102 protein-coding genes, 1 tRNA gene and 3 pseudogenes (1 of these 106 running past the window's edge) are annotated in these 112,691 nt (G+C 67.9%); 32 read left to right on the top strand and 74 right to left on the bottom strand.

What is annotated here, in order from left to right; all coding sequences use genetic code 11:
- The 3 genes from EOW66_RS12920 to iolG (EOW66_RS12910) form a co-directional block, all read right to left on the bottom strand.
- Positions 1–1,028 carry the 5' portion of an ABC transporter permease gene (locus EOW66_RS12920; RefSeq protein ID WP_128156747.1) on the bottom strand. The gene continues 76 nt to the left of window position 1, outside the view, so the window shows 1,028 of its 1,104 coding nt (coding positions 1–1,028); its start codon is at positions 1,026–1,028; the stop codon falls past the left edge of the window.
- Between the two features lie 61 nt (positions 1,029–1,089).
- Positions 1,090–2,016: a sugar ABC transporter substrate-binding protein gene (locus EOW66_RS12915; protein ID WP_128156746.1), complete on the bottom strand. Its 927-nt coding sequence runs from the start codon at positions 2,014–2,016 to the stop codon at positions 1,090–1,092.
- A 116-nt stretch (positions 2,017–2,132) separates the two neighbouring features.
- Positions 2,133–3,140: an inositol 2-dehydrogenase gene (gene iolG / locus EOW66_RS12910; protein WP_128156745.1), complete on the bottom strand. Its 1,008-nt coding sequence runs from the start codon at positions 3,138–3,140 to the stop codon at positions 2,133–2,135.
- A gap of 166 nt (positions 3,141–3,306) precedes the next feature.
- Here iolG (EOW66_RS12910) and EOW66_RS12905 point away from each other — a divergent pair, with 166 nt between their 5' ends.
- The gene (locus EOW66_RS12905) at positions 3,307–4,332 is read left to right on the top strand and encodes a LacI family DNA-binding transcriptional regulator (RefSeq protein WP_206363706.1); all 1,026 of its coding nucleotides are present in this window, start codon (positions 3,307–3,309) and stop codon (positions 4,330–4,332) included.
- Between the two features lie 12 nt (positions 4,333–4,344).
- Here the strand turns inward: EOW66_RS12905 and EOW66_RS12900 are convergent, their stop codons facing one another.
- Positions 4,345–4,764, bottom strand: coding sequence for a MarR family winged helix-turn-helix transcriptional regulator (locus EOW66_RS12900; protein WP_113901961.1), 420 nt, complete (start codon positions 4,762–4,764; stop codon positions 4,345–4,347).
- Between the two features lie 116 nt (positions 4,765–4,880).
- On the bottom strand, positions 4,881–5,921 hold the full coding sequence (locus EOW66_RS12895; protein WP_239017586.1) for a substrate-binding domain-containing protein: 1,041 nt from the start codon (positions 5,919–5,921) through the stop codon (positions 4,881–4,883).
- Between the two features lie 202 nt (positions 5,922–6,123).
- Between EOW66_RS12895 and EOW66_RS12890 the strand changes: the two genes are divergently transcribed.
- On the top strand, positions 6,124–7,575 hold the full coding sequence (locus EOW66_RS12890) for an amidase (RefSeq protein ID WP_128156744.1): 1,452 nt from the start codon (positions 6,124–6,126) through the stop codon (positions 7,573–7,575).
- Here EOW66_RS12890 and EOW66_RS12885 read toward each other — a convergent pair.
- From EOW66_RS12885 to EOW66_RS12830, 12 genes are all read right to left on the bottom strand, one after another.
- Entirely contained in the window at positions 7,572–8,351 is a 780-nt protein-coding gene (locus tag EOW66_RS12885) for an urease accessory protein UreD (RefSeq protein ID WP_128156743.1), read from the bottom strand. The genes EOW66_RS12890 and EOW66_RS12885 overlap by 4 nt on opposite strands.
- Positions 8,348–8,953, bottom strand: coding sequence for an urease accessory protein UreG (gene ureG, locus EOW66_RS12880; RefSeq protein WP_128156742.1), 606 nt, complete (start codon positions 8,951–8,953; stop codon positions 8,348–8,350). Before ureG ends, EOW66_RS12885 begins: the two co-directional genes overlap by 4 nt.
- A complete protein-coding gene (gene ureC, locus EOW66_RS12875) occupies positions 8,950–10,653 on the bottom strand; it encodes an urease subunit alpha (RefSeq protein WP_128156741.1) in 1,704 nt (567 codons plus the stop codon). The genes ureG and ureC overlap by 4 nt, the downstream gene beginning before the upstream one ends.
- A complete protein-coding gene (ureB, locus tag EOW66_RS12870) occupies positions 10,650–11,324 on the bottom strand; it encodes an urease subunit beta (RefSeq protein ID WP_128156740.1) in 675 nt (224 codons plus the stop codon). The genes ureC and ureB overlap by 4 nt, the downstream gene beginning before the upstream one ends.
- Positions 11,325–11,336: 12 nt before the next feature.
- The gene (locus EOW66_RS12865) at positions 11,337–11,987 is read right to left on the bottom strand and encodes an urease accessory protein UreF (protein ID WP_239017585.1); all 651 of its coding nucleotides are present in this window, start codon (positions 11,985–11,987) and stop codon (positions 11,337–11,339) included.
- Positions 11,988–12,001: 14 nt separating this feature from the next.
- The gene (locus EOW66_RS12860) at positions 12,002–12,436 is read right to left on the bottom strand and encodes an urease accessory protein UreE (protein ID WP_239017584.1); all 435 of its coding nucleotides are present in this window, start codon (positions 12,434–12,436) and stop codon (positions 12,002–12,004) included.
- 74 nt (positions 12,437–12,510) lie between these two features.
- Positions 12,511–14,025: an amidase gene (locus EOW66_RS12855; protein ID WP_128156737.1), complete on the bottom strand. Its 1,515-nt coding sequence runs from the start codon at positions 14,023–14,025 to the stop codon at positions 12,511–12,513.
- Positions 14,026–14,169: 144 nt separating this feature from the next.
- The gene (locus tag EOW66_RS12850) at positions 14,170–14,883 is read right to left on the bottom strand and encodes an ABC transporter ATP-binding protein (protein WP_128156736.1); all 714 of its coding nucleotides are present in this window, start codon (positions 14,881–14,883) and stop codon (positions 14,170–14,172) included.
- A complete protein-coding gene (locus EOW66_RS12845) occupies positions 14,867–15,604 on the bottom strand; it encodes an ATP-binding cassette domain-containing protein (protein WP_128156735.1) in 738 nt (245 codons plus the stop codon). The genes EOW66_RS12850 and EOW66_RS12845 overlap by 17 nt, the downstream gene beginning before the upstream one ends.
- Positions 15,597–16,625, bottom strand: coding sequence for an ABC transporter permease subunit (locus EOW66_RS12840; RefSeq protein WP_128156734.1), 1,029 nt, complete (start codon positions 16,623–16,625; stop codon positions 15,597–15,599). Before EOW66_RS12840 ends, EOW66_RS12845 begins: the two co-directional genes overlap by 8 nt.
- 13 nt (positions 16,626–16,638) lie before the next feature.
- Positions 16,639–17,505 carry a branched-chain amino acid ABC transporter permease gene (locus EOW66_RS12835; protein WP_128156733.1) on the bottom strand — a complete coding sequence of 289 codons (867 nt, stop codon included), beginning with the start codon at positions 17,503–17,505 and terminating at the stop codon, positions 16,639–16,641.
- Positions 17,506–17,526: 21 nt separating this feature from the next.
- Positions 17,527–18,762 (bottom strand): urea ABC transporter substrate-binding protein, encoded by a 1,236-nt coding sequence (locus tag EOW66_RS12830; protein WP_128148829.1) that lies wholly within the window; start codon positions 18,760–18,762, stop codon positions 17,527–17,529.
- A gap of 348 nt (positions 18,763–19,110) precedes the next feature.
- On the opposite strand from EOW66_RS12830, the gene EOW66_RS12825 reads away from it, so the two are divergent.
- Positions 19,111–20,853 (top strand): nitrilase-related carbon-nitrogen hydrolase, encoded by a 1,743-nt coding sequence (locus EOW66_RS12825; protein WP_128156732.1) that lies wholly within the window; start codon positions 19,111–19,113, stop codon positions 20,851–20,853.
- Here the strand turns inward: EOW66_RS12825 and EOW66_RS12820 are convergent.
- From EOW66_RS12820 to EOW66_RS12795, 6 genes are all read right to left on the bottom strand, one after another.
- A complete protein-coding gene (locus tag EOW66_RS12820) occupies positions 20,843–21,619 on the bottom strand; it encodes an SDR family NAD(P)-dependent oxidoreductase (protein WP_128156731.1) in 777 nt (258 codons plus the stop codon). The two genes, EOW66_RS12825 and EOW66_RS12820, sit on opposite strands and share 11 nt — an antisense overlap.
- Before the next feature lie 3 nt (positions 21,620–21,622).
- Positions 21,623–22,933 carry a TRAP transporter large permease gene (locus EOW66_RS12815; RefSeq protein WP_128156730.1) on the bottom strand — a complete coding sequence of 437 codons (1,311 nt, stop codon included), beginning with the start codon at positions 22,931–22,933 and terminating at the stop codon, positions 21,623–21,625.
- Between the two features lie 84 nt (positions 22,934–23,017).
- Complete coding sequence (locus EOW66_RS12810; protein ID WP_128156729.1) at positions 23,018–23,533, bottom strand: TRAP transporter small permease; 516 nt, start codon at positions 23,531–23,533, stop codon at positions 23,018–23,020.
- Complete coding sequence (locus EOW66_RS12805) at positions 23,534–24,619, bottom strand: C4-dicarboxylate TRAP transporter substrate-binding protein (RefSeq protein WP_128156728.1); 1,086 nt, start codon at positions 24,617–24,619, stop codon at positions 23,534–23,536. It abuts the gene before it with no gap.
- 44 nt (positions 24,620–24,663) lie between these two features.
- Positions 24,664–26,151 carry a class I adenylate-forming enzyme family protein gene (locus tag EOW66_RS12800; RefSeq protein WP_128156727.1) on the bottom strand — a complete coding sequence of 496 codons (1,488 nt, stop codon included), beginning with the start codon at positions 26,149–26,151 and terminating at the stop codon, positions 24,664–24,666.
- Entirely contained in the window at positions 26,152–27,312 is a 1,161-nt protein-coding gene (locus tag EOW66_RS12795) for a thiolase domain-containing protein (RefSeq protein ID WP_128156726.1), read from the bottom strand. It abuts the gene before it with no gap.
- Positions 27,313–27,414: 102 nt separating this feature from the next.
- On the opposite strand from EOW66_RS12795, the gene EOW66_RS12790 reads away from it, so the two are divergent.
- Positions 27,415–27,981 (top strand): LuxR family transcriptional regulator, encoded by a 567-nt coding sequence (locus EOW66_RS12790; protein ID WP_128156725.1) that lies wholly within the window; start codon positions 27,415–27,417, stop codon positions 27,979–27,981.
- Between the two features lie 54 nt (positions 27,982–28,035).
- Here the strand turns inward: EOW66_RS12790 and EOW66_RS12785 are convergent, their stop codons facing one another.
- Genes EOW66_RS12785 through EOW66_RS12760 form a run of 6 tightly spaced genes read right to left on the bottom strand, consistent with a single transcriptional unit; the run spans position 28,036 to position 33,539 of the window.
- On the bottom strand, positions 28,036–28,839 hold the full coding sequence (locus EOW66_RS12785) for a M55 family metallopeptidase (protein ID WP_128156724.1): 804 nt from the start codon (positions 28,837–28,839) through the stop codon (positions 28,036–28,038).
- Positions 28,840–28,874: 35 nt separating this feature from the next.
- Entirely contained in the window at positions 28,875–29,918 is a 1,044-nt protein-coding gene (locus EOW66_RS12780) for a DmpA family aminopeptidase (protein WP_128156723.1), read from the bottom strand.
- A gap of 8 nt (positions 29,919–29,926) precedes the next feature.
- Entirely contained in the window at positions 29,927–30,670 is a 744-nt protein-coding gene (locus tag EOW66_RS12775; protein ID WP_128156722.1) for an amino acid ABC transporter ATP-binding protein, read from the bottom strand.
- Between the two features lie 3 nt (positions 30,671–30,673).
- Positions 30,674–31,792: an amino acid ABC transporter permease gene (locus EOW66_RS12770; RefSeq protein WP_128156721.1), complete on the bottom strand. Its 1,119-nt coding sequence runs from the start codon at positions 31,790–31,792 to the stop codon at positions 30,674–30,676.
- A 4-nt stretch (positions 31,793–31,796) separates the two neighbouring features.
- The gene (locus EOW66_RS12765) at positions 31,797–32,642 is read right to left on the bottom strand and encodes an ABC transporter substrate-binding protein (RefSeq protein WP_128156720.1); all 846 of its coding nucleotides are present in this window, start codon (positions 32,640–32,642) and stop codon (positions 31,797–31,799) included.
- Positions 32,643–32,675: 33 nt separating this feature from the next.
- Positions 32,676–33,539, bottom strand: a complete 864-nt coding sequence (locus tag EOW66_RS12760) for a D-amino-acid transaminase (RefSeq protein WP_128156719.1) — start codon at positions 33,537–33,539, stop codon at positions 32,676–32,678.
- Between the two features lie 173 nt (positions 33,540–33,712).
- On the opposite strand from EOW66_RS12760, the gene EOW66_RS12755 reads away from it, so the two are divergent.
- On the top strand, positions 33,713–34,630 hold the full coding sequence (locus EOW66_RS12755; protein WP_128156718.1) for a LysR family transcriptional regulator: 918 nt from the start codon (positions 33,713–33,715) through the stop codon (positions 34,628–34,630).
- Positions 34,631–34,661: 31 nt separating this feature from the next.
- Here EOW66_RS12755 and EOW66_RS12750 read toward each other — a convergent pair whose 3' ends face one another.
- The 9 genes from EOW66_RS12750 to EOW66_RS12710 all read right to left on the bottom strand — a co-directional run bounded on the left by EOW66_RS12750 (position 34,662) and on the right by EOW66_RS12710 (position 45,127).
- Complete coding sequence (locus EOW66_RS12750) at positions 34,662–35,465, bottom strand: M55 family metallopeptidase (RefSeq protein WP_128156717.1); 804 nt, start codon at positions 35,463–35,465, stop codon at positions 34,662–34,664.
- A gap of 25 nt (positions 35,466–35,490) precedes the next feature.
- Positions 35,491–37,131: a flavin monoamine oxidase family protein gene (locus EOW66_RS12745; RefSeq protein WP_128156716.1), complete on the bottom strand. Its 1,641-nt coding sequence runs from the start codon at positions 37,129–37,131 to the stop codon at positions 35,491–35,493.
- 124 nt (positions 37,132–37,255) lie between these two features.
- Positions 37,256–38,815, bottom strand: coding sequence for a L,D-transpeptidase family protein (locus tag EOW66_RS12740; RefSeq protein ID WP_128156715.1), 1,560 nt, complete (start codon positions 38,813–38,815; stop codon positions 37,256–37,258).
- Entirely contained in the window at positions 38,812–39,789 is a 978-nt protein-coding gene (locus EOW66_RS12735) for an ABC transporter ATP-binding protein (protein ID WP_128156714.1), read from the bottom strand. Before EOW66_RS12735 ends, EOW66_RS12740 begins: the two co-directional genes overlap by 4 nt.
- The gene (locus EOW66_RS12730; protein ID WP_128156713.1) at positions 39,782–40,759 is read right to left on the bottom strand and encodes an ABC transporter ATP-binding protein; all 978 of its coding nucleotides are present in this window, start codon (positions 40,757–40,759) and stop codon (positions 39,782–39,784) included. The genes EOW66_RS12735 and EOW66_RS12730 overlap by 8 nt, the downstream gene beginning before the upstream one ends.
- Positions 40,756–41,583: an ABC transporter permease gene (locus tag EOW66_RS12725; protein ID WP_128156712.1), complete on the bottom strand. Its 828-nt coding sequence runs from the start codon at positions 41,581–41,583 to the stop codon at positions 40,756–40,758. The genes EOW66_RS12730 and EOW66_RS12725 overlap by 4 nt, the downstream gene beginning before the upstream one ends.
- A gap of 11 nt (positions 41,584–41,594) precedes the next feature.
- Positions 41,595–42,527, bottom strand: coding sequence for an ABC transporter permease (locus EOW66_RS12720; protein ID WP_113901759.1), 933 nt, complete (start codon positions 42,525–42,527; stop codon positions 41,595–41,597).
- 51 nt (positions 42,528–42,578) lie between these two features.
- Complete coding sequence (locus EOW66_RS12715) at positions 42,579–44,183, bottom strand: ABC transporter substrate-binding protein (RefSeq protein ID WP_164881125.1); 1,605 nt, start codon at positions 44,181–44,183, stop codon at positions 42,579–42,581.
- 29 nt (positions 44,184–44,212) lie between these two features.
- Positions 44,213–45,127, bottom strand: a complete 915-nt coding sequence (locus tag EOW66_RS12710) for a serine hydrolase (RefSeq protein ID WP_164881124.1) — start codon at positions 45,125–45,127, stop codon at positions 44,213–44,215.
- Positions 45,128–45,262: 135 nt separating this feature from the next.
- On the opposite strand from EOW66_RS12710, the gene EOW66_RS12705 reads away from it, so the two are divergent.
- From EOW66_RS12705 to EOW66_RS12650, 12 genes are all read left to right on the top strand, one after another.
- Positions 45,263–46,195, top strand: coding sequence for a LysR family transcriptional regulator (locus tag EOW66_RS12705; RefSeq protein WP_164881123.1), 933 nt, complete (start codon positions 45,263–45,265; stop codon positions 46,193–46,195).
- 258 nt (positions 46,196–46,453) lie between these two features.
- A complete protein-coding gene (locus EOW66_RS12700; RefSeq protein ID WP_128156708.1) occupies positions 46,454–47,062 on the top strand; it encodes a TetR/AcrR family transcriptional regulator in 609 nt (202 codons plus the stop codon).
- Positions 47,063–47,136: 74 nt separating this feature from the next.
- Positions 47,137–49,104: a hydantoinase/oxoprolinase family protein gene (locus EOW66_RS12695; RefSeq protein ID WP_128156707.1), complete on the top strand. Its 1,968-nt coding sequence runs from the start codon at positions 47,137–47,139 to the stop codon at positions 49,102–49,104.
- A gap of 4 nt (positions 49,105–49,108) precedes the next feature.
- Positions 49,109–49,444, top strand: a complete 336-nt coding sequence (locus EOW66_RS12690; protein ID WP_128156706.1) for an acetone carboxylase subunit gamma — start codon at positions 49,109–49,111, stop codon at positions 49,442–49,444.
- Positions 49,441–50,256, top strand: a complete 816-nt coding sequence (locus EOW66_RS12685; protein ID WP_128156705.1) for a hypothetical protein — start codon at positions 49,441–49,443, stop codon at positions 50,254–50,256. The genes EOW66_RS12690 and EOW66_RS12685 overlap by 4 nt, the downstream gene beginning before the upstream one ends.
- Before the next feature lie 27 nt (positions 50,257–50,283).
- Positions 50,284–52,416, top strand: coding sequence for a hydantoinase/oxoprolinase family protein (locus tag EOW66_RS12680; protein WP_128156704.1), 2,133 nt, complete (start codon positions 50,284–50,286; stop codon positions 52,414–52,416).
- Between the two features lie 57 nt (positions 52,417–52,473).
- Entirely contained in the window at positions 52,474–54,522 is a 2,049-nt protein-coding gene (locus tag EOW66_RS12675) for a hydantoinase B/oxoprolinase family protein (RefSeq protein WP_128156703.1), read from the top strand.
- A 25-nt stretch (positions 54,523–54,547) separates the two neighbouring features.
- Entirely contained in the window at positions 54,548–56,113 is a 1,566-nt protein-coding gene (locus tag EOW66_RS12670) for an AMP-binding protein (protein WP_164881122.1), read from the top strand.
- Positions 56,110–56,553 carry a hypothetical protein gene (locus tag EOW66_RS12665; RefSeq protein WP_128156701.1) on the top strand — a complete coding sequence of 148 codons (444 nt, stop codon included), beginning with the start codon at positions 56,110–56,112 and terminating at the stop codon, positions 56,551–56,553. Before EOW66_RS12670 ends, EOW66_RS12665 begins: the two co-directional genes overlap by 4 nt.
- Positions 56,550–57,683: a thiolase family protein gene (locus tag EOW66_RS12660; protein ID WP_128156700.1), complete on the top strand. Its 1,134-nt coding sequence runs from the start codon at positions 56,550–56,552 to the stop codon at positions 57,681–57,683. The genes EOW66_RS12665 and EOW66_RS12660 overlap by 4 nt, the downstream gene beginning before the upstream one ends.
- Before the next feature lie 34 nt (positions 57,684–57,717).
- Positions 57,718–58,491, top strand: coding sequence for an SDR family NAD(P)-dependent oxidoreductase (locus tag EOW66_RS12655; RefSeq protein WP_128156699.1), 774 nt, complete (start codon positions 57,718–57,720; stop codon positions 58,489–58,491).
- Positions 58,492–58,611: 120 nt separating this feature from the next.
- Positions 58,612–59,484, top strand: coding sequence for a transporter (locus tag EOW66_RS12650; RefSeq protein ID WP_239017583.1), 873 nt, complete (start codon positions 58,612–58,614; stop codon positions 59,482–59,484).
- 52 nt (positions 59,485–59,536) lie between these two features.
- On the opposite strand, the gene EOW66_RS12645 is transcribed toward EOW66_RS12650, so the two are convergent.
- From EOW66_RS12645 to paaN, 7 genes are all read right to left on the bottom strand, one after another.
- A complete protein-coding gene (locus tag EOW66_RS12645) occupies positions 59,537–61,480 on the bottom strand; it encodes a 3-hydroxyacyl-CoA dehydrogenase NAD-binding domain-containing protein (RefSeq protein ID WP_128156698.1) in 1,944 nt (647 codons plus the stop codon).
- 3 nt (positions 61,481–61,483) lie between these two features.
- A complete protein-coding gene (locus EOW66_RS12640; protein ID WP_128156697.1) occupies positions 61,484–62,185 on the bottom strand; it encodes an ABC transporter ATP-binding protein in 702 nt (233 codons plus the stop codon).
- Positions 62,172–62,957 (bottom strand): ABC transporter ATP-binding protein, encoded by a 786-nt coding sequence (locus EOW66_RS12635; RefSeq protein WP_128156696.1) that lies wholly within the window; start codon positions 62,955–62,957, stop codon positions 62,172–62,174. Before EOW66_RS12635 ends, EOW66_RS12640 begins: the two co-directional genes overlap by 14 nt.
- A complete protein-coding gene (locus tag EOW66_RS12630) occupies positions 62,954–63,910 on the bottom strand; it encodes a branched-chain amino acid ABC transporter permease (RefSeq protein WP_128156695.1) in 957 nt (318 codons plus the stop codon). Before EOW66_RS12630 ends, EOW66_RS12635 begins: the two co-directional genes overlap by 4 nt.
- Positions 63,911–63,914: 4 nt before the next feature.
- Positions 63,915–64,787 (bottom strand): branched-chain amino acid ABC transporter permease, encoded by an 873-nt coding sequence (locus tag EOW66_RS12625; RefSeq protein ID WP_121534477.1) that lies wholly within the window; start codon positions 64,785–64,787, stop codon positions 63,915–63,917.
- Between the two features lie 127 nt (positions 64,788–64,914).
- Positions 64,915–66,051, bottom strand: coding sequence for an ABC transporter substrate-binding protein (locus tag EOW66_RS12620; protein ID WP_128156694.1), 1,137 nt, complete (start codon positions 66,049–66,051; stop codon positions 64,915–64,917).
- Positions 66,052–66,085: 34 nt separating this feature from the next.
- Positions 66,086–67,735 carry a phenylacetic acid degradation protein PaaN gene (paaN, locus tag EOW66_RS12615; RefSeq protein WP_128156693.1) on the bottom strand — a complete coding sequence of 550 codons (1,650 nt, stop codon included), beginning with the start codon at positions 67,733–67,735 and terminating at the stop codon, positions 66,086–66,088.
- Between the two features lie 119 nt (positions 67,736–67,854).
- Here paaN and paaG point away from each other — a divergent pair, with 119 nt between their 5' ends.
- From paaG to EOW66_RS12595, 4 genes are all read left to right on the top strand, one after another.
- Positions 67,855–68,649: a 2-(1,2-epoxy-1,2-dihydrophenyl)acetyl-CoA isomerase PaaG gene (gene paaG / locus EOW66_RS12610; RefSeq protein WP_128156692.1), complete on the top strand. Its 795-nt coding sequence runs from the start codon at positions 67,855–67,857 to the stop codon at positions 68,647–68,649.
- 14 nt (positions 68,650–68,663) lie between these two features.
- Complete coding sequence (paaI, locus tag EOW66_RS12605; protein ID WP_206363710.1) at positions 68,664–69,101, top strand: hydroxyphenylacetyl-CoA thioesterase PaaI; 438 nt, start codon at positions 68,664–68,666, stop codon at positions 69,099–69,101.
- Between the two features lie 31 nt (positions 69,102–69,132).
- Positions 69,133–70,443, top strand: coding sequence for a phenylacetate--CoA ligase PaaK (gene paaK, locus EOW66_RS12600; protein WP_128156690.1), 1,311 nt, complete (start codon positions 69,133–69,135; stop codon positions 70,441–70,443).
- A 156-nt stretch (positions 70,444–70,599) separates the two neighbouring features.
- On the top strand, positions 70,600–71,199 hold the full coding sequence (locus EOW66_RS12595; RefSeq protein ID WP_128156689.1) for a TetR/AcrR family transcriptional regulator: 600 nt from the start codon (positions 70,600–70,602) through the stop codon (positions 71,197–71,199).
- Here the strand turns inward: EOW66_RS12595 and EOW66_RS12590 are convergent.
- The 15 genes from EOW66_RS12590 to iolD form a co-directional block, all read right to left on the bottom strand.
- Entirely contained in the window at positions 71,183–71,827 is a 645-nt protein-coding gene (locus EOW66_RS12590) for a transferase hexapeptide repeat family protein (protein ID WP_128156688.1), read from the bottom strand. The two genes, EOW66_RS12595 and EOW66_RS12590, sit on opposite strands and share 17 nt — an antisense overlap.
- Positions 71,827–73,887 (bottom strand): phenylacetic acid degradation bifunctional protein PaaZ, encoded by a 2,061-nt coding sequence (gene paaZ / locus EOW66_RS12585; RefSeq protein ID WP_128156687.1) that lies wholly within the window; start codon positions 73,885–73,887, stop codon positions 71,827–71,829. The genes EOW66_RS12590 and paaZ overlap by 1 nt, the downstream gene beginning before the upstream one ends.
- Before the next feature lie 61 nt (positions 73,888–73,948).
- A complete protein-coding gene (locus EOW66_RS12580) occupies positions 73,949–74,701 on the bottom strand; it encodes a Phenylacetic acid catabolic protein (protein ID WP_128156686.1) in 753 nt (250 codons plus the stop codon).
- Positions 74,702–74,709: 8 nt separating this feature from the next.
- A complete protein-coding gene (gene paaE, locus EOW66_RS12575) occupies positions 74,710–75,786 on the bottom strand; it encodes a 1,2-phenylacetyl-CoA epoxidase subunit PaaE (protein WP_128156685.1) in 1,077 nt (358 codons plus the stop codon).
- A gap of 28 nt (positions 75,787–75,814) precedes the next feature.
- Positions 75,815–76,336 (bottom strand): 1,2-phenylacetyl-CoA epoxidase subunit PaaD, encoded by a 522-nt coding sequence (paaD, locus tag EOW66_RS12570; RefSeq protein WP_128156684.1) that lies wholly within the window; start codon positions 76,334–76,336, stop codon positions 75,815–75,817.
- A gap of 4 nt (positions 76,337–76,340) precedes the next feature.
- Positions 76,341–77,108 carry a 1,2-phenylacetyl-CoA epoxidase subunit PaaC gene (gene paaC, locus EOW66_RS12565; RefSeq protein ID WP_128156683.1) on the bottom strand — a complete coding sequence of 256 codons (768 nt, stop codon included), beginning with the start codon at positions 77,106–77,108 and terminating at the stop codon, positions 76,341–76,343.
- Positions 77,108–77,392 (bottom strand): 1,2-phenylacetyl-CoA epoxidase subunit PaaB, encoded by a 285-nt coding sequence (gene paaB, locus EOW66_RS12560; RefSeq protein ID WP_128156682.1) that lies wholly within the window; start codon positions 77,390–77,392, stop codon positions 77,108–77,110. The genes paaC and paaB overlap by 1 nt, the downstream gene beginning before the upstream one ends.
- 59 nt (positions 77,393–77,451) lie before the next feature.
- Positions 77,452–78,450: a 1,2-phenylacetyl-CoA epoxidase subunit PaaA gene (paaA, locus tag EOW66_RS12555; RefSeq protein ID WP_128156681.1), complete on the bottom strand. Its 999-nt coding sequence runs from the start codon at positions 78,448–78,450 to the stop codon at positions 77,452–77,454.
- Positions 78,451–78,467: 17 nt separating this feature from the next.
- Complete coding sequence (pcaF, locus tag EOW66_RS12550; protein WP_128156857.1) at positions 78,468–79,670, bottom strand: 3-oxoadipyl-CoA thiolase; 1,203 nt, start codon at positions 79,668–79,670, stop codon at positions 78,468–78,470.
- 172 nt (positions 79,671–79,842) lie between these two features.
- Entirely contained in the window at positions 79,843–80,685 is an 843-nt protein-coding gene (locus EOW66_RS12545) for a PaaX family transcriptional regulator C-terminal domain-containing protein (RefSeq protein WP_128156680.1), read from the bottom strand.
- A 131-nt stretch (positions 80,686–80,816) separates the two neighbouring features.
- The gene (locus tag EOW66_RS12540) at positions 80,817–81,950 is read right to left on the bottom strand and encodes a Gfo/Idh/MocA family protein (protein ID WP_128156856.1); all 1,134 of its coding nucleotides are present in this window, start codon (positions 81,948–81,950) and stop codon (positions 80,817–80,819) included.
- A gap of 17 nt (positions 81,951–81,967) precedes the next feature.
- On the bottom strand, positions 81,968–83,029 hold the full coding sequence (locus EOW66_RS12535; protein WP_128156679.1) for a sugar phosphate isomerase/epimerase family protein: 1,062 nt from the start codon (positions 83,027–83,029) through the stop codon (positions 81,968–81,970).
- 1 nt (position 83,030) lies between these two features.
- Positions 83,031–83,843, bottom strand: coding sequence for an SDR family oxidoreductase (locus EOW66_RS12530; RefSeq protein ID WP_128156678.1), 813 nt, complete (start codon positions 83,841–83,843; stop codon positions 83,031–83,033).
- Positions 83,840–84,754, bottom strand: coding sequence for a myo-inosose-2 dehydratase (gene iolE, locus EOW66_RS12525; RefSeq protein ID WP_128156677.1), 915 nt, complete (start codon positions 84,752–84,754; stop codon positions 83,840–83,842). The genes EOW66_RS12530 and iolE overlap by 4 nt, the downstream gene beginning before the upstream one ends.
- A gap of 1 nt (position 84,755) precedes the next feature.
- On the bottom strand, positions 84,756–86,627 hold the full coding sequence (gene iolD / locus EOW66_RS12520) for a 3D-(3,5/4)-trihydroxycyclohexane-1,2-dione acylhydrolase (decyclizing) (protein WP_128156676.1): 1,872 nt from the start codon (positions 86,625–86,627) through the stop codon (positions 84,756–84,758).
- A gap of 105 nt (positions 86,628–86,732) precedes the next feature.
- Here iolD and iolG (EOW66_RS12515) point away from each other — a divergent pair, with 105 nt between their 5' ends.
- The 6 genes from iolG (EOW66_RS12515) (at position 86,733) to EOW66_RS12490 (ending at position 93,159) form a co-directional block, all read left to right on the top strand.
- Positions 86,733–87,740 carry an inositol 2-dehydrogenase gene (gene iolG, locus EOW66_RS12515; RefSeq protein WP_128156675.1) on the top strand — a complete coding sequence of 336 codons (1,008 nt, stop codon included), beginning with the start codon at positions 86,733–86,735 and terminating at the stop codon, positions 87,738–87,740.
- A 3-nt stretch (positions 87,741–87,743) separates the two neighbouring features.
- Positions 87,744–89,174, top strand: a complete 1,431-nt coding sequence (locus tag EOW66_RS12510; RefSeq protein WP_128156674.1) for an NAD-dependent succinate-semialdehyde dehydrogenase — start codon at positions 87,744–87,746, stop codon at positions 89,172–89,174.
- A gap of 11 nt (positions 89,175–89,185) precedes the next feature.
- Positions 89,186–89,992 carry an HpcH/HpaI aldolase family protein gene (locus EOW66_RS12505; RefSeq protein WP_128156673.1) on the top strand — a complete coding sequence of 269 codons (807 nt, stop codon included), beginning with the start codon at positions 89,186–89,188 and terminating at the stop codon, positions 89,990–89,992.
- Complete coding sequence (locus tag EOW66_RS12500) at positions 89,992–90,960, top strand: hydroxyacid dehydrogenase (RefSeq protein ID WP_239017582.1); 969 nt, start codon at positions 89,992–89,994, stop codon at positions 90,958–90,960. Before EOW66_RS12505 ends, EOW66_RS12500 begins: the two co-directional genes overlap by 1 nt.
- The gene (locus EOW66_RS12495) at positions 90,953–92,077 is read left to right on the top strand and encodes a Gfo/Idh/MocA family protein (protein WP_128156671.1); all 1,125 of its coding nucleotides are present in this window, start codon (positions 90,953–90,955) and stop codon (positions 92,075–92,077) included. Before EOW66_RS12500 ends, EOW66_RS12495 begins: the two co-directional genes overlap by 8 nt.
- Positions 92,078–92,277: 200 nt before the next feature.
- Positions 92,278–93,159, top strand: a complete 882-nt coding sequence (locus tag EOW66_RS12490) for a MurR/RpiR family transcriptional regulator (RefSeq protein WP_128156670.1) — start codon at positions 92,278–92,280, stop codon at positions 93,157–93,159.
- A 22-nt stretch (positions 93,160–93,181) separates the two neighbouring features.
- On the opposite strand, the gene EOW66_RS12485 is transcribed toward EOW66_RS12490, so the two are convergent.
- The 7 genes from EOW66_RS12485 to EOW66_RS12460 all read right to left on the bottom strand — a co-directional run bounded on the left by EOW66_RS12485 (position 93,182) and on the right by EOW66_RS12460 (position 99,459).
- On the bottom strand, positions 93,182–93,946 hold the full coding sequence (locus EOW66_RS12485; protein WP_128156669.1) for a sulfite exporter TauE/SafE family protein: 765 nt from the start codon (positions 93,944–93,946) through the stop codon (positions 93,182–93,184).
- Between the two features lie 66 nt (positions 93,947–94,012).
- On the bottom strand, positions 94,013–95,026 hold the full coding sequence (locus EOW66_RS12480; RefSeq protein WP_128156668.1) for an ABC transporter permease: 1,014 nt from the start codon (positions 95,024–95,026) through the stop codon (positions 94,013–94,015).
- Between the two features lie 20 nt (positions 95,027–95,046).
- On the bottom strand, positions 95,047–96,582 hold the full coding sequence (locus EOW66_RS12475) for a sugar ABC transporter ATP-binding protein (protein WP_128156667.1): 1,536 nt from the start codon (positions 96,580–96,582) through the stop codon (positions 95,047–95,049).
- A 49-nt stretch (positions 96,583–96,631) separates the two neighbouring features.
- Complete coding sequence (locus EOW66_RS12470) at positions 96,632–97,561, bottom strand: sugar ABC transporter substrate-binding protein (protein WP_128156666.1); 930 nt, start codon at positions 97,559–97,561, stop codon at positions 96,632–96,634.
- Between the two features lie 316 nt (positions 97,562–97,877).
- The gene (locus EOW66_RS20400; protein WP_164881121.1) at positions 97,878–98,054 is read right to left on the bottom strand and encodes a hypothetical protein; all 177 of its coding nucleotides are present in this window, start codon (positions 98,052–98,054) and stop codon (positions 97,878–97,880) included.
- Positions 98,035–98,250 (bottom strand): hypothetical protein, encoded by a 216-nt coding sequence (locus tag EOW66_RS12465; RefSeq protein ID WP_206363703.1) that lies wholly within the window; start codon positions 98,248–98,250, stop codon positions 98,035–98,037. The genes EOW66_RS20400 and EOW66_RS12465 overlap by 20 nt, the downstream gene beginning before the upstream one ends.
- Before the next feature lie 12 nt (positions 98,251–98,262).
- Positions 98,263–99,459, bottom strand: a complete 1,197-nt coding sequence (locus EOW66_RS12460; RefSeq protein ID WP_128156665.1) for a Gfo/Idh/MocA family protein — start codon at positions 99,457–99,459, stop codon at positions 98,263–98,265.
- A 323-nt stretch (positions 99,460–99,782) separates the two neighbouring features.
- Here EOW66_RS12460 and EOW66_RS20880 point away from each other — a divergent pair.
- Positions 99,783–100,001 (top strand): annotated as a pseudogene (locus EOW66_RS20880) (recombinase zinc beta ribbon domain-containing protein); the annotation flags it as partial.
- 102 nt (positions 100,002–100,103) lie between these two features.
- Here EOW66_RS20880 and EOW66_RS12455 read toward each other — a convergent pair.
- Entirely contained in the window at positions 100,104–101,141 is a 1,038-nt protein-coding gene (locus tag EOW66_RS12455) for an aldo/keto reductase (RefSeq protein WP_128156664.1), read from the bottom strand.
- 173 nt (positions 101,142–101,314) lie between these two features.
- On the opposite strand from EOW66_RS12455, the gene EOW66_RS12450 reads away from it, so the two are divergent.
- Positions 101,315–102,214 carry an AraC family transcriptional regulator gene (locus tag EOW66_RS12450; RefSeq protein WP_128156663.1) on the top strand — a complete coding sequence of 300 codons (900 nt, stop codon included), beginning with the start codon at positions 101,315–101,317 and terminating at the stop codon, positions 102,212–102,214.
- A gap of 205 nt (positions 102,215–102,419) precedes the next feature.
- Here EOW66_RS12450 and EOW66_RS12445 read toward each other — a convergent pair whose 3' ends face one another.
- The 4 genes from EOW66_RS12445 to EOW66_RS12430 all read right to left on the bottom strand — a co-directional run bounded on the left by EOW66_RS12445 (position 102,420) and on the right by EOW66_RS12430 (position 108,621).
- Positions 102,420–103,472: a 2,3-butanediol dehydrogenase gene (locus EOW66_RS12445; RefSeq protein WP_128156662.1), complete on the bottom strand. Its 1,053-nt coding sequence runs from the start codon at positions 103,470–103,472 to the stop codon at positions 102,420–102,422.
- A 185-nt stretch (positions 103,473–103,657) separates the two neighbouring features.
- Positions 103,658–105,457: an NAD(P)/FAD-dependent oxidoreductase gene (locus EOW66_RS12440; RefSeq protein WP_128156661.1), complete on the bottom strand. Its 1,800-nt coding sequence runs from the start codon at positions 105,455–105,457 to the stop codon at positions 103,658–103,660.
- A gap of 140 nt (positions 105,458–105,597) precedes the next feature.
- Positions 105,598–107,346, bottom strand: a complete 1,749-nt coding sequence (locus EOW66_RS12435; protein ID WP_128156660.1) for a sigma-54-dependent Fis family transcriptional regulator — start codon at positions 107,344–107,346, stop codon at positions 105,598–105,600.
- Positions 107,347–107,619: 273 nt separating this feature from the next.
- Positions 107,620–108,621 (bottom strand): GlxA family transcriptional regulator, encoded by a 1,002-nt coding sequence (locus EOW66_RS12430; RefSeq protein ID WP_206363702.1) that lies wholly within the window; start codon positions 108,619–108,621, stop codon positions 107,620–107,622.
- A gap of 201 nt (positions 108,622–108,822) precedes the next feature.
- On the opposite strand from EOW66_RS12430, the gene EOW66_RS12425 reads away from it, so the two are divergent.
- Both EOW66_RS12425 and rlmF read left to right on the top strand, forming a co-directional pair.
- On the top strand, positions 108,823–109,659 hold the full coding sequence (locus EOW66_RS12425) for an alpha/beta fold hydrolase (RefSeq protein ID WP_206363701.1): 837 nt from the start codon (positions 108,823–108,825) through the stop codon (positions 109,657–109,659).
- Between the two features lie 251 nt (positions 109,660–109,910).
- On the top strand, positions 109,911–110,816 hold the full coding sequence (rlmF, locus tag EOW66_RS12420; protein WP_128156657.1) for a 23S rRNA (adenine(1618)-N(6))-methyltransferase RlmF: 906 nt from the start codon (positions 109,911–109,913) through the stop codon (positions 110,814–110,816).
- Positions 110,817–111,007: 191 nt separating this feature from the next.
- Here the strand turns inward: rlmF and EOW66_RS20925 are convergent.
- Positions 111,008–111,850 (bottom strand): annotated as a pseudogene (locus tag EOW66_RS20925) (IS3 family transposase); the annotation flags it as partial.
- A 144-nt stretch (positions 111,851–111,994) separates the two neighbouring features.
- Between EOW66_RS20925 and EOW66_RS20685 the strand changes: the two are divergent.
- Positions 111,995–112,354 (top strand): annotated as a pseudogene (locus tag EOW66_RS20685) (integrase core domain-containing protein); the annotation flags it as partial.
- A gap of 221 nt (positions 112,355–112,575) precedes the next feature.
- Here the strand turns inward: EOW66_RS20685 and EOW66_RS12400 are convergent.
- Positions 112,576–112,652: transfer RNA gene (locus EOW66_RS12400), tRNA-Met, on the bottom strand.
- Positions 112,653–112,691: the final 39 nt, after the last annotated feature.

Below are 112,691 nucleotides of genomic sequence, written 5' to 3'. Positions count from 1 at the left end.
ACCTGGAACCAGTCCTGGTCGATCTGCGTGTAGGTCAGGCCGATCACCACCATGCCGAAGATGATCGAGCCGAAGAAGGCGCCGATCGCCGAGCCATAGCCACCGGTGAGCAGGCAGCCGCCGATCACCGCGGCGATGATGCCCTCGAATTCCTTCTGGAAGCCGCGCCGCGCATCGGTCGAGCCCGCGTCCATCACCTGCATGATCGCCAGCAGCGCGGCGCAGACGGCGGTGACCATGAAGAGCGCGGTCTTCACCTTGCGCACCGGCACGCCCGCATTCGCCGCGGCATTGGCATCGCCGCCCGAAGCAAAGATCCAGTTCCCCGCCGGGGTGCGCAGCAGCACCCAGGTGGCGGCGAGCGCAAGGCCCACGAACCACAGGATCTCGACCGGGATGCCGGGCACCTTCGGGGTGCCGTTCGGGAAGGTGTCGATCACCCCCGAGCGGGCGAGAGCGGCGAACAGCCCCTTGAACGCCTCGCCCGAGAAGAACGGCGCCAGCATGTCGCCGGCTGTCGCCTCGCGCAGGCCGCGCAGCTGCGTCGAGCCGCCGGTCAGCGCCTTCAGCCCGACAAGGGTCAGACCGCGCAGGATGAACAGGAAGGCGAGGGTGACAATGAACGAGGGCAGCCCGGTGCGGATGGTGAGCTGCCCGTTCACCACGCCAACCAGCGCCGCGACAGCGAGCGTCAGCGGGATCGCCACGATCAGCGGCAGGCCCAGATTGACCACCAGCGCACCGAAGATCATCCCGGCGAAGGCGACCATCGAGCCGATCGACAGGTCGAACTCGCCGCCGATCATCAGCATCGCCGCGCCGATCGCCAGAATGCCGAGCTGCGCCGCGGGGCTGAGGAAGTTCATGATCCCCGACAGCGTGAACATCGCGCTGTTGGCGGTGATGAGGAAGAAGACCGTCACCAGGATCAGCCCGGCGATCGAGCCGAGTTCGGGGCGTTTCATCAGCCGCGCGACCCAGGATTCGGTCCGGATCCGTTCGTCGGTCAATGGGGTGTCCACAGGCATTTCATTCTCCCTGCAAGCTGTGGTCCGGGCCGGGGCATGCCCCGGCCCGTCCGGATGCGGCTCAGCGGATGCCCTTGGCCGACAGCTCGACGACCTGCGCCGCCTTGTCCTTGGTGATCAGGTTCGGACCCGAGGGCACGTTGCCGCCCGGCATCAGCCCGTATTCGGCATGGAGCGCGAGGAAATCGACCGGCAGATAGCCCTGCAGGAACTGCTGCTGGTCGATCGCGAAAGCCGCGTCGCCCTGTGCCACCGACTCGAGGAAGCCCGCCGAAAGATCGAAGGTGGCGACATTGACCGAGCCGGTCTTGCCCATCGCCTTGACCGCCGCCACCGCGGGCTCGCCCGCGACCGAGGCATTGAGCGCCATCACCGTGTCGATCGCGGGATCGGCCTCGAGCGCGGCCCGCACCTTCGCCTCGATCTCGGTCGGGTCGGAACTGGTCGGAACGACCTTCGCCTCCCCGCCAAAGCCCTCGGCAAAGCCCGCACAGCGCTGGTCGAGCGAGACGTTGCCGACCTCCTGGTTGATGCAGATGCCCTTCTTGCCGCCCATCTCGCGCAGCTTCTCGCCCGCCGTCCTGCCGGCGTCCTTCTCGTCCTGGCCGACATGCAGCAGCGCGCCGAGCTTCTTCGACACATCCGAGCCCGCGTTGATTGAGATCACCGGGATGCCGGCGGCCACCGCGCGCTCGATCGACGGGCCAAGCGCGTCGGCATCGGGGATCGAGACCACGAGCCCGTCGGGATGCTGGTTCACCGCGGCGTCGATCAGCTGGCTCATCGCGACCATGTCGAAGGTCTCGGGCGAGCGGTATTCGACATGCGCCCCGGTGCGCTGCGCGGCATATTCCACGCCGTTCTTCACCACCGACCAGAACGGGTCGTTCGCCTGGCCATGCGCCACGACGACGATGTCGGTGGCAAGGGCCGGCAGGGCGATGGTGATCGCCGTCGCGGCCATCAGGCCGCCAAGCAGTTTCTTCATGGTCTCCTCCCAGAGTTTTCGTGGTCCCGGGGGCAGCCCTCCTCGCCGCCCCGCACCCCGGCGCCTTGTGCACCGGGGCAGATCCCGGAACGCCCGACCGGGCGCCCGGACTTCCCTCAGCCGCCGAGCATGTCGGGGGTGATCGCCACGGCGCAGCCGCTTTGCGCGGCGCGCGTCGCGGCCTCGGCGCAGGCCAGCGCCGCCACCCCTTCGGCAAGCGGCACCGGCATCGCCGTGCCGGCCGTCACCGCGGCAACGAAGGCGCTCCATTCCGCCTCGTAGGCGCGCATGTAGCGCTCGAGGAAGAAATAGACGGGCTTGGCCGAGCTGGCGCCCGCCGGGGTGATCTTCTGCACGGTATTTTCCAGCACGTTCTGCGCCGACAACAGCCCGCCCGAGCCCAGCAGTTCGAGCCGCTGATCATAGCCATAGCCCGCCCGGCGCGAGTTCTTGATGACGGCGATGCGGCCGTCAGCCCAGGTCAGCGTCACCACCGCGGTGTCGACATCGCCCGCCGCGCCGATTTCCGGATCGACGATCGCCGAGCCGGTGGCGCTCACCACCGCCGGCGCCCCGCCCATGATCCAGCAGGCCATGTCGAAGTCGTGGATCATCATGTCGCGGAACAGCCCGCCCGAGACCCGCACATAGCTGACCGGCGGCGGCGCCGGGTCGAAGGAGGTGATCGCCAGCAGCTCGCCCTTGCCGATCTCGCCACGGTCGAAGGCAGCCTTCAGCGCGGCGAAATTCGGGTCGAAGCGGCGGTTGAAGCCGATCATCACCGGCACGCCGTTGCCCGCCGTCGCCGCCTGACAGGCCAGCGCACGGTCAAGCGACAGATCGACCGGCTTTTCGCACAGCACCGCCTTGCCGGCCGCCGTCGCCCGTTCGATCAGCGCGGAATGGGTGTCGGTCGAGGTCGCGATCAGCACCGCGTCGATCGCCGGATCGGCGAGGATCGCCTCGACGCTGCGCGCCTCGGCCCCCACCTCGGCGGCGAGTGCCTGCGCCGCCGCCGCATTCACGTCGGCAATCGCGACCAGCGCGCTTTCGGCATTCGCAAGGATGGATTTTGCGTGCACCTGACCGATCCGGCCAGCGCCGAGCAACGCGACTTTCAGCATGACGTCCTCCCAGACCCGGGCGACTCGACCCGGTGATGGCGCTACCATCACGCCGTTTGCACGCGCGTGCAACCAATTTTTGCACGCGCGTGCATATTTTCCCGCAGCGCCTGAATTTCCATGTATCTTCGGGGAAAGAGGGCATAGAAGCAGCGCAGGAGGACCGATGACTCAGCACCGCGGCAAGATGGGCCCCGACGCCAATGTGACGGCCGACGACGTGGCGACGGCGGCCGGCGTCTCGCGCTGGACGGTCAACCGGGCCTTCAAGAAGGATGCCTCGATCTCGCCGCGCACACGCGACAAGGTGATGCAGGCGGCGCAGACGCTGGGCTATGTGCCCGACCTGCGCGCCGCTTCGCTGGCCTCGGATCGTTCGAACCTCGTGGCGCTGCTGGTCGACGATTTCGCCAACCCGCACAAGCTGGTGATGATGGAGCGGCTGACGCGGATCCTGCGCAAGCACGGCTGGGACACGCTGCTGGTCAACACCCTCGACCGCGCCGATACCGGCCATGCGCTGTTGAACGCCAGCCAGCGCCGCGTCGATGCGGTGATCCTGATCGGCATCCAGTTCGATGACGAGACGCTGGCCGCGGCGCAGCATGCCCGCCGCTTCCGCAAGCTGATCATCTTCGCGCGCACCTCGCAAAACCCCGACACGATCTCGATCGCGGTGGACGACGTGGCGGCGATGACCGAGATCGCCGATTACGTCCGTGCCCGCGGCTATCGCCGGCCGTTCTTCCTGGCCGGACCGCGCACGGTCTCGGCGCATCTGTCGCGCAAGGAAACCTTCCTGTCGCGCTGGAAGGCGCATTTCGGCACCGAGCCCGAAAGCGCCGAGGTCCCGGCCTATGACCCGATCCTCGCCGAGGCGGTGGTGACCGCGGTGCTGGGCAACCGTCCGCGGGCCGAGATGCCCGATGTGCTGGTATGCGAGAACGACGCGCTTGCCATCGGTGCGGTCGACGTGATCCGGCACAGGCTCGGGCTGCGCATCCCCGAGGACATCGCGGTCACCGGCTTTGACGACGTGCCGCAATGCCGCAGCCCGAACTACCGGCTGACCACCTATCGCCAGCCGCTGACCGAGATGGCGGAATACCTGGTCGAGGTGCTGGAAAGCAGCGAGGAGCGCGATTTCGACCGCGCCTTCACCGGCTGTCTGGTGCCGCGCGAAAGCGCCTGACCGGGGGCAGCGTCAGGTGCCCAGCTCGGACAGGATGCGCCGCATCTCCTGCAACTGATCGTCGCGGAAGGTCTCGGCGATGTGCTTCTCGTGATCGCCGCTGACGTCGCGCAGCTTGCGGCACATGGCCACCCCCGCCGCGGCCAGCGCGATGCGCACCTTGCGGCGGTCCTTCTCGTCGGGCACGCGGAAGACCAGGCTTTCACGCACCATCCGGTCGATGATCTTGGTCAGCGTGGCGGGCTCGACCAGCACCTTCTCGGCCAGCTGCCCCATCGGCGTCGGCCCGTCCTGCTCGAGCGCCTTGAGCACGCGAAACTGCTCGATCGCGATGCCGCCGGGCTGAAGCCGCCGCGCCAGATCGTCCTCGATCAGACGATTGGCCCGGGCGATGAGATATCCGATCTGCTCGGTGAGCTTTTGATCCGCCATGTGACTACTGTGCCGATTAATCTAATGCGTTTTTGATAGTAGCAGTTTCAAAAAAATAAATCCATGGGGTTTGCGCCGGTTCTGTGCAGACCCGCCCGCAATGCCAATTTTGCCGATCAGGCCATGAAGGTCTCCCGCACCTGGAACTCCACCCCCTCGGCCTCGGCCAGGCGCACGCCCGCGTCGGCATCGCTGCGCCCGATCAGCCGGTAGGCGGCGGCGCGCGGCAGCCGGTCGCGCAGGAAGCGCGCCATCAGATGGCCGTCGACCCGGCCGATCCGGTCGGCCAGCGCCGCCACCAGATAGATCGCGTCGTAGCAGTTGACCGTGTTCGTGGTCATCGACGGCAACTCGCCCGAGAAGCAGCTTTCATAGCGCGCGGCCAGGTCGTCGCGGTTGTGGCCGCGGCTCGAGTCGAAATAGGCCTGCGCGGCGAACAGGTTCTCGGAACAGCCGTCGGACACGCCCAGAAGCTGCGTTTCCTCGAAGGCGAGGTTGAGGCGGATGATCCGCCGGCTCAGCCCGGCATCGGCGAAGGCGCGGTTGAAGCAGACCGAATCCTCGCCCAGCATCGCCACCACCACCACATCGGGGCGCGCCCGCGCGATCTTCAGCAAGGTCTCGTCATAGTCACGCTGGCCAAGCGACAGGAAAGCATCGCCGACGAACTCGCCGCCGATCATCCGGATCGCGGTTTCCGTCGTGCCATGGGCCACGCGCGGCCAGATGTAGCGGTTGCCGACGAAGAAGAAACGGCGCGCGCGCCGGTGGGTGAACATCCAGTCGAGACTGGGGATCAGCACCTCGGCATCGGTGATGCCCAGCGTCGCGGTGCCCGGGCCGCAAAAGCCGCCCTCGTAATGCGGCGTGTAGATATAGGGGGCAAGCCCCGCCAGCCCGCGCCGCACCGCCGGGCGCAGGTTGCTCGACTGCAGGCCGATCACCGCGTCGACATTCTCCTCGATCGCCAGCCGCTGCGCGGCGCGAAAGGCGCTCTGGGCAGTCTCGCCCGAGTCGATATGGACGATCTCGACCTCCTCGCCGAGCACGCCGCCCGCGGCGTTCAGCTCGGCCGCGGCAAGAATCGCCCCGCCCTGGCACCCGAGTGTCCAGAGCCCAGCCAGGCCGTCATGCGAGAGGATCAAGCCGATTTTCATGCGGCAACTGTGTCGCAGCCCCCGCACGCCGGCAAACGTCGCGCGGGGTGTCGCCGGTGCCGCGCCGCGTTTGCCCATTCTTTGGTCGCCTTTGGCCCGCCGAATGCTGAATTTCACCCGAAAGCGCGCAGGGCCCGTTATTTGATTGATATGTCGTTTGTTTACTTTTCTACTAATTGAAAAGCAACCAATTGGGCCTGTCATGACCGCATATTCCATGGCCGTCGACCTGTCGACGCGCGAAATTCCCGATCTTTCGCTGCTCGAGACGCGGGCGCTGATCGCCTCGGGCGCGGCCAGCCCGCTCGAGGTGACCGAGGCGGTGCTCGCCCGCATCGACGCGGTCGATCCGGCGCTGAATGCCTATCTCACGCTGACCCGCGCGCATGCGCTCGAGGCGGCGCGGATCGCCACCGAGGAACGGGCGAAGGGGCTCGACCGCGGGCCGCTGCATGGCGTGCCCTTCGCGCTCAAGGACCTGTATGAGACCGATTTCGCGCCGACCTCGGCGGGGCTTGCCCTGCTGCGCGACAATGCGACCGGGCGCAATGCCACCGTCACCACGCGGCTCGAGCAGGCCGGGGCGGTGATCCTGGGCAAGCTCGGCATGACCGAGGGCGCCTATTCCGGCCACCACCCCGAGATGGCGGTGCCGAAGAACCCGTGGAACCCGAACTGCTGGGCGGGGTCGTCCTCCTCGGGCTCGGGGGTCGCGGTCGCGGCGGGGCTGTGCTTCGGCGCGCTCGGCTCGGACACCGGCGGCTCGATCCGCTTCCCCTCGGCCGCCTGCGGCATCACCGGGATGAAGGGCACCTGGGGCCGGGTCAGCCGCGCCGGGGTCTTTGCGCTCGCCGACAGTCTCGACCATGTCGGGCCGATGGCGCGCAGCGCGGCCGATTGCGCCGCGATCCTGTCGGTGATCGCCGGGGCGGACCCCGCCGACCCGACGGCGCTGCTTGACCCGGTGCCCGATTACCTTGCCGCCTGCACCGGCCCGGTCCGCGGCCTGCGGATCGGCATCGACCGCGCCGCGGTGCTTGAAAACGTGGCGCCCGAGACGGCGGCGGTGATCGCCGACGCCATCGCCGCCTTCGAGGCGCTTGGCGCCGAGATCGTCCCCGTCGCCTTCCCCTGGCCCGCCGACGCCACCGACCAGTGGTCGGTGCTCTGCGCGATCGAGGTGGCGCTGGCCCATGCCGGCCGCTTCCCGGAACAGCGCGCGGGCTATGCGCCGCATCTGACTGCGCTGCTCGATTACGGCCACGGGCTTTCGGCGCACGAGGTCGGCGCGGCGATGCAATGGCGGCTCGTCTACAACGGTGCGGTGGCGCGGGCGATGCAGGGGCTCGACATGGTGCTGCTGCCGGTCACCACCGCGCCGGTGGCCGAGCTCGACAACATCTATGCCGCGCCCTCGGCCGGCGAGAGCGACGAGAACCTCGGCGATCTGCTGAAGTTCACCGCGCCCGCCGATTTCACCGGCCGCCCGGCGCTGACCCTGCCGGGCGGCTTCGACCGCCGCGGCGCGCCGATCGGCTTCCAGCTCATCGGGCATGCGCTGGCCGAGGCCACGCTGTTTCGCGCCGGCGCCGCCTTCCAGCGGATGACCGACTGGCACACCCGCCGCCCCGACCTTGCGCCGTTCCGCAGCTAGGCGAGGCGGTCGCGCAGCAGGCGGAAGGCGCGGTCAAACGCGCCGCCGCTTTCCGCCGCGATGCGGATCGCCATGCCCAGCCCGCCGCGCAGCCGTGCCGCGGCGGCATAGGCGCCGGGCAGATCGAGCGGCCCCTCGGCCAGATCGTCGCGGCCAAAGAGCTTGACCGAGCCGAAGGCCGCCGCCCGCCCCGGCAGGGCGGCAAGCGCGATCAGCCCGGCCTCGTCCACCGCCTGCCGGTCATGCAGCAGCACCCGCCCCGCCGGGTCGGTGACCCGCAGCGCCGCCTGCCAGCCGCCACCGGCATCGGGCGCGGCGGGGGTCTGGCGGCAAAACCCGTCGAACAGGATCGCGACCGCACCGGGCTCGAGGCAAAGCTCGACCTCCTGCGCGAGCTGCGCGCCGGGCATCAGCACGGTCGGGTCGGGCATGTGGCGCAGCACCGCCCCCGCGGCGACATGGAAGGCCCAGTCCGCACGCGCGGGCCGCGGCGCGCCCCGGTCGGCATGGACCAGAAGCGCCCCCGCGCTGACCAGATCGACGCGCGCGCCGGGCTGCAGCGTGACGTGGTGGCGCCAGTGATCGCCGGGAAGCAGCGCCGCCCCCGCGCATTGCGGCAGCACCGTCAGCGGCCCGCTCACCCCCGCCCGCCGATAGCCGCGCGGCAGCGACCACGGCCATTCGACATGGCGCGCCAGCAGCGCCGTGCCGCCGTCTGCCGCGAGACCGAAGCGCAGCGACAGCTGGGCCCGACCGGCCGCGTCCTCGCCCCTCACTTGAACAGCACCTCGTGGCGCAGATGGGCGACGACCTCGGCCACGCCCTCGCCACGGCGGCAGACCGTCGCCAGCACCGGAGCACCACCGCGCACTGCCCGCGCCTCGGCCAGCATCTTCGGGAAATCGACGCCGACATGCGGCGCCAGATCGACCTTGTTGATGACCAGAAGGTTCGCCTGCAAGATGCCCGGCCCCTTCTTGCGCGGAATGTCATCGCCCCCCGCCACGTCGATCACGAACATCCAGAAATCGACCAGATCGGGCGAGAAGGTCGAGGCAAGGTTGTCGCCCCCCGATTCCAGCAAGATCAGGTCGAGCCCGGGATAATCGGCCTCGAGCCGGTCGGCCGCGGCCATGTTCAGCGTCGGATCCTCGCGGATCACCGTATGCGGGCAGGCCCCGGCCTGCACCGCGCGCACCCGGTCGGGCGGCAATTGCCCGCCGCGGCGCAGCCGCTCGGCATCCTCGTCGGTCACCAGATCATTGGTGATCACCGCCGTGTCGATGCCCTGGCGCGCCAGCTCGCCCAGCATCGCCTCGATCAGCGCCGTCTTGCCCGAGCCCACCGGCCCGCCGATCCCCACCCGTGCCGCGGTCATCGCAGGAAATACCGCCGCGCCAGCGGCACCTCGCGGGCCGGTTCCACCACCAGCGGCACGCCGTCCGCGGTCACCGCAAAGGTCTGCGGATCGACCTGCACGTCGGGCAGCGCGGCGTTGCGCAGCATGTCGCGCTTGCCGAGCCCGCGCACCGAGCGGATCTGCACGAAGTCCTTCAGCACACCAAGCCGCGCATGGGTGCCCGCCTCGATCGCCAGCCGCGAGACGAAGGTGACGCCCAGCCGGTGCTTGGCGCTGCCAAGCGCACCCCACATCGGCCGGTGAATCTGCGGCTGCGCCCCGGCGAAGGAGCCGTTGCCGTCGCCCATCGTCGCCCAGACGATGGTGCCGCCCTTGATCACCAGATCGGGTTTCGCGCCGAAGAAGGCGAAGGGCCAGAGCACGATATCGGCCATCTTGCCCGGCGCGATCGAGCCGACCTCGTGCTCGATCCCCGCCGCGATCGCCGGGTTGATCGTGTATTTCGCCAGATAGCGCAAAATTCGCTCGTTGTCGGCGCGGGCAGTTCTTTCCCCGGGCAGGCGGCCGATGCGGTCCTTCATCACCGAGGCAAGCTGCCAGCATTTCGCGACGTTCTCGGCCAGCCGCCCCATGCCCTGGGTGTCGGTGGCGAAGATCGAGATCGCGCCCATGTCGTGCAGCAGATCCTCGGCCGCCATCGACTGCGGCCGGATCCGCGCCTCGGCGAAGGCCACATCCTCGAGCAGATCGAAGCTCATCATATGGGCGAGCATCGTCATCGGCACGCCTTCCTCGAGCGCGGGCAGGGTGAAGGGATTGGTCGGGTTGGTCGAGGACGGCAGGACATTCTCGAACCCGTTCACCGCCAGGATGTCGGGGGCATGGCCGCCGCCCGCGCCCTCGGTGTGATACATGTGGATGGTGCGCCCGGCGATCGCCGCCATCGTGTCCTGATAGAAGCCGAATTCGTTGATCGTGTCGGTGTGCAGATGGACCGAGAAATCGGCCGCATCCGCCGCCCGCAGCGAACCGTCAAGCACCGCCGGCGAGGCGCCGAAATCCTCGTGGATCTTCACGCCAAGCGCCCCGCCCGCGACGCTTTCGGTGACCGCATCGGGGTTCGAGTTGCCACGGCCGAGAAAGCCGAAGTTCAGCGGGAATTCGTCGGCCGCCTGGATCAGCCGGCCGAGCGTGTGCGGCCCCGAGCAGCTGACGTCGAAATTCGGCCCGGGCGACATGCCGATCATCGTCGTCGTGCCACCGGCGAGCGCGTGCCAGGCCTGCTGCGGCGACAGGAAATGCGCATGCGCCTCGATCGCGCCGGCGGTGACGAAATGTTTGTCGCCATGCACCACGGTGGTGTTCGGCCCGGTAATCAGGTCGGGGTCGACACCATCCATGATGTCGGGGTTGCCGGCCTTGCCGATGCCGACGATGCGGCCACCGCGAATGCCGATGTCGCCCTTCACGATGCCAAGCTCGGCATCGAGGATGACGGCATTCTGGATCACCATGTCGAGCGCGCCCGAGGCCGCGGAGCCGCTGGTGCGAAAGCCCTCGCCGTCGCGCATCACCTTGCCGGCGCCGGTGGTCAGCTCGTCGCCATACTGGGTGTGGTCGCATTCGATCTCGGCCAGAAGCGAGGTGTCGCCAAGCCGCACCATGTCACCCGTGGTCGGGCCATAGAGGCGGGCATAATCCGCGCGCGAAATCCTCATCCGAGATATCCTTTCGCCTGTGCCCGCGCCATCGCGGCGTCGCGCCCGCCCTCGACCGGGCCCTCGGTTAGCCCGGCAAAGCCGTGCACCACCTGCAGCCCGCCATAGGGGACGAGCGTCACCTCCTTCTCGATGCCGGGATCGAAGCGCTCGCCGCCGCCCGAGGGCCGGTCGAGCCGCATCCCGAAGGACGCCGCGCGGTCGAAGGAGAGCGCGCGGTTGACCTCGAAGAAATGCGCGTGGCTGCGCACCTGGATGGTGCGGTCGCCGGTGTTCAGCACGCGCAGCACGCGGGACGGGCGGCCGGCGTTCAGCTCGATCTCGCCCTCGGCGGCGATCACCTCGCCCGGGCGGATCTCGCCCGGGGCGGGCTGGATCGGGTCGAAGACGGTGACGAGCTTGGTGCCCTCGGCCATCGAGACCTCGACCGAGAAGGTGTCGAGCAGGCTCGCCACGCCCGGCTCGACCTGATCGCCGGTCAGCACGGTGGCGGCATGGCTGACGATCTCGGCATGGGTCAGGCCCTGCCGCGCCACGGTCAGCAGCTCGTCGGCGATCAGCGCCACCGCCTCGGGATGCGACAGCCGGATGCCCAGCCGGACATAGCGGCGGGCAAGCTCGGCCGCGGTGAAGATCGTCAGCCGTTCGGTTTCGGTTGGGGTCAGATGCATTCCGTCCTCCGCTCAGTTGATGAACAGCCGCCCGTCGCGCGGCCGCATCAGCGCGATGTCGGACAGCGGCGAAAAGCCCGCAGGCAAGGTGCCGGGCACGGGCAGGTCGGCGGCAAGAGCGGCGATCGCCGGGGTGAGTGCCGCAAGCTCGCGCTGCATCGCGATCGCCCCGGTGGCGCCCAGCCGGACCGCGGCCGAAAAGCACCCCCGCGCCATCGCCAGCGCCGAGACCGCGAGTGCCGCGGCGAGATCGAGCCCCGAGACGGCGAGAAAATGGCCATGCACCACGGCGAAATGGCCAAGCCCCGCACGCTCTGCCGCGATCGCCGCGGGATCGAGCCCGATCCGCAGCGCGCGCGCCGAGGCGAAAAGCGCCTCGCCCGCCTGCACCGAGGCGCCGCGCAACCGCTCGACAGGCATCAGCGTGTCGATGCTGGCGAACCAGTCGCCAAGCACGGCCCCGGTGGCGCGGAACCCGCCCGCCAGCGCCAGCCGGTCGAAGCCATGCCAGCGCCCCTGCAGTTCCGCCAGCACCCAGCCCGACAGGCTGTGGCGGTCGACCCGGCCATCGGCCAGCGCGCTTTCCAGCCCCCAGGAAAAGGCGAAGACGCCGCTTGGAAAGCCACTGTCGGCGAGCTGCATCGCCCGCACCAGCGGCAGCATGCCCACATCCGCGCTCATCCGATGTCGAACCGGGCAAGCGGCGCAAGATCGCGCAGCCGGTCGCGATAGCCCGCCTCGGGCCCGTCGAGGATGACCTCCATCCAGCCCTCGCCGAAGACCACCTTCCAGTGCAGATTGCCGCACCAGTGGCCCAGCCGCAGCGCGTCGCCCAGCGACTGCGGCACCAGCCGCAGCCGCGCGCCGCCGTCGATCCGCGCCACGATCGCCATGCCGTCGCGGCAGTAAAGCACCGCGCCATCGGTCAGCTTCTGCGCGCGCGGCAGGGCGATGGCGCAGTCGCGGCCGCGGTCGGTGGTGAGGCGGATGCGCTTGCGCGCGGCCTCGGCCTCGGGGATCGCCACGGTCTCGAGCCCGCCCAGATGCTCGAGCGCATGCAACGTCTCGGCCCAGGGCGCCTCGGCGGCCTGGCCCAGGATCCGGTCGAGCATCAATGGCCCCTCGCCCGTCATCGGCTGTCCTTTCGAAGGCCCGCCCCGGCACAAGGACCGGGGCGGGGCGTTGCTCAGAACGATTTCCAGTCGCCCGATTTCTCGAAGGCGTCGCCCAGGGTGTAGAGCGTGCTTTCGTCCCAGAGCTTGCCGACCAGCATCATCCCCACCGGCAGGCCATCGACCATGCCGCAGGGCACCGACAGCGCCGGGTGATGCGAAATGTCGAAGGGCGCGGTGTTGGGCAGGATGTCGAAGCCGCGTTCGATGATCTCCTCGCGCGAGGCATCGGGGCCCGGCAGCGGCGTCGCCACCTTCGGCACCGTCGGCATCAGCAGCGCGTCGTAATCGGCCAGAACCGCGTCATAGGCCGCCCGCAGCGCATAGGTCAGGTTATGCGCCTTGCCGTAGAAGCGCTTGCCGTATTCGTCATCGGCGAACTGCGCGAAGATCATCGCAAGCTTGAGCGTCTCGGACAGCTCGTCCGCCCGCTCGCGCCAGCCGCGGTGGACGTCCATGAAGCTGGTGACGTAGAGGTCCTGGCGCGAGGTGCCATAGCCGTCGCCCAGCATCATTGTCTGCATCAGCCCCTGCAGCCCGATCGGGGTCCAGATATCGGGCCCGTCGAGGTGCATCGGGATCGAGACCTCCTCGACGATCACGCCGAGATCCTCGAGCCGCTTCGCCGCGGCGCGGACCTTGTCATCGACCGCCGCCTCGGATTGCGGATGGCCGAAGCCCTCCTTCAGCAGCGCGACCTTCATCCCCTTCACCGGCTTGCCGAGCGCCTCGGTATAGGGCGCGGTCTTCACCCCGATCTGGCGGCAGTCATAGCCGTCGGGGCCGGCCAGCACCTCGAGCATCAGCGCACTGTCGGCGACGGTCTTGGTGATCGGGCCGGCATGGTCGACGGTGATCTCGATCGGCACCACGCCGGTATAGGGCACGAGGCCGTGGGTGGGCTTCATGCCGACCGTGCCGCAGAAGGCCGAGGGCATGCGGATCGAGCCGCCCTGGTCGCCGCCGATCGCCATGTCGACCTCGCCCTTCGAGACCAGCACCGCCGAGCCCGAGGAGGAACCACCGGCCGAGCGGCTCGGGTCATAGGGGTTGCACACCGGGCCAAGCGCCGAGGTGTGGCTGCCGCAGGACATGCAGAAGCATTCGCAATGCGCCTTGCCGACGATCGTCGCGCCGGCATCGAGCAGCCGCGTCACCAGCGTCGCGTCGACGTTCGGGATATAGCCCTCGAGCGTCGAGGAGCCGTTCATCATCGGCACGCCGGCCAGCATGACGTTGTCCTTCAGGACCACGGTCTTGCCCTTCAGCTTGCCCTCGGGCGCGCCGGGCACGGTCGACTTCACATACCACGCATTGAGCGGGTTCTCGGCCTTCGGCGGCTGCACGCCCGGCGTGCGCGGGTATTTCACCACCGGCAGCGGGTCGATCATCCGGTCGACCTTGTTGTAGGCGGCGACATAGCCGCCGAGCAGCCCCTTGATCGAGGACACGTCCTCGGGCGAGAGGCTGAGGCCGATCCTTTCGGCCACATCCGCGATCTGGGCGTCGTTCGGAAGTCTGACTGCCATGGGGGAACTCCTTCGGTTTTGCGCGGCATGGCCACGCGGGCAGTTGCATGCGGCAAGGCCGCACGGGATCGTTCCCTTCCGCGACCATCGCGGAAGGAAGGAAGACAGGTGTCGGGGCGGGGGCTCCGCCGCAGCGGGTCTCCGTCAGGCGGTGAACCCCATGAAGGCGCTGACCGAGCGCGAGTCGGTCAGCTCCGCACGCGGGATCTCCTTCTCAAGGACGCCGTTCGAGATCGCGTAGACGCGCTTCGACAGGCCCGCGATGAACTCGAGGTTCTGCTCGACGAGGACGATGGTGATGTCGACCTTCTGCGTCAGCGCCGCGAGCGTTTCCGAGATCTCGTCGATGATCGAGGGCTGGATGCCCTCGGTCGGTTCGTCGAGCAGCATCAGCTTCGGCCGCCGGCACAGGCAGCGCGCCAGCGCCAGAAGCTGCTGCTCGCCGCCCGAGAGCGCGCCGCCGCGCCGGTCGAGAAGCCGCTTGAGCCGGGGAAAGAGCTCGAGCATCTCCTCGACGGTCTGCGCGACGACAGCCGCCTTGCCGGGGATGCCGACCTGCAGGTTTTCCTCGACGCTCAGGTTCGGGAAGATCTGCCGCCCCTGCGGCACCAGGCCGATGCCGGCGCGGGCGCGGGCGTTGACCGGCTGGCCGAGGACGGAGTTGCCCTCGAAGCGGATCTCGCCGCCGGTGACCTTCACATAGCCCATGATCGCGCGCATCAGCGTGGTCTTGCCCATGCCGTTGTGGCCGAGAATGCCGACCACCTCGCCGCGATCGGCGTGAAAATCGACCCGGTGCAGCGCCGGGACCAGCCCGTAGGCGGCGGACAGGCCGGAGACTTCAAGCAGATGCGACATTGGCCTGTTTCCCCAGATAGATTTCCTGAACCTCGCGGTCGGCCATGATCTCGTCGATCATCGCCTCGCGGAAGATCGCGCCGCGGTTGAAGACGGTGACGAATTTCGCGATCTGCCGGATGAAGACCATGTCGTGCTCGACCACGATCACCGCCGCCGAGCGCGCCGATTCCAGCACCAGCCGTGCCAGCCGGTCGCGCTCCTCGCCGGTCATGCCGGCGGCGGGCTCGTCGAGCAGGATCAGCGCGGGCTCGGCCGCCAGCACCATCGCCAGTTCCACAAGCTGGCGCTGACCATGCGACAGAGTGCCGACCTCGCGCTTCGCCAGATGGGTGATGCCACAGCGTTCGAGTGTCTTCTCGGCCAGCTCCTTCGCCTGCGGTGCCATGTGCTTGCGCCGCGAGGACAGCCGGACGTTCTCATAGACCGAGACCCCGTCGAACACGTTCGGCATCTGCGTCTTGATGCCGATGCCGAGGTTGACGATGTCATGGGTGTTCCACCCGGTCATGTCCTCACCCTTGAAGGTGACGCTGCCACGGGTCGGGATCAGCTGGCCGGTGAGGCACTTGAAGAAAGTCGACTTGCCCGCGCCGTTCGGCCCCAGCAGGCAGCGCAGCTCGCCGTCGCGCAGGGTGAAATCGACCGCATCAACCGCGGTGACACCGCCGAACTGCATCGTCAGGCCGCGGGTCTCGAGGATGTTCGTCCAGTCACTCATCGGCCTTGCCTCCGGTCTTCTTCTGCCGCGCCAGGGTCCAGCCATCGACGATCAGCTTGCGCAGCGTCGGCACGATGCCCTTGGGCAGGGCCAGCACCAGCACCATCATGATCGCGCCAAGGACGGCGAGGCTGTTCAGCAGCTCCATCGTGCCGAGCTTGAGCGTCAGCCATTGCAGCAAGATCACCCCGATGATCGGGCCGACCAGCGTGCCGACGCCGCCCGCCATCACCCAGACCAGCGCCTTGGCCGACATCTCCATCGAGAAGGCGTTGGGGTCGATGAAGGCCTGATAGGTGGCCCACATCGCGCCGGCGAGCCCGGCAATGCCGGAGCCGATGGCAAAGACCACCAGCTTGTGGCGCCGCACGTCATAGCCGAGCAGCGAGGCGCGGGTCTCGTTCTCGCGGATGCCGATCGAGACGCGGCCGAAATCCGAGGCGATCAGAACCCGCAGCACGATGTAGACGACGATCAGGAAGCCCATGAAGACCTGGAACATCTGCACCGGGTCGAGCATCGCCTCGGGCTCGCCCGGGATGTTCATCACCGGGATCGAGGGAATGCCGTTGAAGCCGCCAAGCCGCGCCGCGCCGATTGCATATTCGGGGCCGGCGGTGTGGTTCGCGAGCTTCCAGAACAGCAGCGTGACCACCATCGTGACGACGCCGAGGTAAACATCCGACAGCCGACCGTAGAAGATGAAATAACCGAGCGCCGCGCCGAAGAGGCAGGGGATCAGAAAGGCGAGGATCAGCGGAATCGTGGTCTCGCCGATGTTGATCGCGGCGACGGCGAAGGTATAGGCGCCAAGCCCGAAGAAGGCGGCCTGACCGAAGCTCAGGATGCCGCCGAACCCCCAGATGTAGCCGAGCGACAGCGCGAACACGGCCAGCACCACATATTGGGTGATCTGCATGATGGTGAACATGTCGAGCACCACCGGCAGGATCAGCATCGCCGCAAGGCCGATCGCGACCATCACGTAGAAGCCGGGGTCCCGGAGTACGGATTTCTCCATCTGCTGGGTCTCCTCAGAGGGAACGTTTGAAGATGCGGCCGGTGATGCCTTGCGGCAGCAGGCGCAGCAGGACGAGCGCGGAGACCAGAAGCGCCGCGTCGCCATAGACGGGGCCGGTCAGGAAGGTGACGCCCTGGCTGATCGTGCCGAGCAGCGTCGCCGAGGACAGCGTGCCGGCGATCACCGAGGCGCCGCCGGTGATCACGGTGATGAAGCTCTGCCCCACCAGGTTCATCCCCATCGTCGGCACCACGCCGGTCACCGGCGCCAGAAGCCCGCCCGCCAGCCCGGTGATCGCCGAGCCGATGCCGAAGGTGGTCATGTAGACCCAGCGGGTGCGGATGCCGAGCGCCTCGGCCATGTCGGCGTTCTGCATCGTGGCGCGGGCGATCAGCCCGGCCTTGGTGAATTTCAGCACGCACCAGATCGCCACCAGCACCAGCACCGCAAAACCGATCAGCACGAAGTTGTAGATCGGCACCTGATAGGCGCCGATCTTCATCCCGCCGAACGGCGTCGAGACCCCCTGCACGGTATTGCCGAAGATCATCGTGACGCCGCCCATCATCAGCATCGACAGCCCCCAGGTGGCCAGCAGGCTGTCGAGGATGCGCCCGTAGAGCCGCTGGATCACCAGCCGCTCGACGATGATGCCGAACACCCCCACCACGACGGGAGCGAGGATCAGGATGGACACCCACTCGTTGACGCCGGCATTGGTCGAGATGACGACGGTATAGCCGCCCAGCATCAGGAACTCGCCATGGGCGAAGTTGATGATGCGCATCATGCCGAAGATGATCGCAAGGCCCGAGGCCAGCAGCACGAGCCAGGCGATGGCCCGGATCATCTCGAGCGCGACAACGAGTGTGTAGTCCATGTCGGTGCTCCGCCTTTGCGCTTACAGGCTGATTTCGTATTGGGTGTTCGACTTCGGATCCTTGATCAGGTCGCACACCATCTGCGTGTCTTCGGGCTGCGAATCCGGGAAGGTCTCGTTGATTGCGAAGGCGCCATCCTTGCAGGTGGCGATATAGACGTCGCGCACCGCGTGCTGGGTCTTCGGGTCGATCTTCACCTTGCCCGCCGGCATGTCGTAGGTCTTGCCCGAGGTCAGCACCTCGAGCAGCGCGTCGCGCTTGGTCGAGCCGGCTTCCTTCACCGCGTCGGCCCAGATCTTCATGCCCTCGTAGGTGACTTCGGAAATCTCCGACATCACCCATTTCTTGTCCGGGTATTCCTGCGCGACCTTCTCGAGGAAGGCCTTGTTGGTCGGGTTGTCGATCGCCTCGAAATAGCCGAAGGAGGCGATGATGCCGTCCGATTCCTCATGCGTCAGGATCACCTGCTCGGTGCCGCCGGCGCCGTAGACGGTGGAGACGATCGGGATCTGGCTCTTCATCCCGGCCGCCGCCCACTGGCGATAGAAGCCGAGGTGCGAGGTGCCGACCATCGCCGAGAGCACGAAATCGGGCTTCGCGCCCTGGATCTTCGAAATCGTCGAGCCGAACTGCGCGACATCGAGCGGGAAGAACTCGGTCGCGATCACCTCGCCGCCGTTCTCCTCGACATAGCGCTTCACCCAGGCCGCGGTGATGTGGCCATAGTTGTAATCGGCGGCGACGGTATAGACCTTCTTGCCGTAGAGGTTCATCGCATAGGGGATGACCCGCTTCACCGTCTGCGCGGGGGTGGTGCCCAGCGTGATCTCGTTGCGGTCGCACACACCGCCTTCATACTGCGTGTTGTAGAAGTAGAAGGTGTTGTAGCGGTGGAAGATCGGGCGGATCGTCTCGCGGCTGGCCGAGGTGATGCCGCCCATGACCACGTCCACCTTGTCCTTCAGCGCAAGCTGGGTCGCGTATTGCGAATAAAGCGACATGTTCGACTGCGGGTCGTAGATCACCGCCTCGACCTGCTTGCCCAGGAGCCCGCCCGCATCGTTGATCTCCTTGATCGCAAGCTGGAACACCTGGTTCATCGGCACGCCGGTGGAATCGAGCGCCCCCGAGAGGTCGTGCAGACCCCCGACCTTGATCGTGTCGGTGCCCGCACGGGCCACCAGCGGCGAGGCAAGCGTCGCGGCCGCAGCGGCGCCCGTCGTGTAGAGGAAGTTGCGTCGGCTGAGCTTGGTCATTTCGAGAGTCCCTGTTGGAAAAGGATGCTCCCGATCAAAGGCATATTTGTTGAATTATCAAATATCGAAAGATGACAATTGGCCGACTTTATGGATTTCGCCCATTATTTGACCTGAATCCCGGGGCCGATGGTCGGTTTCGCATCGCCAATCTGCCGAAATAGGCGCGAATCTGCGACGAATCCGGCGAAAACTGACCGGATCGGTCCCATCCTCGGGCCGCGTCCCACCCGGGTCGCGTCGATTTGCCTCTTGCCGATGGATACTTTCCATTTCAATATTTTTCACGAATCCGGCCCATCCCTTCCGGAGCTTTCCGGCCGGAACCCCAGCTTACGGAGACCCACCATGCCCGCCCCAGCCCCGTTCCAGGTCGCCTCGATCCAGTTCGAACCGACGATGTTCGCGAAGGAGGCGAACATCGCCAGCCTCGCCCGGATGTGCCGCGAGGCGGCGCAGGGCGGGGCGCGGCTGATCGTGATGCCCGAGATGGGGACGACCGGCTATTGCTGGTACGACCGCGCCGAGGTCGCCTCCGAGGTCGAGACCATCCCCGGCCCGACGACCGAGCGCTTCCGCGAGATCGCCGCGGCGCATGACTGCTACATCGTGGTGGGCCTGCCCGAGGTCGATCCGGTCACCGACCTCTATTACAACAGCGCCGCGCTGATCGGACCCGAGGGGGTGATCGGCACGCACCGCAAGTCGCACCCCTATATCTCGGAACCGAAATGGGCGGCCTCGGGCGACATCGCGCATCAGGTCTTCGACACGCCGATCGGGCGGATCGCGATCCTGATCTGCATGGATCTGCATTTCTTCGAGACGGTGCGGCTTGAAACCCTCGCGGGCGCCGATGTGATCTGCCACATCTCGAACTGGCTGGCCGAGCGCACCCCCGCGCCCTACTGGATCACCCGCGCCTTCGAGAACGGCTGCTACGTGGTCGAGGCGAACCGCTGGGGGCTCGAGCGCACGGTGCAGTTCTCGGGCGGCAGCTGCATCATCGGCCCCGATGGCCGCGTCGAGGCGCAGGTCGATGCGGGCGACGCGATCATCACCGGCCTGATCGACCCGGCCCGCGCCCGCCTTGGCCGGGTGCTGGGCGAGCCGGTCTTCGAGATGCGCCGCCCCGCGCTTTACAAGACGCTGATGACGAATAGTTTCACGTGGAACTCCCTCGAATATTTCCGGCTCTACGGCCATCAGCCGTTGCCGCGCGCCGGGGCCTCGACGCTTGCCGTGGCGCAATTCACCCCCGGTGACGACAGCGCCGCGAACCTTGCCCGCATCGAAGCCTTCGCCGCCGAAGCGCAGGCGGTCGGTGCGGCACTTCTGGTGCTGCCCGAGCTTGCACTGACCGGTCCCCGCGACCCGGCGGCACGCGCCGAGCCGGTCGAGGGCGCGCTGATCGACCGTTTCACCCGGATCGCGATGCGGCACCGGCTGCACATCGTCGCGGGCTTTGCCGAGCGGGCGGGCGAGCGGCTTTACAACGCCGTGGTGCTTGCCGGCCCCGAGGGGCGGGTGGGCGTCTATCGCAAGATCCACCTCGCGCAGGCGGATCTCTCATGGGCCACGGCGGGCGATGACTGGGCGGTCTTCGATCTGCCCTTCGGCCGGCTCGGGTTGCTCACCGGCACCGACGCGCTGCTGCCCGAAAGCGTGCGGGTGCTGGCGCTGGCGGGCTGCGACATCGTCGCCTGCCCCGCCGCGCTGCCGCCCGGCTTCACCGGCGCCCATGCCGGCACGGCGATCCCGCACAACTTCCCGATCCCGAAGGCGGCCGATCCCTGGCACTGGCACGCGCTGCGCACCCGCAGCGGCGAGAACAACCTGCATCTGGTCTTCGCCAATGTGCCGGGCGCCGGCAACCCGGGGGCGAGCGGCATCTTCGGCGCCGATACCTTCGCCTTCCCGCGGCAGGAAAGCGCGATCCTCGAGGGCGAGGGGCTGGCGACGCTGGCAATCGACCTGACGAATGCCGACACGCCCTATCCCTCGACCGTGGTGCGGCGCAAGGATCTGGTCACCATGCGCCTGCCGCACCACTATCTGCCGCTGGTGCTGGACGGCACGCTCAGACCCTGAGCGCGCCGGTCTGCGTCATCCCCGCGGCCATGTAGCCGCCGTCGACGGTCAGCACCACGCCGTTGACATAGCCCGCCCCGTCCGAGGCGAGATAGGCCACCGCCTCGGCGATGTCGGCGGGCAGACCGCGGCGCCGCGCCGGCACCATGTCGAGCACCCTTGTCCAGGTCTCCTCGCTGTAGGCGTCCATCGTCATCGGCGTCTCGATCACCCCGGGGGCGATCGCGTTCGCGGTCACGCCGAGCGGGCCGAGTTCCAGCGCAAGCTGCCGCGTGAGACCGATGATCGCCGCCTTCGAGGTGCCATAGGCCGCGCGCCCGACCCCGGCCCGCATCCCCGAGATCGAGGCGATGTTGACGATCCGGCCATGGCCGCGCGCCGCCATGCCGCGCCCGGCGCGCTGGCTGCACAGGAAGGTGCCGGTGACGTTGACCGCCATCACCTTGTGCCAGCTCTCCGGCGCAAAGCCGAGCAGCGGCTCGACGATCAGCAGCCCGGCGCTGTTGACGAGAATGTCGATGCCGCCAAGCTCTGCCTCGGCACGGTCGAAGGCCGCCTCGATCGCCGCCGGGTCGGCAACGTCGAGCGCCAGCCCGACCGCCACGCCGCCCTGTGCGCGGATCTCGGCGGCGACGGCCTGCGCCGCCTCCGCCCGCAGATCGGTGACCGCGATCGCCGCGCCGCGGCGGGCCAGCTCCAGCGCCGCAGCGCGACCGATGCCCGAGCCCGCGCCGGTCAGCAGGGCCACTTCTTGCCGATTTCCCATCTCTTACCTCCCCATCATGGTGTCGGGCAGCCAGGTGGTGATGACCGGGATGAAGAACAGGATCAGCACCGTCACCATCTCCATCGCGATGAACCACAGCGCACCGCGGAACACGTCGGACAGCGGCGTATCGCGGTCGATGCCGGCGATGACGAAGCAGTTCAGCCCGACCGGCGGGGTGATCAGGCCGATCTCGCACATCTTCACGCACAGGATGCCGAACCAGATCGGATCGAAGCCGAGCCCGGTCACCGTCGGGAACATGATCGGCAGGGTGATGACCATCATCGAGAAGGCATCGAGGAACATGCCGAGCGGGATGTAAAGCAGCAGCAGGATGCCGACGACCAGAAGCGGCGGCACGCCGCTGCCGACGATCGCCTCGGCCACCGCCTGCGGCACCTGGGCCAGCGTCAGGAAATAGCTGAAGATGCCCGCGCCGATCATCGTGAACAGCACCATCACCGTGGTGGTGGTGGTCGAGCGGAAGCTTTCCTGCAGCCGCCCGCCCAGCCCCTTGCGCCCCTCGCGCGAGAACACCAGCATCAGGAAGGCCGCGAGCGCACCGATCGCTCCTGCCTCGGTCGGGGTGACGAGGCCGAGATAGATCCCGCCGAGCACGATCACGAACAGCACCAGCACCTGCCAGGCCTGACCGGTGGCGCGCAGCCGCTCGCCCCAGCCGGCGCGGGGACTGCGCGCAGCGATGTTCTGGCGCGCCACGATCGCGGTGCCGGCCATGAAGACGATCGTCGTCAGGAGGCCCGGCACGAAGCCCGCGATCAGCATCTTGCCGGCCGAGACCTCGGTCAGCGCGGCATAGAAGATCAGCAGCACCGAGGGCGGGATCAGCACGCCCAGAACGCCCCCCGCCGCGACCGATCCCGCGGCAAGGCGGGGGTCATAGCCCGCGCGCTTCATCTCGGGGATGGCGACGGCGCCCACCGTCGCCGCGGTGGCGACGGAGGAGCCCGAGGTCGCGGCAAAGCCCGCCGAGGTCAGGATCCCCGCCATCGCGAGCCCACCCGGCAGATGCCCGACCCACTTGTTCGCGACATGGAACAGCCGCCGCCCGACCTGCGCCTGATGTGCGAAGGCGCCCATCAGGATGAACAGCGGGATGACCGTCAGCGAATAATTCGCGGCCGAGGAGAAGGGCAGCGATTTCAGCCGGCTGAGCAGGAAGGACAGATCCTCGCTCATGATGATGCCGAAGGCGCCCGAGAGGGCCAGCGCGGCAAAGACCGGCGTGCCGATCGCCAGCAGCACGAAGATCAGCCCGACGGCCAGAAGTGTAATCAGTGTGATGTCCATGACATGTCCCATGCGACCCCGCCGCGCCGGGGATGGCGCGGGCGGGACGGGTGAGGGGAGCGGACCGGGGGCCGGTCCGCCGGCTCAGTGGGAGGCGCTCTCGCGCGGGTCGGGGGCGATCCGGCCGGTGGCGATCATCGCCGCGTGGACCAGCGCCTGCAGCGCCGCGAACCACAGGCCGAAGGCGGTGGCGATCTTCGCCCACCACACCGGCACGTGGAAATAGCCCCAGCGGAACTCGCGGATCGAGAAGGAATAGGCGGCCTCCTGCGTTGCCGGCCAGGCCAGCAGCAGGAAGGTCAGCGCCGCCAATATCCAGCCCAGCGCCGCCAGCCCCCGCGACAGGTGCAGCGGCAGGGCGTCGGTCATCAGCGTGACGCGGATGTGGCCGTCATCGACCAGCGTCGCGCCGAGCCCCATGAAGACCACCATCACCATCGACATCTCGGTCATCTCGAAAAGCCCGGGCACGGCGCTGCCGATCAGCGCGCGCGCACCGACATCGACGGCGATCGCCACCATCATGAAGCCGAGGAAGGCAAGCGCCACCCAGGTCAGCCCGTGCGAGACCCGCTCGAGCGCGCGGTTCAGCCGCTCCATTCACAGCCCCGCCGCGATCTCGACCGGGCGGCGCAGCCGGCCGGCCGGAGCGTGCTTGGCAATCGCCGCGTCGATCAGCGCCTGCATCGCGGCGCCGTCGATGCCCGCGGGGGCAGCGACGGTGTCGACCCATTGCTGTGTCTCGGCCGGCTGCACCAGCGCCCGGGCCTTCGCCTTCTCGGCATCGGGCAGGGATTGCAGCTTTGCCCCCTCGGCCAGCGCCTTCTTCACATAGTCGGTCAGCACCCGATCATAGATCTCGGTGAACTTGCCGCCATAGATCTCGTCCGCCAGATCGGCGCAGATCTGCTGGTTCGCGGCCGACAGCCCCTCGAACACGCCACGGTTCATCACCACCACCGCGGGCGCATGGGCACCGTCGCCGATGTCGTAGAAATTCGGCGCGATCTCGTGCAGCTTGTAGGCGACGGCGGTGACGAAGTCGAAACCATAGACCCCATCGAGCACCCCGCGTTCGAGCGCCTGATAGACCTCGCCCGCCGCCATCGGCACGGCAACGCCGCCCAGGCGCTGGATCACGTCGGTGGCGATGCCATAGCCGCGGATCTTCTTGCCCTTGATGTCCTCGATCGAGGTGATCGGCTCGCGCATCACCAGCGGCGCATAGTTCCAGTTCGTCCAGTACAGCACCTTGCAGCGGTGCCGCTCTTCCCATTCCTGGCGCAGCGGCGCGAACTGCTCATAGACGTCGCGGCAGACGAGCTGCAGCGTGTCCGCCCGGTCGACCCGGAAATACCATTCGAGCCCGCGCGTCACCGGCACCTCGGCCTGATAGTAGCCGGGCGAGATCAGCGTCATCTCAGAGGTGCCGTCGCGCACCGCGCCCAGATGCTCGCCCACCTTGTTCAGGCTGCCCGCCCAGTAGCGGCGGACCTTGATCTCGCCGCCCGAGCGCTTTTCGAGCTCGTCGAGGAACCAGCGGTCGATCCACGAGGGGCCGGCGGTCTCGGTCACGTAGCTGTCGAACTTGAGCGAGGTCGCGGCACCTGCCGCAAACGGCAGACCGGACAGCATCCCGGCCCCGGCCAGCGCCCCGCTCGTGCGCAGAAAATCACGTCTTTTCATGGTTTTTTCCTCCCTTTGTCCGGGCTCCTCCTGCCCGGGATGTGTCAGATCTGCACGCCGGCGCGCAGTTCGGTCTTCAGGATCTTGCCGTAGCCGTTCTTCGGCAGATCGGGCACAAAGACATAGCGCTTCGGCCGCTTGAACGAGGCGATCTGCTGGCGCACCCAGCTGTCGAGTTCGGCCTCCTCGGCACCGCGGCCCGGCTCGAACACGACATAGGCCACCACCTGCTCGCCCCAGTCGGGTTCCGGTTCGCCGATCACCGCAACCTCGAACACCGCCTCGTGGCGCAGCAGCGCCTCCTCGACCTCACGCGGGTAGATGTTGGTGCCGCCCGAGATGATGACATCCTTCGAGCGGTCGGTGAGATAGAGGAAGCCGTCCTCGTCGAGATGGCCGAGATCGCCGGTGTGCAGCCAGCCGCCGCGCAGGGTCTCGTCGCTTGCCGCCGGGTTCTGCCAGTAGCCCTGCATCACCGTCGGCCCCTGCACGCAGATCTCGCCGGTCTGGCCGGGCGGCAGGGGCTCGCCCTCGGGCGACAGGATCGCCACGGTCGCGGCACCGGCCGCGATCCCGACCGAGCTGCGCCGCGCCCGCCAGCGCGGGTGGCCCTGATCGGCGACCAGCGCGCGCGGCAGCACCGAGATCGTCATCGGGCTCTCGCCCTGGCCATAGATCTGCACGAAGCGCGGCCCGAACAGCTCGAGCGCCTCGTCGATGTCATTGGCATACATCGGCCCGCCGCCATAGATGATGGTGCGGATGCCCGCGCCGTCATAGCCGAGCGGACGCGCCGCCGCGACCAGCCGCTTGACCATCGTCGGCGCCGCGAAGAACACCAGATTGCCCCGGCTTTCAGCGAGCGCGATGATCTCGGCCGCATCGAAGCCGCGCGAGGCCGGCACCAGATGCGCGCCGCCCGCGCGGATCTGCGCGAACATGTAAAGCCCCGCGCCATGCGACATCGGCGCGGCGTAAAGCATGTGATCCTCGGGCCGCGGCCCGTCGACGTCGAGCGCATAGCACAGCGTCATCTGCCGCAGGTTCTCGTGGCTGAGCATCACCCCCTTGGGCTTGCCGGTGGTGCCCGAGGTGTAGAAGAGCCAGGCCAGATCACCCGCCGCCGCCGGACGCGGCGGGAGCACCGGGTCGCCCTTCGGCACCGCGGCAGCGATCGCCTCCTCGGCCAGCCCCGGGAAAAGCGTGCCCTTGTCGGTGACGACCAGCGCCGCGCCCGAGTTGCGCACGATCCACTCGGCCTCGGTCGGGTGCAGCTTGCAGTTCACCGGCACCACGACCGCGCCGATCCACCAGCAGGCATGCAGCCATTCGATGTATTCGGGCGCGTTCTTGGCAAAGATCGCCACCCGGTCGCCCGGGCCGATGCCATGCACCGCGCCCAGATGCCGGGCCCGGTCGCTGACCGCGCGCAGCAGGCTTGCATAATTGTGCCGCAGGCTGTCGCCCTGGAACACGGCAGGACGGGTCGGCCAGGCATGGGCCGTCTGGTAAAGCCAACTCGCGATGTTCATTCAGAGGCCCGCCGCCTGCAGCACCGTGGCATAGTTCGCCACCGCGGCGCCGCCCATGTTGAAGGTCAGGCCCCATTCGGCCCCGGGCCGCTGCATCGCGCCCGCCTGTCCGGTCAGCTGCCGGAACGCCAGCGCATGCATCGAGACGCCGGTGGCGCCGACCGGATGGCCCTTGGCCTTCAGCCCGCCCGACAGGTTCACCGGCAGCGCTCCCTCGGGCAGCACCGTGCCCTCCTCGATCGCGCGCGCGCCCTGCCCCTTCGCAGCCAGCCCCATCGCCTCGTAGATCAGCAGCTCGGCCGGGGTGAAGCAGTCGTGCACCTCGGCGAAGTCGAGGTCGTCAACGGTGATCCCCGCCGCGGCATAGGCCGCGCGGATCGCGCGTTCCGGCCCCTCGAAGGCGATGAAATCGCGCCGGCTCATCGGCAGGTAATCCGAGACATGCTCGGCCGCGGCGATGCGGACGCGGCGGGCCGATTGCGGATCAGCGGTCAGCACCACGGCCGCGGCGCCATCCGAGACGAGCGAGCAATCCGACAGCCGCAGCGGCGGTGCGATCAGCGGATTCTTCTCGCTGACCTCGCGGCAGAACTCATAGGACATCGCCTTGTGCATCTGCGCGAGCGGATTGTTCAGCGCATTGGCGTGGTTCTTCGCCGCGATCCGGGCCATCGCGTCCATCGGGTCGCCATAGCGCTCGGCATAGGCCTGCGCGGCCACGGCGAAGACCTGCGGGAAGCTCAGCGCCGCCTCGACCGGGTCGTTCTGATAGCCGGCGCCGGCAAGCGCCGTCGTCACCTCGGGGGTCGAGCGGTGGGTCATCTTCTCGGCGCCCACCACCAGCACGGTGCGCGCCCGCCCGGCGCGGATCATGTTCAGCCCGGCATGGATCGCCGCCGCGCCCGAGGCACAGGCGTTCTCGCAGCGCGCCGCCGGCTTGAAGCGCAGCGCCGGATGCGCCTGATGGATCAGCGAGGAGGCGAAACCGTCCGGCACCAGCCCCGAGTTGAAATGGCCCAGATAGACCGCGTCGATCTCGGCCGGGTCGATCTCGGCCTCGGCGATCGCCTCGCGCGCCGCGGCGACGATCAGCTCCTCGAGCGTCTCGGTCAGCCGTCCAAAGCGGGTGTGGCCGCTGCCGGTGATATAGATGGATGTCATGTCGCTGTCCTCCCGCTGTCACTCTCGGCTGTGGAGGGGCTGGTGCACATCCGCAAAACTACGTAGATAAATACGTATAAACCACGTAGATGCAGGTGCGGCATGAACTATGCGGAGCTTCCCGAGGCAGTACAGAACCTGACCGGCTTCATGGATGCGCCGGTGGCGATCATGGTGATGTCGGACCGCCGCATCCTGCGGGTGAACACCGAGACCGAGCTGCTGTTCGGCTGGAACCGCGCCGAACTCGAGGGCCAGTCGATCCGCGTGCTCTATCCCTCGAGCGTCGATTACGAGAAGACCGGCGACCGCTGGCACCGCTGGCTGGCCAGCCGGCCGCGCTATGAGGACGAGCGTTTCATGCAGCGCCGCGACGGCGAAATCGTCTGGATGCGGGCGCGCGGCCGCACCCTGACGCCGGCCGACCCGTTCCGGCTGATGGTCTGGACCTTCGAACCGCTGAAGGACCGCGCCCCGGACGGCGCGACGCTGACCCCGAAGGAACGCGAGGTCGCGCGGCACATCGTCAACGGCCACACCAGCAAGGAGACCGGGCAGGCGATGGGGATCTCGCCGCGCACGGTCGAGGTGCACCGCGCCGCGATCCTGCGCAAGCTTGGCGTGCGCAATGCGGCCGAGCTGGCAGCGAAGATGATCGTCGCCCGCTGAGCCGCGGCCGGGCCGGCGGCACGGCTTTTGGGAACCCGGTCAACGGCAGCGGCCTCAGCCGCCGGAGACGAAGCGCAGGATGCGCTGAACCTCGAAGGCGTCGGCGACCGTCCAGCGCACCGACCGCTCGCCGCAGATCTCGCCGCCGGGGAACCAGTGGGACCGGAACGCGCTGGCCGGGTTATCGTATTCGATCACCAGCTCGTAGCGTTCGGGCATCGGCGGCATCAGCGCCGCGCGCCGGGCCGCAACGCCACGCTCGACCCCGTCGCGGATCGCCGCGACCGCCCGCGACGGCGTGAGCGATACCGTCGCGCGGCCGATCCCCTCGCTCGTCGCCACAGTCTCGATGCCGGGCACGAGGGCGCGCGCCGCCGCGCACATCCCGGCATCGCCCGACAGGAAAACGGAAGGAACACCGTAGCGCGCCGCGGTGCGGGCGTTGAGCGTGAACTCCGACGCCGGCGCGCCGTTGATGGTGATCCGCATGATCCGCGTGTTCAGGGTATGCGCCAGCGGGTTCGTCTCGGCCCCGGCGCGGTCGTGATAGCCGGTGTAAACGGCGGCAGAGAAGCCCCGGTCGAGGCCGAACATCATCGAATCCGGATGGCCGCTCCAGTCCCTCACCACGCGCGCATACTCCGGCAGGCGTCCGATCACCAGGTTGCGGCCGGTCTCATGCGCGTCCTTCACCAGAACCTCTTCGGCACCGGCGGCGCGCGCGCCCTCGCAGGCCGCCACGACCTCCTCGGTCATATAGGCGCGGAACTCCGCGTAATCGGGATGCTCCTTTTCCGTCTCGCTCCAGCTGGTGATGCCCGCCGTGCCTTCCATGTCGGCACTGATGAAAACCTTCATATCCTCTCCTTTTCCGATCGTCCGCTCCGCGCGTGCTATTGCCCGGCACCCGCGCCGGCCCAATCGGCGAGCGCGGGGAAATGCCGCCCGTCGCGGCCCCGGGTCGCCGGCGCCGCGCACAATGCGTTCAGCACCGCCTCCTGAACCGTCTCCGCCGCGGCCCGGAACGGCAGGTCGATCAGCCCGTCGTCGAGACGGCGCAGGGTCCGGAAAGGGTCCGTGCCATGATGCGGAAGCGGGTCCGCGGTGGTGAAGGCAAGGGCGACATCGCCCGAGCCGTTGCCCCAGAACGCCCCGAGCCGCGCCAGTCCGGCCCCGGCACGGCGCGCGATGCGCTGAAGCTGCCGCCCGTCGAGCGGCAGGTCCGTGCCCAGAACGACGATCACCGAGCCCTTCTCGCCGGGCCGGGGGCCGCGCGGGTCCGGCCGGCGCCCGTCGGGCAGGACCAGATCCCCCGCCCGGCCGAAATTCGCCAGCACCAGCGCCCCCAGCGTGAACTCCTGCGCGCCGATCCGCATCCGGCGCGAGGCGCTGCCGATCCCCGCCTTGAAGCCGAAGGCGGTCATCCCGGTGCCGGCCCCGACGGCGCCCTGTTCGAAGGCTCCGCTCCGCGCATCCGCGATCGCCGCCAGCGCATCGGCCTCGCGCACGGCCAGTCTCTGGATGTCGTTGATCGACCCGTCGTTGCATTCGAGCACCAGCGGGTTGACCGTCGAGGTCGCGCGACCGATTTCCGGGTTTTCGGCGATCGCACGGCGGATCAGCGCCTCGCAGCAGGCGGCGACGCCGAAGGTGTTGGTCAGCAGGATCGGCGTTTCCAGCGTGCCCAGCTCGGCGACCTGCATCAGCCCCGCCGACTTGCCGAAGCCATTGATGACCTCGACCGCCGCGCGGGGCTTGCTGCGGAAAAGATCGCCGGCCTGCGGCAGCACCGCCGTGACGCCGGTGGCGAGCCCCGCCCCGGAAATCGTGCGATGACCGACCGAAACGCCGGGAACATCGGTGATCGCGTTCCATGGCCCGGCCGGCAGGGCATTGCGCCCCTCCGTCCAGAGACCAAGCCGTCGTGCCTCGTTCATCTTCCCTCCTAAAGCCGCCCGGCCCGCTTGAGACTGCTCAGGAAGGCCTGCGTGCGCTCGCCCTGCGGATTGCCGAACACCTGCGCCGGAGGCCCCTGTTCATAGATGTTTCCCGCCTGCAGGAAACAGATGCGATCGGCAACCTCGCGCGCGAACCCCATCTCATGCGTCGCAAGGATCATCGTCATCCCGCCGGCCGCCAGATCGCGCACGATGTCGAGCACCTCGGAAACCAGCTCCGGGTCAAGCGCCGAGGTGATCTCGTCGAGCAGCAGCAGCATCGGGTCCATCATCAGCGCACGCACGATCGCGACGCGCTGCTGCTGTCCGCCCGACAGGCTGTCGGGATAGGCATTCGCCTTATGCGCAAGACCGATCCGGTCGAGAAAGCCCAGCGCCTTCTCCGTCGCCTCGCGGCGCGACAGGCCAAGCACCCTGGTCGGCGCAAGCAGCGTATTTTCGAGCACGGTCATGTGCGGGAACAGGTTGTAGCCCTGGAACACGATGCCGATGTCGCGCCGCAGCCGGTCGAGATCGACGCCCTCGCCGGTGATCCGGTCGCCATGGATGCGGATCTCGCCCGCGCTGATTTCTTCCAGCCGGTTGACGCAGCGCAGCAGCGTGGACTTGCCGCACCCCGACGGGCCGATCAGGCAGATCACCTCATGCTCGCTGACATCGAGCGACAGGCCGGAAATCACCTCGAATGATCCGTAGTGTTTGCGGATGTTGTCGATTTCAAGCAGTGCCATGGTTCAGCCCCCCGCCCGCATCCGCTGCCGGTCGCGCTCGGACAGCCGGTCGGCAAGCCGCGCCTGCGGGATGGTGACCGCGATGAAGAGAATGGCGACGGTGGTCACCGCCGACAGGTTGAAATGGTTGGCCGCGATGATCTTCGACTGGTTGAAGGCGTCGATCGTGCCGATGATCGCGACGAGGGCGGTGTCCTTCTGCAGGCTGATGCAGTTGTTCATCAGCGGCGGGATGATGTTGCGCACCGCCATCGGCACGACGACGTAGCGCAGCGTCTTCGCATGGCTCAGCCCGAGCGAGCGCGCCGCGGCGACCTGGCTGTGATGCACCGATTCGATCCCGGCGCGATAGACCTCGGAGGTATAGGCGCCGTAGGTCAGCGTGAGCGCGATGATCGCATAGCTCGTCGAGGACAGATGCGCGATCACCGGCAGATTGGTCAGCGGCAGGCCGAAACCGATCAGGTAGATCGTGATGATCGCGGGCAGGCCACGGAACAGATCGCCATAGGCGATGGCGAGAAAGCGCAACGGCTTGCCGGCCTCGCCCGGCAGGGTCCGCGCAACCGCCACGACGAGGGACCAGATCAGGATCAGGACCCCGGAGACGAAGAAGATCACCACATTGGTGCCGAAGGCGCGCAGCACCTTCAGCGCCGAATCCCGGATCAGCGCGAGGTCGAAGAAGGTGCGGCTGACCGCCGCGTCATTGACCACGAGAAACCAGGCCGCCGCGGTCAGGATCAGCAGCGCCCCCTCCCAGGACATCGCCTTCCAGGCGCCGAGCGAGGCCGCGGCGCCGAGCTCGCGGGCGGCATAGACCTCGCTGTGCCGGGCCGCGGCGAGCGCGCAGCGCAAGGCGCGCAACGCCATCAGCAGGACCACCACCGCGGCGAGCACGGCGACAATCCCGGGCAGCGTCGCCACCACCGGCGAGACCCCCTGCGAGATCGCATAGGCGCCGATGTGCTGGGCCGAGACCGCAACGGCGAGAAAGGTCACCAGCCCGAGGGCCAGTGTCAGGCCCGCCCGGCCAAGATGGCTGCGCGGCGCCGAACCTGCGCGCCAGATCTCGGCGCGCAGGTCCTGCTCCGGCAACGCGTTCGAAAACGGGTCTGCCATCGTCTCAGTGCTTCCAGACCGGAACATCCGCCGGCATCAGGCCGCCCCAGGCGGGCGCGAGATATTGCATCTCCAGATCCTTCAGCGTGCCATCCGCTTCCATGTCGGCGATGATCTTGTTGATCGTCGCCTCCTCGGCCGAACCCTTCGGATAGATCCCGGCGGTGTCGCGGTCGCTCGCATACTTCCCGACCACGGCGAGACGGCCCTTCGAGTTTCCGACCTGGCCGAGCACGACCGACAGGTCGGTCATCACCGCATCGACATTGCCCGCGGCCAGCGCAGTGAACATCGCGCCGGTATCGTCGAACACCGAAAGCCTGGCATCGGGCAGATTCTCCTGAACCCAGTCCACCATGATCGTGCCGGCCTGCGTGCCGAGTTTCGTGGTCTTGATGCTGTCTTCGGTCACCGGCGCATCCGCGCGGGTGGCGATCCCGAAGGCGCCGTGGGCATAGGGCGTCGAGAAATCGACCACCTTCTTGCGCGGCTCGGTCACCGAGATCAGTGCCAGCGCGATGTCGAAATCCCTGTTCTGGCCGGCGACGATCGAGTCGAAGGAGGCATTCTTCAGCACCACCTTGTCGAGCCCGAGGCGGTAGGCGATGTTCACCGCCATGCAGAACTCGCGCCCGCTGGTGACGCTGTCTTCGGTATCGCCGTTGAACTCGCCCACCGCGGGCAGGTTGATGATGACGGTGAACTGGCCGGGAACCGCGGGGGTGATCGTCTCCGTGCCGCCCTTGCCGTAGAGCTTGCAGTCGCCATAGCCCTCGGCCGCCAGAGCGGGAGCCGAGACACCCAGCATTGCGCCAAGGGCGAGGCCGAGGATCTTTGCAGTCGTCTTCATGTGTCTCTCCTGTTGGTGTTGGTTCTTGTCGGGTCAGTTGGAGACCGGCGCGCGAACGCCGACGGTCTCGAGGTAAAGCTGTTGCAGATGGCGGGTGACGGGGCCCGGCACGCCGGTCCCGACCGCAACGCCCGCGATCCGGATCACCGGGGTGACGAAGCTCGAGGCAGAGGTCTGGAACGCCTCGGCGGCAGCCTGTGCCTCCGCCGGCGAGAAGGGACGTTCGTCGAGCGTGAGCCCATGCGCCGCGCACAGCCGCAAGAGCGCCTGCCGGGTGCAGCCGGGCAGCGAGATCCGCGAGTTCGGCCGCGTCACCACCTGCCCCGCAGCGGTGACGATATAGGCCGTCGCCGAGGCCCCCTCGGTCACCATTCCGTCCTCGCAGAGCCAGACGTCATCGCAGCCCTTGCGCCGCGCCGCCGCCTTCGCGAGCACCTGCCCCAAAAGCATCACCGTCTTGATGTCGCGGCGCTGCCAGCGCGTGTCGGGCGCGAGATCCACCTCGATGCCCTCACGCTGCGCCGCGGTGTCGTGGAGCGTCTTTGCCTGGGTGAACCCGATCAGCGTCGGGGCGATGTCCTCGGACCACAGGAAATTGCGATCCGCGATGCCGCGCGACACCTGCAGATAGACCACGCCTTCGCGCAGGCCGTTGCGCGCGATCAGCTCGTGCTGGATCCGCGCGATCTCCTCCCGCGCGGCGGGCATCGGAATACCGAGCTCGCCGAGAGAGCGCTGCAGCCGTGCAAGGTGAAGATCGTTGTCGATCATCCGGCCGTCGAAGACCGCGGTCACCTCGTAGACGGCGTCACCGAACAGCGTGCCGCGATCGAAGATACTGATCGTCGCGCGCGCCTCGGGAACGAAGCTTCCGTTGCAGTAGATGGTTCTGCTCATGTCATGCACCAGTTCGACTTGGGTTGAATCGAACCTGGGGTGAGGCGCGGGAGCATGGCCAATTCAACTTGCGCAACATCTCATGCACGAATTGCATAATGCTTTTTATTCATCATCTTATAAGATGGCTCGTCAGAAACGCCCGCGTCCGTCGGAAAAGGTGTGCTCAATAAATGGAACTCAAGTGGCTCGAAGATTTCGTGACGCTGGCGGAAACCTCGAGCTTCTCGCGCGCCGCCGAGGCCCGGAACGTCACGCAATCGGCCTTCAGCCGCCGAATCAAGCAGCTGGAGGCCTGGCTCGGCACGACGCTCATCAACCGGGCCACGGTGCCGGCCGAACTCACCCCGGAGGGGCGGCGGTTCCTGCCTGTGGCGCAGGACGCGATCCGCAATTTCTACTCGGTGCGCGAGTCCCTGCAGCCGTCGGGCGAAGGGCGGATGTTGCGCCTGGCCGCGCTGCACACGCTGACCGTGACCTTCCTGCCCGACTGGCTTGAAAACCGCTTCGCGAACATCCGGGTCTCGCTGATCCCCGATCGCGGCGGGATCGAGGCCAATCTTGCGGCGCTGATCGACGGCGAGGCGGATTTCTTCCTGACCTATGCGCATGGGCTGGTGCCGTTCCACCTCGACTGGCAGCGTTTCGACTTCCTCGCGGTCGGCACCGACCGGCTGATCCCCGTCGCCGCGCCCGAGGTGCGGCTGCGCTCGGGCGTGCATGTTCCGGGGGCCGGGCTGTTCGAGCGGATGCAGAGCCAGGGCGCGGAGATCCCCTATCTCAGCTATGGCTACAGCTCGTTCTTCGGCGTCGCACTCGAACGCCTGTTCGCCGGCCGGTCGGGGCCCCGGCGCCGGACAGTGCATGAAAACACGATCAGCGCCGGGCTGAAGACGCTCGCGATGCGCGGCGCCGGGATGTGCTGGCTGCCCGAAAGCCTGATCGAACAGGAGCTGCGGGCGGGCACGCTGGTGCGTGCCTCCGCATCGCCGGACTGGGACATGGAGCTTGAAATCCGGCTCTATCGTCACATCCACGCGCAAAACGCCGACACCCGCCGGTTCTGGCAGGCGGCCCAGGCCCCGCACTGAGCCCGGGCCCGCCCCCGGCCGCCCCCGGGTCTCAGCCGCCCGAGACGAAGCGCAAGGTGCGCTGGATCTCGAACGGGTCGGAGAAGCGCCAGCGCACCGAGCGCTCGCCACAGAGTTCCCCGCCCGGGAACCACTGGCAGCGATAGGCGCTTTTCGGGTTGTTGTACTCGATCACCAGCTCGTAGCTGTCAGGCATCGGCGGCATCATCCCGGCGCGCCGCGCGGCGACCGCGCGCTCGACCCCCTCGCGGATCAGCGCGGCCGATTTCGCCGGCGGGATCGACAGCGTGGCCCCGCCGATGCCCTCGGAGGTTGCCACCGTGGCGATGCCGGGAACGAAATCCCTGGCCGCCCGGCACATGCCCGCATCGCCCGACAGGAAGACCGAGGGCACTCCGTAGCGCGCCGCGGTGCGGGCGTTGATGGTGAACTCCGAGGCCGGCTCGCCGTTGATCGTGATCCGCATGATCTGATCGGTCAGGGTGTGCGACAGCGGGTTGGTCTCGGCCCCGGCGCGGTTGTGATAGCCGGTGTAGACGGCCGCGTCGAACCCCGCGCCGATGCCGAACATCATCGTGTCGGGATGCCCGCTCCAGCTGCGCAGGATGCGCACATAGGCCGGCAGCCGCCCGATGATGAGGTTGCGCCCGGAGGAATGGGCGTCCTTCACCACCACCTCCTCGGCCCCCGCAGCGCGCGCGCCCTCGCAGGCGGCCAGGACCTCTTCGGTCATGTAGGCGCGGAACTCGGCGTAATCGGGATGATCCTTTTCCGTCTCGCTCCAGGTGGTGATGCCGGCGGTGCCTTCCATGTCGGCACTGATGAACACTTTCACGTTTCGTCCTTTCGATGGCGGCGGATCAGTCGAGCGCGACCGGCCCGAGGGTGGGATAGAGATCGCCCGGGCCGGGGTTCGCCGGATCGCAGGCGCCGCCGAAATGGGTCATGATGCCCCAGACCGCGTTCAGCGCCGTCTGCACCGCGCCCTCGACCCAGGCCGGGGTCCAGCTGATGCCGTCGCCGGCAAGGAAGATGCCGCGCTGCGCCGCCGGCAGGGCCTCCTGCATGAAATGGCCATACATGCGATGGTTGTAGCGGTAATGTCCCGGCAGCGCGCCCTTGAAGGCACCGAGGAAATTCTCGTCGGTCTCCCAGCTCACGCAGATCGGATTGCCGCGGATATGGCTGGCGATATCCACCCCCGGATAGATCCGCCCAAGCGCCGAGAGCGCCAGCTCCACCCGCTTTTCCGCGTCATGCGGCAGCACCTTCAGCGCATCGGTCATCCACGAATAGGACAGGCAGATCACCCCGGGCCGGTCCGGCCCGTTGTCGAAGAAATAGGTGCCGCGGGTGATCCGGTCGGTCAGCGTCATCGACATCACCGGCCGCCCGGTCGCCGGGTCGATGTCGTGCCAGAACGGCCGGTCGACCATCACGAAGGTCTTTGCCGCCTGCATGTAGCGGGTGCGATCGAGCGCCATCCAGAGCTTCTGGTCGAAAAGCTCCTCGTCGGTCTCGATCGAGGTGGTCAGCAGGTGGCTCTGGCAGGTCACCAGCACCGCGTCGTAAAGATCCACACGGCCCCAGCGATCGGTCACCGCGATGGCGCCGCCGGCATCCCGCGCGATCCGCGTCACGCGCGAGCGCGTCGCGCCGCCGTTCAGCCCGGCCAGCGTCATCCGCCCCCAATGCGCGCAATCGGCGGGCTGCCGCCAGAGCCGGTGCAGCACGTTCTCCACCCCGCCGACGATATAGCGCTGGTTGTCGTCAAGCGCGCAGAGGTTCACCCGCAGGATCTCGAGCATCGAATTCGGGAAGTCGCTGTCCCAGCCGCCGGTGCCGAACCCGACCTGCCCGAACACCTCGCGGTGGCGGAAGCCGAGCTGGCGGAAGGCCTCGGAGGTGGTGACGAAATCATAGAAGGTGCGCTCGTCCCAGGCCGCGACGAGCGGGTCCCAGATCTCCTTCACGCGCGCGGCATCCCGCGCCGCCATCGCCGCGCGCAGGTCGGAAAACCGCGCCCCCTCCTCGAGCGCCGCGTCATAGGCGCGCGCAACCTCGCGATAGAGCTCGGGCAGATCGTCGAGCGTGCGGGCGAAAAGCGTCTCGCCCTCGAGATCGATCACCGTCGAGCCGGCCGCCTCGGTCAGCGGGTTCGGAAAGGGCGCGCTCTCGCAGCCGAGAAGATCGACGTAATGGTAGAAACCGCGCGACGAGACGGGAAAGCGCATGCCGCCGAGTTCGGCGATGACATCCTCCGTGCCCTCGAAGGGTTCCGAGCGCAGCCGCCCACCGAAGGCGCCCGATTCATAAAGCACCGGGCGCAGGCCGAGCTTCATCAGCTCGTGCCCCGCGATCACCCCCGCCGCGCCCGCACCGACGATCGCGACCGAGGCGCCGTGGCGCGCCGCGGGAACCTGCCCGAGCCCGGCAGGATTGGCGAGCCAGTCGTCATAGGCAAAGGGGAAGTCGGGCCCGAAAGCCGAGAATTCTGACATCTGGGATCCTTTCAATCTGGCCCTCGGGCCTGGTCTTGTGCAGCGTGGTGGCGATCCGGCGACAGGCAAGACCGAAGACCGTGCCTGTCGCCGCGCCATGCCCCTTTTGATCGCGTCCCGAGGCCTAGTCTGCCGGGCGGCTTCCGGCGCAGGCCTCGGAGCTCCGATCCATCCGGGCAAGACGATCCGCGAAGTGGCACAGGAAGGCAAGCTCGGTGCCCGCCGCCGCCGTGAGCCCGGCGAAGATCAGGGCCCCGTCGGCGGGCGCGGTGATCGGCATGCCGTCGGCGCGCTGCCCGATGACCTCGCCGCGGCGCACCGGCTCGCCGGCGCTGAACTGGCGGATCATCCGGTCGTCGTCATCCGCGGCCAGGATCGCCTCGCCGATCTCGAGCTCGCGCGGTGCGGGCAGATCCGGCAGCGGACGGTCGATCATCCGCAGATGCGAGAGCCCGTTCAGGATCACCTGCCAGCCGATCTCGGGGCCACGCGGATCAAGATGCTGTCCGCATTCCACCGTGACCGCATAGCCGCCCGCGAAGCGCATGTATTCCGTCGTGCCGACGCCATGGGCCGCAAGCCCCGCCGGCCCGCCCGCCGCCCGGCGCTGCGCGAGGGCGCGGTCATGCGCCGCCATCCAGCCATGCACCACAAGCGGCAGGCCAAGCGCCCGCACCAGCGCGGCCTCCTCTGCCGCGCGGTGGAACGGCTCGAGCCCGCCGTCATTGTCGGCGGGACCGCAGAGCGCGAAAGCCTCGCCCGGCGCGGAAAAGGAATGCAGGTCGATCAGCACGTCATGAGCGCGCAGGATCGGGCAGATCACATTGCCGAGCCGGTCCTCGTTGTCGAGCGGCACCGGGCGCTCGCACAGATCGCGGTTGAGGTTGCGCATGCCCTCGCGGCTGTTCTGCGCCCAGGCGAGCGGGTTCATCACCGGAACGAAGGTGACCGAGCCGCGCCCAAGCCGCAGCGCCCCCGCGCGAAACGCCGCAATGGCCCGCGCGATCGCCGCCGGCCCGGCGGGCTCGTTGCCATGCACCGCCCCGGCGATGAGCAGCCGCGGCCCGGGTTGCAGCGCGCGGAAGGTCACGCTTTCGGGCCCGCCGGCCTCGGGTTCCGCTGCCCGGGCCGGCGCGCTGGCCGTGTCGGCGAACCCGATGTCGATCAGCATGCCCGGGCGCAGCCGTTCGGCAAGCGGCATGAGATGCGACCGCGCGACCGCGACGCAACCGGCAGAGCCCGAGAAATCCTCCCGCGCGGCATGGATCAGGATACCGCTGCCCTTGCCGATCACCGGCGTCGCGTCGTTCCAGCCGACGGGAACGAAGAGATCGAACAGCGCCTCGTTGTCGCGCCCGCCGCCCCCGCCGTCCTGCGCGAACCGGTTGTAAAGCGGGTCCGTCGTATCCTCGACCCAGAGCCAGTCGGCGGGTTTCGGCACGAAGGGAAAGGCCAGCCCGCGCGGCGCATCGCCGAAGACCGCCGGGTCGTAGAAACCATAGCGCAGCGGGAAGACACCGATCGGCGTGCACAGATCGCCCTCGCGCTTTCGCGACGGCTCGGTCAGTCCGCCCCGGCCGGTCACGCAGGGGATTTCCCAATCGCCGATCCGCAGCGTGCCAAGATGCGGCGCCCGGTGATCGGCGCCCGAACGCACCACGATCACGTCGGCATGGTTGCTCATCGCGAAGCTCCTTCAGTCAACAGATGGCAGCGGGCGCGGTGGTCGTCCGCCAGCCCGGTGAACTCCGGCACGCCACCGGCGCGACAGGGCCCGAACGCCTGTGCACAGCGCGGGTGAAAGGCGCAGCCTGCGGGCGGGGCCAGCGCCGAGGGCGCCTCGCCGCGCAGCCGCTCCCAGCCGGCATCCGGGCGCGCCGGGTCGGGGATCGAGGCGATCAGCGTGCGGGTATAGGGATGGGCGGGCGCAGTGAAGATCTTGCGCCAGTCACCCTCCTCGACGATGCGGCCGAGATACATCACGGCGATGCGGTCGCTCATGTGTTCGACCACGCCGAGATCATGCGAGATCATCAGCAGCGCCACCCCGAGCTCGTCCTTGAGTTCGAGCAGCAGGTTGATGATCTGCGCCCGGATCGACACGTCGAGCGCCGAGACCGGCTCGTCGCAGACAACGAGTTGCGGCTCGACGATCAGCGCCCGGGCGATGGCGATGCGCTGCCGCTGCCCGCCCGAGAATTCATGCGGATGGCGGCCGGCCGCGTCGGGGTTCAGCCCGACCTTGCGCAGCATCGTGGCGACCCGGTCCTCGCGCTCGGAACGGTTGGCGATGCCATGCAGCTTCAGCGGTCCACCGAGACTCTGGCCGATGCTCTGGCGCGGGTTGAGCGAGGAGAACGGGTCCTGGAACACCATCTGCACCATCCGTGCCCGGGCAAGCCGGTCGGCGCCCCAGTCCTCGCGCCCGTTGAGCGCGATGCGCCCGGAACTCACCGGCACCAGCCCCATCACCGCCTGTGCGAGCGAGGACTTGCCGCAACCGGATTCCCCCACGAGCCCCAGGCATTCGCCGCGCCCGATGTCGAGGCTCACGCCATCCACGGCCCTCAGCACGCTTTTGCCGAAACCGTGGCCCAGACGCACCGGGTAATGCACTTTCAGATCCTGCAAGCGCAGGACGGGCTCTGCTTCAGTCATGGAGAAAACACCGTATCCGCCCGCCCTGCGGGAGTTGCGTGGTCTCGGGCGTGGCCGCGGCACAATGCGCCATCACCCGGGTGCAGCGCGGCGCAAAGCGGCAGCCCGCGCCGTAATCGAGGATCGCCGGCACCGTGCCCGGGATCTCGGTCAGCGCCGCCTGCCCCTCGGTCAGCCGCCGGCCGAGCCGCGGCAGGGCCCCGACGAGGCCCCGGGTATAGGGATGGTGCGGCGACAGGAAGATCCGCTCGGCGGCCTGTTCCTCGATCAGATGGCCGGCATACATCACCGCAACGCGGTTGCAGATCCGCGCCACCAGCCCGAGATCGTGCGAGATCATCAGCACCGCCGTCCCCTGCTCGCGGCACAGCTCGAGGATCAGGTCGATGATCTCGGCCTGAATCGTGACGTCGAGCGCGGTGGTCGGCTCGTCCGCGATCAGAAGCGCCGGATCGCAGGCGAGCGCGATCGCGATCATCACCCTTTGCCGCATCCCGCCCGAGAGCTGGTGCGGATAGTCGTCGACCCGCCGCGCCGCGCCCGGCACCTGAACCCGGTCGAGCGCCGCGATCGCCGCCTTGCGGGCGGCACGCGCCCCCAGGCCGCGGTGCAGGACGAACATCTCGCCGATCTGGTCGCCGATCGTCATCAGCGGGTTCAGCGCGGTCATCGGCTCCTGGAAGATCATCGCGATCCGGTCGCCCCGCAGCGACCGCAACGACCGGTTCGACAACCGGGCCACATCCTGTCCCTCGATCAGGATACGACCGTTCGAAACGTGCATCGGCGCGGTCAGAAGCCCGGCCACCGACAGCGCGGTCAGGCTCTTGCCGCAGCCGGACTCGCCCACGAGCCCGACCACCTCGCCACGCCCGATCGTCAGGTTGACCCCCTCGACCGCCGGGTGATCGCGCCCCTCGACGCGCAGTGCAATCGTCAGATCCTCGATCCGCAGAACCTCGTCGCTCATCGTTTCGACCTCCCCTGCGGATCAAGCAGGTCGCGCAGACCGTCGCCGAGCAGATTGAACCCGAGCACGGTGAAGAAAATCGCGAGCCCGGGGAAGACCGCGACCCAGGGCGCCACGATCAGCTGTTCGCGCGCCCGCGCCAGCATCGAGCCCCAGCTCGGCGCCGGCGGCACCACGCCCAGCCCGAGGAAGGAGAGCGACGCCTCGGCCATGATCGCCGACCCGATCCCCATCGTCGCCACCACGACCAGCGGCCCCGCGATATTCGGCAGCAGCTCGCGCGCCATGATATGCACCGGGCCATAGCCCATCGTCCGGGCCGCCTGCACGAAGGGGCGCGATTTCATCGTCAGCACCTGCGCGCGCGAGATCCGGCAGCTGTAGGCCCAGTCGGTCATGCCAAGCGCGATCAGCAGGCTCAGGATTCCGGGCCCCAGCACCGCCATCAGCGCCAGCGCGAAGACGATCGTCGGCACCGCGAGCATGACATTGGTCAGCCCCTGCACGAATTCGTCCCACCAGCCGCCGAAATATCCCGCCGAAACGCCCAGAGCGACGCCGATGATGGTGTTCATCAGCTCGACCAGCAGCCCGATCGTCAGCGCGATCCGCGCGCCATAGACGATGCGCGAGAAGATGTCGCGCCCCTGCTCGTCGGTGCCCATCAGGAAATCGGCATCGGGCGCGGTCTCGGCGAACATCAGGTTTGCGTCGGTGATCGGATCATGCGGCGCGATCAGCGGCGCGAAGACGGCGACGAAGATCGCGATCAGGACGATCGCACCACCCGTCGCCAGATTGGGACGCGCCAGGAGCTTGAGCATGGCCGGCTTCCTCATTTGTAGCGGATGCGCGGGTCGATCAGCAGATATGCGACATCGACCAGCGTGTTGACGATCAGGAAGAACAGGACGATCACGAGGATGCAGCCCTGCACCACGGGGATATCGCGCAGCCCCACCGACTGGATCAGCAGCGAGCCCACGCCAGGCCAGGCGAAGAGGCTCTCGATCACCACCGATCCGCCCATCATCGAGCCGAACTGCAGCCCGATCATCGTCAGGATCAGCATGAAGGCATTGCGCGCGAGATGCTTGCGCACGAGCCGCCCCTCCGACATGCCCTTCGACCGGGCGGTGCGGATGAAATCGGCATTCTTCGTCTCGAGCACTGCGGCACGGGTCGTCCGCGCGAGCAACGCCATCGGTGCGATGCCAAGCGTGAGCGCGGGCAGGATCAGGTGTTCGATGCCGCCCTGGCCATAGCCGAAGGTCGGCAGCCACCCGAGCTGCAGCGAGAACACATACATCAGGAGCAGGCCGAACCAGAACCCGGGCACCGACAGGCCCGAGACCGCGAAGACCATCGCCAGCCCGTCGATCCAGCGGTTCTGCCGCGCCGCGGCGATATAGCCGAGCGGCAGGCCGGTGACGATGGCGCAGGCCATCGCCGCGCAGGCCAGCTTGAACGAGGCCCAGATCCGGCCGGACAGCATCTCGGTCACCGGCTGCTGGGTGGCGAAGGACAGGCCCAGATCGCCATGCAAGATCCCGACCAGATACTGTCCCAGCCGCAGCAGGACCGGATCGTTCAGGTGCAGTTCGGCCGCGATCCGCTCTGCCACCGCAGGGTCGAGCGATCGCTTCTCGGCCATCAGCGACGAAACATAATCGCCCGGGATCACGCTGAAGATCAGAAAGACCAGTGTGATCACCACCGCGACCGTCACGACGGCCTGAAGCAGACGTCGGAGGAGGACCAGCGCCATCGGGAATCCTTTCAAGAGCCGGCGGCGGGCTGTCCCGCCGCCGGAACGCGGTTACTTGCGGCCGGGGGCGTCAGCGTCAAGCCAGATGCTGTCGACCTCGAGGATCGCCGCCTCGGTCACGTTGCCGCCGATGCCGTGCACCCAGGGCTGCGTGGCCACCACCGCCTTGTTGTTGTTGTGGAACCAGACCGGCGCCTTGTCGAAGATGTAGCCATCGGCCTGTTTCGTCAGCTCGATACGCTTTTGCGCGTCGAGCTCGCCTGCCGCCTTGTCCAGCATCGCGTCGAAGGCCGGATCGGAGAAGCCGCCGTAATTGCATCCCGCCCGCGTCGTGCGGCTGTCGAAGCAGCGCAGCGCCGCGATCGGGTCGGGCCCGGTGCCCGCCGAATAGACCCAGGCCTGTGCACTGCCCGCGCTCATCGCGTCGGAGAGCATGCCCGCTTCCACCACCTTCGGCTTCACGGTGAGACCGATCGCCTTCAGATAGGGGGTGATCGCCTGCACCACACCGATGCCGTTGGTCCCGTCGCGGGCCCAGATCTCGATCTCGGCGCCGTCGGGGTATTTCGAGGCCGCCATCAGCTCCTTCGCCTTTTCCACGTCATAGGGATAGGGCGCGCGCGTCGCATCGAAGGCGATCGAGGTGCGCGGCAGCCAGCCGGTGGCCTTGAATGCCTTGTCCTTGAGCAGCTTCTTGATGATCAGGTCGCGGTCGATCGCATAGTTGATCGCCTGACGGACCTTCTCGTCATCGAAGGGCGGATCGGCAAGGTTCATCCCCATATGCGCGGTGAACAGCTCGGCCACCTCGACCAGCCCTTTCGAGAGCTGCGGGTCCTGCTTGTAGAGCGCATAGGCGGAGCCCGAGATCACCGTGGCATCGAGCTCGCCCGCGCGGAACGCCATGTCGAGCGCACTGTCGTCACCCGAGATGGTGAATTCGACGCGGTCGGCATAGGGCTTGCCGGGCTTGAAGTACTTGTCGAACTTCTTGCCCACCACCCGCGAGCCGGCGATATGCTCGACGAAGACATAGGGGCCAAGCCCCACCGGATGGGTGATGAAACCGGGTTTCTCGACCTCTTCCTTCGGCAGGATCGAGGTCACGCCATCGAAGAAGAGCATGCCCGGATCGGTGAAGTTCTTCATCTTGATCTGCAGGGTCTGGTCGTCGATCTTGCGCAGCCCGGAGATATGGTCCGCCTTGCCCGCGGCATAGTCATCGGCCCCGTCGATGGTCTGGATCAGCGAAGATCCCGGGAAGCCCTTCTGCGGATCCATGATCCGGGTGAAGGACCAGATGATGTCATCTGCCGTCATCTTCCGGCCATTGTGGAAATAGATGTTGTCGTAAAGCTTGTAGGTGTAGGTGAGCCCGTCCGGCCCGACCTCGACCGAAGAGGCCAGATCCAGCGCCGGGGCATTGGTCTCGGTGTCCCAGGTGTAGAGCGAGCGGTGGAAGGCCTTCGAAACCGCCATGTCCTGCGACCGCCAGGTCATGTGCGGATCGAGCGATTTCAGCGCCGCGCCGAAGGGCGCCGAAAGGTGCAGCGTGCCGCCCGGCAGCGGCGTTTCCGCCCAGACCGCCGTTCCCGCCAGCAGCGCGGCGACCATCGCCCCCGCCCGCAAGGCCGTTCCGATTTTTCCGTGTTTCATGTTCTTGGTTCCCTGTTGTTTTCTCCCGGTCATGCCGGGCATTCTGATTGCGCCCGAAAGGCGGCAAGGCACAGCCGCGCCACCTCGGGCAGGAAGGTCCGGTCATCGGCGCTCCAGTGGCTGTCGGTCATCACCGAAAGGATGAATCCCGTCTCGCCCAGTTCGCCGTAAAGCAGGTCATGGCGGGTCCAGCTCGTATGCCCCGCCTTCGCCCAGACCTTCACATCCTCCGCAAGCCCTTCGCCCAGAAAGCCCCGCACCTGGTCCCCCTCGAGCGGGCATCCGCTGCTTGCAAAGGCGGCGCGCTGCGCGGAACGGTCGAGCAGCGACATCATCCAGGCCGACCCCGCCGCCGCGCCGCGCACGATGTCATGCAGAAGCGCCGCCCCCGCCCGCGCCGTCAGCCGGTTGCCGCTGGTGCCTTCGCGGATCTGCCTTGCGGCGCCATAGGGGCTGTCCTCGTAGGTCGCGTGCAGCACGCTGATCCCCGCAAGGTCCGGATCGCGCCGCGCCTCGAACCACGCCTGCACGCCCTGCCGGGCGCGGGTAAACTCCGCCAGCGTCGCCGCATCGCACCAGGGCCCGTCGAACGCCCCGCTCATGCGCCCGACGAGATAGGCCGTCGCCTCGTTCGACGAGATTTCGATCATCGCCCGTGCCGCGCGCCGGTCCTCTTCGGTCAGCACGAGCCGCCCCTCGGCCTCCAGCCCGCACAGCTCGTACAGATGGAACAGCTTGACCACGCTTGCCGGATAGACCGGCACCTCGGCGCGATGGGTCACGCAACCGGCAAGATCGAACCGTCCGGGATCGGCAAGGCGCGGCGCGCGCGCATAGGGTTTCAGCACGAAGCTGATGCGATCGGGCGTCAGGGCGCCGCCGCTCATGTCCTTAGCGCACCGCAGAATCGCGGCGCGCAGATCGTCGGGAAACGATGCTGTCACGATAGACCTTCCTGCATTTCGCGCCCGGTTCATCCAGACTGCGTCCTGTTGGGATTCAATAAATTCTCGCTTTGCCGCCAGAGATATAGAAAATAAGATACAAGTTCATTCATTTTAGATATGGACTGCCGAACCATGGCCTATCAGCACATCACCGAGCTCAATCTGCGGCAGGTCGAGATCTTTCGTGCCGTGATGAAATTCGGCACCGTGACGACCGCGGCGACGGCCCTTGGGTCCTCGCAACCGACGATCACGCGTGAGATCTTGCGTCTCGAGGATGCCGTGGGCTTCCCCCTGTTCGAGCGTCGCCGCCAGCGGCTGCACCCGACCGCGCGCGCAGCCAAGCTCTATCACGAGGTCCAGGCCGCCTTCATCGGGCTCGAGCGGATCAATGAATGCGTCAACCAGCTGCGCGGGGCACATGATGAAGTGCTCTATATCTCGGCGCTTCCGGCCTTCGCACAGACCATCCTGCCTGAAGCGATGGCCCGGCTCTACCGGACTCATCCGCAGGTCTCGGTGCGGATCGACAGCACCGATCCGCGCGACCAGTCGCCGATCTCCGGCTTCAACTTCGACATCGGCCTGACCGAATCCACCAATGTCGTGCCGGATGCCGACGTGATCTCGCTGGGCCAGTTCGAGCAGGTCTGCGTCCTTCCCCCCGACCATCCTCTCTGTGCCCGCAAGGGGCTCGAGCCGGCCGATTTCGCCGATATACCGTTCATCTCGCTCGGGGAATACGACCCCTACCGGCAGCTCATCGACCGCACCTTCGACACCGCCGGGGTGCAGCGGCGCATGAAGATCAGCGCGCAATCCTCGCATGCCGCCTGCGAGATGGTGCGGCGCGGTCTCGGGGTGACGATCCTCAATCCGCTGACCGCGCTGAGCTATGTCGAGCGAGGGGTCGAGCTGCGCCGGTTCCGGCCGGTCCTGCGCTTCTGGGTCTCGGCGGTCTGCCCGGTGAACCGGCCCGCCGTGGCGACGGGCAAGAGCCTGGTGCGCCATCTGCGCGCCACCTGCGCCGAGGCCCGCCAACAGCTCGACGGGCTGCTGGCCTGACAACCGGACCGGGTATCCGCCGCGGCGACAGACCTGGGCGGTTGCGGGGCGCATTGGCCCCCTGGAGCGGCTCTGATGATGTGACCGCCCCACCGTGGCACACCGATGCCGTCGGGGCCGGTCAGATCATCAGAGCCGCCAGCGGGAAAACCGATTTTTCAGCCCCTCCCCGCTCGCCGTTCTTGACAGAAAGCCGCGCAGGCCCGCTTATAGAACGAACGTTCGAACCATGATTCGAACGGAGGGAGGAAAATTCTGATGGCAACACCCGGCAACAGTCGCAGCACTGTGGTCGATCAGGCAGACATGCGTGAAAGCCTGCTCGAGACCGCAGTCGAGATGTTTTCCGAGAAGGGGTTCAGCGGGACCTCCATTCGCGACATCGCGCGCGAGCATGGCGTCAGCCTGTCGAACATCTATTACTACTTCAGCAACAAGGAAGGCCTGTGGCGCGAGATCATGAACCGCTCGGTGCGCAGCCTGCCGGGCCGGTTGCGGGCCGCCATCGCCCAGGCCGACACCCCGCGCGCCCAGCTTGACGCGCTGATCCGCGAACATCTGCGCGCCGGGGTCGAACACCAGCGCGAGCTTCTGATGCTGCTGACCGAACAGGGCCAGCTCGGCGAGGACAGCTCGCGCGAGACGCATGAGATCCAGCGCGAGATCCTCGAGATCTACACCGCTGTCCTCGAGGCGCTCTCGGCCGAGGGCGCGCTGCACGAAGGCCACATCCGCGTTGCGGTCTTCAACATCCTCGGCGTCGTCAACTGGCACCTGCGCTGGTATCGGGCCGACGGCCCGCTGCCCGCCGACGCGCTGCATCAGGAAATCATCGCCTTCATCAGCCGCGCCGTCTGCCGCGACTGAGGCCGGCGGCACCGGACCCGTCATCACGGACGATAAAAGAACGGAGCGGCCCTGCCGCACCGAAGGGAGGAGACATGGCTTTTACAATCGACATCGACACCGGCGGCACCTTCACCGACGGTTTCGTTTCCGGGCCGGGCGTGGCGCGCGCGGTCAAGACCCCCACCACCCCGCACGACCTGACCGAGTGCTTCCTGGCCTGCATCACCGCCGGCGCCGGAGCCGTCGGCCTGAGCGTCGAGGCCTTCCTCGAACAGACCGACGTGGTGCGCTTTGCCTCGACCGTCGGCACCAACGCGCTGATCGAGCGCAACGGCGCGAAGATCGGGCTGATCCTGTCGGAGGGCGGGCGGGCGCTGGCGCCGCTCGAGGCCGAGGGCAAGCCCGGCATCGTCAGCCCCGAGATGGCGATCGAGATCGGCGCCGGGCTCAGCCCCTCGCAGGTGCTCGACCGGGCGCAGGCGCTGATCGACGCAGGCGCGCAATGTCTGGTCGTGGCGCTCGACGGCAGCGAGACCGACCCGGCCCGCGAACGGGCGGTGCGGCAGGTGATCAAGGCCGAATATCCGCGCGATTTCCTCGGCTCGATCCCGGTCTTCCTGTCGTCGGACATCACCGTGCGCAGCGGCTATGGCGAGCGGATCAACAGCGCCGTCGTCTCGGCCTATTCGCACAGCCGTCTGGCGCGGCTGCTCTACAAGGCCGAGCAGGAGCTGCGGGCGCGGCGCTATCGCGGCCCGTTCCTGATCGGCCATAATGACGGCGCGGTCGCCCGCGTGGCCAAGACCCGCGCCATCAGCACCTACAACTCCGGTCCCGCCGCGGGGCTGGTCGGCGCCCGCGCGATCGGCCGGCTTTATGGCGAAAACGACGTGATCTCGGCCGACATGGGGGGCACCTCCTTCGACATCGGGCTGGTGAGCGACGGCCAGCTGAACGTCGCGCTGCGCCCGGGCATCGAGGGCTATCGCACCAACGTGCCGATGAACGAGGTCGAGGCGCTTGGCGCCGGCGGCGGCTCGATCGCCGCGGTGGTCGACGGGGTGCTTGTCGTCGGGCCGCGCTCGGCCGGGGCGATGCCGGGGCCGGCGTGCTTCGGGCTGGGCGGCAGCGAGCCGACGGTGACCGATTGCAACCTGGTCCTCGGCCGGATCGATCCCGACAACTTCCTCGGCGGGGCGCGCCGGCTTGATGCCGGCAAGGCCCGCGAGGCGGTGCGCCAGCATCTGGCGGAGCCGCTCGGGATCAGCCTCGAAGAGGCGGCGCTGAGCGTCGTCAATCAGGTCGACAGCAGTGTCGGCGCGGCCATCGCGGCGCTGCGCCGGACCGCGAAGAGCGACCCGCTGCTCACGGTCTATGGCGGCGCCGGTCCGCTGCACGCCTGCCGCGTGGCCGAGATGGCGGGGCTGAGCCGGATCGCGATCACCCCCTTCTCGGCGGTGTTCTCGGCCTTTTCCTCCTCGCTGATGGATGTCGGCCACGGCTACATGTGCGCGGTCGAGGCCGAGGGCGGCACGCCCGGGCTGCGCGAGAGGGTGGCCGGGCTCGTCGCCGGCATGCAGGCGACCGCGCTGCGCGACATGCGCGGCGAGGGCTTCGACCCCGACAGCCTGTCGTGGCACCTGAACGCGATCCTGCGCCGCAAGGACGGGTCCGAGGCGCAGGTCTCGGTCGAGGTCGCCGACCCGCTCGCCGCGGCAGCCCTTGCCACCCTGCACGAGGCGATCGCGGCGCGCGTTCCCGATGCGGCGCAGTTCGCCACCGTCGGCCTTTTCGCCTCGGCCCCGGTGCCGCATTTCAGCTTTGCCGAGCGCTCGCTCGGCGCCCCCGCCGCCGATGCGGCGCAGACCGGCCGGCGCGCGGTGATCTGCGGCCCGGGCCCGGCCGCCGAGGTGCCGGTCTTCGACCTCGAGCAGCTCTGCCCCGGCCATGCCCTGACCGGCCCGGCCCTGCTCGAAAGCGACAAGACCACGATCTGGGTCGCGCCCGGCTGGCAGGCCCGCATCGACCGTTTCGCCAACCTGCTGCTGACGAAAGGCTGAGGACATGACCCTTCGCATCACGGAAAACCTGGCCATCGACCTTGCCACCGAGGAATGGTGCTGCGTCGCCTGCGGCCACCGCCTCGCCCCGGCGCGGGCGAATTACAAGACCGGCTGCCTCGTCGCCGAGGTGCCGCTGGCCGAGGCGCATCCGCCGCTGGTCCGGGGCGCGGCCTACAGCTTCACCCCCGACCCGGACTTCTGCCGGCTGGTGGAGTTCTACTGCCCGTCCTGCGCCACGGTGCTGGAAAACGAATACCTGCCGCCGGGCCATCCGCTGACCCACGACATCGAGCTCGACATCGACGCGCTGAAGGCAAAGCACGGGGGCGCGGCATGAGCGGCCTTGGTGCCATCGAGGCCCTGCGCGGCGGGCTGCACTGGAGTGCCCCGATCCTGATGCCCTCGGCCGCCGCCTTCGGCGCAAGGCTCGAGGCAAGGCCGCTCGCCGATCTCGCCGATCCGCAGGCGCTGGCCGGCGCCGCGGTGGCGGCGGCGCGGTTCCTCGGGGCGGATGCGGTCTGGGTCAGCTTTGCCCCCGCCGCCGGCATCACCCTGTCGGCCGCCGCGCATCGCGATGCGGTGACCCGGGCCGCGGCCGCGGCGGGGCGGCTGAAACTCGCGGTGCTGGCCGAGATCCCCGGCCCGATCACCCGCGCCCGGGCCCTTGGCGGCGATCTGGAGGCGGCGCTGCGCGAGATCAAGCCGGGGCTGATCGAGGAGTTCGAGGCGCTGTCGCGGCTGCGTCCCGACATCATCGTGCTGCGCGAACCTGTGGCAAGCGGCGAGGAGGCCGCAAACCGCAGCCTGCCGCGCCTCTATGGCGCGCTGAAACGTCTGGCCGAGCATTTCGACATCCTGAAGGGCATGTGGCCTGCCCTGCCCGAGATGACCGGCCCGGCGCAGCCGGACCTGTCCTTCGCCCCCACTCCGGACGCGCCGGAGGCCGGACCGGTGACGGGCGCGCGCGCGCTGGCCATCGCGCCGGACTGGTCGGACGCGCCCGGCTTCGGCGCCGCCCTGCAGCGCGCGCGCACCGCCGCGGCCGCTGCCGGCCTGCCGCTGATCGTCAGCGGCGGCACGGGCCTTGCCCATGACACCGAACCGCAGCTGGCCCGCGCGGCCATCGCAACCATAACGGAGCGCGCCTGAGGCGCCGCTTCGATCAGGGAGGAACCCATGACTTACGATGTTGGCATCGACATCGGCGGCACCTTTACCGATCTGTGCGCCATCGCCGAAGATGGCACGCTGATCACCGCCAAATCGCCCACCACCCATTACGACCTGTCGGTCGGCCTGATCCGCGGCCTGCGCGAGCTCGGCAAGCGCGCCGGTCTGGCGCCGGACAGCTTCCTCGGCCAGGTCGAGGCGCTGCGCTATTCCACCACGATCGGCACCAACGCGCTGATCGAGCGCAAGGGGCCGCGCCTCGGGCTGATCACCACCGCGGGCTTCGAGGACACGATCTTCATCGGCCGCTCGCGCAGCTGGGCCGACGGCATGGCCTTCCACGAGATCCGCGACATGGCGGTGATCCGCAAGCCCGAGCCGCTGGTCGCCCCCGACATGGTGATGGGCCTGTCCGAGCGGCTTGACTGCAACGGCCGGGTGATCCGCGCCCTCGACCCCGACGAGCTGCGCGAGAAGCTGCAGACGCTGGTCGACCGCGGCGTGCAGGGCATCGTGGTCAGCCTGTTGTGGTCGTTCATGAACCCCGCGCATGAGCGCGAGATCCGCCGCATCATCGAGGAGGAATATCCCGAGGAATTCCTCGGCTCGATGCCGGTCACGCTGGCTTCCGAGGTCTCGCCCAAGGCGGGCGAATACACCCGCACGATGACGGCGCTGGTCAACGCCTATATCCACGGCGTGATGATGCAGGAACTGGGCGATCTGACCCACAACCTGCGCCGGGCGAACTATCGCCGGCCGCTGATCCTCGTGCACAACACCGGCGGATCGAAGAAGGTGTCGCGCACCCGGGCCGTGCTGACCCACAACGCGGGGCCGGTGGCGGGGATGTATGGCGCCGCGCTGATCGGCGCGCAGGAAGGCGTGAAGGACATCGTCTTCGCCGACATGGGGGGCACCTCCTTCGATATCGGCGTGCTCGCCGGGGGCGTGCTGCGGGCACAGGACTTCATTCCGGTCATCGACCGCTGGCGCACCAATATCCCGGCGATCGAGGTGCGCTCGATCGGCGCGGGCGGCGGCTCGATCGCCTGGATCAATCAGGCCATGGGCGGTCAGCTCGAGGTCGGGCCGCAATCGGCGGGCTCGGTGCCCGGCCCGGCGTGCTACGATCAGGGCGGGCAGGAACCGACGGTGACCGACGCCGATCTGGTGCTTGGCTACGTGAACCCGGACAATTACCTCGGCGGCGCCATGCTGCTTGATCCCGATGCCGCGCATGAGGCGATCCGCAGCCGCATCGCCGAGCCGCTGGGGATCTCGGTGCTCGAGGCCGCCTGGCGCATCCGCCGCCTGATCGACGCCCGCATGGGGCAGGAGATGTTCAACGAGGTCGCGCTCAAGGGCCACAACCCGCGCAAGTTCGCGGTCTATGCCTGCGGCGGCGCGGGCGCGGGCCATGCCTGCGGCTTCGCGCGCCATGTCGGTGCCACCACGATCATCGTGCCGGCGATGTCCTCGGTCTCGGGGGCCTTCGGCGCCTCGTCGATGGAGATCCGCCAGGTCTGGGAGCAGTCGCGCAGCCTGCGGCTGTTCAACTTCATGGACCAGACCTATCTGGCCGATCCGGCGCCGCTGAACGCGGTGATCGCCGATCTGACCGACCGCGCCACCCGCGATCTCAAGCTCGAGGGCTTCGACGCCGACCGCATCGCGTTCACGCTTGAATTCGACATGCGCTATGGCGCGCAATACCACCTGACGCGGGTGACCTCGCCGACGCTGAGCTTTGCCGGGGCGGATGACTTCCGCGCCCTGTGCGACCGGTTCGAGGCGCAATATGCCACGGTCTATTCGCCCGAGGCGGCCTTCCCCTCGGGCGGGATCGCAATCGAGGCGATCTTCGTCACCGCCGCCATCCGCCAGGAGCCGCGCCGGCTGAACGGCAGCGACGAGAGCCCGCATCGCCCCGACCCCGGCGCGATCCGACCGGCCTGCTTCGACGCGGCCGAGGGCATGGTCGACACCCCGGTCCACGACTGGACCGCGCTGCGCCCCGGCGCCGAGATCCCCGGCCCCGCGATCATCGAGGCGCCCGACACGACCTATGTGATCGAGCCGGGCTGGATCTACCGCATGAACCGCCTGCGCAACGGCATCATCACCGCGCAGGGCTGAAACGGCACAACAGGGCGGCGGTCCCGTCACGGGATCGCCCGTCCAAGGGAGGACAGAATGAACGCACCGATGACCATCCGCTACAGCCGCGACACCGAGGTCGTGCAACGGCTGCGCCCGGAACCGCCCTCCGCCCGCGAGGCACGGGCGATGGAGGGACTGAACGATCTGGAATACGAGATCTTCACTCACAAGCTGCACATGATCGCGCTCGAGGGCAAGGAAACCACGATGAAGCTGGGCGCGTCGACCGCGATGCGGTGGGGCGACGTGGCCTTCGGCATCTATACCGCACAGGGCGATCTGGCGGTCTGCGCCACCGGCATCTATCACCACGCGGTGCTGAGCCAGCTGCCGGTGAAATACCTCGTCAAGCATCTGGCCCATGACCCGACCGTGGGCCTGAAGGAAGGCGACGCCTTCTTCTACAACGACCCCTTCTATGGCGGCGTGCACAATGCCGACATGGGCCTGTGCATCCCGGTCTTCTCCGGCGGCGAGCTGGTCTGCTTCATCGGCGCGGCGGTCCACACCGGCGAATGCGGCGGCTCGGAGCCCGGCGGCATGGTGAACGGGGCGAAGTCGCGCTACGATGAGGGGCTGATGTGCCCGCCGATCAAGATCGGCGAGAACTTCGCGCTGAAGGAGGATCTTCTGGGTCTTCTGGCGACCGCGACCCGCGATCCGCGCACCATGGTGCTCGACATCAAGGCGCGCCTTGCCGCCGCGCGCATCGCCGAGCGGCGCCTGCACGACTATCTGGCCGAGATCGGCCCGGATTTCCTCGTCGGCGGGCTGCGCCGGATCCTGAAGCAGACCGGCGAGGCGGCGCGCGCGCGCATCGCCACGCTCAATGACGGCATCTATCGCCAGCCCCGCTTCATGGACACGACCGGGCCGGAATCGGCGCTGCTGAAGATCAACCTGACGATCGAGAAGAAGGGCGACCGGATCAAGCTGATCCTGAACGGCTCCTCGCCGATGCTGCACGACCGGCCGGTGAACACCTATTTCCAGGGCCTGCTGGGAATGGCGATGGTCTATGTCTGCGGCTGGCTGATGCCCGACCTGCCCGCCAACAACGGCCTGCTCGAGGCGGTGGACTGGGAGTTCCCGGAAAACAGCTTCATCAATCCCAACGGCGACGTGCCGGTGTCCTATGCCCCCGCCACGATGGTGGCCTTCAGCCAGGGCATGTTCATGGCCGGGGCGAAGCTCGCCTATGCCACCGACCCCTCGCGCGCGGCCGGGGCCTGGTACACCGGCTTTGCGGTGACGGTCTTCGGCGGCTTCAACCAGTGGGGCGAGCCGATGGCCGACATCACCCCCGAGATCAACGCCACCGGCGCGGGCGGACGCCCCGGCATGGATGGCGTCGATGTTGCCGGCGCCTTCTTCGCCACGATGAGCGATTGCGGCGATGTCGAGACCACCGAGGCCGAGCGTCCCTTCCTCTATACCTTCCGGAATTTCTTCGACAATTCCTATGGTCACGGGAAATACCGCGGCGGTTCCGGCGTCGGCATGGGGATCAAGGTGCACGGCGTGCCGATGGTGGCGCTCGGCTCGATGGGGTTCGGCTCGCATTTCCCGGCCACGCTCGGCATCTTCGGCGGGCGGGCGGCGCCGCCGGCCTTCGTGCAGACGGTGCGCGGATCGAACCTCGATGCGCTGATGGCCGAAGGCGTGCCCCTGCCCCGCACCATGGCCGAGCTTTACGCCGGCACCCCCGAGGAGGGGCAGCGCGACTACCTCAACCTTGCCCATGCGCCGGCGCTGTTCCAGGGCGGCGACACCTTCTATGTGCCGATCTCGGGCGGGGCGGGCTATGGCGACGTGCTGCAGCGCGACCCCGAGGCGGTGGCGCGCGACGTGGCGATGGGGCGCTGTGCCGCCTCTGCGGCGCAGGACATCTACGCCGTCGCGATCAATCCCCGCACCGGACTGGCCGATCCGGCCGAGACCGACGCCCTGCGCACAGCCCGGCGCAAGGCCCGGCTCGCGCGCGCCAAACCCTATGACGCCTTCGTCGCCGAATGGGCGCAGCAATCGCCGCCCGAAGCGGTGCTGCGCTACTACGGCCCCTGGCAGGATGCGGCCGCCTGAGCGGGCGGGGAAAGGAAGACACGCGATGACCACCCCGACCACCATCCACGGCCTGCTGTCCCGGCAGGCCGCCCGATACGGGCAACGCCGGTTCCTGACCTTCGGTGAGACCGAGATCAGCTTTGCCGGGATGGAGGCCCTCTCCTGCCGTGCGGCGGCGGGCCTTGCCGGCCTCGGCGTCGGCAAGGGCGACACCGTCGCCCTGATGCTCGACAATTGCGTCGAATACCTGGCGCTGTGGTTCGGCCTGTCGCGTCTCGGCGCGGTGGAAGTGCCGCTGAACACCGCCCATCGCGGCGCGGTTCTGGCGCATATGCTGCGGCTGTCGAAGGCCCGGGTCGTCATCCTCGACCCCGGCTATCTGCCGGCGCTCGAGGCGGTGCGGGGGGAGATCCCCTGGCCGCTGACGGTGGTGACGCGCGGCGCGGCGCCTGCGGGATGCCTGCCGCTCGAGCGGCTGATGGCGAGCGAGACGCCCCCGCCCGAGGTGACGGTCTCGGCCCGCGATCCCTATGCGATCATGTTCACCTCGGGCACCACCGGCCTGTCGAAGGGCGCGCTGATGCCGCAAGGCTATGCGATCGCCGCCGCAAGCCAGGTCTGCGCCGCCACCGGCTATGGCGAGGACGACTGCCTCTACAACGCCCTGCCGCTGTTTCACGGCAATGCGCAGATCCTGTCGGCCCTGCCCGCGCTGATGGCCGGCGCGCGCACCGTGCTGGTGCCGAAATTCTCCGCCAGTCGTTTCTGGGAGGATCTGCGCAGCCACGGCTGCACCGCCTTCAACTACATCGGCACCATCCTCTCGGTGCTGATGAAGGCTCCCGAAAGCGCGGCGGACCGCGCCCACAGCCTGCGGGTGATGATGGGCGCCGGCGCCGGCAAGGGCCTGTTCGAGGCCTTCGAGGCGCGCTTTGGCGTCACCCTGATCGAGGGCTATGGCATGAGCGAGATCGGCGTGCCGATCATGGCCGATCCCGCCCGGCCCCGTCCCGGCTCCTGCGGCCGGCAGACCCCGCAGTATGAGCTGATGCTGATTGACGCGGCGGGCGAGCCGATCACCACCCCCGACACCCCCGGCCAGCTTCTGGTGCGGCCGAAGGCGCCGCATGGCATGATGATCGAATATGTCGGCATGCCGGAAAAGACGGTCGAGGCCTTCCGCGACCTGTGGTTCCACACCGGCGATCTGTTGCAGGTGGATGCCGAGGGCTTCTGGCATTTCCTCGACCGCGACAAGGATGCCCTGCGCCGGCGCGGCGAGAACATCTCGTCCTTCGAGGTCGAACGGATCCTGAACGCCGAGGCGAGCGTGCGCGAATGCGCGGTGATCCCGGTGCCTTCCGAACTGGGCGAAGACGAGGTGATGGCCTGCGTCGTCGCCGCCGAGGGCGCGCCGCGTGACCCGGCCGCGCTGCGCGCCGCCTGTGCGGGCAAGATGGCCGAGTTCATGCTGCCGCGCTTCATCCGCTATGTGCCGGATCTGCCCAAGACCGCCACCGCCCGGGTCGAGAAGCACCGGCTGAAGGCCGAGGGCGTCACCTCCGACACCTGGGATTACGAGGCGGGCGGAAAGGCGGCACGGGCATGACCGGCGTCCCCGCTCCCGAACTCCCGCCCGAGCTGGCCGCGCAATTCGCGCTCGCCGCGGATGGCACCGTGCTGCTGCGGGCCTCGCGGCCGGCGCAGGGCGACGCGGTGCTCTTTCCGCCCCGGCTCTATGCCGGCGACAGGCTCGACCCGACGACCGAAGTGCTGATCCCGGGCGACGGCCGGGTGAATTGCCTGACCCGGGTTCGGGTGCGCCCGCCCTATGGCCTGCCGCCGGGCTATGTCATCGGCTTCGTCGACCTCGAGGCTGCGCCGCTGCGCCTGTTCGGCCTGTTCGCGCCCGAGGATGCCGACAGCCTGGTCCCGGGCAGCCCGGTCCGGCTGCGCCTGATGCCGCTTGGCACCGACAATGACGCGACCCCCTGCCTGCGCCCGGTCTTCGTGCCCGCCGCAAAGCCCCTGACGGAGACCCGGCCATGACCCAGCCCTGGATTGCAGGCTGCGGCCTGACCGCCTTCGGCCGCCACGAGGACACCAGCCTCGAGGCCCTGGCCGCGCGCGCCGCGCGCGAGGCGCTGCTGCAGGCCGGGCTGCCCCCGCGCCGCATCGGCATGGCGGTCTTTGCCAATGCGCTCGCGGCACGGCTTTCGGGCAGCCTGACCATGGGGCAGGACGTGCTGGCCCATGTCGGCATCGCCGGCTGTGCGGTGATGAATGTGGAAAATGCCTGCACCTCGGGCTCGACCGCGGTGCATATCGCCGCGATGGCGATCCGCGCCGGCGAGGTGGACGCCGCGCTGGTGGTCGGGGCGGAGAAGATGTTCCACCCCGCGCTCGGGCTGATCGATTCCGGCAGGACGCTTGCCGACACGCTGCTCGGCCGGGTCACGCCGGCAGGCTTTGCGCTGCGCGCAAGCCGCCACATGGCACGCTTCGGCACCACCGCCGAACAGCTTGCAGCGGTGTCGGTGAAGAACCGGCGCGCGGCGGCGGCCAACCCGCTTGCGATGATGCGCACGCCGCTGACGCTGGCCGAGGTGCTGGCCGCGCCGCTCGTCGTCGACCCGCTGACCCGGCTGCAATGCTCGCCCGTCGCCGATGGCGCGGCGGCCCTCGTGCTGGTCAGCGAGCGGCTGGCGCGGCAGTGCGGCGCGCGGGCCCGGCTGCGCGCCACCGTGCTGACCAGCGGCTCCTATGACCCGATGGCGGAACTGTCGGAATGGGAGACCGACAGCCGCACCGCCCGCCTCGCCTGGGAGCGGGCGGGGGCGGGCGTCGAGGAGATCTCGGTCGTCGAATGCCATGACGCCTTCTCGATCGCGGAGATCCTGCATTACGAGGGGCTCGGCCTGTGCCCCGTCGGCGAGGGCGGGCGCTATGCCGAACGGCTGCTTGCGGGCGACAGCGCCTGCGTGCCGGTGAACCCCTCGGGCGGGCTCCTGTCGCGCGGCCATCCGGTCGCCGCGACCGGCATCGCCCAGATCATCGAAGTCACGCGCCATCTGCACCGGCAGGGCGCGCCGGGCCGCCTTGGCCTTGCCCATTGCATGGGCGGCGACAAGGAGGCCGACACCAAATCCTGCACCATCGCGATCGTCGAAAGCGCCTGAGTGCAGGGCAATTTCCAGGGAGGAGACCACGGAAATGACGGACAGAAGCAGACTTGACGGCAAGGTCGCGCTGATCACCGGCGCGGGCGGGGCGATCGGCGGCGCGGCGGCGCGGCTGATGGCGGCACGCGGCGCGCGGATCGTCGGGGTGGACCGCGACCCGGCGGCGCTCGACCGGCTGGCGGAGGCGATCCCCGGCTGCATCACCACCACCGCAGACGTCTCGCGCGAGGAAGACGTCGCCGCCTATGTGAAGACCGCGGTGGAGGCCGCGGGCCGGATCGACATCTTCTTCAACAATGCCGGGATCGAGGGGCAGTTCCACCCGATCGGCGCCTATCCGACCGAGGATTTCCGCCGTGTCATCGACATCAACCTGATCGGCGCCTTCCTTGGCTACAAGCATGTGGTGCCGGTGATGCTGGCGGGGGGCGGCGGCTCGATCATCGTCACCTCCTCGGTGGGCGGGCTGGTCGGCACGCCACTGATCCCAGCCTATACCGCAAGCAAGCATGCGGTGATCGGGCTGATGCGCACCGTCGCGGCCGAGGTCGGCGCGGCGGGGGTGCGCTCGAACTCGGTGCATCCGGGGCCGATCGAGTCGCGGATGATGGCCGATGTGGAAAAGGGCATGGGCGCGGCAATCCCCGGCGGCGCGGTGCGCGAGATCATGACCCAGATGGTGCCGATGCGCCGCTATGGCACCCCTGAGGAGGTGGCCGAACTGGTGGCCTTCCTCGGCTCCGATGCGGCGAGCTTCATCAACGGCGCCACGATGACGGTGGACGGCGGCTTCACCGCCGTCTGACCCGCCCCTCCCCCTCGCCACGACCACAGATCCGCCCACCGGACGGGCGGAGAACGGCACGGCCCTGCGCCATGCCGGGCGGGGGGGCATGTCCGGCCCAAAGACAGAGGAGGAGACAGAATGGAACGGACCCGCTTGCATCTCGTGGCCGCAATGACGGCAGTTGCGCTTTCCGCCGGGGCAGCCCAGGCGATCGACGTGGCCCCCGGCGACTACACCCTGCTGCCCGCAGGCACCCGCGTGCTGCTGCAGTATTTCCAGTATTCCACCACCGACAGCCTGCATTTCGACGGCGTCGGCAAGGTCCCCGGCTCCGGCATCGACGCCGTCACCGGCGTGTCGCGCATGCTCTATTACGGCGATGCGGACGGGCTGCGCTACGGGCTTCAGGCCTATCTGCCCTTCGGCAGCTTCACCGAGGCCACGATCGGCGGCAGCGCCGTGCCCGAGGCCAATGGCCTTGGCGACCTGACGGTCGGCGCGACGGTCTGGCTGGCCGCGCCCGAAACCCCGGCGCAGGGCACCACCTTTGCCCTCACCGCCTTCCTGACCGCCCCCACCGGGAATTACGACCCCGCCGGCGTCAGCATCGGCAGCGGCACCTGGACGCTGACACCCCAGGTCGCGCTGATCCAGGGCTTTGGCAACGGCTGGTTCTTCGACGGCATCGCCGATGTCACGCTCAGCCGCGACCATGACGAGAACGGCGCGAAGATCAGCCATGACCCGAGCTGGCATCTGCAGGCCTACCTGCGCTACCAGCCGACGCCGACGCGCTCGATCTCCTTCGGCTATTCCGGCAAATCGGGGGGCGAGACCTATGTGAACGGCGCCTATAGCGGCACCAGGACACGGGTGGACACGCTGCGGCTCTTCGCCAATCAGTTCGTCTCGCCGACGGTGCAGGTGCAGGGCATGATCTCGAAGGATTTCAATGCCAAGGGCGGGGCGGACAATCTGGTGACTCAGATCCGCCTGCTGAAGATGTTCTGAGACCCGCCCGCGCCCCGGAAGACCGCCCGTGGCGACACGGGCGGTCTTTTCGTCAGCCCCGGTCGCGGGTCTCGAACATCGGGCCACCGCGCCAGCGCGGATAGCCGTAGCCGTGGATCTCGACGAGGTCGATGTCGGCCGGCGCGCGGGCGATGCCCTCGTGCAGGATCGCGCGGCCCTCGGCGGCCATTTCTGCCACCAGATGCTGCGCGATCGCCTCGGGCGCCATCGGGGCGGCCGCGGCAAGCTGCGACGACAGCAGCCCCGCAACCGCCGGCGAGGGCTGCGGCCGGCGCTCGCCCGGCGCATAATCATACCAGCCGCCGCCGGTCTTCTGGCCCTTGCGCCCGGCCCGCACCAGCACGTCGCCCAGCGTCTCGGGCACCGCCTGCCCGGCCTGCCGCGCGCCCTCGCGTTGCAGGAAGGCGATGTCGAGCCCGCCCAGATCCTGCGCCTCGAACGGACCCATGGCAAAGCCGTGGGCGCGCATCGCCGCATCGACCGCCGCGATCGCCACGCCCCGGCGCACCAGCCCCTCGGCCGCGGCGCGATAGCGTTTCAGGATGCGGTTGCCGATGAAGCCCTCGCAGATCCCGGCCTCGACCGGGATCTTGCCCAGCAGCCGCGCCAGCGCAAAGCCGGTGGCCAGCACCGCGGGCGCGGTGTCCGGCACCGGCACGATCTCGAGCAGCTTCATCACATTGGCCGGGCTGAAGAAATGCAGCCCGAGGAAGCGGTGCGGGTTGGGCACGCCGGCGGCGATCAGCCGCGGATCGAGATAGGAGGTATTGGTCGCCAGCACCGCATCGGCGCGGCACACCCGGCCGAGCTCGGCAAAGACCGCGCGCTTGACGCCGATCTCCTCGAACACCGCCTCGATCACCAGATCGACCCCGGCAAGCGCGGCGTACTCGGTGGTGCCGGTCACCCCCGCCAGCCGCGCGGCGGCCTGTTCGGGGGTCAGCTTGCCGCGCTTGACCGCGCCGTCGAAGATCGCCTGCAGATTGGCGATGCCGCGCGCGACGGCCTCGGCGTCGCGCTCGATCAGCACGACGGGCAGGCCGGCATCGCGCAGCGCCGCGGCGATCCCCGCCCCCATCGTGCCGCCGCCGACGACCCCGGCACTGCGCAGCGGCAGCGGCTCGTGGCCGGCCAGATGCCGCGGCCGCGGCGCGGTGCGCTCGGCAAAGAACACATGGCGCAGCGCCGCGGCCTGTTCGCTGCCGCGCAGCTCGAGGAAGGTGGCGCGCTCGAAGTCCATGGCCTCGGCGAAGGGCGCCTCGACCGCCATGCGCAGGCATGACAGCGCGCGCAACGGCGCAACCGCCCCCTTCGCCGCTTTCGCGATCTCGGCCTCGCGGGCGGTCCAGAACCCCGCCTCGGGGGCCACGATGGCGCGCCGCGAGACCGGCGGCGGCAGCGGACGGGTCAGCGCCTGCTGCGCGAAGGCGCACGCGGCCCCGACCAGATCGCCCGTCACCACGGCATCGACGAGGCCGAGCGCCTGCGCCCGCGCGGCCTTCACCGGCCTGCCGGTGGTGACCAGCTCCACCGCCGCCGCGACGCCCGCCAGCCGCGGGCTGCGTACGGTGCCGCCTGCCCCCGGCACGATGCCGAGCGTCACCTCGGGCAGACCGACCGAGGCGCTGTCGAGCGCGACGCGGAAGCGGCAGCCCATGGCGATCTCGAAGCCGCCGCCGAGCGCCGAGCCGTGGATCGCGGCGATCCACGGTTTCGCCGCGCCCTCGATCCGCGCCACCAGATCGGGCAGATGCGGCGCCACCGGCGGGGTGCCGAATTCGGCGACATCGGCGCCGGCGATGAAGGTGCGCCCGGCGCAGAGCAGCACCACAGCCTGCACCTCGGGATCGGCGTCACAGGTGGCGACGGCCTCCCACAGCCCCTGCCGCAGCGCCTGTGACAGCGCGTTGACCGGTGGATTGTCGACGGTGACGGTGGCGATCGCGCCCGAACGGGCAATGTTCACAAGACTCATGGTTCAGATTCCCAGATAGGCTTCACGGATGCGCGGATCGGCGATCAGCTCTTCGGCGGCCCCCGACAGGGTGATATGGCCGGTTTCCATCACATAGCCGCGGTCGGCGATCTTCAGCGCGCCGAAGGCGTTCTGCTCGACCAGAAGCGTGGTGACGCCGAGGTCGCGGATCCCCTTCACCACCTCGAAGATCTGCGCGACGATGATCGGCGCGAGCCCCATCGAGGGCTCGTCGAGCAGCAGGCAGGACGGCCGCCCCATCAGCGCCCGCGCCATCGCCAGCATCTGCTGCTGCCCCCCCGACAGGCCGCCCGCCGCCAGATTGCGCTTTTCCTTCAGCACCGGGAACATCCGGAAGGCATCGTCCATGTCCTTCTCGACCCGGTCGTCGGCGAACAGGAAGGCACCAAGGCGCAGGTTCTCCTCCACCGTCAGGTTGGTGAAGATCTGCCGCCCCTCGGGTGATTGCGCGAGGCCCCGCGCCAGTCGCCGATAGGCCGGCACCGGCACCAGCGCCTCGCCGCGGAAGGTGATGGTGCCCGAGCTCACCGGCTGCACCCCCGACAGGCAGCGCAGCAGCGTGGTCTTGCCCGCGCCATTCGCACCGACGACGGTGACGATCTCGCCCGATTGCACCTCGAGGTCGATGCCGTGCAGCACCTCGATGCGGCCGTAGCGCGAGCGCAGTCCCTCAACCGTGAGCATGATCCTGCCCCTCCTCAACGCCCAGATAGGCGGCGATCACCGCCGGGTTGCGGCTGACCGTGGCCGGGTCGCCCTCGGCGATCTTCTCGCCATGGTCGAGCACCACGATGTGGTTCGAGATCCGCATCACCATCTTCATGTCGTGTTCGACCAGCAGGATGGCGACGCCCGAGGCCGCCACCTCGGCGATCAGGTGGTCGATCTCCTCGGTTTCGACGGCGTTGCAGCCGGCGGCGGGCTCGTCGAGCAGCAGCACCTTCGGCTTCAGCGCCAGCGCGCGGGCGATCTCCAGCCGCTTGAGGCTGCCATAGGAGAGATTGCCCGCCGCCCGTTCGGCGGCGCGTTCAAGCCCGACCCGAGCGAGCAGGGCGCGCGCGCCCGCCTCGGCCCGGCGGGCGCGGGCACGCGCGCCGGGCAGGCCCAAGAGATCGGCCAGCACCGGGCCGCGCTCCTGCAGGTGATAGCCGGTGACCGCGTTCTCGAGCGCCGTCATCGACGGGAAGATCTGCAGGTTCTGGAAGGTGCGGCTCATGCCGCGACGCGCCAGAAGATGTGGCTCCATCCCGGTGACGTCCTCGCCCTCCAGCACGACACGGCCGGCGCCCGGGCGATAGACGCCCGAGATCATGTTGAACAGCGTCGTCTTGCCCGCGCCATTGGGCCCGATGACCGACACGATCTCGCCCGGGCGGACCCGGAAGCTGACATCGTGCACCGCCCTCACCCCGCCGAACGTGATGCCGAGCCCCTCGATCGAAAGCAGGTCGCTCATTCGTCTTTCCCCCGGAATTTCCCGAGGACCGAGGGCAGCAGCCCCTCGCGCAGGAAGATCATCACCAGCACCATGACCAGGCCCAGAACCATCTGCTCGTATTCGGCAAAGACCGTCAGCACCTGCGGCAGCAGCGTCAGGATGCCGGCGCCGAAGATCGCGCCCAGCACCGAGCCGACGCCGCCCAGAACCGCCATCGTCACCATCTCGATCGAGTGCATGAAGCCCGCGACATCGGGGGTGACGAACTTGTTCTGCAGCGCCAGCAGCGAGCCCGAGACCGAGGCATAGACCGCCGAGATCACGAAGGCCTGCAGCTTCAGCCGCGCCACGTCGATGCCGACGGTGCGCGCCGCCACCTCGGAGCCGTGCAGCGCGCGCAGGGCGCGGCCGGTGGGGCTGGCGTAAAGGTTCAGCGCGAGCCAGGCCCCGACCAGCAGGACGAGGCCGCAGAAGAAATACCAGAACTCGCCGTTGCTCAGCGTCAGCCCCCAGCCCTTCAGCACGGCGCGCAGGCCGAGCTCGGGCACCTCCATGCCGTCGGGGCCGCCGGTCAGCTGGCGCTCGTTGTTCAGCACCATCGCGACGAGGATGCCGAGACCCAGCGTCGCGACGCCGAGGTAATAGCCCTTCAGCCGCAGGATCGGTCGCCCGACGAGGAAGGCCAGGAGCGCGGAGAGCGCGGCGCCAAGAACCACGGCCAGCGCCGGATGCAGACCCCAGTGCACCGGGGCGAGCGCACAGGCATAGGCGCCGATCCCGGCGAAGCCGGCGTGGCCGAGGCTGATCTGCCCGGCATAGCCGGTCAGGATCACCATGCCCGTCACCGCGATGCCGTTGACGAAGAGCAGCGCGCCGACGCGGTAGTAATAGCCCGAGGGAAAGAAGAACGGTGTCAGCGCGATCAGCGCCGCCAGCACCAGCAGGGTCGCGGTTTTCGGGGTCATCTTCATCGCGTCACACCCGATCCGTCGACGTGCGGCCGAACAGGCCCTGCGGCAGGAAGAACAGCACCGCGAGGATGACCACGAAGGCCGCCGCATCCTTGTATTGCGAGGACAGGTAGCCCGCCGTCAGCGCCTCGATCATGCCGATCGCGAAACCGCCGACGAGCGCGCCCTTGGGATTGCCCATGCCGCCCAGCATCGCCCCCGCAAAGCCCTTGAGCGCGAAGCCGATGCCGACGCCATAGGAGGTCAGGGTGATCGGGGTGGCCAGCACCCCCGCCAGCGCGCCGATCGCGGCCGAAAGCGCAAAGGACAGCGTCATCACGAAAGTGGTGTTGATCCCCACCAGCTGCGCCGCGAGCCGGTTGTTCGAGGTCGCGAGAACCGCGCGCCCGAGCAGGGTGCGGGTGAAGAACAGCCACAGTCCGACGAAGACGGCGATCGCCCCGCCGGTGACCCAGAGGCTTTGCGGCAGGATCGTCGCCCCGCCGACGCGGATCGGCGCATCGCCGGAAAAGGCCGGGAAGCTGTGGATCTGCTTGTCGAAGACCAGCTGCGCCGCGCCCTCGATGAAGATCGAGGCGCCGATGGTGATGATGATCAGCGACACCACCGGGGCGCCGCGCGCGGGCTCGATCATCAGCTTGTTCATCGCCACGCCCAGACAGGCCGTCGCGGCGATCGCGATCAGGGCGGCCAGCGGCAGCGGCAGCCCCGCGGCATGGGCGAACCAGGTGATCATGCCGCCGAGCATGACGAATTCGCCCTGGGCGAAGTTCACCACGTCCGAGGCGTTGTAGATGATCGTGAAACCGAGGGCGACCAGCGCATAGACCGCGCCGATGGTGACCCCCGAAAAGAGGAATTGCAGAAGTTCCGACATGGGCTCCCCCGGCGTCAGGCGGGCATTAAGGACATCGCCTCCGCCCGTTCGGGCGGGGCTGTGATCGCCCCGGCCCCGTCCGCGCACTGCGCGGGGGCCAGGGTCGGGCGCGGCTGGACGGGGCGGATTACTCCACCAGCGCCCACTTGCCGCCGCGGATCTCCAGCATCCGGAATGCCGACAGGTCGAGGCCGAGGTGGTCGGTGCTCGAGAAGGTGTAGACCCCCGTCGTGCCCGCCAGCCCCGAGGTCGCCTCGATCGCGTCGCGGATCGCGGCGGGCTCGCTCGAACCCGCACGGGCGATGGCGTCGGTCAGGATCAGGAAGGCATCGTGGGCATAGCCGCCGAAGGTGCCGACCGGCGTGCCGGTCTTCGCCTCGAAGGCGGCCTTGTAGGCGGTGACGACCGGTTTCTGCACGTCGTCCTCGGCCAGCAGATCGGCAACCAGCAGCGCGGTGCCGGGCAGGCGCACGCCCTCGGCCGCCTCGGCCCCGGCGAGCTGGATGAAGCCATCCGAGGCCACCCCATGCGACTGGTAGAACGGCAGACCGATATCGAGCTGCTTGTAGTTGCGCGTCACGATCGAGGGCCCCTGACCGAAGCCCGGGTTCAGCACCGCCTGCACGCCGGGCGCGTTCCTGATCTTGGTCAGCTGCGCCGTCATGTCGGCGTCCTTCGGATCATAGGTCTCGTCGGCGACGATCTCGACGCCGTAATCGCCCGCCACCGACTTGCACTGGGCCTGCATCGAGGCGCCAAAGCCGTCGGTGCCCGAGATCATGCCGATCTTCGTATAGCCCTGGGTCTTCATGTCCTCGAAGATCTTCTGACAGGCCATGCGGTCGGTATGCGGGGTCTTGAAGGTGTAGGGCTTCACCGGATCGATGATGTCGATCGCACCGGCCAGAGAGATGAAGGGGATCTCGGCATCCTCGGCGATGGCGAGGATCGACATCGAGGTGCCGGTGGAGGTGCCGCCGATGATCGCGACCACCTCGTCGTCCTCGACGAGGCGGGTGGCGAAGGTGCGGGCCTTGTTCGGGTCGCCGCCGTCGTCATACATCACGAGCTTGACGTCTTCGCCGTTGATGCCGCCCGCCGCGTTCAGCGCCTCGACCAGCATTTCGAGCGTTTTCGCCTCGGGATCGCCGAGAAAGGCGGCGGGGCCGGTCGCCGAAATGCTGGCGCCGAGCCGGATCTCGGCCAGCGCGGCCGAGCTCAGCCCCATGGTCAGAAGGGCGGTGGTTGCGAGTATGGTCTTCATCTGGTCTCCTCCCTGAGAACTGGATGACGATGGGTCAGGTCGCGATCTGCCGTCGCCACATCACGCGGTGGAAGCGCGGGGCAACGAAGGCGGTGTCGGTCAGGCAGGCATTGCCCGCCGGATTGGCGCCGGTGACGTGAAAGTCACTGAAGGCGGCCGACTGGTTGACGAAGATGTTGCCGGTCAGGTTGATCGAGAGATTGACCCCTGCCGCGGCGAATGCCCCGATGGCGCGGCCGATGCGGGCCTCGTCGGTGTCATAGAGCGCGGCGGTGATCGCGCCCTTGTCGCGGGCAAGCGCCGCGGCGCGGGAAATGCCCTCCTCGGCATCGCCACAGGCCACGACGAAGGCGACCGGGCCGAAGCACTCCTCTTCGGCGGCGGCCTCCCCTGCCGCCACCGCGAGCACCAGCGGCGAGGCGCTCCGCCCCGCGCCGAGCGCGGCGCTGTCACGGATCACCCGCCCCGAGGCCCGGGCCGCCTGCAGCCGGTCCAGCGTCGCGGGATTGGCAAGCGCGCCCGCCACCCCCGCCGCGCGGGCCGGATCGGCAAGCAGCCGGTCGATGGCCTCAGCCAGCCCCTGCGCCACGGCGTCGAAGCTCTTGTGACCCTGATCGGTCTCGATCCCGCTGCCGGGCACGAAGATCGTCTGCGGCGCGCTGCACATCTGGCCGGAATAGAGCGCCAGCGAGAAGGCGAGGTTGTCGCACATGCCGGCGAAATCGGGGCTTGCGGCGATGGTCACGGTGTTCACCCCGGTTTCCTCGGTGAAGAGCCGGGCCTGGGTCGCCGTGCGGCGCAGCCAGTCCCCGAAGGCCGACGAGCCGGTGAAGTCGATCAGCCGCACCGCCGGATCGGTGGCCAGCCCCTGCGTCACCGGCGCCTCGGCCGTATCGGCGGCGAGCAACACGGCATCGGCAGGCAGGCCCGCCTCGGCAAAGACCTCGCGCAGCACCCGCACGGTCAGCGCGAGCGGCAGGATCGCCGCCGGATGCGGCTTGACGATCACCGGATTACCGGTCGCCAGACTGGCGAAAAGCCCCGGATAGGTGTTCCAGGTCGGGAAGGTGTTGCAGCCGATCACCAGCGACAGCCCGGCCGGCACCAGCGTCCAGTGCTTTTCCAGCACCAGCGGCGCGGCCTTGCCCTGCGGCTTTTCCCACCGCGCCGAGGCGGCAAAGCGGGTGATCTCGTCCCAGGCCATCGCCACCGCCTCGAGACCGCGATCCTGCGCATGCGGGCCGCCCGCCTGAAAGGCCATGGCAAAGGCCTGACCGGTGGTGTGCATCGTCGCCGTGCCGATCAGGAAGCTGATCCGGTTCAGCCGCTGCAGCGCCTCGATCAGCGCTCCGACCCGCGCCTCGGGGCCGGCCGCCGCGAAAGCCGGCGCCGCGGCCTGCGCCGCCGCGATCAGCGCGGCGGGATCGGCGGCGGGATAGGTGATGCCGAGCGCCGGCCCGAAGGGCGAGACCTCGGCCCCGACCTGCGCGGTCCCGGGATGCCCCGGCAGCACGAAGGGCTGGTCCAGAAGCGCCGCAAAGCCCGCCTCGCCATCGGCGCGCGCGGTCTCACCATAGATCTTGCCGCTCGGCGTCTCGGGGAACGGCGACCAGAAGCCACGCGACTTGAGCGCCTGCACGGCATCGTTCAGCAAGGCGCTGTGGCGCGCAAACAGATCGGTCATGATTCTCCTCCCGCCGGGGGGTCGATCCCGGATCAAGTTTACAATTGACCGACCGGTCGGTTTATGCAACGAGTTTTCACGAGGGCCCGGGATTTTTTCGGGTGAGGGAGGAAACAGACATGACCAGCACGCCAACCGTGCTGTCGGCCCTGGCCGATGGCGTCCTGACGCTGACACTCAACAGGCCGGACAAGCTGAACGCCTTCAACGAGGAGATGCACCTTGCGCTGCGCGCGGGCGTCGAGCGCGCGCGCGATGACAGCGCGGTGCGGGCGGTGCTGCTGACCGGTGCCGGGCGCGGCTTCTGCGCCGGGCAGGATCTGGGCGACCGCGATCCGCGCAAGGGCGGCCCGGCCCCGGATCTGGGACGGACGCTCGAGACCTTCTACAACCCCAATCTGCGGCTGCTGCGGGCGCTGGAAAAGCCGGTGGTCTGCGCGGTGAACGGGGTGGCGGCGGGGGCCGGCGCCAATATCGCCTTCGCCTGCGACATCGTTCTTGCGGCGAAATCGGCGCGTTTCATCCAGGCCTTCGCGAAGATCGGCCTGATCCCCGATGCCGGCGGCACCTTCAGCCTGACCCGGATCCTCGGTGAGCCCCGCGCCAAGGCGCTGGCCCTGACCGCCGAGCCGCTGGGCGCCGAAACGGCCGCCGACTGGGGGCTGATCTGGAAGGCGGTCGAGGACGACGCACTGATCGACGCGGCACAGACCCTCGCCCGCAGCCTTGCCGCCGGGCCGACGCTGGGCCTTGGGCTGACCAAGCGCCTGATCCAGGCCGCCGCCACCAACAGCCTCGACGCGCAGCTCGACATGGAGCGCGATTGTCAGCAGATCGCCGGCCGCAGCGCCGATTATGCCGAAGGCGTCACCGCCTTCCTGGAAAAGCGCAAACCGGAGTTCAGGGGCCAATGAAGACCGTCGCGGAAATGACCCCGCAAGAGCTTGCCGAGGCCGCGGCCGCGGCGATGTGGACCGACGATTCGGCGAGCCAGCGGCTGAACATGACGCTCGAGCAGGTCGCGCCGGGCGCCGCCCGGCTGTCGATGACCGTCACCGAGGCGATGTCGAACGGTCACGGCAACTGCCATGGCGGCTATATCTTCACCCTCGCCGACAGCACCTTCGCCTTCGCCTGCAACAGCTACAACCAGCGCGCCGTGGCGCAGCATTGCAGCGTGACCTATCTGATCCCCGTCCATATCGGCGACCGGCTGACCGCGACCGCGCGCGAAGTCTCGCGCCAGGGGCGCTCGGGGGTCTACGACGTCCGCATCACCAACCAGGATGGCGCGCAGGTGGCCGAGTTCCGTGGCCATTCCCGCACCGTCAAGGGCACCCATCTGCCGGTCGATCCGTCGATCTGACCCGGCCCCGTCATTTCCAAGGGAGGAAGCCATGGAAGACCTGACCCCGAATCGCAAGGAGCTGGACCCGATCGAGATCGCCTCGCGCGACGAGATCGAGGCGCTGCAGTTCCACCGCATGAAGCGCTCGCTGCGCCATGCCTTCGAGAACTCGCCCTTCTACCGCAAGCGGTTCATCGAGCATGACGTGCACCCGGACGAGCTGAAGTCGCTGTCCGACATCGCGAAATTCCCCTTCACGGTGAAGCAGGACCTGCGCGACACCTACCCCTTCGGCATGTTCGCCGTGCCGCAGTCGAAACTGGTGCGCATCCACGGCTCCTCGGGCACCACCGGCAAGCCGACCGTGGTCGGCTATACCGCCGCCGACATCGACCACTGGGCCAATCTGATCGCGCGCTCGATCCGCGCGGCAGGCGGGCGACCGGGCGACATGCTGCACAATGCCTATGGCTATGGCCTGTTCACCGGCGGCATCGGCGCCCATTACGGGGCCGAACGGCTGGGCTGCACCGTGGTGCCGATCTCGGGCGGGATGACCGAGCGCCAGGTGACGCTGATCAACGACTTCAAGCCCTCGATCATCATGGTCACACCGAGCTACATGCTGTCGATCCTCGACGAGTTCCGCCGTCAGGGCCTCGACCCGCGCGCCTCCTCGCTGAAGGTCGGCATCTTCGGCGCCGAACCCTGGACCGATTCCATGCGCGCCGAGATCGAGCAGGCCTTCGACATGCACGCCGTCGACATCTACGGCCTGTCCGAGGTGATGGGCCCCGGCGTCGCGCAGGAATGCGTGGAAACCAAGGACGGGCTGCATGTCTGGGAAGACCACTTCTACCCCGAGATCATCGACCCGGTGACCGGCGAGGTCCTGCCCGACGGCCAGATGGGCGAGCTGGTCTTCACCACGCTGACCAAGGAAGGCCTGCCGATGGTGCGCTACCGCACCCGCGACCTGACGCGCCTGCTGCCCGGCACCGCACGCTCGATGCGCCGGATCGAGAAGATCACCGGCCGCTCGGACGACATGATCATCCTGCGCGGCGTCAATGTCTTCCCGACCCAGATCGAGGAACAGATCCTGAAATGCCGGGGCCTTGCACCGCATTTCCAGATCGAGCTGAGCCGTTCGGGCCGGATGGACAACATGACCGTGCACGTCGAATGCGCCATCGACAGGACCGACGAGGCCGCCCGCGCCGCCTCGGCCAAGGAACTGTCGCATCACATCAAGTCGGTCGTCGGCGTCAGCACCCGGATCGAGGTGCGCGATCCGAACTCGGTGGCCCGCTCCGACGGCAAGGCCAAGCGCGTCGTCGACAACCGCCCGAGGGCCTGACCGGCGGGGGAGCGGGCGCCCCGCCCCTCCCCGGCCAAAGAGTGACTGATCGGTCAATGAACCCGTGACAGGGCTTTCTGCCGGGTCTAAAGCGAAACCGGGGGGCTTCCCCCGGTGTTTCAGGGGCAAGCCCCTGCCATGAGGAAAGTGACTGCCATGGCCCGGACCCGCGCCCAGGATTTCGAGGAAAAACAGCGCAGCATCCTGGACAGTGCCGCGCAGGTCTTTGCCGAGCAGGGAATGGAAAAGGCCTCGATGGCGCAGGTCGCGGCGCATGCGCATGTGTCGAAGGCGCTGCTCTACCACTATTACCCGAGCAAGGATGCGCTGATCTTCGCGATCATCGTCACCCATCTCGAAGAGCTCGACAGTGCCGTCGAGAAGGCCGACAATCCCGACCTCGCCCCGAACGCGCGCCTGCGCGAACTGGTGGGCGCGGTGCTCGAGACCTATCGCGGCGCGGACAATCAGCACAAGGTGCAGCTGAACGCCTCCTCGGCCCTCTCCGAGGAGCAGAAGGCCGAGATCCTGGCGATCGAACGCCAGATCGTGCGCCGCTTCGCGCTGGTGCTCGACATGATCAATCCGGGCCTCAACGACAAGGACCGCCCGCTGCTGACGCCGGTCACCATGTCGCTCTTCGGCATGATGAACTGGATGTACATGTGGTTCCGCGACGGCGGCCGGATCTCGCGCGAGGATTATGCCGATATCGCGACGACCCTGATCCTCGAAGGGGTCAAGGCCGTCCGCTGACCTCCGCGGCCGCGGCCTCGCCGAACCCCGCACGCGCCAGAACCAGCGGGTCATAGGCCGGCGCCACGGCGCGGCGGCGGTCGGGCTCGGCATGCGCAAGCGGCTCGGCGGGCGCGATCTTCTGCGCCGCCTCGATCGCGAGGCGCTGATAGACCCCGGTGCCGCGCCGCTTCCAGACGATCTCCTCGGGCGTCAGCTCCCGCACCACCTTGGCCGGCGAACCGACCATCAGCACGTTCGCCGGCACCTGCGCACCGGCCTTCACGAAGGCCATGGCGGCGATGATGGTGTTCTCGCCCACCACCGCCTCGTCCATCACCACGGCATTCATCCCCACCATCGCGTTGCGGCCGATGTGGCAGCCATGCAGCACCGCGCCATGGCCGATATGGCCCTCGGTCTCGATCACCACATCCTTGCCGGGGAAGGAATGCACCACGCAGGTTTCCTGCACGTTGCAGCCCGGCTGCAGCACGATCCGGCCGAAATCGCCGCGCAGCACCGCGCAGGGGCCGACATAGGCCCCCGCCCCCACCAGAACATCGCCGATCACCACCGCCTCGGGATGCACGAAGGCGCCCGGATCGATGACCGGCACGATCCCGTCATAGCTGTAGACCCGCGCCATCACGCCATCGCCTCCGGCGGCCAGTGCTTGGCCACCATGGTCAGCACGTCATATTGCGCGACGACCGCGCCGTCCTGATTGCTGACCTGACAGTCCCAGCGGACCTCGCCATGCTCGGCATTGGCACGCGGGTTGATCTCCTTGCAGGTCAGCCGCACCTGCAGCGTATCGCCGAAATAGACCGGCGTCAGGAAGCGCAGGTTGTCCACCCCGTAATTGGCCAGAACCGGGCCCGGGTTCGGCTCGACGAAGAGCCCCGCGGCAAAGCTCGCGATCAGATAGCCATGCGCCACCCGGTCCTCGAAGAACGGGTTCGCCTTCGCCGCCGCGGCGTCCATGTGGGCATAGAAGGTGTCGCCGGTGAAGCGGGCGAAATGCTCGACATCCTCGAGCGTGACCGTGCGTGAGGCAGTGACGAGCTGGTCACCGATCCGCAGCTCAGCCAGCGACTTGCGGAACGGGTGCACATCGTGCAGCGCCGGCGCCCCCTCGATCCAGCGCCCGGTGACCGCCGACAGCAGACGCGGGCAGCCCTGCACCGCGGTGCGCTGCATGTAGTGCTTGACGCCGCGGATGCCGCCCATCTCCTCGCCGCCGCCGGCGCGCCCGGGCCCGCCATGCACCAGCGGCGCAAGCGGCGAACCATGCCCGGTCGAGGTCTTGGCCGAGGCGCGGTTGCCGATCAGCACCCGGCCATGGAAGGGCGCAGCGCCCAGAACGATTTCCTCGGCCACCGCCGGATCATCGGTGAAGACCGAGGTGACGAGCGAGCCCTTGCCCATCCGGCTCAGCTCCACCGCCTCCTCGGGCGTGTCATAGGGCATGACCGTCGACACCGGCCCGAAGGCCTCGATGTCATGCACCGCGGTCGCGGCGAAGGGCCGGTCGCAATACATCAGCACCGGGTTGAGGAAGGCACCGCGCTCGGCATCGCCAGAACTCACGCGGACCTCGTCGGGACTGCCGGCGACGATCTCGGCATCGGCCTGCAGCTCGCGGATACGGGCCCGCACCTCGGCGCGCTGCTCGAGGCTGGCAAGCGCCCCCATGCGGGTGGTGGCATCGCCCGGCAGGCCGAGCGCGGTCTTGCCCAGCCGCTCGCCCAGCGCCTCGACCAGCGCCTGCACATGCGCGCGCGGCGCGATGACCCGACGGATGGCGGTGCATTTCTGCCCCGCCTTCGCCGTCATCTCGCGCGTGACTTCCTTGACGAACAGATCGAATTCCGGCGTGCCCGGCCCGGCATCCGGCCCCAGGATCGAGGCGTTGAGGCTGTCGGCCTCCATGGTGAAGCGCACCGAATTGGCGATGACCGCCGGATGCGCCTTCAGCCGGCGCCCGGTCGAGGCCGACCCGGTGAAGGTGACCGCATCCTGCCCGGTCACATGGTCGAGCAGATCGCCTACCGACCCCGAGATCAGCTGCAGCGCGCCTTCGGGCAGGAGGCCGGTGTCGATGATGCGGCGCACGCACAGCTCGGTCAGATAGGCGGTCTGGCTGGCCGGCTTCACCACGCAGGGCATCCCCGCAAGCAGGGTCGGCGCGATCTTCTCCAGCATCCCCCAGATCGGGAAGTTGAAGGCGTTGATATGCACCGCCACCCCCTGCAGCGGCGACAGGATGTGCTGGGCGACGAAGCTGCCATCCTTCGACAGCCCCTCGACCGCGCCATCGGTCAGCACGCGGGTGTTCGGCAACTCGCGACGGCCCTTCGAGGCGAAGGTCAGCATCGTGCCGATGCCGCCCTCGATGTCGATCCAGCCATCGGGCCGGGTGGCGCCGGTGTGCAGGCTCTCGGCATAGAATTCTTCCTTGCGCTCCATCAGCGCAAGGCCCAGCGCCTTGAGCATCCCGGCGCGGTCATGGAAGGACATCGCCCGCAGCCGGGGGCCGGCGACGCGGCGGCCGTGTTCCAGCACGGCGGCAAAGTCGATCCCCGAGGAATCGATGCGCGCCACCGGATCGCCGGTCGCGGCATCGCGCAACAGCTGCCCCTCTCCGGTGCCGGGGGTCCAGCTTCCGCAAACATAGCTTTCAAGACGGCGCGGCGCGACGGTCATGGCTTTTCCTTCATTTCCTGGGGCGCGGGGCCTGTCGCCCCCGCGGATGTCTGTTCCGGCCTTAGAGGCCCGACGTGGCCAGATGGTCGGCCACCAGCGTCGTCCAGCGCGCCAGCAGCGCCTCGTTCGGGGCGTGGCGCAGGCCGAATTTGCGCAGCATCGGATAGCGTTCCGATCCCGCCACGCCGAAGGTCGCGGCGACACGCGGCTGCCAATAGGCCAACGCGGTCTGCACCTGCGCCCTGCCCTCGTCACTCGCCACGAGGCGCTCCAGCCCCTCGAGGCCGAGTTCGGCGTGGCGCTGCTCGCGCGGGGCGATGGCGCGGAAGACCTCGGCGAGCGGGCCATAGGAGACCCGGGTCAGCTCGGTCATCTGCACGCCGGTGGCGAGGCCCTGCAGCACATTCATCACCACCGCATCGGCCCAGCCGGCGATCGGGTAGTGAAACACCGAAAGCCGCATGTCGCCCGCCTGCCGGCTGGTGCCCAGATCGGCATCGCGCGCGCCCCGCGCCGCCCAGTCATGCTGGCGCTGATAGCGCCCGGCGTCGGTGCCGAAATCCGCCATCACCGTCAGCACGCGCTCGGCGTGATCGGCCTTTTCAAGGGTGATCCGGCTGGCGGCGATGCGCTCGCGGATGCCGGGGGCGAAATTGATCGCCCCCGCGAAGCCGGCCGAGGCGGCAAGCTCGCTGTCCACGAAGGACGACATCAGCCGCATCAGCTCGCCGCGATAGCGGGCGGGCACGTTGCCGGGGGCGGTCAGCACGCCGCCCTGGGCGAGATAGTCGTCGAGATTCATCGTGTCGGACATCTCAGGCCTCATTCGTCATAGGTGACGACGACGCGGTCGCTCAGCGGCAGCGCCTGACAGGACAGGACATAGCCGGCGCGAACCTCGTAATCTTCGAGCGCATGGTTGACGACCATCTCGACCTCGCCTTCCAGCACCTTGCAGCGGCAGGTCGAGCAGACCCCGGCCTTGCACGAATAGGGCGCATCCATCTTCGCTTCGAGCGCTGCCTCGAGGATCGACTGCCCCGCGCGCGCCATCTCGAAGCTGCGGGTGGCGCCATCCAGCGTCACCGTCGCCTCGGTGCCGCGGCCGGCAGCCATCGCGACCGCCGATACCGCCCGGGCCTTGGCCCGGCCGTGCTGGCCGCTGGCGAAAAGTTCGAACTTGATCTGGCTGTCGGCGAGGCCGTGCTCGCGCAGCGCGGCGGCGATCGCCAGCATCATCGGTTCGGGACCGCAGATGAAGGCGGTATCCACCGCACTCGCATCGAGCCAGTGCGCGAACAGCGCCTGCATCTTCGCGGCGTCGATGCGGCCGGTGAACAGGTCGATCTCCTGCCCTTCCTGTTCCAGCACGTGGATGACCGACAGCCGGCCGAGGTAGAGGTTCTTCAGATCCTCCAGCTCCTCGCGGAACATGATCGTGCTGATCTGGCGATTGGCATAGACGAGGGTGAACTTCGCCTTCGGCTCACGCGCCAGCACGGTCTTGATGATCGACAGCAGCGGCGTGATGCCCGAGCCGCCGGCAAAGCCCAGATATTGCTTGTCGGCCTCGGGCTCGATCGGGGTGAAGAACTTGCCCATCGGCGGCATCGCGTCGATCTCGTCGCCGGGGGCGAGGTTCTCGTTCGCCCAGGTCGAGAAGGCGCCGCCATCGACGCGCTTGATGCCGACCTTCAGCACCCCCTCGCCCACGCCCGCGCAGATCGAGTAGCTGCGGCGCAGTTCCTCGCCGTCGAAGTCGCGGCGCAGCGTCAGATATTGTCCCTGGGTGAAATCGAACAGGGCGCGGTCCTCGTCCTTGGGGGCGAGGGTGACGACCACGGCGTCGCGGGTTTCGCGGCGCACATCGGTCACGGTCAGCGGATGGAAGCGTGCCATGCGGGTTCGTTCCTGTGCAGCGGCATCCTCAGATGCACTTGAAATAGTCGAAGGGTTCCAGACAGTCGGTGCAGCGCCAGCTGGCCTTGCAGGGGGTCGAGCCGAACTGGCTGATCTTTTCGGTCCGGGTCGAGCCGCAGCGCGGGCAGGCGATCACCAGGTTCGAGGTGCCCGCCAGCCGCGAGATGCGCCCGGCCAGCCGTCCGTCGGCGGCGGTGCCGTCGACGGGCGGGGCGATGCCATAGGCGCGCAGCTTCTCGCGCGCCGCGGCGGTGATCCAGTCGCTGGTCCAGGGCGGCGACAGCTGCCGCTCCAGCCGCAGCCGGCCGATCCCATGGCCGCGCAGCGCCGTCTCGATGTCGAGGTTGATGATGCTGGTCGCGGGGCAGCCCGAATAGGTCGGGGTCACCGTGACGACCAGCGTGTCATCCTCCCAGACCAGATCGCGGATGATGCCGAGATCGGTCAGCGAGAGCACCGGGATCTCCGGGTCCGGCACCTGCGCAAGCCATTCCCACACCTCGGAAATGTCGGGCTGAACTGCGGTCATGGCGTTACCAGACGGCGCCCGGATAGGCCCGTTGCAGGAATTGCATCTCGGCGAGGACGAAGCCCAGATGCTCGGTATGCACGCCCCGCTTGCCGCCCTTGTGGGGGAAGGCCTCGCCCGGATGGGCCAGCGTCGCCTCGGCCAGCACCTCGGACACCGTGCGCTCCCAGGCGGGGCGCAGGCTCGAGGGCAAGGGCGCGATGCCCGCCTGTGCCATCGCCGCATCGACCGCATCGTCGAGGAACATCTCGCCGGTGTAGGGCCACTGCGATTTCAGCGCCTTTTCCATGCGCGCATGGCTTTCCGCAGTGCCATCGCCAAGCCGCACCACCAGATCGGCCGAGCGCTCCAGATGATAGGCCACTTCCTTTTCCGCCTTGGCCGCGATCTCGGCCACGCGCGGCTCGGAGGAGGACTTCAGCGCCCGCAACAGCTCGATGTGGAAGGCGTCGAACAGGAACTGCCGCATCAGGGTCTGGCCGAAATCGCCGTTCGGGCGCTCGACCAGCAGCAGGTTGCGGAACTCGACCGCATCGCGCAGATAGGCAAGCTGATCGGCGGTGCGGCCCCTGCCCTCGACTTCGGCGGCAAGGCCCAGCCACAGCTGGCACTGGCCGATCAGGTCCAGCGCCTGGTTGGCCAGCGCGATGTCCTCTTCCAGCACCGGGGCATGGCCGCACCATTCCGAGACGCGGTGCCCGAGGATCAGCGCATTGTCGCCAACCCGTTGCAGCCATTCGACAAAGGCTGCCTGATCGACTGCACCGGCCATCACATGTGCCCCACTTCTTCGGGAATGTCGAAGAAGGTCGGGTGGCGATAGACCTTGGCATTCGACGGCTCGAACAGCGGCCCCTTCTCGGACGGGCTCGAGGCGGTGATCGCATTCGACGGCACCACCCAGATCGACACGCCTTCATTGCGGCGGGTGTAGACGTCGCGCGCGTTGCGGATCGCCATCTCGGCATCCGGCGCGTGCAGCGACCCGACATGGCGGTGGTTCAGGCCGTGCTGGCCGCGGATGAAGACTTCCCACAGGGGCCATTGGCTGGACATGTCTTGCTTCCTCCCGAAGCTGGATAGGGAAAGAGGCGGGCGTCACCGCCCGCAATCGGTTACTCGGCGGCCACGCGGGCGGCGCGGCGGCGGGCATCGGCCTTTTCGGCATGGGCCATCAGCCCGTCGCGGAACCAGGCGCCGTCCTCCCAGGCCTTGACCCGGGCGCCAAGCCGCTCCTCGTTGCACGGACCGTTGCCGGCGATCACCGCGAAGAACTCGGACCAGTCGGGCTCGCTGAAATCCCAGCCGCCCTTTTCCTCGTTCCATTTCAGGGTCTCGTCGGGGACGCTCAGGCCGAGATATTTCGCCTGCGGCACCGTCTGATCGACGAATTTCTGCCGCAGCTCGTCATTGGTGTTGATCTTGATCTTCCACGCCATCGACTGCGCCGAATGGACGCTGTCCTTGTCGGAGGGGCCGAACATCATCAGCGCCGGATACCAGAAGCGGTTGAGCGCATCCTGCGCCATCGCCTTCTGCTCGGGCGTGCCCGCGGCCATCTTCATCATGATGTCGTAGCCCTGCCGCTGATGAAAGCTCTCCTCCTTGCAGATGCGGATCATCGCGCGGCTGTAGGGGCCATAGCTGGTGCGTTGCAGCGGCACCTGGTTCATGATCGCCGCGCCGTCGACCAGCCAGCCGACCGCGCCGATATCGGCCCAGTTCAGCGTCGGATAGTTGAAGATCGACGAATATTTCATGTTGCCGCTGTGCAGCTTCTCCAGCAGCTCGTCGCGGCTCACGCCGAGCGTCTCGGCGGCGCTGTAGAGATAGAGGCCATGGCCTGCCTCGTCCTGCACCTTGGCGAGCAGGATCGCCTTGCGCTCGAGCGTGGGGGCACGGGTGATCCAGTTGCCCTCGGGCAGCTGGCCGACGATCTCGCTGTGGGCGTGCTGGCCGATCTGGCGGATCAGGGTCTTGCGATAGCCTTCGGGCATCCATTCCTTCGGCTCGATCTTCTCGCCGCGGTCGATGCGCTCCTGAAAGGCGATCTCTTCCGGGGTCATTTCCTCGCGGGGCTTGGCCCCTTCGGATTTCACAAGCTGTGCATACATGGCTGGCTTCTCCTCCCTCAGACGCGTTCGATGATGATGGCGATGCCCTGCCCGACGCCGATGCACATGGTGCACAGCGCATAGCGCCCGCCCGTGCGGTGCAGCTGATACATCGCCGTGGTGACCAGACGGGCCCCCGACATGCCGAGCGGATGGCCCAGCGCGATCGCCCCGCCATTGGGGTTCACCTGCGGCGCATCGTCGGGCAGGCCGAGATCGCGCAGCGTGGCAAGCGCCTGGCTGGCGAAGGCCTCGTTCAGCTCGATCACGTCCATCTGCCCGATGCTCAGCCCGGCGCGGGCCAGAACCTTCTTCGCGGCAGGCGCCGGACCGATCCCCATGATCCGGGGTTCGACCCCGGCGGCGGCCATCGCCACGATCCGGGCCTTCGGCGTCAGGCCCTGGGCGTGCGCCGCCTGTTCCGACAGGATCGCCAGCGCCGCCGCCCCGTCATTGACGCCCGAGGCATTGCCGGCGGTCACCGACAGATCCGGGCCGTTCACGCCGCGCAGCTTCGCCAGCATCTCGGCCGTGGTGCCCGGGCGCGGATGCTCGTCGGTGTCGACGACGATCGGCGCGCCCTTCTTCTGCGGGATCGTCACCGGCACGATTTCCCCGGCAAAGATCCCGGCCGCCTGCGCCGCGGCCCAGCGGGCCTGGCTGCGGGCCGCGAAAGCGTCCTGATCTTCGCGCGAGATATCGAAATCGGCGGCAACGTTGTCGGCGGTCTGCGGCATGCTGTCGACGCCGAACCGCGCCTGCATCTTCGGGTTCACGAAGCGCCAGCCGATGGTGGTGTCATAGACCGCATTGGCGCGCGAGAAGGCACTTTCGGCCTTGGGCATCACGAAGGGGGCGCGGGTCATGCTCTCGACCCCGCCGGCGATGACGAAGTCGCAGTCGCCCGCCCTGATCGCGCGGGCGGCCATGCCGACCGCATCCATCCCCGAGCCGCACAGCCGGTTCACCGTGGTGCCCGGCACACCGACCGGCATGCCCGCCAGCAGCACCGCCATGCGACCGACGTTGCGGTTGTCCTCGCCCGCCTGATTGGCGCAGCCATAGATCAGGTCGTCGACCGCCGACCAGTCCACCTGCGGATTGCGCGCCATCAGCGCAGCCAGCGGCAGCGCCGCAAGATCATCGGCGCGAACCTGCGCCAACGCCCCGCCATAACGACCGATCGGCGTGCGCACAGCATCGCAGATGAAGGCGTCCAACATGCCTCGCTCCTTCGCATTTCCCGGAAAGGCCGACGATTCTCCCAAATTCGCCGACCGAACGGTCAATCAATACCATTGAAACAATACATGTCAAAGCAATTTTGCTTACATTGTGTAATGTTTTGAGCCAGGCCGTCCCGCCGCGGCGATCGGCAGCCGCGCAAGGGGGTTATTTCAGGCTGTCGAGCCGGGCCGCGCTTGCCGGCGTCGCCGCGGGCAGGACGCCGTCCTGATCTTCGAGGACCGCGGCAATCTCCACCTCGGCGGCCGGCGTCAGATCCAGATAGAGCTGCCGGAACAGCGCCTGTGCCGCCGCCCCGCTCCAGCCTTGCGGCAGCGCTGCCTCGGGCAGCAGCGGGTCGCGCAGCAGTGCGCCGCGATAGAGGTGCACCAGCAGCAGCCGCGCGGTCAGCGCCTCGGCCGGCGCAAGCCGCCCGCCGGCGCGCAGATCTGCGGCCAGAGGCCCGAACCGGGCGACCATCGCATCATAGCGCGCGGCAAGCCCGGTCAGATCCCAGAACCGGGCAAGACCCGGACACTGCGCCGGATCATCGCCCGCGCAGCGCAGGACCAGCGCCGCACCCGGCGGCCTCTCGCCCCAATCGGGACAGATCCACAGATCGCCCCCCATGCGCGCCAGATGGAACCGGCGCAGGGTCTCCTCGGGGAAGTCCTCGGCCGCCAGAACCAGCCAGCCCGCGGGCCGCAACCGGGGGGCGTAGAGCAGCCGCGCCGCCTCGGAAAACTCGGCGCGCGCCGCGGGGGCAAGGCGATAGAAGCTGCGCCGCCCGGCCCGCTCCCCCTCCAGCCGCCCGGCCGCGACAAGACGCGAGGTCGCGGTGCGCACGAGGTTCTCGCTGATGCCGATCCGGGCGCAGATGCCGATCAGGCTGCCCATCCACAGAACTTCGCCGCGCGGCACCACCACGTCACCATAGACCGTGACGATGAACGAGGCCGCCGTCACCGTCAGCCCTGCGGTCAGTTCTGCAACAGCTTCGCCCTGCGTCATGGCCCCCCCGGCGCGGATGATCGAGACCGTTTCGCATAGGCGGCGCTGCCCGCCAAGTCAAACCCGCGGCCCCGCTCCGCCGCCTTCAGCCCGGCCCCCAAGATGAAGGCCATGCCCTGCGCGATGTCGTTTCAGACCGCCACGGGCGTGATCCAGGGCTGATCCGCGGCCTCGGCGCTGTCGACCACCGCCTCGACGAAAGCGACGCCCTTCAGCCCGTCATGGGCAAGCGGCAGGTTCTGCCCGATCGGCCCCGGCACGCGATTTTCGCGCCGTGCCCGGATCGCCTCGGCAAAGCCTGCGTAGAGATTCGCGAAGGCCTCGAGATAGCCCTCGGGGTGGCCAGGCGGGGTGCGGGTGCGGGCCTTCGCGTCGACCGACATCTCGTCCGCGCCGCGCTTGAGCGTCTGCACCCGGCCGTCGAGCGGGGTGAAGATCAGTTCGTTGGGCTGTTCCTGAAACCATTGCAGCGAACCGGTCTCGCCGAAGACCCGCAGCCGCACGCCGTTCGAGTTGCCGATCGCCACCTGCGACGACCACAACAGCCCCCGCGCCCCGCCCTGATAGCGCAGCATCACATGGGCGTTGTCATCCAGCGCCCGGCCGTTGACGAAGGTCGCCAGATCGGCGGTGAGACTGTCGAGCTTCAGCCCGGTGACGAACCCCGCCAGGTGATAGGCATGGGTGCCGATATCGCCGATCGAGCCGCCGCGGCCGTTCTTCTTCGGATCGGTGCGCCAGGCGGCCTGGGCATTGCCCGCCCGCTCGATCGGGGCGGCCATCCATTCGAGCGGATATTCCACCTGCACCGTGCGCACCGCGCCAATCTCGCCACGCGCGATGCGCACCCGCGCCTCGTGCACCATCGGATAGCCGCAATAGGTGTAGGTGACGCCGACGAAGCGGCCGCTCTCACGCGCCAGCCGCTCAAGCGCCACCGCATCCGCAAGCGTCGCGGTCAGCGGCTTTTCGCAGATCACGTCAAAGCCCGCCTCGATCAGGGCCTTCGCAATCGGGTAATGGGTGAAGTTCGGCGTGCAGATCGCCACCGCATCGACGCGGTCCGCGCGCCCGCTCTCGCCCGCGATCAGCTCCTGACAGGTGCCATAGCTGCGCGCCGGATCGAGCCCCTGCCCGATGGCAAAGGCCCGCCCGCGGTCGGGATCGACGTCGAAGGCCCCCGCCACCAGCTGCCAGTGCCCATCCAGCCGCGAGGCCAGCCGATGGATGTTGCCGATATAGGCGCCCTCGCCGCCCCCCACCATGCCAAGACGCAATTGGGTCATGTTTCCTCCAGCCCGAGCATCGCCCGGTTCGTGGCGCGGTTGGCGCCGGATTTCACGAAATCGTCGAAAGCGCGGTCCGACACCCGGATGATGTGGTCCGCGATGAACTGTGCCCCTTCGCGGGCGCCGTCCTCGGGGTTCTTGATGAAGCACTCCCATTCGAGCACTGCCCAGCCGTCAAAGCCATAGGTCGACAGCTTGGTGAAGATCGCACCGAAATCGACCTGCCCGTCGCCCGGGCTGCGGAACCGGCCCGCGCGTTTCGACCAGGGCTGATAGCCACCATAGGCGCCCGACTTGCCATCGGGACGAAACTCGGCGTCCTTCACGTGGAAGGTCCGGATGCGGTCGTGGTAATGGTCGATGAAGGCGAGGTAGTCGAGCGCCTGCAGCACGAAATGCGACGGGTCATACATCAGGTTCGCGCGCGGATGGCCCTTCACCTTTTCGAGGAAATATTCCCAGGAATGGCCGTCATGCAGATCCTCGCAAGGATGGATCTCGTAACAGACATCGACGCCATGCGCGTCGAAATCATCGAGGATCGGCGTCCAGCGCTTCGCCAGCTCGTCGAAGCCCTCCTCGATCAGCCCCTCCGGCCATTGCGGATAGGGATAGAGATAGGGCCAGAGCAGCGCGCCCGAGAAGGTCACATGCCGGTCGATGCCCAGACGGTGGGACGCCCGTGCGGCCAGACGCAGCTGGTCCTCGGCCCAAGCGCGCCGCGCCGCGGGATTGCCGCGCACCGCCTGCGGCGCAAAGCTGTCCATGATCGCATCCTGCGCCGGATGCACCGCCACCAGCTGCCCGGTGATATGCGAGGCGAATTCGGTGATCTGCAACCCGTGATCGGCCAGCAGCCCGGTCAGCTCGTCGCAATAGGTCTCGCTTTCCGCAGCCAGTTTCATGTCGATCAGACGCGTGTCCCAGGTCGGGATCTGCACGCCCTTGAAACCCTTGTCTGCCGCCCATTTCGCAAGCCCCGGCAGCGAGTCATAGGGGGCCTCACCGGCCGCGAACTGGGCCAGGAACACCCCGGGCCCCTTGATCGTGCGCATCTCAGGCCTCCAGCTTTGCGGCCGGCACCGGCGCGTCGTCATAACCGCCATGGACCGACTGGTCGAAGGGGATCACCGCACCGGTCATCATCCCGCCATCCTCCGAGGCCATCCACAACACTGCCTTCGCCACCTCCTTCGGCTCGAGAATCCGACCGAAGGGTTTTTGCGCCGCCATGCGGTCGATGAAGGTCGGATCGCCGGTCTCCGACAGCACCAGCTTGCGTTCGTGGTCCGAGTTCATCCAGCCGATGTCGAGCTGGTTGACGTGGATACGGTGGCGCATCAGCGCAAAGCCCGCATGCCGCGTCACCGTCGCCAGCGCCCCCTTGGAGGCCGAATAGGGCGCCAGGAACGGCTGCCCGGTCAGGCCGGACATCGAGCCGATGTTGACGATCCGGCCCTCGATCCCCTCGCGGATCATCACCTTGGCCGCATCCTGGATCAGGAAGAAGGGCGCACGGGTGTTGACCGCGAACATCCGGTCAAAGAGCTCGGGCGTGGTGTTGAGCATGTTGCCGCGGTCGGTCAGCCCGGCCGCGTTCACCACGATGTCGACGCGGCCGAAGCGCTTGTCGGCGGCGGGGATGATCGCGCGCACATCATCGATCTTGCCCAGATCCGCCGCCACCATCTCGACCGGCACGCCGGTCTTCTCGGTGATCTCGCGCGCCACGGCCTTGCCCTTGTCGACACCGCGGCCAACGATCACCAGACCCGCCGCCCCGGCCGCCGCGAAAAGCCGCGCGATTGCCGCGCCCAGCCCCTGCGTCGCGCCGGTGATGACGGCGATCTTTCCATCGATACGGTTCATTGCACCTTCCCCCCGGCCGCTCCCACGACCTCGTAGCCTGCGGCCGCCATGACCCGCAGAAGTTCGCCGTGCCCCTTCTTCGCCATCTCGAGCGGCGGGTTCGCGACCGGGTCCTGTTCCGCCTCGACGACGAACCAGCCCTCGTAGCCCTTCGCGGCGATGGCCTTCACGATCGCGCCGAAATCGAGGCTGCCGTCGCCGGGCACGGTGAAGGCGCCCTTGAGCACCGCATCGAGGAAGCTTTCGCTCTTGCGGTCGAGCCCATCGACCACCGCGCGGCGGATGTCCTTGGTGTGAACATGGGTAATCCGGGCGTGGTGATTTTCGATCACCCGCATCACGTCTCCGCCCGCAAAGGCCATGTGCCCCGCGTCGAACAGCAGCGGCACCGAGGACTGCGCCATGAACAGATCAAGTTCCGCCTCGGTCTCGACCACCGCCGCCATGTGGTGGTGATAGGAGATCGGCATCCCCTGCGCCGCACACCAATCGGCGAAATCGCTCATCTTGCGGCCATAGGCGGCCATCTCCGCCTCGGTCAGCTTCGGCTTGGTGGCAAGCGGCGCGCCGCGCAGGCCCTGGATCGAACGCGCGGTCTCGCCATAGACGATGCAGGGCGCACCCGCGGCGATGAAGAACTCCATCTGCTGCGCGATGCGGTCCTTCTCCACCTCGATGTCGCCATCGAGCAGCAGGCCCGAGAACCAGCCACCACAGACCGAGATCCCGAAGCGGTCGAGCATCGGGCCCAGTTCGGCCATGTCCATCGGGAACCGGCGCCCGGTCTCCATCCCGGTGAAGCCGGCGACCGAGGCCTGCCGCAGGCATTCCTCGAGGCTGACATCATCCGACAGTTCCGCGAGATCGTCGTTCCACCACGCGATCGGGGCAATGCCCAGTTTGGCTTTCATCTCAGACACCCAGACGCTGTTCTTCGCGGATCTTGTCCTGCGCCTTGCGCGCGGCCCGCACGGTTTCGAAACTCGAGATCTCCGGCACGCCGACATCCCAGTCCGCATCGCCCGGCACCCATTTCCAGGCATCGGAGACAATGCTGATCACCGTGATCCCGTCATGGGCGAGCGCCTCTTTCATCGCCGCTTCCAGATCGGCGAGGCCCTCGGCCTTCACCGCCCGTGCCCCCATCGCCTCGGCATGCTTGACGAAATCGACATGCCGCGGGTTCTCGCGGTTCTGCACCCGGCAATCGGTCAGCAGGTTGTTGAAGCCGGGCACGCCCTTGGCCTGCTGCAGCCGGTTGATGACAGCGAAACCACCGTTGTCGCAGACCACGACCACCATCTTGTGCCCGGTCAGCGCCGCCGAATAGATGTCGGAATTCGCCATCATGTAGGTGCCGTCGCCCAGCATCACGATCGGCGTGCCCGAGGTGCCGCCCGGCCCCTCTTGCGCCATCGCGCAGCCCCAGCCGGCGGGGATCTCGTAGCCCATGCAGGAGAAGCCGAATTCGCAGTCGAAGGTGTCGGGGGTCTGCACCTTCCAGCCCTTGACCACCTCGCCCGGGGTGCCGCCCGCCGCCGCGATCAGCGTGTCGTGCGGCCCGGCGACCTTGTTCAGCACCCCCACCACCTGCGCATAGGAGGGCACGGGGTCATTCGTCGGCGCCTGCAGCTCGTCGATGAGCGTGTTCCATGCGGCGAACAGGGTCTTTGCCCGCGTCATCAGGCCGGGTTCCGCCACCCAGCCCGCAAGCGCCGCATCGAGATCGGCGATCGTCTCGCGCGCATCGCCCACGACCGAGAGCGCGCGGTGCTTCACCGCATCGAAGCGCGCCGCGTTGACCGAGATGAACTGCGCATCCGGCGCGAAGGCGGTCCAGGAGCCGGTGGTGAAATCCTGCAACCGGGTGCCGATCGCCAGAACGACGTCGGCCTCCTTCGCCAGCGCATTGGCCGAGGTCGAGCCGACGATGCCGATCGGCCCGGCATGGACCGGGTGGTCATGGCTCAGCGTGCCCTTGCCGGCAATGGTCTCGACCACCGGGATGCCGCGTTTCGCGGCGAAATCGGCCAGCTCGGCATTCGCCAGCGAATAGCGCACGCCGCCGCCCGAGATGATCAGCGGCGTCTTCGCGCCCTGCAACAGCCTGGCCGCCGCCGCGATCGTGTCGCGGTCCGCCCGCGGCCGCGGGATCTTCCACAGCTTCGGCGCGAAGAACACTTCGGGATAGTCATAGGCCTGTTCCTGCGTGTCCTGCGCAAGGCCGATGAAGGCCGGACCGCAATCGGCCGGGTCGAGCATCGTCGCCACCGCCTGCGGCAGTGATTGCAGAAGCTGCTCGGGCAGCACGATCCGGTCCCAGTAGCGCACCACCGACTTGAACGCATCGTTCGCGGTGATCGTCGGGTCGCCGAAATGCTCGACCTGCTGCAGCACCGGGTCGGGCAGACGGTTCGCGAAGGTGTCCCCCGCGATCAGCAGCACCGGCAGGCGATTCGCCATCGCCACGCCCGCGGCCGTCACCATGTTGAGCGCGCCAGGCCCGATCGAGGTCGCGGCGACCATGATCTGGCGGCGCTTTTTCGCCTTGGCGAAGCCGATCGCGGCCAGCGCCATCGTCTGTTCATTCTGGCCGCGCCAAGTCGGCAGCAGGTCCTGCACCGGCTCGAGTGCTTCGGACAGGCAGGTCACGTTGCCATGGCCGAAAATGCCGAACACACCAGCGAACAGCGGCACGCGCTCGCCCTCGATCTCGGTGAACTGGTTGCAAAGGTAACGGACGAGGGCCTGAGCCATCGTCAGGCGCACGGTCTTGCGGGTCATCTCGCCTCCTCCTGCGGATGTCTGTCTCGCGACATTACGGAATGCATATTGACACTGCAACTATATTGCAATGATTATTGCGAAAGATCTCGGGAGGAGACCTCGATGCTGAAAATTGCTGTGCTTGGCGTTGGCCGGATCGGTCGAATGCACGCCGAAAACATTGCCGCACATCCCTGCGCGACGCTTGCCGGCGTGTTTGACACTCACCCCCAAGCGGCGGTGGAAGTGTCTGAAAAACTTGGTGTTACCCGGTTCGAATCGGCCGAGGCGGTGTTCGCCTCAGGCGCGGTCGACGCGGTGCTGATCGCGACCTCGACAGCGACCCATGCCGATTTTCTGGAACAGGCCGTCGCCGCCGGAAAACCCGCGCTGTGCGAGAAGCCGATCGACCTTTCGCTGGCGCGCGTCAACGCTTGTGCAACAAAAATTGCAGGTTCTTCGGTGCCGATCATGCTTGGCTTCGTGCGCCGCTTCGACGACGGGCACGCTGCCGTGCGCGCCGCAATCGAGGCGGGCCGGATCGGCACGCTCGAACAGGTCGTCATCACCTCGCGCGATCCGGGCCTGGCGCCCGCCGCCTATATCGAGGTCTCGGGCGGGATCTTCCGCGACATGACGATCCACGATTTCGACATGGCCCGCTTCCTCCTTGGCGAGGAGGTGACCGAAGTCAGCGCCACCGGCGCGCGGCTCGTCGACCCCGAGCTGATGACGCGCTGCGGTGATTTCGACACGGTGACCGCAGTCTTGACGACGGCCTCGGGCAAGCAGGCGGTCATCACCAATTCGCGCCGCGCGGTCTATGGCTATGACCAGCGCGTCGAGGCCTTCGGCTCGGCCGGCATGGCGATTTCGGAAAACCGCCCGCGCAATCACATGCGGCTCTCGGGCGCCACCTTCACCGACGAGGCCGCGCCGCTGATGAATTTCTTCATCGACCGCTACGCCACCGCCTTCGCGGCCGAGATCGGCGCCTTCGTCGATGCGGTCGAGGCCGGCACCCCCCCACCCGTGGGCTTCGAGGACGGCCGTCAGGCGCTGATCCTGGCCGAGGCGGCGATCCGCTCCGTCGCAGAGGGGCGCACCATCAAGATCAGCGAAATCGGGTAAGACATGTATTCGCAATTCGGATTGTTCATCGACGGTCACTGGACACCCGGCACCGTAACGGGAGAGGTCATCTCTCCGGTCACCGAAAAACCGCTCGGCCAGGTGCCGGTGGCAACAGCAGAGGAGACCCGCGCCGCGATCGGGGCCGCGGCCCGCGCGCTGCCGAAACTGCGCGGGATGGGCGGCTTTGCCCGCGCCGAGGCGCTGCATCGTGCGGCGGATGAGATGATCCGCCGCAGCGACGAGGCGGCGCGGATGATCGCGGCCGAGACCGGCAAACCGATCGCGCAGGCCGGGCGCGAATGGGGCCTGGCCTGCGACCAGTTCCGCTGGTTCGCCGAAGAGGCGCGGCGGATCTATGGCCGGATCATCGAAAGCCGGGTGCCGGGCGGCCGTTTCGAGGTGAGCCGCGAGCCGGTGGGCATCGTCGGCGCCTTCACCGCCTGGAACTTCCCCGCCGCGCTGCCTGCGCGCAAACTGGCACCGGCGCTGGCCGCCGGCTGCCCGGTGGTGCTGCGGCCCTCGTCGCAGACGCCCGGCGTGGCGATGGTGATGGTCGACTGCCTGCGCGCAAGCGGACTGCCGGCGGGAGCGGTGAACCTTGTCGTCGGCGCGACCGCCGACACCTATGCCCCGATCATGGCCGACAGCCGGGTGCGCAAGGTCAGCCTGACCGGCTCGACCCGCGTCGGCCAGCAGATGATCCGCGACGCCGCCCAGACGGTGAAGAAGGTGTCGATGGAGCTTGGCGGCAACGCGCCGCTGATCGTCTATGACGACGCCGATCTGGACAGTGCGCTGGATCTGACGGTGGCGACGAAATTCGCCAATTGCGGGCAGGTCTGCGTCACCCCCGACCGGATCTTCGTGCATGAAAGCCTGCATGACGCCTTCGTCGCGGGCTTCGTCGCGCGCACCGCGGCGATCCGGCTGGGCGACGGGCTCGACCCGGAAACCGGGATGGGGCCACTGATCAACGCCGGACGTCTGGCCGAGATCGAGGCAATCGTGCGCGACGCGCTGCGCTCGGGCGCCACGCTCGCCCATGGCGGTCAGCGCCCGGCGCATCTCAACAGCGGCTATTTCTTCGAGCCGACCGTGCTCACCGATGTCACCGACGAGATGAAGGTCTTCGCCGAGGAGAACTTCGGCCCGATTGCGGCGATCACCCGCTTTGCCACCGAAGACGAGGTGCTCGCCCGCGCCAATGCCTCGGACATGGGGCTCTCGGCCTATGCCTTCACCCGCTCGCCCGAGCGCGCGCGGCGCACGGTGGCGGCGCTCAAGGCCGGGATGGTCGGCATCAACAGCTTCGCGCTTGCGGCCTCCGAGGCGCCTTTCGGCGGCACCAACCATTCCGGCATGGGCCGCGAGGGCGGGACCGAGGGGATCGAGGATTACCTCGACACCAAGCTTGCGCAGATCGTGTTCTGAGGGAGGAGAGCATGTTCAAAAACCGACTGAAGGCCCAATGGGCCGAGGGACGTCCGGCGATCAACGGCTGGCTCTCGATCGGCAATCCGTTCACCGCCGAGATCATGGCCGCGCAGGGCTATGACAGCGTGACGATCGACGCCCAGCACGGCGCGCTCGACTATGGTGCGGTGCTGCCGATGCTGCAGGCGATGCGGGCCTCGGGGGTGACGCCGATGGTGCGCGTGCCCTGGCGCGAGCCGGGCGCGATCATGAAGGCGCTCGACGCCGGCGCGCAGGGGATCATCTGCCCGATGGTGAACTCGGCCGAAGAGGCGGCGGAATTCGTCAGCTACCTGCGCTATCCGCCGCTTGGCAGCCGCAGCTTCGGCCCGACGCGCGCGACCTTCGCCTATGGCGGCTATGGCCTTGCGGCGAATGACGAGGTCCTTGCGCTGGCGATGATCGAGACGCAGCAGGGTGTCGACAATCTCGAGCCGATCGCGGCGACGCCGGGGATTGATGGCATCTACATCGGCCCGGCAGACCTGACGCTCGGCACCCAGAACGGCACCCTGCCCCCGGGCTTTGACCGCGAGGAAGAGGTGATGGTGGCGCTGATCAAGCGCATCCTTGCCGCCTGCAAGGCGAACGGCATCCGCGCCTGCATCCATTGCGGCACGCCCGAATATGCCGCGAAGGCGATCGGCTGGGGGTTCGACCTGACCACGGTCGGCGGCGACTCGCGCTTTCTGGCGGCAGCCGCGGGCGCCTCGGTGGCACGCTGGCGCGAGCTGACCGCCGCGCCGCCCGCAACCGCCACGAAAGGAGCCTATTGATGCATCTCCTCGTCGCCGGAAAACTGCACCCCTCGGGCGAGGCGCTGCTGCGCAGCCTGCCCGCGCGCGGGGTGAGTGTCGATTACGTCGAGGAGGTGTCGGAACCCTCCTACGCGCCACTGATCGCCAAGGCCGATGCGCTGGTGATCCGCACGCAGCCGCTGTCGGCCGCAACGATCGCCAAGGCGACGCGGCTCAAGGTCGTTTCACGCCATGGCGTGGGCTATGACTCGGTCGACCTTGCGGCGCTGAACGACCGGGGCATCGCGCTGACCATCGTCGGTGACGTGAACTCGGTCTCGGTCGCTGAGCACGCGATGATGCAGCTTCTGGCCGGAGCGAAGCGCGCGCGGCAGGCCGATCTTGCGGTGCGCGAGCCGGGTGGCTGGGGCTGGCGCAACAAGCTCGAGCAACAGGAAATCTCGGGCAAGAACCTGTTGATCCTCGGCTATGGCCGGATCGGGCGGCACCTTGCCCGAATGGCGGCGGGCTTTGGCATGCAGGTGCGCGCCTTCGATCCCTATCTGCAGCGCACGGGCTGGCCCGAGGGCAGCGTCGAGCCGGAGACCGACCTGCACACCGGGCTGCGCTGGGCCGACTGCCTGTCGGTCCATGTGCCGCGCGGCGAGAAGCCGATCATCGGCGAGGCCGAATTCGCGGTGATGAAGGGCGGGATGATCCTGTCCAACACCGCGCGCGGCGGGGTGATTTGCGAAAAGGCGCTGGTCGGCGCGCTGATCTCGGGCAAGGTCGCGGCGGCCGGCATCGACGTCTTCGACACCGAGCCGCCGCCGGCCGACACCCCGCTTCTGGCGCAGCCGAACGCGCTGCTGTCGCCCCATATCGCCGGGCTCACCGCCGAATGCGGCGAGCGGATGGCCCTCGCCTCGATCGAGAACGCGCTCGACTATCTCGCCGGCACCATCGACCGGCACCTCATCGTCAATCCGGATTTCGCACATGTCTGACAAACCCGTTCTTCGCATCGGCCTGATCGGCACCGGCTTCATGGGCAAGGCCCATGTCTTCGGCTTCGCCACGGCACAGAAGGTCTTTGACCTGCCCTACCGGCTCGAGCTGCACACCGTCGCCGACGTGACCGAGAAGGCCGCCGCCCGCGCCGCCCGCGATCTCGGCTTTGCCCGCCACAGCACCGACTGGCGCGAGCTGGTCGCCACCCCCGAGATCGACGTGATCGACATCACTGCGCCGAACGCGCTGCACAAGGAGATGGCCCTCGCCGCGATCGCCGCGGGCAAGCATGTCTATTGCGAGAAGCCGCTTGCGCCGCGCGCGGCCGAGGCGCGCGAGATGGCCGATGCGGCGGCGGCGAAGGCGGTGAAGACGCAGGTCGGCTTCAACTATCTGTGCAACCCGATGCTGCGGCTGGCGCGCGAGATGATCGCGGCCGGCGAACTGGGCGAGATCCGTGGCTATCGCGGGCTGCATGCCGAGGATTACATGGCCGATGCCGCCGGCCCTTGGACCTTCCGCCACGATCCGGCGGGGGGCGGAGCGCTCGCCGATATCGGCAGCCATGCACTGGCCACCGCCGAATTCCTGCTCGGCCCGATTTCCGAGGTGATGGGCGACTGCATCACGATGATCGGCGAACGGCCCGACGGCAAGGGCGGCAGCCGCGCGGTCACGGTGGATGACGTCGGCCGCGCCTTCCTGCGTTTTGAGAATGGCGCGCAGGGCTCGGTCGAAGGCAACTGGATCGCCACCGGACGCAAGATGCAGCATGACTTCGAGGTCTATGGCACGAAGGGCGCGCTCGCCTTCAGCCAGGAGCGCTTCAACGAGCTGCATTTCTACTCGACCGCCGACGCCCCCGGCCGGCGCGGCTTCCGCCGGATCGAGGCCGCCCCCGATCACCCGCCCTATGGCCGCTTCTGCGTCGCCCCGGGCCACCAGATCGGTTTCAACGACCTGAAGGCGATCGAGGTCGAAGGCTATGTCCGTGCGATCGCGGGCGAAATCCCGGAACCCTTCGGCTTTGCCGCGGGGCTGCGGATCCAGCGTCTCGTCGAGACGATCCAGCGTTCCTCGGCCGAGGGACGGTGGATCCGCATCTCGGCCTGAACCGGCTGCCGCTGCCTCCCCGGCGTCCGCCGGGGCGCAGCCCCGCCCCCCGGGCGCCCAGATCGGTGGCGCCCGACGCCGCGTCATTTTCTCTCACCGCGGTGAAAACAATGGAACCCGGCGCGTTTTCCCGGCACAGCCAGACAATCGCGCTTGGCATTTCGCAACGTATATTGCAGGATCGATCAAGGGAGCAGCAAATGGACGCAGTCAAGCCAGCCACGCCACCCAGGGATTACGAGGAACTGATCCGACTGATCCATGATCGGCACGATCACATGAGCAAGACCTATCAGCGGATCTCCGTCTTTCTCACGCAAAACCCCAACGATGTCGCCGTGCAATCGGTCAACTCCATCGCCGAGCGCTGCGGCATCCATGCCTCGAGCTTCGTGCGTTTCGCACAGGCGCTCGGCTACAAGGGGTTCAAGGAATTGCAGGCGCTGTTCCAGAAGCGTCTGGCCACCGCCGCGCCGGGTTTCGAGGCCCGCATCAAGGCGCTGGAAAGCGAACTGCATACCTCGGGCGACCGCTCCGAGACCGGGTTTCTGAGCGATCTCGTCGTGCGCGACATCGCCTCGCTGCAGGAGTTGCTGCGCGACATCCGGCAGGACGACCTCGCCCGGGCGGCCTCGCTGCTGCATGAGGCCGACACGATCTATCTGATCGGCCAGATGCGCTCGCTGCCGGTGGTGGAGCTGATGCGCTATCAGCTGACGATGATCGGCAAGCGCTGCATCCTGCTCGACAGCGCGGGCGGGATTTCGACCTATATCGCGCGCACGATCACGCCGCGGGATGTGCTGATGGCAGTCTCGTTCCGGTTCTACGCGAAAGAGGTGGTGGATATCACCGAAGAGCTGGGCGCGAAGGGCATCGACATCGTCGCGATCTCGGACAGCACGCTGTCGCCGCTGGCGAAATCGGCGCGGGTGCTGTTCCCGGTGCCGGAACATGACTACACCTTCTCGCGCTCGCTTGCCGCGCCAATGTGCCTGGCGCAGGCGCTGGTCGTGGCGGTGGCCGCGCGGGTCCAGCACAACGACACCGCGCCGCGGATTCCGACCGTCACCGGGGTCTGAGCTCGCCGGCGCCCGGGCGGGGTCAGAGCCCCGCCAGCCCGTCCCAGATCAGCTTGATCGCGACCAGTGCGACCGAGACATAGGTGAGTGGATAGAAGATCGCCGCGCGCATCCGCCGCACCGCCCAGGCCCCGGCCCAGGTCGAGAGCATGGCGATCGGAAACATCGCCGCCGCCCGGCCGAGGTTCTGGGCGTCGAACTCCCCCAGCATCGTATAGGGAATCAGCTTCAGCGCATTGGTGACCGCGAAGAACATCACCGTCGTGCCGGTGAAGATCTTTGGGTCGAGTTGCAGCGGCATCATGTAGATCTGCAGCGGCGGCGCGCCGGCATGGGCGACGAAGCTCGTATAGCCCGCGGCGGTGCCGCAGACATGGGCAAGCAGCGGCCGGTCACCCGGCACGCCCTCGATCCGTGCCCGCGGCGCCAGCACGGCGCGCGCCACGAACAACACCGAGACGACGCCCACGATCAGCCGCACCACCGCATCCGACACCACCTCGGCCGTCAGCCAGCCGATGAAGATGCCCAGCAGCGACCCCGGGAGGATCCGCCGCATGATCCGCCAGTCGACCCATTTGCGCCACTGGATCACGCTCACCACGTCCATCACCACCAGCACCGGCAGCAACACCGCCGCGGCGGTCACCGGCGACATCACCAGCGCCATCAGCGGCACACCGAGCATGCTCATGCCGCCAAGCCCCCCCTTCGACAGGCCAACGAGGATCACCGCCACCAGCGTCACTGCCAGTTCGGTCGGGGAGTTGAAGAGATCGAGATGCATTGCAGGTCCATGAAGATGCCCGGAGCGCACAGCGCTCCGGGCCTGAAAGGAGGAAAGGCTGCGTGATCAGGCCTTCTTGCTGCGCGCCTTCTGCCGGTAGACGTCGGCAACGACGGCGCCCACGATGATCACGCCCTTGACGATTTCCTGATAATAGGCGTCGACCCGCAGGAAGGTGAAGCCCGACATCATCAGCCCCAGGATCACCGTGCCGATCACCGTGCCGAAGATCCGCCCCCGCCCGCCGGTGAGCGAGCTGCCCCCGATCACCGCCGCGGCGATCGCGTCCAGCTCGTAGGACATGCCCATCCCGGCCTGCGCCGTCTCGGCACGCGCAGCGGTGACGATGCCCGCAAGCCCGGACAGCAGCCCGGCGATGGCATAGACCTTGATCAGGTGCCGGTTCACGTTGATCCCCGAGACCCGCGCCGCCTGCGGGTTCGCCCCGATCGCATAGGTGAACTTGCCATAGCGGGTGTAGCGCAGCACGATATGGAACAACACCGCGATGACGAGGAAGATCACCACCGGCCAGGCGCCCGAGCCGATCGCGGCGAAGCTGTCGGTCGGGAAGGAGACGGGCTGGCCCTTGGTGTACCACTTCGCGATGCCGCGCGCGGTCACCATCATGCCGAGCGTGGCGATGAACGGCGGGATCCCGGTCTTGGCGATCAGCGCACCGTTGATGCTGCCCGCGATCAGCCCGAGGCCAAGCCCGACCGCAAGTGGCACCACCACCGGCAGGTCGGTCAGCGCCGGATAGATCGCCCGGGCATAGTCGGAGCTTTGCGCAAAGCTCATCGCGATCATCGCCGTCATCGCCACCACCGAGCCCGAGCTCAGGTCGATGCCGCCGGTAATGATGACCTGCGTCACACCGATCGCGATGATCCCGATCACCGAGACCTGCAGGATCATGATCGTCAGCCGCTGCGGGTTCATCAGGAAGCTCTGCCCCTGCAGAATCCAGCCCAGCACCTCGAACACCAGCGCAACGCCGATCAGCACGACCAAAATATTGGCCTCGGGCGGCAGTCTGCGCCGGGTCACCGGCATCGGCTCGATCTGAACGTTTTCCATTCTCTCCTCCTCCGGCCGCCTCATCGGGCCGCCAGCTCCATGATTTTCACCTGATCGGCCTCGGCGCGGTCGAGGATGCCGGTCATGTGGCCCTCGTGCATGACCATCACCCGATCGGACATGCCCAGCACCTCGGGCAGTTCCGACGAGATCATGATGACCGCGACGCCGTCCTGCGCGAGGCGCGAGATCAGGCGGTGAATTTCGGCCTTGGCGCCGACGTCGATGCCGCGCGTCGGCTCGTCGAGGATCAGTATCCGCGGCCGGGTGAGCAGCCAGCGCGCGATCAGCACCTTCTGCTGGTTGCCGCCCGAGAGATTCTCGATCCGCTCCTCCATGTCCGGGGTCTTGACCCGCAGCCGCTTGCGCATGTCCTCGCACAGCGCGCCGATCTGCGCCTCATCGACGAAACCCGCCCTGGTGTGGCCCTGCATCAGCGCCGCGATCTGCATGTTCTCGAGAATCGACAGCTGCAGGAAGCAGCCGGTGTCCTTGCGGTCCTCGGTGAGCAGCGCCATCCCCTCGCGCATCGCGTCGGCAGGCGAGGCGATCTCCACGGCACGCCCGTCGATGCGGATCGTGCCCGAGGTCGCAGGCGTCACACCGAAGATCGCCTCGGCGACATTGGTCCGCCCCGACCCAACCAGCCCCGCAAGGCCCAGGATCTCGCCCTTCCTCAGCTCGAAGCTGATGTCGTGGAAAACGCCGGCAAGCGACAGGTTCTCGACAGAAAGGATGACGTCGGTGATCTCGGCCTCTTCCTTCGGGAACATCTCGGTGATCTCGCGGCCGACCATCATCCGGATGATATCGTCGCGGGTGACGTCGGCGCTGGCGTGGGTGCCGACATAGCTGCCATCGCGGAACACCGAGAATTCGTCGGCGATCTCGAACAGCTCGTTCATCTTGTGGGTGATGTAGACGATGCCCACCCCCTTCGCCCGCAGGCCGCGGATGATGCGGAACAGGTGCTCGACCTCGGTCTCGGTGATCGCCGAGGTCGGCTCGTCCATGATCAGCACGTCGGACTCGAAGCTCACCGCCTTCGCGATCTCGACCATCTGGCGCTGCGCGACGGTCAGCGTGCTGACCTCGGCGGTCGGATCGATCTCGATGCCCAGCTGCTCGAACAGCGCGCGGGTCTTGCGCGTCATCTCGGCGTGGTCGATCAGACCGATGCGGTTGCGCGGCTCGCGCCGGATCCAGATGTTCTCGGCGACCGTCATCCAGGTCATCAGCGCGAGTTCCTGGTGGATCATCGCGATGCCGCGTTCGAGCGCGTCGAGCGGGCTTTCCAGCGTGACCTCCTCGCCGCGCAGCCGGATCGTGCCGCGGTCGGGCGTGTAGATGCCGGCAATGATCTTCATCAGCGTCGATTTGCCCGCGCCGTTCTCGCCCATCAGCGCGTGGACCGTGCCAGGGCGCAGTCGGAACTGCACATCGTCGAGCGCGACGACCCCGGGGAATTCCTTGCGGATCCCCTCGATCTCGAGAACATAGCCGCCCGCGCGGTCCCTGATCCGGTCAATCGCCTGCGTAACCAATGTCGATACCATGGCTCCCCCCGTATCGGTCGGGTGCCCGCTTGTCGGGCACCCGCTCGGATCAGTTCTTGGTCATGTAGGTGTCGAGGTTTTCCGGCGTCACCAGCTCGAAGGGCACCGTCACCCGGTGCTCGAAGGGCTCGCCCTTGGCGATCTTCAGCACGGTGTCGAGCGCGCCCTCGCCCTGGCCCTTGGCCGACTGATAGACGGTGACGTCGAGATCGCCCGCCTTCATCGCTGCCAGCGCATCCTGCGTCGCATCGACGCCGGCGACGACGACATCCTTCATGTCGATGCCCGAGCTCTTCAGCGCCTGGATCGCACCGAGCGCCATCTCGTCATTGTTCGCGACCACGGCCTTCGGCTGCATCCCCGAGGTGATCCAGTTCGTCATCAGGTCCATCGCCGGAGTGCGCATCCAGTTGGCGCTCTGCTCGTCGAGGATCTTGATGCCGTCGCAGGGCGGGTTCTTGAAGACCCGCTCCTCGGCGGCGGTGCGACCGCGCTGTCCGGTGGTGCCGAGCTGCCCCATCAGGATCACTGCGTCGCCCTTGCCGCCCATCAGCTTGCACACCTCGGTCGCCTGCAGCTCGCCCGCCTGCTCCTCATCCGAGCCGACCCAGGCCTGCTTCGCCGGGAAGTCGCCGAGGTTCGCGGGCAACATGTTGACGAAGACAAGCGGCACGCCCGCCTGATCGGCGATCTTCGACATCGCCTTGCCCGAATCCGCGTCGACCAGCATCACGATGATGCCGTCGACGCCCGCGGCGACGAAATTTTCGATCTGCGACTGCTGGCGCGCGATGTCGCCCTGCGCGTCCTCCATCTGCACCTGCACCCCCAGATCGTCGGCATGACGCTGGATGTTGTGGCGCAGCACCGTCAGATAGTTGTCGTCGAACAGCGACATCGCCACGCCGATCGTCTCGGCATGGGCGGCGCCTGCCATCAGCGCGCAGAACGCGGTGGCCGTCACGAGCTTCTTCATCATGTCCTCTTCTCCTCCAGACATTCTCATGGCGCGGACCGAACCGGGACCGCGTCCCGGTCGGTTCCGCTTCGGACAGGCGTGATCGGCCATGCTTCACCAGCCGGTCCAAAACCGTGACTGCCGGGCAAGACTGGCATTCCCCCACGCTCCGGCGTCCGACGCCGTCTTCTGACCGCCCCGCGTGCGGAACTGGCCCCTTCTCCCAGCAGCCGGGAATCTCCCGGCTCCTCCACGTTCGACATTAACCGGGCCGCAACGGCACTGCAATAAAAATTGCAGCAATCTTGAATGGCAATACTTATTTGCATGAGGCGGTTCACGCCGCGGGTTTCAGCGTGCCGAACCCGCCCGTCCCGAGCAGGTCGACAAGCTGCAGGCAATAGCCATAGGCCGCGTTCATGAACACTTCGATCCGCACCCCGACGCCGAGCAAGCCGGCGCCGGAAGCGGGTGCGGAGCTGCGCACCGCGCCCTCAGCGATCGAGGCAGCCATCGGCATTCGCCGGCGTGACCCGCTCGAAGGGGATGTAGACCGCGCGTTCGTCGAGTTGCTCCCCCTTCGCCATCCGCGCGATGATCTCGGCCCCCTTGCGGCCCTGCCCCGCAGCATCCTGGAACACCGTCAGGTCGAGATCCCCCACGCCGATCGCGGCCGGCGTGAATGCGGCCGTCATCATCAGGTTTCTCATGCTTGTCCTCCCTCAGGTTTCAAACAGACAGGGCACCCAGGCCCCGCCTTCGGCATTCGAACGGATCGCGGCCTGAATGAAGGCCACGCCCGCCGCCCCCTCCGCGAGCCCCGGACAGGCAATGCGCCCCTCCGGCAAGGCCCGCCCATCGCGCCGCGCCTCGATCGCGATCGCGAATTCCTCGTAAAGATTGCCCCAGGCATCCGAGAGCGCCTCGGGATGGCCGCGCGGCAGGTGCACGAAACGCGCCGCCTCCGACAGCATGCCGGCGCCATGGCCGCGCGAGATCCGCTGATGCGGCGCGTTGAACGGGCGCAAATCCAGGTATTCGGGAGTCTCCTGATCCCATTCGAGCGTACCTTCGCTGCCCGAAATGCGCAGCCGCAGCGCACAGCTCGCCCCCGCCACCGCCTGCGAGACGAGCAGCGTTCCGGGCACGCCGCCCTCGAAACGGCAGGTCATGAAGGCGGTGTCCTCGAGCGGCTGATCGGCGCCCAGACGGTGGAACTCGGCGCGCAGCTGGGTCATCCGCAGACCCGAGACGAACTCCGCCAAGTGATGCGCATGGGTGCCGATATCGGCGGTGGTCGCCGCGCCGCCGACCTTGGCCGGGTCCTGCCGCCAGGGCGTGCCAGACCAGGCCGCCTCGGCCGGCAGAAGCGCAAGTTCCTGAAAATATTCGACATGGATCTGCGTCACGCGCCCGATCGCGCCCTCGCGCACCATCTGCCGCGCCTGCCGCACCATCGCATGGGCCGCGAAGGAATAGGTCACTCCGAAGAACAGTCCGGTTTCGCGCTGCCGCGCGATCAGCCCGCGCGCCTCGTCCAGCGTGTTGACCAGCGGCTTGTCGGAGATCACATCGATCCCCGCCTCCATGAAGGCCATCGCCACCGGATAGTGCAGATGGTTCGGCACGGTGATCGCCACCGCCTCGATCCCGTCAGGCCGCGCCGCCTCGGCCCGCGCCATCTCGCGCCAGTCGGTATAGCTGCGCGCCGGGTCAAGCCCCCAGGCCCGCCCCGACGACTGCGCCACATCGGGCCGCGACGACAACGCGCCGGCGACGATCTGCCAGCGATCCGACAGACGCGCACCGCGCGCGTGAATCTGACCGATGAAGGCCCCTGCCCCGCCGCCGACGACCCCGAGGCGCAGCCTGCGTCCTTCGGCGAGAGTGCCTCCCGCCGACTGAATTCCGTTCTCCATGTCCCCTCCCAAGGCCGAATCCACGGCCATGAAAGGAGACAATCGCCACAATTGCAATAATTATTGCCGATTATTAGACAGTGATTTCACTGTTGCCAAACGAAGGGACGGCTGGGCGCTGATGATGTGACCGCCTCCCGACGGTATCAAAGCGCCAGGGCGGATCTCGGCCCTCGGCCGGGGCAAGATCGAGGCCGTCGCCTGAACGGCCATGGGAAAGGGATCCGTCAGTTCAAACGCTGAATTGCGCACCATCGCCGGAGGGGAACATCACCGAGGTGCCGCAACTGCGGATCATCGGGCAAGGGCTCAGGGACGAGGTGATGGCACGCCAAGACGGTGGCAAGATCCGACGGACCCGGCGGCAGGCCGGGAAACGGCACGGGCCGCGCTGCCTGCTGACCGGTCTGGTCAAATGCGGTTGCTGTGGCGGCGGGCTTTCCACGATCGGCACGGATCGTTTCGGCGGCTCGAACTCGCGCCACAAGGGCAGGTCAGTCTGCACGAACCGCACCGGCATCACCCGGCAGGATCTCGAAAGCCGGATCCTGACCGTCGATGAGCGCGATGCGATGCCCGGGATGATGTCGTTCTGTCGCGCCTTGGCCCGCCCGGTGATGCAAGGCGGGCCAAGGCGGTGCAGCTCAGGCCTTTTGCGGGCGGAACGCCGCGCGGTATTCCGATTGGCGCTCCAGCATCCAGCCCGGATATTCCGCGGGCAGCTTCGTCACCGCATCCAGCGCCGCCAGATCTTCGGCCGAGAGCATCACCTCGGTTGCGCGGATATTGTCCTGCAACTGATCAATCCGCTTGGCGCCGACGATCACGCTGGTCACCACCGGCTGATGCAGAAGCCAGGCCAGCGCAACCTGCGCGACCGAACATCCCCTGGAAGCGGCGATCTCGCGCATCACCGCAATCGCCGCGTCGCCGCGCTCAAGATCCACCGGCGGGAAGTTGAAGCTCGCCCGGCGACCATCGTTCGCCTTGCTGCCCGCGCTGTACTTGCCCGAGAGATACCCCCCGGCCAGCGGGCTCCAGACCATCAGGCCGATGCCTTCGGCCTGCAGCATCGGCACGATCTCGCGTTCGAGGTCGCGCCCGACGAGCGTGTAATAGGCCTGCAGCGACAGGATCGGCGCAAGCTTGCGCGCCTCGGCGATGCCCACCGCCTTGACGATCTGCCAAGCCGCCCAGTTCGACAGGCCGATGTAGCGCACATGCCCCTGCCGCACGAGCGTATCGAGCGCTTCCAGCGTTTCGGTGATCGGCGTCAGCGGGTCGAAGCCGTGGATCTGATAGAGATCGATGTGATCCATCTGCAACCGCCCAAGGCTGGCCTTGGCCTGCGCCAGGATATGGGCCCGCGAGGCACCGCGCGCGTTCGGCCCCTCGCCCATCGGCCCGAGCACCTTGGTCGCGATCACCACATCGTCGCGCGCAATGCCGAGGTTGCGGATCGACTGGCCGAGGATCCGCTCGCTCTCGCCGCCCGCATAGACATTCGCGGTGTCGATGAAGTTGATGCCGGCCTCGAGCGCGGTTCTGACCAGCGTGTCGGCCTCGTCCTGACGCAGCTGGCCGATCTGGCCCCACATGCCGTCCGAGCCGCCAAAGGTCATCGTGCCAAGGCAGAGTTCGGAGACCAGAAGGCCGCTCGGGCCAAGAGTACGGTACCGCATGGGATGTTCCTTTCTGTCGGAGGATACGCCGGGGAAACCTCCCCGGGACGCGGCAAAGATAGGGCCGTCGCGCTCCGCGGCGCGACGCCGATCCTCGCAATTCCTTGCACGATCCTCTCATCGGAACAAATTTCGGGCTGTGAACCCTTCGGACAGGCCCTAGGTTGCAGCCCATGGAACCCGATCATCTCACCCCGCTCCGCGACCAGATCGCCCGCCAATGGCAGGCGCATGGCCGCGAACCCCCGGTCGCCGGGCTGCTGCTGAGCTCGGTCACCGCGCCGGCGGGGCCGATCCATGCCGTCTATCGCCCCTCGCTCTGCGTCGTGGCGCAGGGCGCCAAGACCAGCATGCTGGGCGAGCAGGCCTATCGCTACGATGCCGGGAAATGCCTGATCGCGTCGATGGAGGTGCCGATCCGGGCCGAGATCACCCGCGCCACGCCCGAACGGCCCTATCTGGCCTTCAGCCTCGCGCTCGATCCCGCGACGATCTCCGATCTGCTGCTGGAGCGGGACGGCCGGGACGGTGCATCTGCCGGTCCGGCGCTGGCCGTTCACGCCTTCGGGCCGGAGCTGGTCGATCCGCTGTGCCGGCTGATGGCGCTGTGCGACCGGCCGCGCGATATCGCGGTCCTCGCGCCGCTGATCCGGCGCGAGATCACCTGGCTCTTGCTGAACGGGCCGATGGGGCCGGCGTTGCGGCAGATCGGTCTGGCGGGCAGTCACATGGCGCGGATTGGCCGGGCCATCGCCTGCATTCGCGAGCGCTTCGCCGGGCAGCTGAACGTGCGGCACCTCGCCGATCTCGCGGGAATGAGCCCTGCTACCTTCCATCGGCACTTCAAGGCGGTGACGGCGATGACCCCGGTGCAGTATCAAAAGCAGCTCCGGTTGCAGGAGGCGCGGCGTCTGCTGCTTTCCGACGGCGCCGATGTCGCGCGGATCGGCTATGCCATCGGCTACGAGAGCCCGTCGCAGTTCAGCCGGGAATATCGCCGCCTGTTCGGGGCTCCGCCGGGCAAGGACGGGCTGGAGATCCGCAAGGGGCTCGCGCCCCGGATCGAGGCGTGACGGCAGCGTCCTTGAGGGTCGAGGGCGGTCCGTCGCTGCCGCGAGCGCGAAGGACCGTCATGCGCGGAGGCGCGCGCGGCGGATCGGCAAGTGCATGGATGGTGCCGAAATGCGCGCTCACGGCCAGCCCCGATGCCGCTCTCGCCCGTAAGCTTCCGGTCGCTTGGCCGCATGGCGGCGACCGGAAAACTTACTGGGGCCTGTGTCACTCGGGAGCTTTGACGAGGATCTTCACGTGGGATTTCTCGTTGACCAGCGCCTCGAAGCCTTCGGCGACGATGTCATCCAGCGCGATCCGCTTCGTCACCAGCTGATCGGCGCTGAAATAGCCCTGTGTCATCAGGGCCATGACCGCCGGATAGACATTGCGATAGGCGATCGTGCCCTGCAACTGGCGCTCCTTGAGAACGACGGTATTGGGCTGGAAGGACGCCGCCTTCTCCCAGATCGAGACGATCAGGACCTGCCCTTCGTGGCGGGTGGCGTCGATGCACTGCGGCAGCACCTGCGGAACGCCCGTGACCTCGAAGGCCACATGCACGCCGCCGGTCGCCGCGCGGATCGCCGCGACCGCATCCGTGGCCATCGGGTCGATCACCGCCGTCGCGCCAAGGTCGAGCGCCTTCTGGCGGCGCACCTCGGAGGGCTCCACCACATGGATCTCGGAGGCGCCCGCCACGCGCAGCGCCTCGACCACCAGAAGCCCGATCGGCCCGGCGCCGAAGACCGCGGCCTTGTCCCCGGCCTTGATCTTCGACAGGCGCACCGCATGCAGCGCGACGGCAGCGGGCTCGACCAGCGCGCCCTGCTCCATCGACAGCCCCTCGGGCATCTTGTGGACCATGCGCGCGGGCACCACGCTGTGCGCCGCAAAGCCGCCGTGACCGCCAGAAAGGCCGACGAAACCGAGGCTCTCGCAGAGGTTATACTTGCCTTCGAGGCAGGCGGCGCAGGTGCCGCAGGCAAAGATCGGCTCGATCGCGACGCGGTCGCCGACCGCGAGCCCCGTCACGCCCGCGCCCAGTTCCGAGACCGTGCCGCAATATTCGTGCCCCATGGTGATCGGCGCCTTGTCCTGGCTCAGGGGGTGGTCCTGCTCCACCGGCACGAAGATCGGCCCGGCGAGGTATTCATGCAGGTCGCTGCCGCAGATGCCGGTCCAGGCGACCTTGATCTTCACCTCGCCCGCCTTCGGGCCGGGTTCGGGGATATCCTCGACGCGGATGTCTTTGACGCCGTGCCAACGTGCTGCTTTCATCGTCTTATTCCTTTGTTCGTGCGGTTTCGGCGAGCGGCCGCCGTCGGCCCGGCTCGGCCGGCCATGGCGCGCACCCCGCCGGTGACGAGACCGCCTGTCCCGCTGCGCGGCAGGGCGTTCCCGCTGCGGTATCGGGGAAGGTTTGCGCGCACCCGTTCAGGGAGGAGCCGGGTGCGCGCGGTGCATCAGGACAGGTGATGCACCTCCTGCAGGCCGTAGACGGGCGTCTCGAGCCCCTCCATCCGGGCCTTCAGCTGCAGCGCAAGATAGAGCGAGTAATGCCGCGACTGGTGCAGGTTGCCGCCATGGAACCACAGGTTTTCCTGCTGGGTCGGCTTCCACATGTTGCGCTGTTCGCCCTCCCAGGGGCCGGGATCCTTGGTGGTGTCGGAGCCGAGGCCCCAGACCTTGCCCACCTTGTCCGCCACCTCCTGGCTGATGAGGTCGGCAGCCCAGCCGTTCATCGAGCCGTAGCCGGTGGCCATGACCACGAGATCCGCATCGAGATGCCTGCCGTCGCTCAGCACCACGCCGGTTTCGTCGAAGCGCGCGGGCTGGCCCTTCACCAGCTTGACCGCGCCGTCGATGATCAGCTGGCTGGCGCCCACGTCGATGTAATAGCCCGACCCGCGGCGCAGGTATTTCATGAACAGGCCCGAGCCGTCATCGCCCCAGTCGAGATCGAAGCCCGCCTTCTCGAGCCCGGCGTAGAACTCCGCATCGCGCTCGCGCATCTTGTCGTAAAGCGGGATCTGGAACTCGTGCATGATCTTGTAGGGCAGCGAGGCAAAGACCATGTCGGCCTTTTCCGTGGTCATCCCGGAGGCCACGGCCTCTTCGGAATAAAGCGCGCCGAGGCCGATCTCCATCAGGCTGTCCGAGCGCACGATATGGGTCGAGGAGCGCTGCACCATGGTGACATCGGCATCCGCCTCCCAAAGCGCGGCGCAGATGTCATGCGCCGAGTTGTTGGAGCCGATCACCACCACCTTCTTGCCCGCCCAGTCGTCGGGGCCCTTGTGCTGCGAGCTGTGCTGGATCTCGCCGCGGAAGCTCTCCATCCCCGGGAAGGAGGGCATGTTCGGCTTGCCCGACATGCCGGTGGCAAGCACCAGCTGCGTGGGGCGCAGCGTCACCTCCTCGCCGTCGCGGTTCACCTTGACCTCCCAGGTGCCGCTTGCCGCGTCAAAGCGCGCCTTCTGCACCTCGGAGCGCGTCCAGTAATTCAGCTCCATCACCTTGGTGTACATCTCGAGCCAGTCGCCGACCTTGTCCTTGGGGGTGAAGACCGGCCAGTTGTCGGGGAACTTGATGTAGGGCAGATGGTCGTACCAGATCGGATCATGCAGGCAGAGCGACTTGTAGCGCGAGCGCCACTGGTCGCCGGGCCGGTCATGCTTGTCGAGCACGATGGCCGGCACGCCAAGCTGGCGCAGCCGCGCGGCAAGGGCGATGCCGCCCTGCCCGCCGCCGATGATGACGGTGTAGGGCTGTCGGGTATAGCCAAGCTCGGCCGCCTCCGCCGCGCGCTTTTCCGTCCAGGACATGCGGTCCTTGGAGGCGCCGTGTTCGGCCCCCATCGGGCGCCGTTTGCCCCGGTTCTCCTCGAAGCCCTTCAGCTCCTGCAGCGCGGTCAGCAAGGTCCAGATCCGCCCCTCCTTCAGGCGCATCAGGCCCCAGCCACGGCCGGCGGCGGTTTCGAAGGTGACCCAGGCGGTGGTGACGCCGCCCTCCTCGGTGGGGATCTCGCCGCTCTGCAGGGCGAACCGGCCGGGCCGCGTGTGCCCGAGCTGCGCGGTGAGCATGTCCTGCACCCCGGACGGCCCCTCCACCGTCTTCAGGTTCCAGGTCACGGCGACCAGATCGCGCCAGTAGCTGTCGGTGGCAAAGAGCGCGCTGGCGGCCTGTGCGTCGCCTTCCTCAAGGGCGGCGTTCAGGCGGTCGAGCGTCTCCTGCACCTGCGTGGTGACTGTCGAGTCGAGCATTGCGTTTCCTCCTCATCGGCAATGTGATGGGGGAAGATTGGCAAGGCGCGGCGCCTCGGCTCCACGGAAATCTGCCGGAAAATGCCCTCCCGGCACTTGCGGCGACGCAGCATGTTGCACACGCAACGCCGCGCAACATCTCACTGCGGCGCCTGCAGCCCCTCCTTGCGGATGCGGCGCAGGATGGTCGAGCGGTTCACCCCGAGACGGCGGGCGGTGCGCGCCATGTTCCAGTTGCAGGCGTCCAGCACCGCCTCGAGATCGAGCCGCTCCTCGCGCGGTCTGGGCGCCGCGGGCAGGTCCGGCAGGTCGATCACCGTGCTCTCGGCCAGCGCACAGGCGACGTCGAGCACATTGCCGAGCTCGCGCAGGTTCCCCGGCCAGTCGCGCGCCATCAGCTCCGAGCGCGCCGAGGGTGTCAGCCGCATTTCCCCGCCGCAGCGCCGGCCGAGGAGCCGCTCGATCAGCCAGCCGAGATCCTGCCGCTCGCGCAGGGGCGGCACGTCGAGCACGGAACCGGCAAGCCGGTGATAAAGCGCCGCCGGAAGGGTCTCGCCCGAGAGCAGCGCGCCCGGCGCATGGCCGCTGGTGGCAATCGGGCGCATCTGGGCATGGGCATCCAGAAGCGCCGGAAGGGCCCGCGCGACCTCGGGCCGCAGATCCTCCACCCCCCGCAGGAGCAGCGTCCCCGGCTCCGGCTGCGCCGAGAGGGCCGCCTCGATCTGATCGGGCTGCGCGCCCGCACAATCGAGGGCCACGAAGCCGCGCCGGCGCGATGCCATGTGGATCGCGCGGGCGAGCCGGGTCTTGCCGCTGCCGCTCTCGCCGCAGATCAGGAGCGGGACATGCGTCGGGGCAAGCCGTTCCGCCTGCGACAGCAGGCGCGCCATGGTCGGATCGCTTCCCGCCAGGGCGGCAAGAACGCCGCCGACCGCGCGCGTCTCCGGCGCTGACCGGTCCTTCTGCGCCCTGCGCGGCCGCTGCGGCGCAATCGCATGGCCGAAAACCGCACCGCCATCGCTCAGCGACACGACCCTTTCCTCCGTGGGGCGGTCGCGCATCAGGTCGGGCAGGTCGTCCACGCTCAGCCCGAGCAGGCTGTCGATGCGCTCTCCGATCAGCCCCTTGCCGCGCGACAGCATCTGTGTCGCCGCATGCGTGGCGCCGATCACGCGCCCCGATCCATCAAGCGTCACCGCGGCTTCCGGATCGACATCGAGGAACTCCGGGCTCGTGGAAAACCGCAGCACCCATTCGCGGCGGCTGGCCGCCATGAGGTTTGCCATCTCGACCCGCCGCGCCGCAGAGGTCACCAGAGACATCGCAAGGTTCTGGCTGCTTTTCGGCGAGGGCGAGCGCAGGAGGGAAATATCGAGCACCGCCGCCAGATGGCCAAGGCTGTCGTAGATCGGCGCCGAGGTGCAGGACAGCCCGGTATGCGCGCTGCCGAAGTGGTCATCCTGATGGACGGTGACCGGCTCGCCGGTATAGATGCAGGCACCGACCCCGCAGGTTCCGGCAAGGTCTTCGGACCAGTTCGAGCCCAGATAAAGCCCCGCGCCGCGCAGCTCGTCCACGAGCCGGTCGTCCCCGAAAAAATCGACGCAGACGCCTTTGGCGTCGGTCAGCAGCAGAACATAATTCTGCCCCGCCACCTGGCGAAACAGCCGCTGCAGGCTCGAGCGCGCCGCGCCGATCATCCAGTCGGCCTGCTCCCGATGGGTGCGGAGTTCCGAGTCCGTGACGATATGGGCCGGGGCGCTGCAGGTCGGGTCCATGCCATAGACTTCAACGCAGCGCCGCCAGGACGCATCCACATAGCTGTCCCGGCCCGTTGCCCGCCCATCCAGGACCTGCGCGATCTCCTCGACGTGATCATGCTCGACCATGCGGCACTCCTCCCGCCCGCAACATTACCATTTCGCCGCATCATTCCGATGGTGGACTTTGGTACAAGGCGGTGTCGGGTGTCCTTCAGGCCGGAGCGGACAGGGCCGGATCACCGCGAGGCAGCATATCGGTGCGTTCGGAGACGGCCTTCGGACCGTCTTCACTGACTGCAGCAGCGTGGTTTCGCCAGTGCGGGCGCGGTCCGCGCCACATGGCCCGTTCGCGCCGACACCTTCGATTGCGATCCATTTGGGGGCAGGGATGGGGGAGCGTCAGCCTCTTCCCTGTTCCTTGGGCTGCCCCCCGCTTGCCCCGGCGATGCCAAAGCGTTGCCGGTAGGCGACCGGCGTCGAGCCGGTGATCTTCTGGAAGATCTTGCGAAAGGCCGCAGGGTCGGAATAGCCGACCTGCCAGGCGATCTGATCCACCGGCGTGATCGTGCGCTCCAGATCCTCGCGGGCCTTCGCGATCCGGACCTGTTGCAAATAGTCGTTCGGCCGGTGGCCGGTGGCCGCGGTGAAGCGGCGCAGGAAGGTGCGCTCGGTCATTGCGGCGATGCCATGCAGATCCCCGAGCCGCAGCGCCGTGAAGGCATGGGCGTGCAGGTGATGCTGCGCGCTTCGGATGGCCTCATCGCCGTGATCGAAGCGCGGGATGAACTGCGCAAAGGGCCGCTGGCTTGAGCGCGGCGGGTCGATCAGCAGGAATTTCGCCGTCGCGAGCATCGTCGCCGGCCCGAGCAGCCGCTCGACCAGCGTAAGCCCCAGATCGGTCCAGGCGAGAATGCCGCCCGCCGTCATCACGTCGCCCTCGTCGATCATCATGTGGTCCTCGGCGAGGCGGATCTCGGGAAACCGCGCGGCCAGCTGCGCGGCAAAGGCCCAATGCGTCGTCGCCCGGCGGCCATTCATCAGCCCGGTCTCGGCCAGCACGAAGGCGCCGGCGCAGACCGAACAGAGCACGGTTCCCGCGGCATGCCGGGCGCGCAGCCAAGTTGCAGCCGCGGGCGCGGGCGCCATCCGATCGGGCATGATGATGCTGGGTGGGATGATCGCGTGCCCCAATGCATGCGGCGCGCCCGGGTCACTGTCCCAGACGCAGTCCACCCCGTCCTCCGCGGCCTGCCAGTGGCTCACCCGCAGGCGCGCGGCATTCTCCCCCGTCCATTCGCCGGCAATGCGAAAGAGATCGGTCAGCCCGTGCACCGCGGCCAGCTGACAATCGGGATAGATCAGAAGGCCGATCTCGGCCACCGGGGCGGCTTTGCGCGACATTGTCCGTTTTGCCTCCCCTAATGTCATTTCAGCCACGTCTCCTGGCGCCCCTCAGGTTCTAGGTTTCCTCCTGTCGAAAGCAAGAGGTCACAAATGCCGATCGAACACACACGGCGACAGATGCTGATGACGGCGGCGGCAGCCGCGGCCCTCTCGGCGCTGCCGCGCGAGATTTTTGCTCAAATCAAAGGAGATATCGTGATGGACACGATCAAGACGAAAGACGGCGTGGAAATCTTCTACAAGGACTGGGGCCCGAAAGACGCGCAGCCCATCGTCTTTCACCACGGCTGGCCGCTGTCCTCGGACGACTGGGACGCGCAGATGCTGTTCTTCCTCGCCCACGGCTATCGCGTCGTCGCCCATGACCGGCGCGGCCATGGCCGCTCGCAGCAGGTCAGCGAGGGGCATGACATGGACCATTACGCGGCCGATGCGGCGGCGGTGTTCGAGGCGCTCGATCTGCGGGGCGCGGTGCATATCGGCCATTCGACGGGCGGCGGCGAGGTCGCCCGCTATGTCGCGAAATTCGGTCAGCCGCAGGGCCGCGTCGCCAAGGCCGTGCTCGTGGCCGCGGTGCCGCCGCTGATGCTGAAGACCGCCGCCAACCCCGAGGGCACGCCGCTCGAGGTCTTTGACGGCTTCCGCGCCGCCCTCGCGGCAAACCGGGCGCAGTTCTTCCGCGATGTCCCGGCCGGGCCGTTCTATGGCTTCAACCGCGAAGGCGCGACGGTGCTGCCCGGCGTGATCGACAACTGGTGGCGTCAGGGCATGATGGGCGGGGCCAAGGCCCATTACGACGGGATCAAGGCCTTCTCGGAGACCGACCAGACCGAGGATCTGAAGGCGATCACCGTGCCCACGCTGGTGCTGCATGGCGATGACGATCAGGTCGTGCCCTACAAGGATGCCGCCGAGAAGCAGATCAGGCTGCTGCGGAACGGCCAGATGAAGATCTACAAGGGTCTCTCGCACGGGATGCTGACCACCCATGCGGGCCTGCTGAACGCCGATATCCTGGCCTTCATCAAGGCCTGATCCGATCTCGTAGTCCGACCATGCCGCCCCCCGGCATGGTCGGATTGAAGATGAAAGCGGCAAGAAGGCCCCGCGCCGCCGCCACCGAAAACCGAATGCTGCCGCATCTTGCCCCGCCCGGCAGCTTTTGCGACGCCGAACCACACCGCAGGCGGGTCGGCAAACGTCGCCATTGGGCCGTTCAGGTATTCCGCAAGCCGCTGCGAAGCTCTAAGCTTGGCGCCCTGCACCAATAGGCCAGAAGGTTTTCCATGGCAGTCAAACCCATGTTGCACCCCCGCAACCAGCACCGGGAGGGGTATGACTTTGACCGCCTGATCGTAAGATCTCCCGAACTGGAGGCCTTCACGACAAGAAACCCGCGCGGTCAGACGACGATCAGTTTTCAGGACCCGGACGCGGTCCGCATGCTCAATCGGGCGCTGTTGCGGACGCATTATGACATTGATTTCTGGGATATTCCGGCCTCTTTCCTGTGTCCTCCGATCCCGGGCCGTGTCGATTACATCCACTACCTGGCGGATCTGCTGGCCGAGAGTAACGGCCACAAGATCCCGCACGGCCCCGAGATCAAGGCGCTGGACATCGGAACCGGCGCCAGCCTCGTCTATCCGCTGACAGGTCGGCATGAATACGGCTGGGACTTCACCGGTGTCGATATCGACCCGGTCTCGCTCAAGTCGGCACGCGAGATCTGCAAACGCAACGGGCTGAATATCCGGCTCAGGCGTCAGAACAACCCGGAGGATATCTTCGCAGGCGTTGTCGGCCCCGATGACATTTTCCATGTCACCCTCTGCAATCCGCCGTTTCATGCGTCGCTTGCCGAGGCTGAAGAGGGCACGCGGCGCAAGTGGCGCAATCTTGGCAAGGGACACTCGGCCGAGCTCAATTTCGGCGGCCAGAATGCCGAACTCTGGTGCCCCGGGGGGGAGATCGGCTTCATCGCCAGAATGATCGAGCAGAGCATGACTTTTGCCGACCAATGCCTGTGGTTCACCTGCCTGGTGTCCAAGAAAGACAACCTCAAGCCACTCTGCAGACTGCTGAAGAAAGCGAAGGTCGCCGAGTTCAGGGTCATCGAAATGGCGCAGGGCCAGAAGACCAGCCGGTTTCTGGCCTGGACGTACTATCCTGAAAGGCAGAGATCCTTATAGGCGGGTCACCGCCATCACCCAAGGCGCGCGGGCCCCTCGCAAACCGCGGCGCGGTGCGAAGCGCATGGTCAATGTCGGCTCTGAGCCGCTCGGGTGAGCTCCCCCCCCGATCGTTGGACAGGATCTGGGGTAATTAAAGCTACTCTCTGCCCCTGCTGGTCGGTTTCAATCCGGTTGAAGTCGATCATGGCGGGCGGCTGTCCGCCATGGGCGGCGTGCGGTCGCCGGTGAGTGTAGAAGGTGATCCATCGACCAACGCCCGCCTTCGCCTGAGAGCCGGTCTCCCAGGCGTGCAGGTAGACGCACTCATACTTCAGGGATCGCCAGAGGCGCTCGATGAAGATGTTGTCGAGGCAGCGCCCTTTGCCATCCATCGAGATCCGGGTGCCGATACGCTTCAGCCGGTCAGTCCAGGCAAAAGATGTGAACTGCGCCCCCTGACGTCGCATGGCCGCTCGAACCAGTGGCGCGACCATACTCCATGTTCACGATCTCGGGCGGTCCGAAGCGGTGGATCGCCTCATTCAGCGCCTCGACGCAGAACTCCGCCTCCAGCGTGTTCGAGATGCGCCAGGCCAAGACCTCGCGGGGGAACCAGTCCATGACCGCGACCAGGTTGAGGAATGAGCCATCGAGGCGCCGCCCGATGGCGAATGCGGCGCATCGGCAGATGCGCGATGTCGGCGCACCAGACCCGGTTCGGCCGATCGGCCCGCAGGCCACCCCGAAGATACGGGTAAGTCTTGTGCCCCTTCGCTGGCTGGATCGTGTTCGGCTTCCGGGAGATCGGCATCATGCGCATCAGCCGCCGGATGCGCTTCTGGTTCACAGGATGACCCTCGTTCTGCAAGTGCAAGGTCATCGTCGGACCCCGTAGAACGGCGTTTCCAGGAACTGCCGGTCGATCACCTGCATCAATGCCAGGTTCATCTCGGTCTCGCCCTGCGGCGCGCAGTAAAATGACGAGCGCCAGATCGACGAGCCAAGCGGCATCGCGTCCCGACCGACAGCGAGGGGGGAGGGCGTTCGATCATCCCGTTCGGGATCGACCTCGAACCAGTGGCGGCTCGATCCCTCATCACTTGCCGGTCCAGGGCTTGAGCTTTCTGGCCAAAAATCGTTGGCGACAGCCTTCGCCATTGGGCTCGGAGCAATGGCGCCACACTGGCTCGTTCTTCAACGTGATCGACGACGTGACGAAGGAGTGCCTTGCTGCGGTGATCGCGCGGTGCGGCAAGCCGGGCCTCATCGTCAGCGATCAAGATGAGGTGGGACCGGGACCCCGGTGGGGCCGCATAAGCCCCTCGAATGAGTTCAGCTCGAACGCGATGCTGGCCGCGACCGAGGAGGTCGGCGTCTCCAGGCCCTTCATCGCGCCGGGACAGCCGATGCAGAACGGGATCTGTGAAGCCTTCAACTCAAAGATGCGAGACGAGCTCTTGAATGAGCCGCTGTTTCACGGGCTCGACCACGCCCGCGCCATCGTCGCGGGCTGGGGCGCCGATTACAACGCCGAGCGCCCACACCCGGCTCTCGGCGCCCCCCACCGCTTTCGAGGCCCAACTCACCGCAATGGGCGCAACAGCGCCATACTCAACCGCGGGCTCCGGCATCAGCTGGATGACTGTCGGGGATCACAGCAGCGGCCATCAGCTTGACCTCATTGGGGACTTGGCTGGAATTCTCGATCTCGGCGCGCTTGACATGACAAAGCCCCCGCATTTGGCGAGGGCTGGTGTTGTGTCGAAGTCTGATTTTTTGGTTGCGGGGGCAGGATTTGAACCTGCGACCTTCAGGTTATGAGCCTGACGAGCTACCGGGCTGCTCCACCCCGCGACCGGGAGCGACTTTGGTGTCGCCTGAGGTCTTGCCCCG

This window comes from Paenirhodobacter huangdaonensis, assembly GCF_004022465.1.
GTDB lineage: Bacteria > Pseudomonadota > Alphaproteobacteria > Rhodobacterales > Rhodobacteraceae > Rhodobacter > Rhodobacter huangdaonensis.
This window is presented reverse-complemented; position numbering and strand designations above follow the sequence as displayed.

What these genes read in the sequence shown, in the direction of transcription:
- EOW66_RS12915 (WP_128156746.1), bottom strand. Translation starts at nt 2,016, where the DNA reads ATGAAGAAACTGCTTGGCGGCCTGATGGCCGCGACGGCGATCACCATC.
- iolG (WP_128156745.1), bottom strand. Translation starts at nt 3,140, where the DNA reads ATGCTGAAAGTCGCGTTGCTCGGCGCTGGCCGGATCGGTCAGGTGCAC.
- EOW66_RS12905 (WP_206363706.1), top strand. Translation starts at nt 3,307, where the DNA reads ATGACTCAGCACCGCGGCAAGATGGGCCCCGACGCCAATGTGACGGCC.
- EOW66_RS12900 (WP_113901961.1), bottom strand. Translation starts at nt 4,764, where the DNA reads ATGGCGGATCAAAAGCTCACCGAGCAGATCGGATATCTCATCGCCCGG.
- EOW66_RS12895 (WP_239017586.1), bottom strand. Translation starts at nt 5,921, where the DNA reads ATGAAAATCGGCTTGATCCTCTCGCATGACGGCCTGGCTGGGCTCTGG.
- EOW66_RS12890 (WP_128156744.1), top strand. Translation starts at nt 6,124, where the DNA reads ATGACCGCATATTCCATGGCCGTCGACCTGTCGACGCGCGAAATTCCC.
- ureG (WP_128156742.1), bottom strand. Translation starts at nt 8,953, where the DNA reads ATGACCGCGGCACGGGTGGGGATCGGCGGGCCGGTGGGCTCGGGCAAG.
- ureC (WP_128156741.1), bottom strand. Translation starts at nt 10,653, where the DNA reads ATGAGGATTTCGCGCGCGGATTATGCCCGCCTCTATGGCCCGACCACG.
- ureB (WP_128156740.1), bottom strand. Translation starts at nt 11,324, where the DNA reads ATGCATCTGACCCCAACCGAAACCGAACGGCTGACGATCTTCACCGCG.
- EOW66_RS12865 (WP_239017585.1), bottom strand. Translation starts at nt 11,987, where the DNA reads ATGCTGCCGCTGGTGCGGGCGATGCAGCTCGCCGACAGTGGCTTTCCA.
- EOW66_RS12860 (WP_239017584.1), bottom strand. Translation starts at nt 12,436, where the DNA reads ATGCTCGACCGGATCCTGGGCCAGGCCGCCGAGGCGCCCTGGGCCGAG.
- EOW66_RS12855 (WP_128156737.1), bottom strand. Translation starts at nt 14,025, where the DNA reads ATGGCAGTCAGACTTCCGAACGACGCCCAGATCGCGGATGTGGCCGAA.
- EOW66_RS12850 (WP_128156736.1), bottom strand. Translation starts at nt 14,883, where the DNA reads ATGTCGCATCTGCTTGAAGTCTCCGGCCTGTCCGCCGCCTACGGGCTG.
- EOW66_RS12845 (WP_128156735.1), bottom strand. Translation starts at nt 15,604, where the DNA reads ATGAGTGACTGGACGAACATCCTCGAGACCCGCGGCCTGACGATGCAG.
- EOW66_RS12840 (WP_128156734.1), bottom strand. Translation starts at nt 16,625, where the DNA reads ATGGAGAAATCCGTACTCCGGGACCCCGGCTTCTACGTGATGGTCGCG.
- EOW66_RS12835 (WP_128156733.1), bottom strand. Translation starts at nt 17,505, where the DNA reads ATGGACTACACACTCGTTGTCGCGCTCGAGATGATCCGGGCCATCGCC.
- EOW66_RS12830 (WP_128148829.1), bottom strand. Translation starts at nt 18,762, where the DNA reads ATGACCAAGCTCAGCCGACGCAACTTCCTCTACACGACGGGCGCCGCT.
- EOW66_RS12825 (WP_128156732.1), top strand. Translation starts at nt 19,111, where the DNA reads ATGCCCGCCCCAGCCCCGTTCCAGGTCGCCTCGATCCAGTTCGAACCG.
- EOW66_RS12820 (WP_128156731.1), bottom strand. Translation starts at nt 21,619, where the DNA reads ATGGGAAATCGGCAAGAAGTGGCCCTGCTGACCGGCGCGGGCTCGGGC.
- EOW66_RS12815 (WP_128156730.1), bottom strand. Translation starts at nt 22,933, where the DNA reads ATGGACATCACACTGATTACACTTCTGGCCGTCGGGCTGATCTTCGTG.
- EOW66_RS12810 (WP_128156729.1), bottom strand. Translation starts at nt 23,533, where the DNA reads ATGGAGCGGCTGAACCGCGCGCTCGAGCGGGTCTCGCACGGGCTGACC.
- EOW66_RS12805 (WP_128156728.1), bottom strand. Translation starts at nt 24,619, where the DNA reads ATGAAAAGACGTGATTTTCTGCGCACGAGCGGGGCGCTGGCCGGGGCC.
- EOW66_RS12800 (WP_128156727.1), bottom strand. Translation starts at nt 26,151, where the DNA reads ATGAACATCGCGAGTTGGCTTTACCAGACGGCCCATGCCTGGCCGACC.
- EOW66_RS12795 (WP_128156726.1), bottom strand. Translation starts at nt 27,312, where the DNA reads ATGACATCCATCTATATCACCGGCAGCGGCCACACCCGCTTTGGACGG.
- EOW66_RS12790 (WP_128156725.1), top strand. Translation starts at nt 27,415, where the DNA reads ATGAACTATGCGGAGCTTCCCGAGGCAGTACAGAACCTGACCGGCTTC.
- EOW66_RS12785 (WP_128156724.1), bottom strand. Translation starts at nt 28,839, where the DNA reads ATGAAGGTTTTCATCAGTGCCGACATGGAAGGCACGGCGGGCATCACC.
- EOW66_RS12780 (WP_128156723.1), bottom strand. Translation starts at nt 29,918, where the DNA reads ATGAACGAGGCACGACGGCTTGGTCTCTGGACGGAGGGGCGCAATGCC.
- EOW66_RS12775 (WP_128156722.1), bottom strand. Translation starts at nt 30,670, where the DNA reads ATGGCACTGCTTGAAATCGACAACATCCGCAAACACTACGGATCATTC.
- EOW66_RS12770 (WP_128156721.1), bottom strand. Translation starts at nt 31,792, where the DNA reads ATGGCAGACCCGTTTTCGAACGCGTTGCCGGAGCAGGACCTGCGCGCC.
- EOW66_RS12765 (WP_128156720.1), bottom strand. Translation starts at nt 32,642, where the DNA reads ATGAAGACGACTGCAAAGATCCTCGGCCTCGCCCTTGGCGCAATGCTG.
- EOW66_RS12760 (WP_128156719.1), bottom strand. Translation starts at nt 33,539, where the DNA reads ATGAGCAGAACCATCTACTGCAACGGAAGCTTCGTTCCCGAGGCGCGC.
- EOW66_RS12755 (WP_128156718.1), top strand. Translation starts at nt 33,713, where the DNA reads ATGGAACTCAAGTGGCTCGAAGATTTCGTGACGCTGGCGGAAACCTCG.
- EOW66_RS12745 (WP_128156716.1), bottom strand. Translation starts at nt 37,131, where the DNA reads ATGTCAGAATTCTCGGCTTTCGGGCCCGACTTCCCCTTTGCCTATGAC.
- EOW66_RS12740 (WP_128156715.1), bottom strand. Translation starts at nt 38,815, where the DNA reads ATGAGCAACCATGCCGACGTGATCGTGGTGCGTTCGGGCGCCGATCAC.
- EOW66_RS12735 (WP_128156714.1), bottom strand. Translation starts at nt 39,789, where the DNA reads ATGACTGAAGCAGAGCCCGTCCTGCGCTTGCAGGATCTGAAAGTGCAT.
- EOW66_RS12730 (WP_128156713.1), bottom strand. Translation starts at nt 40,759, where the DNA reads ATGAGCGACGAGGTTCTGCGGATCGAGGATCTGACGATTGCACTGCGC.
- EOW66_RS12725 (WP_128156712.1), bottom strand. Translation starts at nt 41,583, where the DNA reads ATGCTCAAGCTCCTGGCGCGTCCCAATCTGGCGACGGGTGGTGCGATC.
- EOW66_RS12720 (WP_113901759.1), bottom strand. Translation starts at nt 42,527, where the DNA reads ATGGCGCTGGTCCTCCTCCGACGTCTGCTTCAGGCCGTCGTGACGGTC.
- EOW66_RS12715 (WP_164881125.1), bottom strand. Translation starts at nt 44,183, where the DNA reads ATGAAACACGGAAAAATCGGAACGGCCTTGCGGGCGGGGGCGATGGTC.
- EOW66_RS12705 (WP_164881123.1), top strand. Translation starts at nt 45,263, where the DNA reads ATGGCCTATCAGCACATCACCGAGCTCAATCTGCGGCAGGTCGAGATC.
- EOW66_RS12700 (WP_128156708.1), top strand. Translation starts at nt 46,454, where the DNA reads ATGGCAACACCCGGCAACAGTCGCAGCACTGTGGTCGATCAGGCAGAC.
- EOW66_RS12695 (WP_128156707.1), top strand. Translation starts at nt 47,137, where the DNA reads ATGGCTTTTACAATCGACATCGACACCGGCGGCACCTTCACCGACGGT.
- EOW66_RS12690 (WP_128156706.1), top strand. Translation starts at nt 49,109, where the DNA reads ATGACCCTTCGCATCACGGAAAACCTGGCCATCGACCTTGCCACCGAG.
- EOW66_RS12685 (WP_128156705.1), top strand. Translation starts at nt 49,441, where the DNA reads ATGAGCGGCCTTGGTGCCATCGAGGCCCTGCGCGGCGGGCTGCACTGG.
- EOW66_RS12680 (WP_128156704.1), top strand. Translation starts at nt 50,284, where the DNA reads ATGACTTACGATGTTGGCATCGACATCGGCGGCACCTTTACCGATCTG.
- EOW66_RS12675 (WP_128156703.1), top strand. Translation starts at nt 52,474, where the DNA reads ATGAACGCACCGATGACCATCCGCTACAGCCGCGACACCGAGGTCGTG.
- EOW66_RS12670 (WP_164881122.1), top strand. Translation starts at nt 54,548, where the DNA reads ATGACCACCCCGACCACCATCCACGGCCTGCTGTCCCGGCAGGCCGCC.
- EOW66_RS12665 (WP_128156701.1), top strand. Translation starts at nt 56,110, where the DNA reads ATGACCGGCGTCCCCGCTCCCGAACTCCCGCCCGAGCTGGCCGCGCAA.
- EOW66_RS12660 (WP_128156700.1), top strand. Translation starts at nt 56,550, where the DNA reads ATGACCCAGCCCTGGATTGCAGGCTGCGGCCTGACCGCCTTCGGCCGC.
- EOW66_RS12655 (WP_128156699.1), top strand. Translation starts at nt 57,718, where the DNA reads ATGACGGACAGAAGCAGACTTGACGGCAAGGTCGCGCTGATCACCGGC.
- EOW66_RS12650 (WP_239017583.1), top strand. Translation starts at nt 58,612, where the DNA reads ATGGAACGGACCCGCTTGCATCTCGTGGCCGCAATGACGGCAGTTGCG.
- EOW66_RS12645 (WP_128156698.1), bottom strand. Translation starts at nt 61,480, where the DNA reads ATGAGTCTTGTGAACATTGCCCGTTCGGGCGCGATCGCCACCGTCACC.
- EOW66_RS12640 (WP_128156697.1), bottom strand. Translation starts at nt 62,185, where the DNA reads ATGCTCACGGTTGAGGGACTGCGCTCGCGCTACGGCCGCATCGAGGTG.
- EOW66_RS12635 (WP_128156696.1), bottom strand. Translation starts at nt 62,957, where the DNA reads ATGAGCGACCTGCTTTCGATCGAGGGGCTCGGCATCACGTTCGGCGGG.
- EOW66_RS12630 (WP_128156695.1), bottom strand. Translation starts at nt 63,910, where the DNA reads ATGAAGATGACCCCGAAAACCGCGACCCTGCTGGTGCTGGCGGCGCTG.
- EOW66_RS12625 (WP_121534477.1), bottom strand. Translation starts at nt 64,787, where the DNA reads ATGTCGGAACTTCTGCAATTCCTCTTTTCGGGGGTCACCATCGGCGCG.
- EOW66_RS12620 (WP_128156694.1), bottom strand. Translation starts at nt 66,051, where the DNA reads ATGAAGACCATACTCGCAACCACCGCCCTTCTGACCATGGGGCTGAGC.
- paaN (WP_128156693.1), bottom strand. Translation starts at nt 67,735, where the DNA reads ATGACCGATCTGTTTGCGCGCCACAGCGCCTTGCTGAACGATGCCGTG.
- paaG (WP_128156692.1), top strand. Translation starts at nt 67,855, where the DNA reads ATGACCAGCACGCCAACCGTGCTGTCGGCCCTGGCCGATGGCGTCCTG.
- paaI (WP_206363710.1), top strand. Translation starts at nt 68,664, where the DNA reads ATGACCCCGCAAGAGCTTGCCGAGGCCGCGGCCGCGGCGATGTGGACC.
- paaK (WP_128156690.1), top strand. Translation starts at nt 69,133, where the DNA reads ATGGAAGACCTGACCCCGAATCGCAAGGAGCTGGACCCGATCGAGATC.
- EOW66_RS12595 (WP_128156689.1), top strand. Translation starts at nt 70,600, where the DNA reads ATGGCCCGGACCCGCGCCCAGGATTTCGAGGAAAAACAGCGCAGCATC.
- EOW66_RS12590 (WP_128156688.1), bottom strand. Translation starts at nt 71,827, where the DNA reads ATGGCGCGGGTCTACAGCTATGACGGGATCGTGCCGGTCATCGATCCG.
- paaZ (WP_128156687.1), bottom strand. Translation starts at nt 73,887, where the DNA reads ATGACCGTCGCGCCGCGCCGTCTTGAAAGCTATGTTTGCGGAAGCTGG.
- EOW66_RS12580 (WP_128156686.1), bottom strand. Translation starts at nt 74,701, where the DNA reads ATGTCCGACACGATGAATCTCGACGACTATCTCGCCCAGGGCGGCGTG.
- paaE (WP_128156685.1), bottom strand. Translation starts at nt 75,786, where the DNA reads ATGGCACGCTTCCATCCGCTGACCGTGACCGATGTGCGCCGCGAAACC.
- paaD (WP_128156684.1), bottom strand. Translation starts at nt 76,336, where the DNA reads ATGACCGCAGTTCAGCCCGACATTTCCGAGGTGTGGGAATGGCTTGCG.
- paaC (WP_128156683.1), bottom strand. Translation starts at nt 77,108, where the DNA reads ATGGCCGGTGCAGTCGATCAGGCAGCCTTTGTCGAATGGCTGCAACGG.
- paaB (WP_128156682.1), bottom strand. Translation starts at nt 77,392, where the DNA reads ATGTCCAGCCAATGGCCCCTGTGGGAAGTCTTCATCCGCGGCCAGCAC.
- paaA (WP_128156681.1), bottom strand. Translation starts at nt 78,450, where the DNA reads ATGTATGCACAGCTTGTGAAATCCGAAGGGGCCAAGCCCCGCGAGGAA.
- EOW66_RS12545 (WP_128156680.1), bottom strand. Translation starts at nt 80,685, where the DNA reads ATGACGCAGGGCGAAGCTGTTGCAGAACTGACCGCAGGGCTGACGGTG.
- EOW66_RS12540 (WP_128156856.1), bottom strand. Translation starts at nt 81,950, where the DNA reads ATGGTGGGGGGCGGCGAGGGCGCCTATATCGGCAACATCCATCGGCTG.
- EOW66_RS12535 (WP_128156679.1), bottom strand. Translation starts at nt 83,029, where the DNA reads ATGCGCACGATCAAGGGGCCCGGGGTGTTCCTGGCCCAGTTCGCGGCC.
- EOW66_RS12530 (WP_128156678.1), bottom strand. Translation starts at nt 83,843, where the DNA reads ATGAACCGTATCGATGGAAAGATCGCCGTCATCACCGGCGCGACGCAG.
- iolE (WP_128156677.1), bottom strand. Translation starts at nt 84,754, where the DNA reads ATGAAAGCCAAACTGGGCATTGCCCCGATCGCGTGGTGGAACGACGAT.
- iolD (WP_128156676.1), bottom strand. Translation starts at nt 86,627, where the DNA reads ATGACCCGCAAGACCGTGCGCCTGACGATGGCTCAGGCCCTCGTCCGT.
- iolG (WP_128156675.1), top strand. Translation starts at nt 86,733, where the DNA reads ATGCTGAAAATTGCTGTGCTTGGCGTTGGCCGGATCGGTCGAATGCAC.
- EOW66_RS12510 (WP_128156674.1), top strand. Translation starts at nt 87,744, where the DNA reads ATGTATTCGCAATTCGGATTGTTCATCGACGGTCACTGGACACCCGGC.
- EOW66_RS12505 (WP_128156673.1), top strand. Translation starts at nt 89,186, where the DNA reads ATGTTCAAAAACCGACTGAAGGCCCAATGGGCCGAGGGACGTCCGGCG.
- EOW66_RS12500 (WP_239017582.1), top strand. Translation starts at nt 89,992, where the DNA reads ATGCATCTCCTCGTCGCCGGAAAACTGCACCCCTCGGGCGAGGCGCTG.
- EOW66_RS12495 (WP_128156671.1), top strand. Translation starts at nt 90,953, where the DNA reads ATGTCTGACAAACCCGTTCTTCGCATCGGCCTGATCGGCACCGGCTTC.
- EOW66_RS12490 (WP_128156670.1), top strand. Translation starts at nt 92,278, where the DNA reads ATGGACGCAGTCAAGCCAGCCACGCCACCCAGGGATTACGAGGAACTG.
- EOW66_RS12485 (WP_128156669.1), bottom strand. Translation starts at nt 93,946, where the DNA reads ATGCATCTCGATCTCTTCAACTCCCCGACCGAACTGGCAGTGACGCTG.
- EOW66_RS12480 (WP_128156668.1), bottom strand. Translation starts at nt 95,026, where the DNA reads ATGGAAAACGTTCAGATCGAGCCGATGCCGGTGACCCGGCGCAGACTG.
- EOW66_RS12475 (WP_128156667.1), bottom strand. Translation starts at nt 96,582, where the DNA reads ATGGTATCGACATTGGTTACGCAGGCGATTGACCGGATCAGGGACCGC.
- EOW66_RS12470 (WP_128156666.1), bottom strand. Translation starts at nt 97,561, where the DNA reads ATGATGAAGAAGCTCGTGACGGCCACCGCGTTCTGCGCGCTGATGGCA.
- EOW66_RS20400 (WP_164881121.1), bottom strand. Translation starts at nt 98,054, where the DNA reads ATGGCTGCCTCGATCGCTGAGGGCGCGGTGCGCAGCTCCGCACCCGCT.
- EOW66_RS12465 (WP_206363703.1), bottom strand. Translation starts at nt 98,250, where the DNA reads ATGAGAAACCTGATGATGACGGCCGCATTCACGCCGGCCGCGATCGGC.
- EOW66_RS12460 (WP_128156665.1), bottom strand. Translation starts at nt 99,459, where the DNA reads ATGGAGAACGGAATTCAGTCGGCGGGAGGCACTCTCGCCGAAGGACGC.
- EOW66_RS12455 (WP_128156664.1), bottom strand. Translation starts at nt 101,141, where the DNA reads ATGCGGTACCGTACTCTTGGCCCGAGCGGCCTTCTGGTCTCCGAACTC.
- EOW66_RS12450 (WP_128156663.1), top strand. Translation starts at nt 101,315, where the DNA reads ATGGAACCCGATCATCTCACCCCGCTCCGCGACCAGATCGCCCGCCAA.
- EOW66_RS12445 (WP_128156662.1), bottom strand. Translation starts at nt 103,472, where the DNA reads ATGAAAGCAGCACGTTGGCACGGCGTCAAAGACATCCGCGTCGAGGAT.
- EOW66_RS12440 (WP_128156661.1), bottom strand. Translation starts at nt 105,457, where the DNA reads ATGCTCGACTCGACAGTCACCACGCAGGTGCAGGAGACGCTCGACCGC.
- EOW66_RS12435 (WP_128156660.1), bottom strand. Translation starts at nt 107,346, where the DNA reads ATGGTCGAGCATGATCACGTCGAGGAGATCGCGCAGGTCCTGGATGGG.
- EOW66_RS12430 (WP_206363702.1), bottom strand. Translation starts at nt 108,621, where the DNA reads ATGTCGCGCAAAGCCGCCCCGGTGGCCGAGATCGGCCTTCTGATCTAT.
- EOW66_RS12425 (WP_206363701.1), top strand. Translation starts at nt 108,823, where the DNA reads ATGGACACGATCAAGACGAAAGACGGCGTGGAAATCTTCTACAAGGAC.
- rlmF (WP_128156657.1), top strand. Translation starts at nt 109,911, where the DNA reads ATGGCAGTCAAACCCATGTTGCACCCCCGCAACCAGCACCGGGAGGGG.